This is a genomic window from Brucella sp. H1_1004, assembly GCF_047308065.1.
GTDB lineage: Bacteria > Pseudomonadota > Alphaproteobacteria > Rhizobiales > Rhizobiaceae > Brucella > Brucella pseudogrignonensis_B.
The window spans coordinates 1,038,912-1,154,254 of the sequence record NZ_JAYKZA010000001.1; the positions used below are offsets into that span (position 1 = coordinate 1,038,912).

Genomic DNA, 115,343 nt, shown 5'->3' on the forward strand with positions numbered 1-115,343 from the left:
CGTGCATCAAGATTGGATAGCGGTTCATCCAGCAGTAGAATATCTGGTTCAATCGCGAGCGCGCGGCCAAGGGCGACGCGTTGACGCTGACCGCCGGAAAGGGCGGCTGGTTTCCGATCAAGCAGTGCATCAAGTCCTAACAACCGCGCGACTTCTTGAGTTTTGCTGCGGATTGTATCTTTCGCTGTGCCGCGAATGCGCAGTCCATAGCCGATGTTTTGCGCAACCGTCATATGTGGCCAGAGCGCATAGGACTGGAACACCAAGGCCATTCCGCGTTTATCAGGTGGCAGGCGAGTAACATCTTTTCCGCTGACGCGAATTGCGCCTTCGCTCGGCGTATTGAAACCCGCGATGGCGCGCAGCAAAGTGGTCTTGCCACAGCCCGACGAGCCAAGCAGCGCTACGAATTCACCCTTCTTAACCGAAAGGTCAACACCTTTAAGAATCTCATTGTTGCCATAACGGACGCGTGCATCCGCTACCTCCAAAAACGCAGGCATTTGCGTATCCTCCCCAGGATCGACGGCCATTTTTATTTTTTCTGCACAGCCGTGCAATGGAGATTGAAGCATTTTTATTTTACCTCGACAAGCAACAATTTTAATGCGCTGAGAATTAGGGAGCAGTTTTTATGTGCTGCCTGTTGTTGTCGTTATCTATCGAGGATTTATAACAGCCATATGACTGAGGCTGCGCAGCTGTGCAAAAACGTGGACAGCTTTACAAAGCTGCCCACGTCGCACGCAAGCTGTTCCGACACGAAAGGACAGCTCACTGGTAAATTAATCAAGCACTTTCAGGCTCATGCTGAGCTTCTGTTTTTGCCGTGCGCCACGATGAAAACAGGAAAGCTGCTATGAATATCCCCGTCATGAGCAGAACAATCGTCGGTGCTGGTGCACTGTCTATGAAGAATGACAGATAAACACCCATGAACGATGAGAACACCGCAACGATAACAGCGACGATCATCATGCTACTGAACCGGCGCGTGAGCAGAAATGCAATTGCTCCCGGTGCGATCAGCATGGCGATTGCGAGGATGATCCCAACGGCTTTCAAGACACCGACAATGGTGAGTGAGATCAGACAGAGCAGCCCGTAATGCAAAAGGCGTACCGGCAATCCGACGGCACGCGCTTGGGCCGGATCAAAAGCATGAAGCAGAAAGTCGCGCCATTTTATAATCAGTATGCCAGCGGTCACAGCGGCGATAATTGCGGTCTCGATAAGATCGCTCGTGTTGATGCCCAGAATGTCTCCAAACAGGATGTGATCAAGGTGAACTTCGGCGCGCACGGAAACATAAAGCACAAGTCCTAGCCCAAACATGCCGGAGAAGACGATTCCCATGACGGTATCTTGTTTGATGCGGCTGTTTTCTTTGAGGAATCCGGTCGCAAGCGCGCAGACCATGCCGGCAACAAAGGCCCCAATTCCAAACGGTAGACCGATCATATAGGCAATCACAACGCCCGGCAGCACTGCATGGCTGATGGCATCACCCATCAGCGACCACCCCTTGAGCACCAGAAAACAGGAGAGCAGGGCAGTTGGAATGGCAATCAACACTGACGCAATCAGCGCATAGACCATGAAGTCAAACTGAAACGGCATCAAAAGCATCTCGGGAAAGCTCATAGCTCAACCTCCTGCAATGCTTTGGCTGCGCGTCTGCGTGCTGCAAGCATGCCATGCTTGGGTGCCAGAAAAAACACAGCGAGAAAAACCAGCGTTTGCAATACGACGATGATGCCACCTGTGGCGCCGTCCATGAAATAGCTGACATAAGCGCCGATGAAACTTGTTATCGCGCCAATAAGCACCGCAATCCACAAAAGTCGTGAAAAACGGTCTGTAAGTAAGTATGCAGTCGCGCCCGGCGTCACCACCATGCAGATGACGAGAAACGCACCCACGGTCTGCATTGCAGCAACCGTCGAGGCCGAAAGCATTGTAAAAAACATGATTTTTAGTGCTGTCGGTCTTAAGCCGATGGAACGCGCATGGCTTTCATCGAAAAACACCACCATCAGGTCTTTCCATTTCAGCAAAAGCAGAGCAAGCGATACGAAGCCGATGATCGCCAATTGCAGAATATCGCCGGGCGTGATCGCGAGAATGTTGCCCAGCACGATGGTCTGAATGCTGATTGAGGTTGGCCGCAGCGAAATCATGAAAAGGCCTAAACCGAAGAAAGCCGTGAAAATTAGCCCGATAATCGCGTCTTCTTTGAGTTTTGTGCGCTGATTGAGAAACAGCATCGCAGCTGCGGCAAGTCCACCCGAAAAGAATGCCCCGATAGAAAATGGCAGGCCCAGCATATAAGCACCTGCGACGCCTGGCACGATGGAGTGGGAGAGGGCGTCACCAATGAGCGACCAGCCCTTGAGCATCAGATAGGCTGAGAGAAATGCACAAACACCACCGACGAGGGCGGAAACCCACATGGCATTGAGCATATATCCATAAGAAAAGGGTTCGAGCAGCACGGACATTAATTGTGCCCTTCCTGTTTATGCTCATAAAGCACAAATGGGCGCTCATCGTCTGTTATCACACCAATGGCTGATCGATTCTTGCTGGTCTTCTCATCGAGAATAAGGTGGCGCAACACGCCTCCGAAAGCTTTTTCGAGGTTCGATTGCGTGAAAATGTCTTCTGTAAGCCCATAGGCAAGCACCGTATTTTTAACAAGAACGGTGCGGTCGCAGAACTCAGGAACGCTGCCGAGATTGTGCGTTGAAACCAGCATCACCCGACCTTCATCGCGAAGACCGCGCAGAAGGGTTACGATTGCTTCCTCTGTTTTAACATCTACCCCCGTAAAAGGCTCATCAAGGAGGATGACTTGCGCATCCTGTGCAAGCGCGCGAGCCAGAAATACGCGCTTTTTCTGGCCACCCGATAACTCGCCGATCTGCCGCTTGCGAAAATCGAGCATGTTGACGCGACTCAAAGCCTTTTCAACCGCTTCGTGATCGGCGCGACGTGCAATGCGCATCATGCCCATATGCCCATAACGCCCCATCATGACGACGTCTTCGACCAGAACAGGAAAATTCCAGTCAACTTCTTCGCTCTGTGGAACATAAGCGACGAGGTTTTGCTTCAATGCATGCTTAACCGGCTGACCCAGAATCGAAATGTCGCCCTTAGCGAGATGGACAAAGCCCATAATTGCCTTGAAAAGCGTCGATTTACCGGAGCCGTTCACTCCAACAAGCGCAGTGATCGTGCCGGTTGGTATTTCAAAACTGGCATTGCGTAGCGCTGTATGGCCGTTGCGATATGTGACAGTCGCATTTTTCACGCTTAAGCCATGAGCTGCGCTTTGATTTAGCACGGCTTGCTCCTGAGTATGATGATTTACTCGAGCATTCATTGTTTGAGACCTTTGGCGATCGTGTCCGAAGTGACTTTCAGAAGATCAATATAGGTCGGAACTGGGCCGTCCGCTTCAGAAAGTGAATCGACATAGAGAACACCACCATATTTCGCACCGGTTTCGCGTGCGACTTGTTCTGCTGGAGCTGCTGAAACGGTGCTTTCCGAGAAAACGGCTGTGATGTTATTGGCGCGAACAGCGTCAATCACTTTCCGCACCTGCTGCGGAGTTCCCTGCTGGTCGGCATTGATTGGCCAGAGGTAAAGCTCTTTCAAATCAAAATCGCGGGCGAGGTAAGAGAACGCACCTTCACTCGTTACAAGCCAGCGCTTTTCCGCAGGAATTGATGCAAATTCAGCCTTGATTGGATCGATAGCGGCAGTAATTTCGGCTTTGTATTTTTCGGCATTGGCTTTGTAAGTGTGAGCATTGTCCGGGTCATATTTCACGAATGCGTCGCGAATGTTATCGACGTAGATAAGGGCAGAGGTTGTCGACATCCAAGCATGGGGATTTGGTTTGCCGCTGTAAGGGCCTTCGGTGATTCCCATTGGAACAACGCCATCGCTCACCACCACACTTGGAATGTTCTTGAGGCGTGAGAAAAATTTTTCGAACCAAAGCTCGAGATTTAGCCCATTCCATAGAATGAGATCAGCGCCCTGTGCTTTGATGAGATCGCCGGGGGTTGGTTGATATTCGTGGATTTCAGCGCCTGGCTTGGTAATCGATTCAATCGTCGCAGCATCGCCAGCAACATTGCGAGCTATGTCAGCGATGACTGTAAAGGTTGTAACGGCTTTGAATTTATTTTCAGCTGATGCCGTACCAATTGCGCTGAGCAAAAAGGCACTGCTCAAGAAACAAGCAAGCAGATGGCGTATCTTCAAATGAATCATGGCTTAGTCCTCTTTGCTAATAACTTGAGTTAGGTAACGGACAACGCACATAATCGCAAGTGCTTTTGCAAATCATTTGCAAAACGTTTAATTTTTTTGTTGATGCTGGATTGTTATGAGAATATACACCTATAAATTGTATTAAAACTCGTTTTATATATGAGGTGCAGGCGAGGGTGAGCGCTTCAGTTGTAATTAATTTGATTGCGGAATGTTTTATTGGCTCGTGTGAGCAAAGCTTTATGTAACGAGCCAGAATTTACTTTTTATAACAAAAATCGGGGGCGTTTATGATGGTTGTATCGGAAAAAAACCAATATAAAACAGTTATTAAAGTAGATAAAGCAGAAGGAAGTGTGGTGGAATGTGATGAAAAGGAGATGTTCCATCTGCCAGGGCATTTGAGCTACAAACAATCTTCTGTCGGCGTTGACGTATATGTGCCAGAAGATGTGCGCGGCATTCTTATTTTGGAACCGGTTCGCAATTTAAAATTGAAATTGGTGAGCGGAGATGAGCTAACAATTAATTGCGTTGCAGGGACGGTTTGCGTGATACCTGCAGATCAGGCAGTAGTGATTACATGGCCTGAGCCTGTATTTTTTCTGAATATAAAATTGAATAATCTATTTAAAAGGAAAGATATAGATAGTAAAAATATCTCTATTCATGATAAAATATCTATTTTTTCGAGTAAGAGATGCCTGCAGATCGGGAAAATAATATCAGAGCAACTGGATAATAATGAAAATATTGACCTTGATTTTATCAAATCTCTTCACATTGTGATTAATAATATTATTGCGAAGAGCTATCTTTTATCACGAGAAGCTTCGGTAATTAATACAGGTCTTAGTTCGTACGCTTGCCGACAAATAGAAAGCTATCTTAAAGAGAATTTCCGCGGTTCTGTATTGGTGTCAGATATGGCGGACTATCTCGGAATGTCTTCCGGACATTTTGCGAGTTGTTTTCGCGAAAGTTTCGGCCAGACGCCTCATCAGTATTTGATGAACTTAAGACTCGATGATGCGGAGAAATGCCTTAAGGAGACTGACATACCTATTAGTGAGATCGCTGCAGGACTAAATTTCTCTAGTCAAAGCCATTTAACCACGGCGTTAAAAAAATATCGTCAGCTTACTCCGGGTGAGATTCGAAGAAGAAGTTCGTTCAATCGTAGGCGGTCTTGATATGGATTTTTATTCTAAGATGCAGCGGGACGGCTAGGTTTAGTTTGTGGCGTTTGTTTTTTACCTTTTTAGCCATTTGCGCCAAATATGGACCTCGCTTTTACGCCGCCAGCGACGAACTCGATGAGAGTCATGAGAAAGGACAATGAGACCAAGCGGTAACATCCAGAAACCGAGCACAGGTAAAAAACCTAATGCGCCTCCTATTACGAGCGAGCCTCCAAGCGTTCGTCTCATCATTATGGATTGAGGCATAGGAATGCGTTTTCCTAGAATCAAAATAGAGCGTTTATGCACGTTATGATTATATTTTTCGGTCACGCTTACCTTCTCACGGTTTATCTACGATATTATTCCGTCTTAAATGTACCAGAAGATATAGGTTTTCCGCGCCCAAATGCAAAAAATTTGAAAAAAGTCAAAATAGGGCTTGGCAAATCAGAAAAGCTCCTGCTATACGCCACCTCGCTGACACAACGAGCACCTCTTCCCCGGTAGCTCAGTGGTAGAGCAACCGGCTGTTAACCGGTTGGTCGCTGGTTCGAATCCGGCCCGGGGAGCCACTGTTTTCTCAGTGAGAACAGTAGGTTGTAACTATGCTAAGTGGCTCTAAATTTATATTTGTTTTGTGTGAGCTTTTGCATGTAATCGCTAGTTAAGATTATTTTTATTAACTATTCTGGCTTTCATTCGTATTATTTGCTGTACGCTTAGGTGGTTTAGGGTAGCAAGTATCGGTGATAGGTAATTGTTGTGGGCCCTTAAAAAGGTCACACGCATGGATATTGACTGGTTTCTTAAGCTTTCGATTGCTGGGAGCAAATCTCAAATTTGTTGCGTTGATATCCAGTTCGCGCGAAGTCTTTTGAACTGAACCGTCCGACGCGATACCCCCGTTTTAAGCTGAAGATTTGCAGGAATGTCTTGAAAGACGTCGATTGAAGGCATGAAGCAGACGACCTTTAAATATCAGAGGGTCATAGGAATGACCTCCGACACCCCTTCATGCTTTAAGTGCATTGGCCGAATTTCCTAATTTGTTCTTTGTTTAATAAGAGCTGTAGCTTTGTTTGAACCAAATTGCGTTTTGATCGTTTAACGATTTGTTAAACTTATTTGGAGGAAGCTATGCTTTTATACTCGAAGTTTGAGACTCTTATGACGGCAGCCTTTTTGATTGCCATATCAATAGCATTCTTTTTTACGTGAAAGGTGTGATCCACCCGAATGATGAATTTCAGATAAATGAAACTATGGAATTCGTTTCATAGTTTCATTTATGTTTTTTTGAAAATTTGACACAAAAATCTGTTAATAAATTGATTTTCCTGAATATTTTCTTCTTGTTTGTGGGTGTCTCATTTGCAAAGGCCTAAGTTTACTATAGAGCTGAAAAGCCCATTCATTACCGTGTAGAGGCCTTCCGGCCATGGCATGCTGCGGATTTAGGCCGGTATGATCAAAACGTGCATAAGAGTTAAGTGTTGGTCTTGTGGTGAGCGCTACAATGACTGGCGTCGATATGAAGAAGTCCATGATAATAAGCGCTATGGGTTGATATCGGGAATATTAACTGCAAAGTATTCAGATTAAAGGCTATGAGGCTAGCTCAGAAAATATTGCCCTGTTTTTATATTGGCTGGCCTTATTGGAAGCTATTGAAAACTTAGACGCGCATAACCGCAGATCGTCATGGCTGATTTTCCCAAACTTCGTTATATCATGTTTTCACTGGACATCGCGGAGATAACGAATGAGCGGCTTGTTGGCCCTTTTAGATGACGTTGCTGCTATTGCGAAAATTGCGGCAGCCTCTGTAGACGATATATCCGCAAATGCCGTGAAAGCAGGTAGCAAAACAATTGGTGTGCTGATTGACGATACCGCAGTGACGCCGAATTACGTTGTCGGAATAACTGCGGCGCGTGAATTGCCGATGATCGGAAAGATTGCGCTTGGAAGCCTTCGCAATAAGGCTCTTCTTATTCCAGCGCTCTTGCTGCTTGATTATTTTATGCCTGTCGCAATTACTGCACTACTGATGATTGGCGGCGCTTACCTTTGTTTTGAAGGTGCAGAAAAGGTCTGGCACAAGATATTCCCGGATCATGGCCATCAAGACGATGAATCCAGTGATGATAAAGACCCGACCGCGCTTGAGGAAAAGCGGGTTGCAGGTGCCATTAAAACCGATCTTATTCTTTCTGCGGAAATTATGACGTTGGCGCTTTCCATGATCGAGACGAATTCAATATGGATCGAGCTTGGAACACTTGTCCTAGTTGGCATCATGATCACTGTATTGGTTTACGGCGTGGTAGCAGTCATCGTGAAGCTTGATGATTTTGGCGTGTTTTTAGCCAGAAAGGGTCGTCTTTCGGTAACACGTACCGTAGGTCGTCTAACTGTCCGCGGAGTTCCAAAGTTACTGCTTCTATTGACCATCATTGGAACCGCAGCGATGCTGTGGGTTGGCGGCAATATTTTTATTCACGGCCTTCATGACCTTGGCATTCATCAACCGTTTGGTTGGATTTCGGCTTTTGCAGCTGTATTGGCTGGGCAGGTGACAGCAAGCCTCACAGCTGTGGTGAATTGGCTTGCCACTGCTTTCGCTGATGGCATTTTCGGTTTCGTCTTAGGCACAATAATCGTGATATTGATGATGAAAGTTGTCGAGCCATTTTGGAAAGTCGCGTTTGGAAAAGAATGAAATGTGGCACCGCAGGGTAAATCTTTACCCCATGTGCTTTTTGGTTCCGAGATCAGGAGAGATTTTCGTCGAGTAGCTCCATGCACAAGGCGCGGGCGTCGTCTGCAATGTCTGGGCTAAAAACCAGCCAATAGCCTTTTGTGCTTGTCAGGTTCACATTGCAGGCTTGGACGAGTTTGCCTCGCGCTATTAAATCATCGATAAGTCCTGCCCAGCCAAGCGCAATCCCCTGATCGGCCATAGCTGCTTCCAAAACGAGGTTATAGGTGTTGAAAATCAACCCGTAATTTCCCTCATCGATCTCTTCGTTGATAGCCTCAAGCCATGTCGGCCATGTGTACCAACGATCGCCTTGCAATGTATCAAGGTGCAAAAGTGCAGATGACTTTATACCCGCTCCATTCGGGAAAGGGCCGTGTTCCTCTAAAAATGCGGGAGAGCAGACAGGAACGACTTCTTCTCCAATGAATGCAATGGAGCCTTTGGGAAAGTCGTCCTTTGCTCCAAACAGGATTGCCACATCTGCTTCGCGATCATCCAGTGGCTTGATCATAGAAGACGCTGTTATACGAACGTCAGCATCAGGGTGTTTGGGTCGAAATTTCGCAACGCGGGGCATCAGCCAGAACGCAGCAAAACCGTAATCGGTGGCGATACGCAGTCCGGGTGTTCGCTGTCGGCGTTTTATTTGCTGAATGGCGTCTTCTATGCCTTCAAGGCCGAGACGCACAGCCTCGTAGAGTATGCGTCCTTCTGGAAGAATTTCGACGCCTCGCGCTCGCCGTTTGAACAGCGATACACCCAATCGATCTTCTATGCGTTTTATTTGATAGCTGACGGCAGGCTGTGTCATGCCTAACTCACGGGCTGCGAGAGTTAGATTTTCTAATCGTCCGACAGCTTCAAAAATGCCAAGACTGCCCAAATCCCAAGATTGAGAAACCATAAATATCCTTTATGACTGTAATAAAAAATCAGTGTCTTTTCCCTTATCTCTAAAGATGTTTTTCTTAAACACGGAATGCAAGACATAACGAATTTTGATCGAAATCATTTCGTTGAAGACAGATAGGGGACCAACATGCGCTACCTTACATTGATGGCAATCGCACTTGCGAGCGTTACGAGTTTGTCGAATGCTGCCTCTGCAGCCGACGCTGCTGCGTGTGAAACAATTCGTCTGTCAGATCCGGGTTGGACGGATATTACGTCAACGAATTCAATCGCGAGCGTGCTTCTTGACGGCCTTGGCTATAAGGCTGACGTTAAAACAATGTCGGTCCCTATCGGTTATGAAGCAATCAAAACCGGCAATCTGGATGTTTTTCTGGGTAACTGGATGCCTGCTCAGCAGAAGTTCCGAGATGATCTTGATAAAGCAAAGGCTGCTGAGGTTTTGGTGAAAAACCTGGAAGGCGCCAAATTTACATTGGCTGTTCCAGACTACGTGGCCAAAGAGGGCGTGAAGGATTTTTCTGATCTTGCAGCACATGCCGATAAGTTCAGTAAAGAGATCTATGGTATCGAGCCTGGTGCACCAGCCAACCAGAACATTCAGAAAATTATTGAAGACAAGAAGTTCAAGCTAGACGGCTGGAACCTGGTTGAATCAAGTGAGCAGGCCATGCTTGCTCAAGTAGATCGTAAGAACCGCGATAAACAGTGGGTTGTCTTCTTGGCATGGGCACCACACCCGATGAACACAAAGCTCAACATAGAATATTTGTCGGGGGGCGATGATTACTTTGGTGCGAATTACGGTGGCGCAGAAGTCTACACGCTTTCGCGCACAGGTTGGGCAAGCGAATGTGCAAACGCTGCCAAGTTCTTCAAGCAGTTGACATTTACGGTTGATATCGAAAATGAGCTGATGGACAAGATCCTTAACGAAGGAACTCAAGGTCCTGCAGCGGCAACTGCATGGCTTAAAGCCAATCCTGCTCAAATCGATAAATGGCTTGATGGTGTTACCACGCTCAAGGGCGAGCCGGGTGCTGCCGCAGTTAAGGCCAAGCTCGGATTATAAGCGATACGACAGTCTTGGTTTCGGCGGGCGTTCATTGCGCCCGTCGTTTGACGTTTGTATTTATCTCCATTGATGGTTCTTCCCATGAAAAAGCCGAACATACTCATAGTGATGGTCGATCAGCTGAATGGCACATTCTTTCCTGACGGACCGGCTGAGTTTCTTCACGCTCCGCATTTGCGAAAACTGGCCGAACGATCGGTGCGTTTTGTCAATTGTTATACGGCAAGCCCTTTATGCGCGCCTGCGCGTGCTTCGTTTATGTCGGGGCAATTGCCATCGCGCACCGGCGTTTATGACAATGCGGCTGAGTTCTCGTCTGAAATACCGACCTACGCGCATCATTTGCGAAATGCTGGATATCAAACAGCGTTGTCGGGTAAAATGCACTTTGTTGGCCCTGACCAACTCCATGGCTTTGAGCAACGCTTGACGACGGATATTTATCCTGCTGATTTTGGGTGGACACCAGACTATCGCAAGCCGGGCGAGCGGATTGATTGGTGGTATCATAATCTTGGTTCCGTCACTGGCGCTGGGACAGCTGAGATAACAAACCAACTTGAATATGACGACGAGGTCGCATATCAGGCTGAGACGAAGCTCTATGATCTGGCTCGCGGCCATGATGATCGTCCATGGTGTCTCACTGTGAGCTTCACGCACCCACATGATCCCTATGTGGCGAGAAAAAAGTTCTTTGATCTTTATGCCGATATTCCAGAGCTTGATCCAAAAATTGGACCATTGCCTGCAAGTGAAACTGATCCGCACAGCGAACGTTTGCTACGGGCTTGCAAGGCTAAAGATTATGATCTGACGCAAGATCAGATCAGGACCGCTCGTCAGGCTTATTTTGCTAATATTTCGTATGTCGATGATAAAATTGGCAGCATTCTTGACGTGCTTGAGCGATGCGGGATGGCTGAAAATACAATCATAGTGTTTACGTCAGATCACGGAGATATGCTCGGTGAGCGCGGACTGTGGTTCAAGATGAACTTCTTTGACGGTTCTGCGCGCGTGCCTTTAATGATCGCATCGCCACAGCTCAAACAAAGACGGATTGACGAAGCTGTATCAACACTCGATGTATTGCCGACGCTTGCTGATCTTGCAGGTTTGAGTCTTGACGATATCATGCCCTGGACAGATGGTGTGTCATTGGTTGATGTTGCATCAGGTGTCCAACCACGCGACATCGTACCAATGGAATATGCTGCGGAAGGCACGATTGCGCCCATGGTCTCGGTGAGAGAGGGTCAGTGGAAGCTTAATCTGTGCAAGGCTGATCCGCCACAATTTTTCAATCTTGCGGATGATCCGGATGAACTCAGAAACGTTGCTGATGTAGCAGAATATCAGGATGCTTTTATTCGTCTCACCAATTGGGCAGAAAAGCGTTGGAACTTAGAGCTCTATGATCAGCAGGTGCGTGCAAGTCAGGCTCGACGGCATGTAGTTTATACTGCGCTTCGAAATGGTGCATATTATCCGTGGGACTATCAGCCTCTACAAAAGGCTTCGGAGCGTTACATGCGCAACCACATGGATTTAAATATACTTGAGGAAGCGCAACGGTTTCCACGGTAATACTAATCAAAAGGCCGAGGGAAATTCGGCCTCTTTTTTCTCGGGCGTAGATAGTGTTAAAGGTTTTGGGTACAGTTGCTAAGAATGCGATTGGCCTATTCGATGCTGTGTACCGATAAAGCGTTATTCACGTTCAAATCAGAATCCGAGATCAAAGAGAGATCATGTCAGTCCAGCGCGCCAGCTTTTATATTCTCCTCGCTCTGGTCACAGTCGCCTTTGCCTGGTTGCTTATTCCCTATTATTCGGCAGTGTTGTGGGGTGTTATTCTCGCAATCATATTCTACCCGGTGCAGCAGTGGCTCGTGCGCGTGCTTAATGGCAGGCGCAATTTTGCAGCATTGCTTTCAGTCCTGATGTGTATCTGCTTGGTAATTATCCCCGTGCTGTTGATATTTGGTTCTTTGGTGCAGGAGGGCAACTCGCTTTATCAGCGTCTGAGTACACGGGAGTTTGATCTCAATAGCTATATCACAAGCATTCTTGATGCGTTGCCCGGCTCGCTAGAAGAGTGGATGATCCGATTGGAACTGGGGAGCTTCGCTGACTGGCGATCACGTATTTCTTCTGCGATATTACAAGGCAGTCAGCTTTTTGCAGGACGGTTGGTGAGTCTTGGTCAGAATACTTTACAGTTTTTTGTCAGCTTCGGCATAATGACTTATCTGCTGTTTTTTCTGTTTCGCGATGGACCTGAACTTGGCGCGAAAATCCGTCAGGCAATTCCATTAAGTGATGAATACACCAACCAAATCGTTGAAAAATTTACAGCCGTCATTCGCGCTACTGTAAAGGGCAATATCATTATAGCGCTTATCCAAGGCACGCTTGGTGGCGTCACATTCTGGTTTTTGGGTATAGAAGCCGCTCTGTTATGGGGCGTCATGATGACTATATTCTCGTTGCTTCCAGTTGTTGGCGCTTCCCTTATATGGGCTCCAGCGGCATTATGGTTTGCAGTCAATGGAATATGGTTTAAAGCAGCATTTCTCATCTTCGTGGGTGTTTTTGTAATCGGCTTGATCGACAATTTCTTGCGTCCACCGTTGGTTGGTAAAGGGACGCGTATGCCTGATTTCGTTATTCTTATATCGACAATCGGCGGTATCTCTCTCGTCGGTATCAATGGTTTTGTCGTTGGGCCAATGATTGCTGCAATGTTCATTGCTGCCTGGTCGCTGCTTGCAGAAGAACAAAAATTGCAGATTCCACCCAAGTGACCATCCGATGGAAGCGGTTCATAATCTAAATTTATCAGGGAGATAAAAGAACGCCCGCTACACTGGGAGGAGGAGTGTGTAGCGGGCTGATCTGAAAAGCGCGACTGGGAGGAGGAGTGCCGCGCTTCGAGTTCAGCCTCTGGGAGGAGGAGTGAGACTGAACATCCCGAAAATAGGTGCTGAATGGCGGAGTTACAAGAGCCGATACTGCAGGGCAGATATGCAATTTGGAATAGCTAAAATAAGAAACCGCCCCGCAGCGGTTAACGCGCTGGGGCGGCTCTCAACTCCTCCAAGTGGCGCCGACAATAACGCCGTACATTTAAAAAGCAACCCCTTTATAATTACATCTAATTTTCAGAAATTACTGAAATTATTATACGTTTATGGTGCATCTTCTAATAAACTCGAATTCATATGCTATCTATTATCATCGCGGTTGATGTAATAAGAAATTTATTTTTACCTTTGTAAAAAATTTCAAAAATTGTGATGCTTTTATATTGGGAATTGTTGTGTTCGAATTTCAATTTAATCGTTTGAAGTACCGCTTTCCTGCGTGTTCCAGTTTCTTCACGTAAAACCTGCTAACTGAGATTAATTAAAGTTGACTCTGAATATCAAGATTAATATAGCACCCAATTAATATGAGTCTTTTTATCATCTTAATGACTTGGCGGCTGTGAGCTGGCACGGGGGTTGTCGTGAAATTGAATTCGGTACGTATTGGCTATCTGTTGAATACAACAATTTTGACCGGTTTAGTGGGAGCAGGACTTCTCACGGCTACCCCCGGTTTTACACAAACTGCAGTGCAGTCGAACTCCGTGCAGAATCAGGTCTCGGAAGAAGATAAGACCGCGCCGAAGCGTAAAGAGCAGGTGCTTCAGCTCGATACGATTACCATTTCGCCGACGATTCAAAATGCAGCTGCAATCGACTCGATGGCTTCAACCAGCGTCATTACTCGGGCTGATATTGATCGCATTCAAGCAACAACTGCTGCTGATCTCTTCCGCACGACACCGGGCGTCCATGCTTCGCTCAATGGTGATGATCCAGCAACCTCGATCAATATTCGTGGTCTTCAGGAAAAGGGCCGCGTTGCCGTAACAATTGATGGCGCACGTCAGGATTATTGGCGCGTTGGCCATGGTTCAGGATCGTTTTATATCGAGCCTGAAATGCTCAAGCAGGTAACAGTCATTCGCGGTCCTGTGTCCAACGCCTATGGTAATGGCGGTATCGGCGGTCTGGTTGCGTTCGAGACCAAAGATGCGAGCGATTTCCTGCGTGATAGCGAAACCTGGGCGCTAAGTGAAAAACTTCGCTATGAATCGAACGGAAAAGGCTGGATGACCAGCACCGTCGGTGCCTATCGTTTTAATGAAAATGTCGATGTCATCGGTAACATGAATTACCGTGATAGCGGTGAATATAAGAATGGTGATGGTGATTTCGTTCGCTGGACCGGCGAGCGTGTCGTTAGCGGGCTTGGTAAGATTACAATCCGTCCAGCTGAAGGACATGAACTAAAATTCGGATATTCACGTCAGAAATATAATGATGCCATGACGGGCAGCAGTGGCTCTACGTCGAAGACGCTTTCAACATATGATGCCGACACCGTCGTTAACACCTACACCGGAAATTACACCTATAAGCCCGAGGACAATCCATTCTGGGATTTGTCTGTGAATGCCTATTATAGTGAGACGGATAACGATCAGTACCAAATCTGGCCAACGGCAAGCATTGGAAAAACGCGCTTTTATAATGTTTCGACGGCTGGTTTCCGCGCTTACAACAGCTCAAAGATTGAAACGGACGCCATAACGCACACCATCACCTATGGTGTTGATTATTATAAGATGCGTGGAGAATCCGATACCGACAACTTCGGTAATGGTGACCAGCAGGCTTATGGTGGTGTTCTGCAATGGCAGGGCGATTACCAGAAGTGGCTCGAACTCATCGCTGCTGTCCGTTACGATGGTTATCGACTTGAAGGCACAATCAAGTCCGATGGAACGAACCCGGCGCAGGACGTTAATGTTGATGGACATCGTTTCTCGCCGCGCCTCAGCGTTGGTGTGAGGCCATGGGATGGCGTGCAGTTCTATGGCCTCTATTCGCAGGGCTACCGTGTTCCGCATATGCAGGACATGTTCCGCCAGAATGGCGCGCATGGTGCAGGCTATGAGCCTAACCTGCTGTTGGAGCCAGAAGTTGCGACATCGTTTGAAGCCGGTGTGAATCTGCGACAGGATGGTATTTTTGATGCAGGCGATCAGGTCCGTGCAAAGATCAATTTCTTCCATACAGATGTGAAAAACTACATCGAGACGGTTTCCAAGGGCACATATACGACGTCCGAAAATGTCGGTACCGCACGTCTACGCGGTATCGAACTTGAAGGCACCTATGACAACTGGTGGGGTTACATCAATCTTGGCGCTTCATTCACAGATGCTGAGATGAAAGATGGAATCTACAAGGGGGATGCGCTCAGCAATACGCCTCTGGATAATGCAAGTGTGACTTTGGGCCTGAAGGCTTTCGATGAAAAGCTTGTCTATGGTGTCGAGTATGAAAGTGTTGGAAAAGTTAACCGCATAAGCAGCAACAAAGTCTATACATACCCGCGTCATGACCTCGTAAACGTGTTCGCGAACTGGCAAGTGAACGACAATGTAAAGCTTGATCTCGGCGTCGATAATCTGTTCAACAAGGCTTATACAGACCCACAAACAGGTTGGGCCACAACCTCCGACCAAAATCAGGGCAAGGGTCGAACCTTCAAGGTTGCGATTACAGGCCGTATTGGCGGTTGAAATTTGAAGTCACGGATGGAGCCGCAAGGCTTCATCCTCCCTATCTAAATCCTCCCGATCTAATGAATATACCGAGAAAGCCCGTGTCGCAGCCATCTCTTGATAATTCCCGAGCCTTGCTCAGTTATGCGAATATCGCTCTGCAAAACGGCAGTGCCTATCTGCCAAATATTGTTGACCGTCTGAATTCATATCACGCCCAATATGATGCAAGCGGTGACAATCACACGTTTGATTTTTCATTCGGGCGCATCGAGATTGAAAGCAAAACCAATGGCTATCGCGTTGCACTTCACGCGGATGACGATACTGGTTTGCACCGTCTCAAAGATCTCGCAGCGGTTGCGATTAAGCTCTATACCAAAGAAGAAGCACCGGAAATTATCTGGCAGGGTGATAGGGCGGGGCAACAGGTTTTGCCGCAGTTTCGCCTTATGCGGGTAATCTCAAACAGTTTGTTGACACCGCGCATGTTGCGAATGCGACTTGCAGGTGAAGATCTCAAGCGTTTTTCCCTTTTTGGCGCGATGCATATTCGTTTGCTGCTTCCAACAATAGAAGTCCCTCAGCCAGTCTGGCCGATTATGGGACCAAATGGCTTGCCGTTCTGGCCTGATGATGATCGCAAGCCAGCTTCACGTGCTTATACCATTCGTAGCCTCAACCTTGATGAAGGTTGGCTGGAAATTGATTTCTATCTTCATGTGGTTGAAGGGCTAGCTTGTACTTGGGCTAAAAATGCAAAACCAGGTGATCAGGTTGGCTTGATGGGTCCTGTTGGTCGACCTCTGCGCCAAGCCAGCCGTTACCTTATTGGTGCGGATGCAACCGGGCTTCCAGCAATCGGACGCATGCTTGCGGAGTTTTCGGATGACGTCACGGGACGTGTCGTAATAGCTGTCGATAGTGAGAAGGACGTACAGGATCTCGTTTATCCATCAGGTGTATCTGTAGAATGGATTATAGATTCCGATCAGAAGCGCGCGGCGGAAACTCTCACACAAGTGTTGTGTGAAGCGGAGTGGCCAGAGGGCCCAGATAGCTTTGGCTGGTTTGCGGGTGAAGCAGATCAGGCAAAAATCGTTCGGCAACATTGGCGCCAGAACCTTGGCAAAAGCCGTGAAGAAACACTTGTTGCTGGCTATTGGCACAAGGATGCTGTCGGTTTTATGGCTGTTTAAAACCTATGCTAATCACAATGCTGAGCGAATAGGTCATAATAACCTTTCGCTCGCAAAAATAATGCGCTAGGCACCCTACAAATTATAATTGAAGGAGCCGCGCCATGGCTGAATTGTTGAAACGCTTTGCTGGTTATTACAAGCCACATCGTGCCTTGTTTATGCTGGACTTTTCATGTGCTGTGGCAGCCGGTCTCCTGGAACTTGCTTTCCCTATAGCCGTGACGGTTTTTATTGATCGGCTTCTGCCAACAGGACAGCTTAGTATCATCGGTCTCGCTGCAGTTGGCTTGCTGGCAATTTATGTCCTTAATGCGTTTCTTCAGGTTGTGGTGACCTATTGGGGCCACATGCTCGGCATCCGTATTGAAACGGAGATGCGTCGCAAGGCATTTGACCATCTTCAAAAGCTGTCATTTGGCTTTTTTGACAATCAGAAAACGGGACATCTTGTTGGACGCCTGACCAAAGATCTGGAAGAGATCGGTGAAGTCGCCCACCATGGCCCTGAAGACCTGTTCATTGCTGTTATGACGCTAATTGGCGCTTTCGCATTGATGATATGGGTACATGTGCCGCTTGCTTTGATTACTGCGCTTATTGTGCCTCTATCTGCCTATGTGACGTTGCGTTATGGCGGGCGGATGACATCGAACTGGCACGCGCTTTATCGCCGGGTTGGCGATTTCAATGCCCGAATTGAAGAAAATGTTGGCGGAATACGCGTCGTTCAGGCCTTTACCAATGAAGACCATGAACGCAAGCTGTTTGCTGAAAGCAATGAAAACTATCAGAAGACCAAGCTTGCGGCGTATAAAATCATGGCAGCATCAATGTCGCTGTCCTATCTGTCGATGCGCTTTGTACAGGTAGTCGTCATGCTTGCGGGTGCTTGGTTCGTCGTGCGCGGAGAAATGACAGCAGGTGGCTTTGTTGGCTTTCTTCTGTTGGTGAATGTGTTTTTCCGCCCGATCGATAAGATTAACTCGGTTATTGAAAGCTATCCAAAAGGTATTGCCGGTTTTCAGCGTTACATTGACTTCATGGATACGCGCCCGGATATCGCCGACCGCCCAAACGCTCAATCCGTTTCACGATTGAAGGGTGATATTGAATATCGGGATGTAAGTTTCGGTTATAGTGACAATCGACCTATTCTGAGCAATCTCAATATTTCTATCGAGGCAGGTGAAACAATCGCTTTTGTCGGTGCATCAGGCGCGGGCAAAACAACGATCTGTTCCATGCTGCCACGGTTTTATGAAGTGACGGGCGGCGGAATTTACATAGACGGCATCGATATTCGTGACATGACGCTCAAGTCGTTACGTTCCAATATTGGTATTGTCAGTCAGGATGTGTTTTTGTTTGCAGGCTCCATCCGCGAAAACATCGCTTATGGCCGCCTGGACGCAACGGATGAAGAGATTGTTGAAGCTGCGCGTCGCGCGCGTCTTGATGACGTAATCGCCAACCTTCCCGATGGCTATGACACCGTCATCGGAGAACGTGGTGTGAAGCTTTCAGGTGGACAGAAACAGCGTTTGGCTATCGCCCGCATATTCCTCAAAAATCCACCAATCCTCATTTTAGATGAGGCAACATCTGCTCTGGATACCGAAACTGAGCGCGCTATTCAGCAGTCGTTAGCCGATCTTTCGGTGGGGCGTACAACGCTCGTCATCGCGCATCGCCTTGCAACTATCGTCAATTCGGACCGCATTCTGGTTGTCGAAGGCGGTGAAATTGTCGAGCAAGGAAGCCACAAAGAGTTGCTCAATGTGAAGAATGGCCGCTATCAGCGCTTGCACAGCGTACAGTCTACATCCATTGGTGGCGTGCTATCGGCCTGAACTTGTCGTGTCAGCTCAATGACCTATGTCCCTGCATATCTTCTGCGGGGACACTTTTATGCAAACTATCAGTATTAAGCGAATTTACGAAGCGCCAGCGCCGGAGGACGGATTCCGTGTTCTTGTTGATCGCGTATGGCCACGCGGCATGACGAAGGAAAAGGCTGCAATTGATCTTTGGGATAAAGGAATTGCGCCGTCTTCCGAATTACGCAAGTGGTTCAATCATGAACCTGCAAAATGGGATGCATTCCAAATGAAATATCGCGTCGAGCTGGCAACGAAGGAGGATGCTCTAAAACAGCTGCTCGAAGCCAGTGCTGGCAAGCCCATAACATTGCTTTATGGAGCAAAAGACGAGCAGCATAATCAGGCGATTGTATTGCGAGACTTTCTGAAGAAAGCGATATGAATTAAATTATTCAAAATTAAGTATAATTAATTGAGATATATAAACAATAAGCGCCGTGATATGTTGTGTCACGGCGCTTAATTTTAGCGCTTACCACTTGGTATGGAGGCGCAATAGCGCTTTTCTGCCTTCACCGTAACCGCATACGTAAATGCCCTGACAGCCGGCAACGTAGTTTTTATCGAACAGGTTCGTCACGTTGAGATCGACGCCCCAATTGTCTTTTTCATAGCCAAGCTTCAAGTCAGCCAACGTGACTGCTGGCACTTTCAGCGTGTTTTCCTCGTCTGCATAGGATGAGCCGAGATAGCGTACACCGCCGCCCAGCGTTACACCTTTGAGCACACCTTCCGGAACTGTGTATTGAACGAAAGCCGATGCTTGCTGCTCAGGAAGCAGATATGGGCGATTTCCGATGATGGACGGATTGGTGTCATTCTCTTTGATCTTAAGATCATATGCCGTAACCGAAGCGGTCACTTTCCAGTCATCATTGATGTGGGCCTGAACTTCCAATTCGATCCCGCGGGAATTGACCTTGCCCAGCTGTTCGCGCGCAAAGCTGCTGCCGGTGAGGGCGTTTTCTTTTGTGAGGTCGAACAGTGAAGCTGTAATGAGGCCATCGAAAAATTCCGGGCGATATTTCACACCGACTTCATATTGCGTGCCAGTTTCTGGTTGTGCATAACTGCCATCATAGAGCGTTTCGATAATTGGATTGAAGAACGTGGCTACACTTAAATAGGGTGTGATGCCGTTGTCGAATTCATAGCCTACACCTGCGCGTCCTGACAGACGACCAGTATTATATTCGTAAGCTGGAAGACCCGTCGCTTCTGTCCAGACATAATCATAGCGACCGTTCATCGTAACAATCCAGCCGTCGCCAAATTCTATGCGATCTTGGGCATAGACGCCGAGCTGATGGCGATTGAGCTTTTGATCGATATAATGATCGCGCATTGGCACCTGCGGCGCGCCATAAATGGGATCGTATGGGTTAATCGTCGTTCCTTCGCCAGACTGCTGCATCTGGTCGATACGGAAATAACGATACTCAGCACCAAACAGCAGATTATGGGTGAGAACGCCTGTTGTTACGACGCCTTCAAGCTGATTGTCTGCCTGAAACGTGTTGACCGTCGTATCGTGTTTAAAGTTGATACGCGAAACATAAGGGTTGCCTGGAGCAGGCTGCGGGAGGAATGCATCGTAGCCATAAGCATAGAGGCTATGCTCTTTTACATGCGCCATTCCGTAACGGACATTCTGACGAACAGTCCAATCATTGTCGAACTGGTGTTCAAACTCGTAGCCGATTTGAACCTGTTCGCGCTTATAATCGTCGATGCCCGGTTCAGTCAGATTTGTCTTACGCGAGATTTTTCCAAATTCGGTTGGCACGACGGTGCCATAATAGGGCAGGAAGCTACCGCCATCATGCGTGAGATCGAGATGCGTGTAATTGGCAAGGATGGTAAGACGTGTCGCGACATCTGGTTTATATTCGATGCTTGGAGAAATGACGCCACGAAACTCCTTCGAGTAATCTGTATAGTTATCGCCACCTTGTATCTTGCCGTTGATGCGGTAATTGACTGTTTCTTTCGCTTTGTCGCCAATATCAAAACCGACATAACCATTGCCATAGCTATTAATGCCAGATTCAAGATAGCGAATACGCTCACCATTCGGGCGTTTGCTGATGTAATTGACAATGCCGCCCGGATTGGAGCCGCCATAGAGTGCAGAGGCTGCACCACGCAGAACATCAATACGTTCGATGTCGAAACTATCAATCAGGAAGCCGCCAAATCCATAACTGAAGTTTTGCAATCCGTTGAGATACGTACCATATTGCGTGGCCTCAAAGCCGCGGATGTAAAGCCAGTCAGTGTCGTTATCGACGCCAAAGGGCTGACCAAGAACGCCGGGCGTGTAGCGCAGTGCTTCATCAAGTTTTTGCGCGCCAATGGCATAAATCTGATCGCGTCCAACAACCGAAACAGATTGCGGGATTTTTTCGATCGCCACGCTGTCTTTAGAGCCGGTTTTGGTTGCCTGCGGGACAAAACCGTCGACAGGTGCTGTTCCTGCTGATGGGTTCCCAGTTCCTGTTTGCACAGTAACCGTATCAAGTTTGATTGTTCCGTTTGTATCTTGCGCCAAAGCGAATGTGCTTCCGAACGGCAGTAAGGCGAGCGCTGTACCGCTGGCAAGAACTGCTCTCATCGTGTGCTTGATCGAAGTCGTCATATGGCCTCAGCCCCTCATAGTATTTGATGGGTGCCTGCATTGTTGACGTGAAGTGTTTCCCCAAAACGTCATTCAGGCACGATCATTGCACACTGCAACAGAGTGGCAAATTAATATGAGTGCTTACATCAAGATATGGACGCGGGATTGATCGATATTTCGCTGAATTGAACAATATTTCGATAATGTAATGGGGCTGAAAAATGCGAAATTAAGCTTGCATGCGTATCCATGCTGCGGGTGTCAAGCCAGTCAGTTTTTTAAACACGCGGGTGAAGTGCGCCTGATCAGAAAACCCTGCTATTGCCGCGATATGGGGCAAAGAAACGTTTGGCTGCAATAACAGACTTTGTGTATGTTCGATGCGTCTTTGCATTTGCCACGCGTGTGGTGAGGTACCTGTAGAAGATTTAAAAGCTGTGCAAAAATAGGCTTCGGAAAGATCGGCTAAAGCCGCAAGTTCGTGCAGTCGGACGACACGAAAGCAGTTGGCTTCAATGAAATCAGTTACTCGCCGCAGCTGCCAAGGTGAAAGTTTGCTGGCACGCGCATTTTGTTCCTGGTGCACTTCAAATAATTCACTGACAAGGGCGTTGATCAGTCCTTCGCCATAAAGATCATGTAATGGCGCATCTGACTGACATTCATCTGCAAGAAGGTTGCCAATTTGTTCAATCTTGCTGTTTGAGAATAAGAGACGAGGGCGGCCCATAGCATTATAGTCGAGCGTATTTCCAAAACGCTGTTGAAGCGCACGAGTATCCAAGTGCAAATCGAGGTGTTTAAGCTTGCCCGGCTTTGCAACCCGGCTCCAGATTGTCATGCCTGCTGGTATATAGCAAAGACGTGGTTGTTCCCTTGTCGCAACTGGATTACGCAAATTTCGCTCGGGTCGAATTGTCAATTCACCACGGCTCTCTAAAACGAGAAAAAGTCGGGGGGCTTGGGAAACATATTCGCCGCGTGCACCGGGGCCGCAATCAACCGTCCAGACATCGGCAATCGCTCCATGCCATACGCGATAATGAAGATCGTCCAGCAAGCTGACGTCTTCGATATGACTGGTCATGTTTGGATGGAAGCCCAATGTATCTTTCCATGGACAGAGTTTTCAGACGTTGATAACGACAAAAGCCGCGCATGAGAATTTTAACATGTATATATTGATCATGTTTTGCTATCAACCGGCAAACCAATCTCGAACGGACCAGATTTATGACTGCCGCATTGTTTGAACTTGAGAATGTCAGTTTCGCAGTTCCGGGGCGTACTCTTTTGCAGCCACTGACCATGTCGATACCTGCGGCAAGTCTGACGGCGCTTATTGGTCACAACGGGTCGGGCAAATCTACACTTCTTAAAATTCTCGCTCGGCAGCACCCTGCATCTGGCGGAACTGTGCGCTTTGCAGGAAAAGCCCTCAATGAATGGGGCGACAGGGCATTCGCGCGCAAACTAGCCTATCTGCCACAACAGACATCTGCAGCGAACGGTATGCTTGTGAAAGAACTCGTGGCATTGGGCCGTTATCCTTGGCACGGCGCTCTTGGTCGTTTTGGTGCTATTGATCGCCAGAAAGTCGAAGAAGCAATTGAGCTCACAGGAATAGCGCCTTTTGCAGATCGTATGGTCGACACGCTTTCAGGTGGCGAACGTCAGCGTGTCTGGCTCGCAATGCTCGTCGCTCAAGACGCAGAATGCCTGTTGCTTGATGAGCCGACATCTGCACTCGACATTGCACATCAGATTGAAGTTTTGTCACTCGTGCAAAAACTATCACATGAGAAAAATCTCAGCGTGTTCGTCGTTCTGCATGATGTGAACATGGCGGCACGCTTTTGCGATGCTGTATTTGCCCTGCACAGTGGCCGTTTGATTGCGCAATCATCTCCTGAAGGCATTATGGTGCCGGAACGTCTGAAAGAAATTTATGGAGTTCCAATGGACGTCATGAAGCATTCGATGACGGGTCATTTGATCGCCGCTCCCGTGTAGGAGGTGAGTTTAACATTACGGCTTATAATCTGCTCTGTTAATGCCGTGCCTCTGCATTTTGTCGTAAAATGTCTTGCGCGGAATGCCGAGCGCCTCCAGCGTATCCTGCACATTGCCGTTGTATGCTGTTAGCGTTTCGCGAATGAGTTCAGCTTCAAAACGCTCGAGACGTTTTGGCAGTGTTTCCTGTTCCTCGTGCAAACGAGATGATCGTTGAGAAGGGATTTTAACACCTAAAGCAAACCGCTCAGCGAAATGCACCAGCTCACGGACGTTTCCCGGCCAGCTATGTTCCATCAAATAGCGCTGTGTCGTGCTATCCAGTGTAGGCATGTCACGATTGAAGCGTCGTGCAGCACGTGCAAGAAAATGCGAAAAGAGTAGCGGAATGTCGTCACGACGCTCGCGCAATGGCGGGATCGTCAACGTCACGACATTCAACCGATAATAAAGGTCTTCACGAAAATCGCCGCGTTGCAGTGGGTCACCCAGATCGATCTTTGCGGCGGCGACAACGCGCAGATCAATGGGGCGAACGTCGTTGGTGCCAAGCGGTGTGATCTCGCGCATTTCGAGAACGCGCAGAAGCTTTACCTGTGTTGCAGGCGGCATGCTTTCTATTTCATCTAAAAATAGCGTTCCGCCGCTTGCGTGTTCGATACGTCCGACGCGTTTCTTTTGAGCGCCGGTAAACGCGCCCGCTTCATGACCGAAGAGTTCGCTTTCGATCACTGTTTCGGGCAAAGCTCCGCAATTGAGAGCAACGAAATTACCTTTGCGACGGCCACCCCAATCATGAAGCAATTGAGCAACGACTTCTTTGCCGCTTCCGGTTTCGCCCGCAATCAGAACATCAACATTGGTATCAGCGATATCACGGATGATACGGCGGAGGTTTTCAATTGCTGGTGTTTGGCCGATAAGCGGCATATCGTTTTGCGCATCGTCCGCTAATTTACGCAGTCTGCGATTTTCGAGAACCAGTTTTCGATGTTCTGCTGCCCTTAAAACACTGTGAATCAACCGATCAGCAGCAAAAGGTTTAGCAATAAAATCGTAAGCTCCATTCTGAATAGTCTGCACTGCCATGGGTATATCGCCATGGCCGGTGATCAGAATAACGGGCAGATCGATATCAATTGCTTGAATGCGCGCGAACAGCTCCAATCCGTCGACTTTCGGCATACGAACATCTGTTATTATGACGCCTTCGAATGCGGCTGTAATCGCCGGTAATGCTTCAGTCGAACTCCCAAAGTCATGCACGTCATAACCTGCAAGCTCCAAAGTCTGTCGTGTAGCCCGGCGCAGTTCCTTATCATCATCGACCAGTATAACGGGAATGTTCATCATGCTTTCTTAAACTCTACGCGGAAGGTCGTGCCGTTGAGGCTGCTTTTTGCCGATATTTTCCCGCCATAATCAGTGAGGATTTCCTTCACGATTACCAGACCAAGACCAAGGCCGTGGTCTTTCGACGTATTAAAAGGCGAAAAGAGATTTTCCTGAATGTTTTGTGGGATGCCGGCACCATTGTCAGAAATGGTCAGTACAACGCTTTTAGAAAGCGACTTTGATCTGACTTTAATCTTGCCGCTATTTCCTTTAATTTCAACGGCTTCAAGAGCATTTTGAAATAGGTTTATCAGCACTTGTTCCAGTCTCAATGAATGTCCGGTAATTTTCACGTCGTTGGATGGTAACTCAATGTCAAACTGATCCATGCTGCCCGAAAAGCGGCTGCGTAGCAGGACAAGTGCACCCGATATAATCTCTGCGAGTGGCACGGCTTCTGACGGCCGATGGCCTTTGCGTGCAAAAGTGCGCAAGTCACCGGTGATCGCCCCGATGCGTTCTGTCAGTGTCGCAATTTCTGTAAGATTTTCGGTCGCAGCATCCAGTTGTTTTCGCTCAAGAAAAATACGCGCATTGTCTGCATAAGCGCGAATGGTTGCGACAGGCTGGTTTATTTCATGCGCAACACCCGCTGCAACTTGCCCCATGATCGCCAGTCGGTTGGCGTGAACAAGATCTTGTTGGACGCCTTGAAGCATTGTCTCGGTTCTATGGTGATCGCTGATCTCTGACTGCAACCGGTCACGTGCTTTAACCAAGTCTCGTGTTCGTTCAATAACACGATCCTCAAGTTCAGCTTGTCGCCGTTGTGCATCCGCAATGCGTGCGATAATCCTCTGTCTTCGGCGCAACACGATGCCAATAAGCGTGGCGATGGCTGCGATGATAATGAATGCGACAAGGCGAGCCTCGCGAACCGCAGCCTCAACAGGCGCCCGCATGAGCGCAAGACTGTATATTTGCCACGGCGTTGTTTCGACAGGCGAAGCGATCGCCAGATAATCTGTATTCTTAGCCGTCCCGGGAAGAAGCGCTTCAACCAGAACTGTATCACTATCACCATCAATGGGTTTCATTGAGAGCGGTAGCGGCTTGAGTGGAGCATCGCCAAATTGAAGACTCTGGCGAATGGCTTCAACGCGTTTTGGAGGGAATTCGCCAATCGTCATAAAGCGCCAAGACGGAAGGCTGGTGATCAATACGATACCACGATCATCAGTCACAAAAGTCGGACGCCCGGTTTCGTGCCAGTCTTTTTCGAGTTGATCGAATGAAAGCTTCACAACCACAACACCAAGTGGTCCATTTTTGCCGTCAATACGCCGTGCGATATAAAGCCCCGGCAGATGGCTCACATTGCCCAATGCAAAATATTCTGTGCTGCCGTCTTTCAGTGAGCCTTTAAAATATGGTCTGAATTGATAATCATTCCCGACAAAACTGTCCGGTTCGCGCCAGTTACTGGCTGCGATCGCAGAACCGTTAAGGCCAATAAGATAAATAACAGCTGCCTGAGTACCTTCCGCAAGCGCTTCGAATTTGCGGTTCAAAAGATCAATCGTTGCAGAATTGTTTGTTTCTAGGGCGTCTGTAAGTTCTTTGTCTTTCGATAAAACGAGAGGCAGAGCGCGTTGTTTTTCCAGTACAGCCCGAAGAAACGCCGCATTGAGGTTGGAGTCGATACGCGTTTGCTCGCGCAGGCTCTGTAATGCGCGCTCGCGGGCATTATTCCCGACAAACCAGAAGGCCAAGGCAAAAACAACAATACAAACGATGCCAAACACCCACCAGGTGATGCGGTTGGAATGTGATGCCAGTGGCGATTTAGCGGCTATATTGGGCTGCGTTCTCATTTCTATATTGTGCATTAAATAGCACAAACAAGAAAGATTAATGTGTGGTACTTCGCACAAATTTAATCTCTTGTAACTTTCATTTTCTAAAAAAATCATAATTTTCAATTAGATAGAATATCTTCTTTCAACTGGCACGGACCTTGCAAATCATGACGCGACCGGCAGCGCTGCTGCCGAACGAAAGAACGAATGGCTCGGGAGGCTGGACGTGATCCGGATAGAGCCAAATGGAGGAAGTCATGATTGCTGTACCAAATGGTGCCGTGGACGAACCACGCCGCCCAATCCCTCTTTACAAGCAGCTCTATGTCCAGGTTCTGGTCGCAATTGCAGCGGGCATTCTGCTCGGGCATTTTTACCCGGAGTTTGGCACCCAGCTTAAGCCGTTGGGCGATGCATTCATCAAGCTTGTTAAGATGATCATTGCGCCGGTTATTTTCCTAACCGTTGCGACTGGCATTGCCGGTATGACCGATATGAAGAAAGTCGGACGTGTGGCTGGCAAAGCTATGATCTACTTTCTTACTTTTTCTACCCTCGCGCTCATCATCGGCCTGATTGTTGCCAATCTTGTGCAGCCGGGCGCGGGCATGCACATTGATCCCGCGTCACTCGATCCGCAAGCTGTCGCGAACTACACTGAAAAGGCGCACGAGCAGACCATTACTGGCTTTTTGTCAGGCATTATTCCAACAACGATTGTTGGTGCATTTGCATCTGGCGATATTCTGCAGGTGCTGTTCTTCTCGGTTCTGTTTGGTATTTCGCTCGCTATGGTTGGCGAGAAAGGCAAGCCGGTTACTGATTTCCTTCAGATGCTGACGACACCCGTTTTCAAGCTCGTGTCGATCCTGATGAAGGCAGCGCCAATCGGTGCCTTTGGCGCTATGGCGTTTACAATTGGCAAATATGGTATCGGCTCGATTGCCAATCTCGCCATGCTGATTGCGACCTTCTATATCACAGCTCTTCTGTTTGTAGTTTTCGTTCTCGGTGCTGTCGCTCGTTATAATGGCTTCTCGATAATCGCGCTTGTCCGTTATATCAAGGAAGAGCTGTTGCTTGTTCTTGGCACATCGTCGTCCGAAGCCGCATTGCCGAGCCTTATGGACAAGATGGAAAAGGCGGGTTGCAAACGCTCCGTTGTTGGCCTTGTCATCCCTACCGGTTATTCGTTCAATCTTGATGGCACGAATATCTACATGACGCTGGCGGCCCTTTTCATCGCACAAGCGACGGATATTCCGTTGTCGTTGACCGATCAAATATTGCTCCTGCTGGTCGCCATGCTCAGCTCCAAGGGTGCAGCTGGCATTACGGGCGCGGGCTTCATCACACTGGCGGCAACGCTCTCTGTTGTTCCGGCAGTGCCTGTAGCTGGCATGGCGTTGATCCTCGGCATAGATCGCTTCATGTCAGAATGCCGTGCTTTGACCAATCTCGTTGGCAATGCGGTTGCAACAATCGTGGTTGCACGTTGGGAAAATGAGCTGGATGTCGAGCGTCTCAATGCTGCGATGAATGGCAAGCCGATGGAAATTGAACCTGAACCGATTGACGAAGGCTTTTTGCAGCCAGCAGAATAATTTCTTATTTCGATCAATGAAAACGGCCCGCTCTAGGCGGGCCGTTTTGTTTATTTATTGTCTTCAGCTGCTTTGCCTTGCGTGATCAAGCGTGCACTGTGCTGGCCTGATATGAATGTCCAGAGCCAACTCCATGCAACGGCTGCACGACTGCGCGTACCGATCAGGAAGAAGATATGGGCGATGCCCCATACCCACCAAGCGAGCGATCCCTTGAGCTTGATGCGCCCCATGTCAACCACAGCTGCGCCGCGACCAATCGTTGCAAGATTGCCCTGATGGCGATAGCGGAATGGTGCTGGCGTTGCTGTTCCTGAAACACGACTCCGAATGACTTTCGCAACATAGGCGCCTTGTTGCTTGGCAGCGGGAGCAATGCCAGGAACAGGTTTACCGTCTGGCCCTTCAACCCAAGCAGTATCGCCAATCACGAAAACATTCTCATGGCCGGGTACGCTAAGGTCTGGCAAGACGCGTGCGCGTCCCGCACGATCACTCTCCGCGCCAAGCCAAGTTGCCGCAGGTGAGGCGGCCACACCTGCTGCCCAGATTGTCGTCTCGCATGGAATAAACTCATCACCGACGGTCACGCCATGCTCGGTAATTTCCTTGACTGGCACGCCGAGGCGTACTTCAACGCCGATCTTCTCCAGAGCTTTTTGCGCATAGGCAGAGAGATCATCAGGGAAGGCGGCCAAAATGCGCGGGCCAGCTTCCACCAGCAAAATACGCGCCTGACGCGTATCGATATTCCGAAACTCGGGCCACATTGTATCCTTGGCCAGCTCTGCAATGATTCCTGCGAGTTCAACGCCGGTCGGTCCCCCACCAACCACCGAGAATGTCAGCAATGCCTGCCGCTTTGCAGTATCGGCTTCACGTTCCGCCCGTTCAAATGCAAGAAGCAAGCGGCGGCGAATGGTTGTGGCGTCCTCCAGCGCCTTCAGACCGGGCGCCACTTTTTCCCAGCGATCATTGCCAAAATAAGCGTGGCGTGCGCCAGTTGCTAAAACCAGTGTGTCGTAGTCAATCTCGCTACCGTTTTCGAGTTTGACTTTTTTAGATGCCGTATCGACGTCGACAACGGTGCCAAGCAGTGTCGTCACTTCTTTACGGTCCTTGAATAAATGGCGAATTGGCCATGCAATCTCTGATGTTGCCAAAATCGTTGTGGCAACCTGATACAAGAGTGGCTGAAAAAGGTGATGATTACGCTGATCGACAAGCGTAATGCGAACATTTGCGCCTTTCAGATCATGAATTAATTGCAGGCCACCAAAGCCTGCACCGACGACGAGGATATGGGGGGTATCCGGTCCATTCATTGAAGCTATACACCTGAATTTGGCGTGATTACGAGTCACGCTGATAGAAGTTAGTTTCGCCTATAAAATAACGCTACCAGACTGATCGTAAAGAGTTTAACGGCAAAGTGAAGCTTATTCATGATAAAAATTATCATGTTTTGAAAAACGCTTACCTATCCTGATATTATCCAGCGAATATTGCTCTGATTTCGCGGACCTTGTATATGGTATAACTCTATGTAAATGCGTCCAGAAAACCATGCGGCCTGTATGCAGCGCACAAAATAGGGGTAACCCGCGACAGAAGCGGGCATCTAGGAAATTAGTCAATTAATCACGCTTCGACGTGGGATAGTCGAGCCAATGGTCCGAAACATCACCAAGTTTTAAGCTAAAAGTCGTCGCGATGATTCATATGACGCACATAGGCAAAAGCGGTACCTGCCAAGACTGGCAAAATAACCAGCGCCATCCAGAAGAAAATATTGCTCATGTTACCCTCCCATTCCTAGTCATGTTAACACAATTTAAAGATATGTGAATAACTCATTAATCCAGCAGTTGTTCCATAATAAAAATTGAGGTCACTCCGATCAATACTTGGAATGCGGTGTTTTATTTCGTCTTATTTACAAGGATAGGAATCCTGTCAGTTATCCGTTTGCGAAATGAGTTTCCAACATTGCGTTGCTCCGACACTCAATAGCTATTGCAAGAAAGTCATTGTTTGATTAGAACTGGCCTTACATCAAGAGTTGGGGCGACGCCCAACGCCAACCTGCCTTCCCGGGCAAGGTGGTACTTCCTGAAAAGGAAGGATGTGGCCCAACCGGCAAATATACGGATGAAGCCACACGCGTCTGCCCCGATAAAACGAAGGACTGACGCGCATGCCTATTAAAATTCCTGACGATCTGCCTGCTACCAGTGTTCTCGAAGCAGAGGGCGTTATGGTGATGCGTGAGGCAGATGCTGTTCGTCAGGATATCAGGCCGTTGAAAATCGGCCTTCTCAATCTGATGCCAAATAAAGTAACCACGGAAACGCAGATTGCGCGTTTGCTCGGTGCAACACCGCTGCAACTGGAATTGACGCTTGTGCGTATCACCAATCACGTAGCGCGCCACACGCCTGCCGATCATATGCTGTCATTTTATCAGCCATGGGAAGATGTCCGTAATGAGCGTTTTGATGGCTTTGTAATTACCGGCGCGCCTGTCGAGCGCATGCCGTTTGAAGACGTGACCTATTGGGATGAGATGCAACGGGTTTTCGACTGGACGCAAACCCATGTCCATCGCACACTCAACATCTGTTGGGCTGCTCAGGCGGCTGTGTATCATTTCCATGGCATGGGAAAATACGATTTGCCGGGCAAGGCGTCGGGTGTATTCAGCCAACAAAACCTTGAGCCATCTTCTCCGTATCTGCGCGGTTTCTCTGACGACTTTGCTATTCCGGTTTCACGCTGGACGGAAGTTCGCAAAGACGACATTCCATCAGGTAGCAATCTCAAAGTTCTTGTCGATAGCCCTGAAAGCGGTCTTTGTCTGTTGGAAGATCCAAAGCATCGTTCGCTGCACATGTTCAACCATGTTGAATATGATACGACCTCACTTGCAGATGAATATTTCCGGGATATTCAGCTGTCGCCGGATACGCCCGTTCCCGCAAATTATTTCCCGAATAATGATCCCAGCCGTAAACCGCAGAATTGCTGGCGTGGACATGCCCATTTGTTGTTCGGCAACTGGATCAATGAGATGTATCAGTCCACGCCATATGACCTGGAAAATATTGGCAAGTCTTGAAAATGATTAAGCTCATCCCAAATTTGGGATGAGCTTTTTTATCAGGATGAACTTGCAAAACGCTGCACAAACTTATGCCATTGATCTTCACTGCCGTAGAAAACGTTGAGATCAATTTTTTCGTTGACCCCTTGCGACAGTCCCGATCCAGAATATTGCCAGAACAACCAGCGGCGGCCCGGATAGACCTTAGAAGGGTGCTGAGCTACTGCGCGAAGCCAGAACGGGTAATCGGTAAACGCGCCCTTGAGATTGTCATCGTAAAAGTCGGGCGCGGTATAAATGACGGGGCGCTTGCCATAATGACGCTCCAGCGCATCCATGAATACCTGCATTTTTTCACGGACCTGCGCAGGCGACGGGCGGCGTTTACATGAGGAATCGCCGTTCCATTCTACATCAATCACCGGCGGCAAGGCATCAGGATCGTTTGGCACGTTACGGATAAACCAGTCAGCTTGCTGGCTCGCAACACGGCACCAATAGAAGAAATGGTATGCGCCGCGCTTAAGACCTGCAGCCTTTGCTTCACGCCAGTTTTTACGGAACATCGGATCAAGATGATCGCCGCCGTCGGTGGCTTTGATATAAGCGAAGTTTGCACCGTTCTTACGCAATGTTGCCCAGTCAATATTGCCTTGCCAGCGAGAAACATCAACACCGTGCACGGCGTGCTGACGGGGAGAGGCCTTGCCGAAATTGATTGGCTTGGCATCGCGGAAACGCTGTCCATACACACGAGAACGCTGCGCAGGTGCTAAGCGAACCGGTGGATAGGCCGCAATCTCTGGCTTCGGCATTGAAACAGGCGTGATGATGCGTTGCTCAGCGGGCTTCGCGACAGGCGCAGGAGGGGTGGCTTTGAATGGCCCTGCGTCGGGCACAGGCCCGGCCCATGCCAGCACTTCATGTTGTGGAACAGGCGGCAATGTTTGTGAGGTTCGTGCAACATCCATAACGGGTTCTGCAGGTCTTATGACAGAGCCGGTCAGATCAGCAGATGGTTGCGGCATCAGGCTGTCTATGCCTGAACTTGACGTGCATCCCGCAAGGGCTGTGCAGGCGAGGGCAATCGCAGACATAACTGAAAAACGCATGATACCCACACACAAAACTCAGGCCTTCAGAAGCCATTTATAGTGGCTGTACGAAGGCTATCGACCAACACACGCAATGCTCACCTCAAGCAGATTGCTGACCAAAGCGTATGATAGAATGTTGAATTCAAAGTTTATAAAAGGCTTAATAAACAGCATATTCAACATATGGTTAATTTGAATAATTTTATTTAAAATCAATATTTTATCATAAAAATATAATAAATTAATATAACTCGGTATATTAATATTTATGGATCAAGCGCGTTTAACAGATTGATCGAAATCTTGCTCAAAAATTTGCTCTGCAAAAGGCTTTGGCTTTACGCTTTCAATCTGCATCATCAAATCAGCGATTTTATCTGGGCTGGAAATACCGCATTCATAAATCTGGATAATCTCGCGGGCCATTTCATCTTTTTGTGGTGACGTTACCGGGCAGCGTCCCAGACGCTGACAAGACATAACAAAAGCCACCTGCAACTGCTCGAGAACAGCAGGGCTAAAACGCTTAAAATAGTAATCCCTCGAGAACGGCATATTGGTTCATTCATTGTTGGTCGTGATGGACCGAATCTCACAACTTGCATTTCGCTTGTAAAGGCAAGCCTGTAGTAAATCTTAAAGCTATACTACCATATAACAGGATAGTTTACATTGTGTAACAGATTTCAACTGCGCATTAATTCCACTCGCGCTGCGATTGCAGCAATCTTTTCTGGATCATATTCACCAGATTGATATGTTCTGATAATAACGCGGGCGAGCTCATTTTTCGCCTCATGCGTTGTCGGGCAGCGGTCTAACAACGCGCAGCTTCGATTATATGCAGCCTGCATCAGCTGCAAATCTTCGGGTGCGAACGTTCCGTGATACTCTTTGCCTCTGAATGGCATTTTGTTCTCCCCCATCAATTACATGATTGAAGCTCGTATTTCTAAATAAAGCAACAGCATTTTAAGATAGGTCTGATATGTATCATTCAGGCTTCTCTGAGACAGTTTCAAAACCATCACAATTGCAGTGCATATCGCTATAAATTGACTGAGTGTCTTAATAAAAAGGAAGAGATAGTGAAAATCGGCATCGTTACAGTCTCTGACCGCGCAAGTCGTGGTGAGTACGAAGATTTAAGCGGGCCAGCTATCGAAAATTGGCTTAACAGCGCGATTGTCACGCCTTATGAAACGATAAGGCGCGTTATACCGGACGGTATAATATCTGTACGAGACACGTTGATTGATCTCGCCGACAATGTTGAATGCGATCTCATTCTGACGACTGGCGGCACCGGACCAAGCCCACGCGATGAAACCCCGGAAGCGATGAAGATTGTTCTCCATAAAGAGTTACCGGGCTTTGGTGAGCAAATGCGTCGCGTAAGTCTTCAGCAAACGCCCACAGCGATCTTGTCGCGCCAGACAGCAGGCAGTCGCGGTAAAAGCTTTATTCTCAACCTTCCGGGGAAACCTGCTTCGATTGCAATGACCTTGCAGGCGATCTTTCCAGCTGTGCCTTATTGCCTCGACCTGATTGGTGCAGGACGTATTGAAACTGATCCGTCTGTCGTGAAAGCGCATCGACCAGGCTGATTTTCGCGAATTATCGCTATCAACCTCCGTTATGTCGCGACGAAATTGCGCAACCCTGCTTTGCTCTTTTGCATAATTAGTACACTTGCATTTCTCTAATTTGAAGCCGACTATGTGCTAAAAATAAGGGGAATTCAGTGAAGCCATTTGATGAGATGCTTAAACAGGGCAAGGGTGTCCGCCAACCATATGAATTTCTCAAACAATGGCTCGACGAGCAGGATCAGCATAAACTCCTGCAGAAAACTCAGGATGCCGAGAGTGTCTTTCGCAAAACCGGCATTACCTTTGCAGTTTATGGCGATGAAGATGCGGCTGAGCGGCTAATCCCGTTTGACATTATCCCGCGTATTATTTCGGGTCAGGAATGGCGCAAGCTTTCGCAAGGCATCGAGCAGCGTGTGATGGCGCTCAACGCATTTCTCGATGATATTTATCATCGTCAGGAGATTGTGCGGGCAGGGCGTATTCCGAAAGAGCTGATCACCAACAACGAGGCTTTTCTGCCTGAGATGATCGGCTTTCGTCCGCCGGGCAATGTCTATACGCATATTATCGGCGTCGATATTGTGCGCACAGCTGAAAACCAGTTCTATGTTCTTGAGGACAATGCGCGCACGCCGTCCGGCGTTTCTTACATGTTGGAGAACCGTGAAACGATGATGCAGCTTTTTCCAGAGCTGTTTCAGAATGTTAAAGTGCGCCCCGTAGAGAACTATCCGCAACTGCTACGCCAATCACTGGCAAGTGTTGCACCACCCGGAACGCAAGGTGTGCCAACGGTCGCTGTTCTGACACCGGGTATTTATAATTCTGCCTATTTTGAACATGCGTTTCTGGCCGATCAGATGGGTGTTGAACTGGTTGAGGGTAGCGATCTGCGTGTTGTCGATGGTCGTGTGGCGATGCGCACAACGAAAGGCTATCGCACGATTGATGTTCTGTATCGGCGTGTTGACGATGATTATCTCGACCCACTGACATTCAGGCCGGATTCTACGCTTGGCGTTCCGGGTATCATGGATGTTTATCGGGCCGGTAATATCACGATTGCGAATGCACCCGGGACAGGTATCGCCGATGATAAGGCGATTTATTCCTATATGCCGGAAATCGTCGAATTCTATACAGGTCGTAAGGCGATTTTGGAAAATGTGCCGACGTGGCGCTGCTCGGAACCGGATAGTCTTGCTTATGTGTTGGACAATCTGGCCGATCTTGTCGTTAAGGAAGTGCACGGTTCGGGCGGCTATGGCATGCTGGTTGGTCCTGCTGCTACAAAAGCCGAGCGTGATGCCTTTGCTGAAAAGTTGAAAGCGCGTCCGCGTAATTACATTGCGCAGCCGACACTGGCACTTTCAACCACACCGATCTTTACCGAAAGCGGTCTCGCGCCACGCCATGTTGATCTTAGACCATTTGTACTGGTCTCTGATCGTATCCGGATCACGCCGGGTGGGTTGACGCGTGTAGCGCTTAAAGAAGGCTCGCTCGTCGTCAATTCCAGTCAGGGCGGCGGCACCAAGGATACCTGGGTGCTCGACGATTAAAATTACATCACACGCAGCAACTGACAAAAAGATCAGGGCGTAAAAAGGGGAATATTTATGCTTCTTGGCCGTACGGCAAATGGTCTTTACTGGATGTTTCGCTATATTGAGCGGGCCGAAAACATGGCGCGTCTGGTGGATGCGGGATTGCGAATGGCGCTTACCAAAACATCGGATGCACCGGAAGAATGGTCCTCGGTGATCGTTTCGGCTGGCGCAAGCGAGACATTTTCAGCCAAATATCAGGCTTATAATGCAGCGAATGTAGCTGACTTTCTTCTGCGCGATATGGATAACCCATCCAGCGTGATGTCCTGCATGGAAACTGCACGCTCCAATGGGCGTATGGTGCGAACTGCACTCACGCGCGAGGCATGGGAAAGCATCAACGAAGCGTGGATGGTTCTTAAAAAATCATTGTGCAAGCCACTTAAAGAAGCTGACCTGCCGCCACTGCTTGATCAGATAAAGCGCGAAACGGCACTGATCCGTGGTGCATTCCACGGCACTATGCTGCGCAATGAAATCTTTGATTTTGCAGGGCTTGGCACATTCATAGAACGTGCAGACAATACAGCCCGCATTCTCGACGTAAAATATTATGTGCTTCTCCCTGCGGTTTCCTACGTCGGTACCACGCTCGATAATTATCAGTGGGAGTCGATTTTGCGCTCGGTCTCTGCCCATAGATCCTATCGCTGGGTTTATGACGGTGATTATCGCCCGGCGCATGTTGCGGATTATCTTATTTTGAATGGACGTATGCCGCGTTCGCTCAATCATTGCTATCAGAGCATCAATGGACATCTGAATTTTCTGGCCAAGGATTATGGCGATAGCGATGTCTGTCATCAGACAGCGGACAAGATTTACGCAACACTGCAAAATCAGGACATCAGCGCCATTTTCGATATTGGTCTGCATGAATTTCTGACAGAGTTCATCGCGCGTAACAACCGGCTCGGCAACGAGATCGCCGAAACCTATAATTTTTATTGAGGTGATTGCTTGTTGCTCAATATTCGGCACGTTTCCCATTATCGCTACGAAAATCCGGTTCCTTACGCAGTGCAGCGCCTGCGTCTGCGTCCGCCAACTCTTCCCGGCCAAATGGTTAAACATTGGGAATTGAAGATCGAAGGCGGAGAACCAGAGGTTTCTTATATTGATGGTTTTGGTAACAAAACCGATCTTGTTCAGCATGCACGGAATATCACTGAAATTATCATAACTGCCAGCGGTAGCGTCGATGTGGAAGACCGCGTTGGTGTTCTTGGACCTGTTTATGGATATGCTCCTTTGTGGCTGTTTGAGCGCGAAACGCTGTTGACACTGCCAGGGGAGCGAATTCGTGCGCTGGCGGGTGATTTAGGCGGAGCTCAGGAACGTCTTGCATTACTTCATGAACTAATGGGTAAAGTTCATTCGTCCGTGGAGTATATGCCCGGAACGACCAGTGTAGCGACCAATGCCGAAAGTGCATTGGAGGTAGGGAAGGGTGTTTGTCAGGATCACAGCCACATTTTTCTGTCTGCCGCGCGGTTGCTAAAAATCCCGGCACGCTACGTTTCTGGCTATCTGCTGATGGAAGGCACTGATGAACAGACGGCAAGCCATGCCTGGGCCGAGGCGCATGTCGATGGGCTGGGTTGGGTTGGCTTTGATGCCGCAAACAATGTCTGCCCAAATGATCGCTACGTGCGTCTTGCGACGGGCTTGGATTATCGCGATGCAGCTCCGATTTCCGGTGTAAGGCTCGGAGGAGCGGTTGAAAGTCTTGCAGTCCACATCAATGTAGGGCAGTGATTATTTCAACTTAAGATTTGCCTGCCGGAAATTATTGATGACCTATTGCGTTGGAATGAAAATTGATCGTGGCCTTGTGTTCATGTCGGACACGCGGACGAATGCGGGTCTCGATAATATTTCCAAGTTTTCAAAAATGCGGACTTGGTCAACGCCGGGCGAACGGGTGATTGTTCTTTTGTCTGCCGGTAATCTGGCAACAACGCAAGCGGTTGCAAGCCTGGTTGAAGAACGCATGAAAGCACCGGACGAGCGTCATCCTTCATTGTTTGATGCTCCATCAATGTTTCAGGTCGCGCGTCTGATTGGCGATACTGTAAAAGAAGTCATCAGTAATTCTGCAACTGGCGGACAAAATGCTGATGCTTTCGGCGCTTCTTTCATTCTTGGCGGACAGATCAGGGGTGGTCTGCCACGCCTTTTCTATATCTATCCTGAAGGAAATTTCATTGAGAGCTCGGAAGATACGCCATTTTTCCAAATTGGTGAAAACAAGTATGGCAAGCCAATTCTGGTGCGTGCTTATCAGCCGGATATGAGCTTTGAAGATGCTGTTAAACTGCTGCTGGTGTCGTTTGACTCGACGCTGAAGGCCAATCTTTCCGTTGGTCTGCCGCTGGATATGCAGGTGTATGAGGCAGATAGACTTGAACTGGGCGAACACAGACGTTTTGAAGCGAGTGATCCCTATTATCAAACGGTATCGGACAGTTGGTCTGAAGCTTTGAAGGCAGCATTAGAGCAACTCCCTTCATTCAGCTTTGAGAAATAGAAAAGGGCCGGGGAGTAAATCACCCGGCCATTTTATTTTAGTCTTTCGTCACCGTGGCGACATAGTTGGCGTCGGCCACCATATCGAAGTTGTGCACATTGGCACCGGTCACAGCCGTCTCAATCTGCTGGTAGATCACAGCGATCGGGCTTGTTTCCTGAAACTTCTTCTGAATGTCTTTATACATTGCCTCGCGCTTTGTTGTGTCGCGCTCTTCAGCAGCTGCCATGGTTTCAGCGGTCAGTTCAGGAATGTCCCACGACGCCTGCCAAGCCGTGGTGCGCAGATTGACTTCATCGCCATTGTTTGGATTGTTCGTGAAGGTGACGGCATTGGTATGCGGGTCCCAATAATCTGGTCCCCAGATGCCAAGCGCAAGCTGATGCTTACGGGCACGGACTTTCGTTGTGGTTAGCTTGCCATCGCCCTGCAAAATCTCGACATTCACACCAGCCTTCGCCATCGTTTGCTGAATGCTTTCAGCAATACCGACATAAGGTTGATTGTTACGCACGTCGAGCGTGACACTGATTCCGTCTTTTAGTCCTGCCTTTTCAAGCAGTTCCTTGGCTTTCTCAACATTGTAGTCGAATGGATTGTCATCCGTCGCGCCAAACATACCAACCGGCAGGAAGGACTGATGCTTGCGGCCAATTCCCTTGATCAGGGTGCCTTCGATCGTGTCGTAATCAATGAGATATTTCAGCGCCTGACGCACTTCTGGCTTTGCCAATTCAGGCACATTCTGGTTCATCGATAGATAATAAACGCGGCCCTTCGGAGCGTTGATGACGCTGAACTTGCTATTCTTTGCTAGCTGCTCAATGTCGCCCGGTTCCAGATTGCGTGCGATATCAATGTCGCCTGCCTCAAGCAAAAGTCGTTGCGACATGCCTTCTTTGACGTGGCGGTAGATAATCCGCTTCATCGCTGGCGTGGCGTCGGTGTAGTTATCATTACGTTCGAGCAGCAGCACTTCATTGGCGCGCCATTGCTTGAGTGCGAATGGACCTGAACCAGCATAATTGTTCTTCAGCCATTCGTAGCCGAAGTCTGTTTCAAACGGATAGGTGTCGGTCTTTTCCGTCTTCTGCTCGTGCTCTTTGACAAGTTTGCTATCAACGATTGATGCAACGCTGGACGTCAGGCAGTTCATCACAAAGCTTGGCGCAAAAGGCTTGCCGGTCGTGAAAACAAAAGTTTTATCGTCAACGGCTACCGCATTTTGCTCGACGTTTTCGGGTGTAATACCAAACTGACTGAGAATGAATGCCGGGCTCTTATCAAGCTTAATTGCGCGCTGTATGGAGTAGGCGGCATCCTGTGCTGTAATTGGATTGCCCGATGCAAACTTCAAGCCATCACGAATTTTGAAGGTGATCGACTTGCCATCGTCGGAAAAAGTCCAGCTTTCAGCAATCTGCGGGATGATTTTCGTTGGATCTTTGATATCGGTCGTGACCAAGCGTTCATAGGTGCTGGTCAGCATTTCCGATGTTGTGATTTCGAAAATTTCCGCCGGATCAAGCGAAATAATGTCATCGATACTCATCGCGATCACAAGCGTATCGGCGGGTGTTGCAGCTTCTACGGCTTTCGATGATGCCGAAAAACACAGCGCGAAAGCGAGTGCAGCTGGAATGGTTGAGCGCATCAGGCGCGTCGGTGCAGTAAACGTCATACTTTGTCCCTCTGGAGACCACAGGTTTTGCAAGCCTTTGGTCATCGATATCAATGCGTTTCGAGGGCTTCTCTCCGGAAGCCGATTCTCAAGCACGCAATGTTAGTAGATTCCGATTTTTGAGGGCGCACAATAGTTAGAAAGAATTGGGCGCAAATAAAAAAGCGGCTGGAAAATCCAGCCGCTTTTGATTTGAATTTAGAACGGATTATCCGAAGACTTTGAAACGCTCAGCATCATCCATAAAGCCCTTTTCACCAAAAGGCTGTTCATTGGAGCCGAATGGCATTTGTGCGCGAAGCTTCCAGGACGAAGGGATGCCCCAGGTCTTGGCAACTTCAGCGTCAACCAGCGGATTGTAATGCTGAAGGCTTGCACCGATATTCTCATTGGCGAGAGCCGACCAAACAGAGAGCTGCGCCATGCCGCCAGCCTGTTCAGACCAGACAGGGAAGTTGTCTGCATACAATGCAAACTGTTCCTGAAGGCCTTTTACAACGTCCTGATCTTCAAAGAACAGAACCGTACCAGCGCCAGCTGCAAAGCTGTTGAGCTTGGCTTCAGTCTGTTCGAATGCGTCGGCAGGAACGATTTTACGAAGTTCTTCTTTTGCAATGTTCCAAAGCTTGTCGCTTTCAGCTCCAAACAGGATAACAGCGCGGGAGCTCTGCGAGTTAAAGGAAGATGGGGAGTTTTTGACTGCTTCACGGATCAGTTCCGCCACAGCATCCTTGGAGATTGGCAGGTTCTTTCCAAGTGCGTACTGCGTGCGGCGCTTCTTGAGAGCGTCAATATAGCTATTGCTCATCGTGCATGTTCCTGTTGTTACGGCGATTCTGCACTGCATACCTAATGCAGCAAAGTGAAAACTCTGTTGCAAAATATTGTGATTTTAGAAGGAGAAGCCAGCCCATGTTTCTGAAACACACTGTCAACAGATACGGCCTATTTCGGTTTCAGTGTTTCATTTGTCGAAACGAATTAGGAGTCATGGCTTAGAAAAATCTGCGTCGGACTTTTATCTCACTATAAAATCTGACAAAATTTATAGGAAATAAATAAGAGCCTATAAAAGCCGGCGCGTAAATTCTGCGGCTCGCATAAGTCAAATGGGGATTATGATTTGAAGTCATTTATTATTGTGGGGGGTGGCGCGAGCGGCGTTCTGATGGCCGCTCAATTGCTGAAAAAGTCCTCCGAAACGTATATTCGTATTTTTGAACGCTCGGGAAACATCGGCGCCGGTATTGCTTATTCGACGCAGAATCCTAACCATTTGCTCAATGTCCGCGCCAGCAATATGAGTGCGTTTGTGGACGAACCAGGCCATTTTTTAAATTGGCTTCAAACGCATTCCGAAGATGCTACAGACGAAACATGGGATGCCCATTCTTTTGCACCCCGTTGCGTCTATCACCACTATCTCAACGATCTTCTCAAGCCGCATCTAGGAGAAGATACCCCGCGCATTTTGATAGAAAGTGCAGAAATATCTGATATTGCATTTGAGGGTGAGCAACCGCGCGTCGAAACAGTCGATGGGAAAAGTTTTTCGGCAGACGCGGTAATTATTGCCACGGGTAATGAGGCCTCAATAGCGGCGTCTGGGCGTTATGTGACTGAGTACTGGTCAAGTAATGGTTATTTCGACATTCCCCCAGAACATTCCGTTGCTATCTTTGGCTCTGGATTGTCGATGGTCGATAGCGTGATTTCACTGCTTGATCGAGGGCATACAGGTAAAATTCATGCAATTTCACGACGCGGATTGGTTCCAGCTGCACATGCCCCGTCTGACCCCATTTCAATTGAAGCAAGCTCTCTGCCGATCGCTGATGGTTTGCCAGCATTAATCCGCATAGTTCGCAAGATGATTTCGCACTGTGAGTCTGAGGGCAGAAGCTGGCGCAGCGTGATTGATGCGCTTCGGCCGCATACACGGAATATCTGGAATCGATTACCTATCCGGCAACGCCAGAGTTTTCTGCGTCATTTACGGCCGTGGTGGGATGTTCATCGTCACCGCATGGCTCCTGCAATTGCAAAACGCATTGAGGCTGCACAGCAATCAGGCCAACTGACAATTACAGCCGCACATCTTTTATCAGTCAAAGACGAGGGTGATCATATTGCAGTTCGCTATCGTGAGCGTCATGCCTCAAAAGAAGCAGAACTGGATGTTCAATCCATTATCGATTGCCGTGGCGGTAGCACGCGCTTTTCCATAACACGAAATGCCGCTTTAATGAGTCTTATGGAAAACGGTTTGGGAAGGCCTGATCCACTCGATCTGGGTCTCGATGTAACTTCAGATTTGCAGTTGCTGAATGCCCGCGGAGAACCGGCGGGACCATTCTTTGCAATTGGCCCGCTAACAAAGGGCTTGTTCTGGGAGGTGACAGCTGTTCCAGATATACGCTCACAGGCAGCACAATTGGCTGCGGCGCTTGTCGAAGGTTAGGAATCGCTAATCAAATGAATTTATGCCTTGTCATTTGAATGCAAAACTTTCGCGTCAATATGACCGATAAAGAGCGGCCACATGGGAAATACATGCCTCGAAACTAATCTTTGCGGTTCATTCTACAATAAAATGATTCAAAATAACGCGATAAGCCATTGAAAGCTATTGCCATAAAAGTGCCTAGCCGGTCATAATAAAGACATCGGAATTTATGATTCCTCTCGACACCTTACCGGAGCGTTTCTGTTACTGTTTTTCATGAGCGGTGCCTGCTTCGGATCAACCTTGATTGCGGATAGGAGGCCTTGGGCGCATGACGATGGACGGCAGGATGCTCTTTTTGCTGGTCCTTCTTCCCTTTCTTGGCAGCGCTATAACAGGCCTATTTCGCGGAGTTGATAGAAGTGGTTCTGCGTGGTTTACAGCAGCGATTGCCCTTGTCGCCTTTGTCATAACCGCAAGTCTTTACCCAATCGTAGCTAACGGCGGCGTTGTTCGCGGATCGATCGATTGGCTTCCCAATTATGGATTAAATATCACCTTCCGTATGGATGGTTTTGCGTGGCTATTTGCCATGCTGATTACCGGCATCGGTTTGTTGGTCGTGATCTATGCGCGCTATTATATGTCGCCTGAAGATCCGGTCCCTCGGTTCTTCTCGTTCCTTTTGTCCTTTATGGGATCGATGCTCGGCGTAGTTTTGTCGGGTAATATTGTGCTGCTTGCCGTTTTCTGGGAATTGACGAGTATCTTCTCGTTCCTGTTGATCGGCTATTGGTATCACAATGCAAGTGCGCGTGATGGCGCACGTATGGCTTTAACCGTTACAGGCATCGGCGGCTTCTGTTTGATGGCGGGCGTGCTCCTGCTCGGTCATATTGTCGGTAGCTACGATCTCGATAAGGTTTTGGAAGCTGGAAACGTCGTTCGGACGCATCCGCTCTATACTGTAACGCTCGTTCTCATTTTGATGGCGGCTTTCACAAAGTCAGCACAGTTCCCGTTCCATTTCTGGTTACCGAATGCGATGGCGGCGCCGACGCCGGTTTCAGCCTATCTGCACTCTGCGACGATGGTGAAAGCGGGTGTTTTCCTGCTGGCGCGTTTATGGCCGGTCTTTTCTGGCACGGAAGAATGGTTCTGGATACTTGGTCTCGCAGGTCTCACAACCTTGCTGATTGGCAGCTTCTTTGCGGTTTTCCAGCAAGACCTTAAAGGCTTGCTGGCTTATTCGACCATCAGCAATCTAGGCCTTGTCACAGCGCTTTTAAGCCTTGGTAGTCCGTTGGCTGCGGTCGCTGCAATTTTCCACATGGTCAATCACGCTATCTTTAAAGCGTCGTTGTTTATGGCGGCTGGCATTATCGACCACGAAACCGGCACACGCGATATGCGAAAATTGAGCGGGCTTGCGCGAGCGATGCCCTATACGGCCACGCTTGCGATGGTTGCGAGTGCGTCGATGGCCGGTGTGCCGCTGTTAAACGGCTTTTTGTCAAAGGAAATGTTTTTTGCAGAAGCTGTCGAGACCCATATGGCATCGGCATTGGATACGGTTACGCCTTATATTGCGACGCTTGCTGGCATTTTCACTGTCGCTTATTCTCTGCGGTTCATCTATTCAACTTTCTTTGGTCCCGCACCACACGATTTGCCGAAGACTCCGCATGAGCCACCTCACTGGATGCGTCGTCCAATAGAGTTGTTGGTGCTGCTTTGCCTGTTGATCGGCATCGTGCCGAATATCGCAATCGGACCGTTTCTACACTCGGCTGTTACGTCTGTACTGGGCGATGCGACGCCGCAATATAGTCTCTCCGTCTGGCATGGCTTCAATCTTCCACTCATGATGAGTATCGTGGCAATGATTGGTGGCGTCATTCTATTCATGGCGCTCAAGAATTATCTTGCGACCAGTGAAGACGGCCCGCCGCTTTTCCGTCATTTGCAAGGCCAGCGTATTTTTGAACGTGTGCTGGTAACGGTGTCTTGGAACTGGGCGCGTAAGGCTGAAAGTTTCCTGAGTACACGACGCCTTCAACCGCAGCTTCGCATCGTTGTTGCTTTTGCATTGATTGCTGCCGCTTGGCCTATTTTTGAAGATGGTATCCATGCCGGCATGTTGGGTGTGCAGCCGGTTGATCCAATCTTCGCAGGTCTTTGGATTCTTGGTGGTGCCTGCGCCATCGGCGCTGCCTATCAGGCAAAATATCATCGCTTGGCTGCATTGATTTTGCTGGGTGGGGCCGGACTCATTACCTGCATCACCTTCGTCTGGCTGTCGGCACCGGATCTCGCGGTTACGCAGTTGCTCGTTGAAATTGTAACAACCGTGCTGCTGCTTCTTGGTCTGCGCTGGCTGCCGAAGCGCTTTGAAGATCCGGATCCTATTCCTGTAAAGTTTGGTCCAAGAATTCGTCGTTATCGCGATTTTGTGCTGGCGATTGGCAGTGGCGTTGGTGTGTTTATTGTCTCCTATGCGATGATGACGCGTCCATCACCGGATAGTATTGGCGATTATTTCCTGCAAAATGCCTATTCCGGCGGTGGCGGCAAAAACGTCGTGAATGTTACGCTCGTTGATTTCCGTGCATTTGATACATTTGGCGAAATTGCTGTTCTCGGCATCGTTGGGCTCACGGTTTATGCGCTGCTGCGTCGTTTCCGTCCGGCTTCTGATAGCACGGGTTCGACCGCACAGCAGAGAATTCAGGATGCCTATGACGAGGCAATGGAAGATCGTGAAAAGGGTGAAACCCTGACCGATTATCTGGCAGTTCCATCTGTCATCATGAAATGGCTGTTCCCGGTCATTATCGTGCTTGCTGTGCATTTGATCTTGCGCGGCCATGACCTGCCGGGCGGTGGCTTTGCAGCTGGTATCACTCTAGCGATTGCATTCATTCTGCAATATCTGGCGGCCGGTACGCGTTGGGTTGAAGATCACCTGCGTATTCTGCCTGTTCGCTGGATTGGTTTCGGCTTGTTGATTGCCGCAGCCACGGGAGCGGGCGCATGGCTCTTCGGCTATCCGTTCCTGACAACCTTCTTCCAATATGCGGATATACCGCATGTCGGAAAGATGCCAGTCGCAAGTGCGCTTCTGTTTGATATCGGCGTTTTCGGGCTTGTTGTTGGTGCAACGGTTCTGATGTTGATCGCATTGGCGCATCAGTCAATTCGTAAACATCGCGTTGAAAAACTTGCTGCTGCGAAGGAGGACAACTGATGGAACTCGTTCTCGCTGTCGCAATCGGTGTTTTGATGTCGTCGGGTGTATGGCTGATCCTGCGCCCGCGCACGTTTCAGGTTGCAATTGGTCTCGCGCTTATTTCTTACGCAGTTAATCTTTTCATTTTTTCAATGGGACGTTTACGCACCAACGCGCCACCGGTGCTTGATTCAGGCATCAATGTTCAAGCGGCGCAATATACTGATCCAGTGCCACAAGCACTGGTTCTGACTGCTATTGTTATCGGATTTGCAATGACGGCTCTTTTCCTGGTCGTTCTCCTTGCATCGCGCGGTATGACGCGAACCGACCATGTCGACGGCAAGGAGAATTGATTTTGGATTGGAAGTCACATCTCATTGTCGCGCCAATACTGTTGCCTCTCGTGACAGCAGCATTTTTGCTGCTGTTCGATGAACGCAAACGCAAGCTTAAGATGGCAATCAACACGATTTCGATCATTGGATTGATTGTTATCGCTTTTATATTGATGGGCGTTGCCAGTGATATCGCGCCCGCAGCCGACGTTTATTTGATTGGCAACTGGCCAGCGCCTTTCGGTATTGTTTTGGTGCTGGATCGACTTGCTGCGTTGATGCTCGTCCTCACAAGCGTGCTTGCACTGGCCGCATTAAGTTTTGCATTGGCGCACTGGTATAAAGCCAGCCCGAATTTCCATACAATTTTTCAGCTTTTGCTGATGGGATTGAATGGCGCATTTCTAACCGGCGACCTGTTTAACCTGTTCGTTTTCTTTGAGGTGATGCTTGCTGCATCCTACGGTTTGGCGCTGCATGGTTCAGGTTCGGCGCGCGTTAAGGCTGGCATGCATTACATTGCGGTCAATCTTGTAGCATCGTCGCTGTTTCTGATCGGCGTCAGTCTCATCTACGGGGTAACTGGCACGCTTAATATGGCTGATCTCGCACACAAGATTTCGCAAGTTGCTGCTGAAGATCGCATGCTTCTCGAAGCCGGGGCTGCAATTCTCGCGGTTGCTTTTCTCGTGAAAGCGGGTATGTGGCCGCTAAATTTTTGGCTCGTTCCAACCTATACGGCAGCAGCCGCGCCGATTGCTGCGATCTTTGCGATAATGAGTAAGGTCGGAATTTACGTATTGCTGCGCCTGTCGCCGCTTATGTTCGGTATTGGGGCTGGTGAATCTTACGGTTTTGGTAACGATTGGCTCTATTATGGCGGTATGGTTACGCTGGCTTTTGGCTTGATTGGTGTGGTGGCATCGCAGGCCATGGGACGTGTCGCAAGTTACAGCATTCTCGTATCTTCGGGCACTCTGCTCGCCGCAATCGGTAGCGGCAATACGGCAATGACCGGCGCAGCCCTGTTTTACATGGTCAGTTCGACATTGACGATTGCGGCTTTCTTCCTGTTGATCGAATTGATCGAGCGCGGTCAGGATGCGGCGGCAAACGTTCTTGCTGTCACGATCGAAGCCTATGGCGATGACGAAGAGGAAGAAGAAGAGGAAGAAGTTGGTGTCGTCCTGCCGGCAACCCTGGCTATTCTTGGTACGTGTTTTGCGGTTGTCGCCATTCTGCTTATTGGCCTGCCGCCGTTCTCAGGTTTCATTGCAAAATTCCTGATCCTCGCCGCAGTGTTTAATGGTGACGGTGCCGCGCCGACATTGGCAATGCCTGTCAGCCCTGCAAGCTGGGCATTGATCGCGCTTATTCTGCTGTCTGGCCTATCAGCGCTCATTGCAATGACACGTACGGGCATACGCACATTCTGGGCATCACTTGAAGGCAACGTTCCACGCGTTCTTGTCCGCGAAGTTGTGCCGATTGCCGGACTTCTTGCCGTTTGTCTTGCTCTGACAATTGGTGCAGGTCCAGCCATGGGCTATATGGATGCAACGGCTCGCGCGCTTCATTCGCCGCAAGATTACATCAATAGCGTTCTGCAAGCGCCGCGTGTGAGCGGAGAAACGGTGCAGGTAAAATGAGGAAAATTCTACCTTTCCCGTTGCTCTTTGTGGCATTGATCATCTTCTGGCTTTTGCTGAATGGTTTCACACGAGCACAGTTGCTTCTATCGATCCCTATTTCGCTGCTTGCTTGCTATGCAATGACAGCGCTACAGCCTCAGAAAAATCATCTGCGCTCAGTCCCGACAATGATTTGGCTGTTTGGCGCTGTAAGCATCGATATTCTCACGTCCAATCTCGCAGTCGTTAAGCTCATCCTGTCACCGCGAAAGAAACGGCATCCGGGTTTCGTGGTTATTCCGCTGGAGCTTGAAAACCGAACTGCGTTGGCTGTCCTGGCCTGTATTGTGACAACAACGCCAGGAACAGCTTGGGTAGATTACAATGTCACCCGTAAGGCACTGACAATCCATGTTCTTGATCTGGAAGATGCGAAGGCTTGGCGGGCACTTATCAAGCAACGCTATGAGCAGCCACTCATCCGTATATTCGGGGCGAGGGACGTTGTTAAAGAGGAGCAATCAGCATGAGTGCAGTCATTCTTTTTTGGGCGCTTCTGGCTGCGCAACTCATGCTGGTCGCCGCGATGGGGTGTGTGGTCTATCGCTTGCTGATCGGTCCGCGTGCGCAAGACCGCGTGCTGGCAACTGATGCGCTGTATCTGAACGCACTTTTATTGCTGCTCACATTTGGTATGCGGACCGGCAGCGTCATTTATTTTGAAGCCGCACTCATTATTTCAATATTGGGCTTTGTTGCGACTGTAGCACTTGCGAAATTCCTGATGCGCGGGGAGGTGATCGAATGATCGGAGCTGGTGATCTGCCCGTCTGGGCTGCAATAATCATTGCATTTTTTCTCGTGTCCGGTGCGTTCTTAACGCTTGTCGGATGTATTGGTCTGGTTCGTTTTAAAAGTTTTTATGAACGCATTCATGCGCCGACAATCGGTTCTTCTTTCGGCGCAGGTGGAATCTTGATCGCTTCCATCATGTTTTTCTCCATCTTGCAATCTAAGCCGATTCTGCATGAAGTGTTGATTACCGTTTTTGTGGTCATCACAACTCCGGTAACGCTCATGTTGCTTAGCCGAGCCGTGATTCATCGGGATCAAACGCAGGATAGCAAAGAGCTTCCTTCTTCTTCCGACCAGAAATGATGGTTGGAAGCCTAGTCTAAGGCATTTGGAGGAGTGCTGAGGACTGCGGCCAATTGTCCATATGCACTGTGCATCCAGACAAGCGGATTGAAGGATCAGGCAATTTAAATTATCTGAATTTCAGTAATTTCTGAAACTTCAGAATTTACGGGAGAGAAGACTTGGAATTAACGCCAATTGTTCAGTCGTTTGTTCTCCACTTCGGAGAGATGGGCAGCCGCTGGGGGATCAACCGGACGGTAGGTCAAATCTATGCGTTGCTTTATCTATCGTCTGAACCTCTTTGTGCGGATGATATCGTTGATGCGCTTGGGGTTTCACGCTCCAATGTCTCGATGGGGATCCGTGAATTACAGGGCTGGAACCTGGTGCTTTTGAAGCACATACCGGGCGACCGTCGCGATTTTTTCACGACACCCGGCGATGTATGGATCATTTTGCGTACGCTCGCTGAAGAGCGCAAGAAGCGCGAGATAGACCCGACATTGACAGTTTTGCGTGAAGTGTTGATGGAACAGCCGCAAGATGACGGAGACAAGTTCGCACAGGAGCGCATGAAAGACATGTATGCGCTCATCGAACGGCTCACCAACTGGTATGATGATGTCAAGAAGCTCGATACAGATCGATTAACCAGCCTTCTGGCGCTTGGTGCCAAGGTTACGCGTTTTCTGGAAACGACCGACAGGATCGTTGCTTTGGGACGCGGCAGAACAGCGGCCAAAAAGGAGCCTAAGCGAGAGTGACAGTCGCGCGCGCCCAACCGGAAGAAGTGACACAACAGGGTAGCGAAAAACGTCGCTCGCGTCGCCATCCTATCCCAACTCTCCTTAAAAAAGGGGCGCGACTTCAGGCAGTGGCAGCACTCATTTGGCTGCCACAAGCCGCAATTCTTGCTTATGGTGTGGGCCTGCTCGCCAATACTGGCTTTGATGCAACAATCTATTATTTAGCCGCAGCACTCTTTCTTCTTGGTTGTATCCGCAGTCTGCTTGATGCACGTGGCGCGTCGATGGCTTTCGATGCCGCACGTTCAGAACTCACAAAGCTACGCGAAAAGGCAGTCAAAGCGCTTTCACAGCGCTCGCCGCTCGATACGTCTCGCTCATCGTCTGGTGAGGCGGCCAGCATTCTTGCTGAACAGGCCGAAATGGTTGTTCCATACCTATCACGCTTTGTGCCCGTCCGCATTCGCGTCATGCTCGTGCCGCTCGCCATTCTGGTGGCAGTTTTGTGGTTTTCGTGGATTGCTGCACTGACATTGCTGATTGCAGCTCCCCTGATCCCGATTTTTATGGCCTTGATCGGCTGGCGCGCCAAAGCAGCCAGTGAAAAACAACTCGTCGCTTTGGGTGACATGAATGGTTTTCTGCTCGACCGGCTTCGCGGTCTGGCGACCATCCGCAGCTTTCATGCCGTGAATATGACCGCAACCCGCTTGCGCGATAATGCTGAAACCTTGCGCAAAAAGACGATGATTGTTCTACGGATTGCTTTTCTTTCATCGGCGGTTCTTGAGCTTTTCGCCGCTATCGGCGTTGCCATGGTTGCGGTTTATATTGGATTCCATCTTCTCGGAACGCTCGATTTTGGTGCGTGGGGCCATAAGCTCACACTTGCCGAAGGGCTCTTTATCCTTCTGCTTGCACCTGCGTTTTTCGAGCCTCTGCGTGATCTCTCAAGCGTTTGGCATGATCGCGCATCAGGTGAAGCTGCGATTGATGCGCTTGAAAATCTCGCCGCTCATGAAATGCCCGTTCTGGGCGCAGCTCAGCAAGCAAGTAAATTCGAAACCGAACCTTCGCTGATCATGCGGGATGTTGGTTTCAACTATGACAATGGACCAGACATCTTCAAAGGGTTCAATCTCGATGTTGAGCCAGGTGAACATGTCGCGATCCTTGCTCCCAGTGGCTATGGCAAGTCGACATTGCTGGCTTTGATTGCAGGGCTTGCTGCGCCGCAGACGGGCGAAATCCGGATTGGTGGCATTGTTCTTGAGGATGAAACAGCGACAACTCTGCGTTCAAGGATGCGATGGGTGGGGCAAAAGCCACATATATTTGCTGGCAGTGCGCGATTTAATATCACTTTAGGCCGTGACGCTGATGCCAAGAAAACGCAAACTATCGTTGAGCAGATGGCGCTTGGCCATGTCGCGGGCGTTACTGGCGCAGGCGTTATTGGCGAAAATGGCGCCGGTCTCTCTGGCGGTGAAGCACTCAGGCTGGCTTTGGCACGCGTTGCGGTCGATCAGAATGCAGACATTATCCTCGCAGATGAGCCGACAGCTCACCTTGATCATCAGACAGCAGGCCGCATTGCTGACAGCCTTATCGATCTCGCCAAAGGCAAGACGCTGATTATTTCCACACATGACGAAAAGCTGGCAAGCCGCATGGATCGCATCATTCGACTGGATGATATGGGCGCCTCGACGGAAGTCTGGCAGAAGAGGGCTGCGGAATGAATGGTCTTCAGGCACTGCGACCTATCTTACGCCTTTTCTTCAGTAGCAAGGGCAAGCTTCTTTACGCTGGTATTGTTGCCGCAACCATGACTGTGCTGGCAGGAATTGCACTGCTCGGGCTTTCTGGTTGGTTCATTACAGCCACGGCGATTGCAGGTTTGAGCGTTTCAACTGCAATTGTCTTTGATGTGTTCATGCCGGCAGCGGGTATTCGCTTCTTTGCGATCCTGCGTACAGGCACGCGTTATTTGGAACGACTGGTAACACATGAAGCAACACTCGCCATTCTGGCCGCTCTTCGTGAAAAGCTGTTTCGTGCGTGGGCGCGCCCCGCTGCGGCTCATGCTTTGCTCAAGCGGCCCGCACGGCTTTTGTTCAGGCTGACGGCTGATATTGATGCGCTCGACTCTCTTTATCTGCGCGTACTCGTGCCAGCAGGTGCAGCGCTTGTGACGGCCATTATCGCGGGATTAACACTTGGGCTGATGCATCCAGCATTTGGGTTGGTGTTTGCATTGTTGCTTCTGGTTTTTGGATTGGGCTTCCCGCTTCGTGCCGCAAGACGTTCCGAAAAGCCGATGCGCCAGCGCGCAAAAGGCACAGAAGCGCTACGCGCACGCACAGTTGATCTGGTTGCCGGGCAGACAGAATTGATTATGGCTGGACGGCTGCTCAATCAGAATACCAGCATATTGCGTGCCGACAGTTATATTGAATCCAGTGACCGTATTTTAAATCGGATTGAAGTTTCAACGGGTGCCAAGCTTGGCATTCTTCATGCTGGCTTAATGGCTGGAGGGCTGATCAGTGTTGGCCTCCTTATGCAGGCTCAGCTTATCAATGCGCCCGTCGCTGCACTTGGGCTTCTTATCATTCTTGGTTCGATGGAACCATTTGCTGCACTAAGACGTGGGGCGATGGAACTTGGACGCACAATATTAGCTGCGCGTCGCGTTGGACCTGCGCTTTCCGCTTCGGATAATGTCAAGGATATGAGTCTTCCAAAAAACGGAAATGCAATTGAACTTCAAAGCGTTGTCGTACGTCATGAAGGTTCTACCGCAACTGCTTTAAAAGCAATTGACTTGACGATTAAGGAAGGTGAGCGTGTTGCTGTGATTGGCACAAGTGGCGCGGGCAAGTCCACGCTATTTAACGTGCTTGCAGGAGAAGTTAACGTTGAACGCGGCGAAGTTAAGGTGCTTCCAGCTCGACTTTTGACCCAACGCACAGAGCTTTTCAAAGACAGTCTTCGCAACAATCTTAAGCTCGCAAATCCAGATGCCAGCGATGCGGATTTAAATGCGGCATTGGAAGCCGCAGGGCTGAGCGAATTCATGAAATCGCAGCCCGAAGGTTTGAACACACCTTTGGGCGAGGGCGGGTTAGGGCTGTCTGGCGGTCAGGCCAGACGACTTGCATTGGCGCGACTGTTCCTGACGGACGCCTCTTTATGGCTTCTTGACGAGCCAACGGAGGGACTTGATCAGGCGACAGCTGATGACGTGCTTTCCCGCCTGAGAGAACAGGCAAAGGGTCGTACACTGCTGATCGCAACACATATTCAGCGCGAAGCACGGATTTGTGATCGGGCAATTGTTTTGGATCAAGGCGCTCTTGTTCAATCAATGTCCAAAGGAGAGGTGCCTTTTGGCGAAATCCTCAATTCCCTGAGGTGAAATATAAGTAGGGGGCTGTTTTCGGCAGATGCCGGCAGCAGCTCGTAACATCAGGAGGGCCGGTTCCCCGGCTAAAGAGATGGAATTCGATATTGTCTCCCTGTCGCGATTGCAATTTGCAATCACGGCACTTTATCACTTCCTTTTCGTACCTCTGACACTTGGTCTTTCCGTGCTGCTTGCCATCATGGAAACGGTATATGTCATGACCGGAAGGCTCATCTGGCGGCAGATGACCAAATTCTGGGGTACGCTGTTTGGTATCAACTTTGTTATGGGTGTCGCAACCGGCGTTGTGATGGAATTTCAGTTCGGTATGAACTGGAGCTATTACAGCCATTATGTCGGCGACATTTTCGGAGCGCCGCTGGCGATTGAAGGCCTGATGGCCTTTTTCCTTGAGGCGACCTTTGTCGGTTTATTTTTCTTTGGCTGGGATCGGCTGTCCAAGGTCGGGCATTTGATGGCGACTTATGCTGTCGCTGCCGGTTCCAACTTCTCGGCACTCTGGATTCTGATTGCTAATGGCTGGATGCAAAATCCTGTTGGTTCGGCTTTCAATCCCGAAACCATGCGAATGGAAATCACTGATTTCTTTGCAGTTTTGATGAACCCGGTTGCACAGGCGAAATTCGTGCATACGGTTTCAGCTGGTTATGTAACTGCTTCGATTTTCGTTCTCGGCGTTTCTGCCTGGTATTTGCTGAAAGGCCGTTCGACGGAACTTGCGAAGCGTTCGATGACTGTCGCTGCCTCTTTTGGTCTGGCGGCGTCACTTTCTGTTGTCGTTCTGGGTGACGAAAGCGGTTATCTCGCCAACGAACATCAGAAGATGAAAATTGCAGCCATCGAAGCCATGTGGGAAACTGAGCCAGCTCCGGCTTCGTTCACTGCATTTGGTTTTCCTGATCAGGAAACACGCGAAACGCATTATGCGGTTCATATTCCATGGGTCATGGGTCTTATTGGCACGCGTTCGCTGACAACGCCTATCGAAGGTATTGAACAGCTTGTTGAGAATGCGCAGGGGCATATCCGAAAGGGTTTGATTGCCTATGATGCATTGCAGCAAATTCGCGCTGCGCAGGATATAAATGCTGTTTCGCAGGATGTGAAAGACGCATTTGCTGACAATAGTCAGTGGATGGGTTATGCACTTCTTCTCAAGCGCTATGTCGATGATCCGCGTCAGGCAACAGATGCGCAGATTACACAGGCGGCCAATGACACAGTGCCGGGTGTATTGCCGTTGTTCTGGTCGTTCCGCTTTATGGTCGGCATCGGCTTCTTCCTAATTCTGCTGACAGGGACATTCTTTGTCTTGTCTGCACGTCGTAAGCTCGATCATTATCCGTTTCTGTTGAAGGTCGCCGTTTTTGCGATACCACTTCCGTGGATTGCAGCGGAAATGGGCTGGATCGTTGCCGAGTTCGGGCGTCAGCCATGGATTATTGAAGGTATTCTGCCGACCGCCGTTGCCGTCTCCAATCTTGGTGCTTCTACGGTTCTGATGACGATTGTAGGTTTTATCGCAATTTATACAGTCCTGTTCATTATCGAAATGGGCCTGATGTTGCGCGCAATCAAGGCTGGACCTGAACCCGACAGTAAACCGGAAGCAATTCTCGCACCTGCAAGCATTGCACCGGCGGAGTAAAGAATATGATACTCAGCGATTTGTTGGACTATCAAACACTGCGCGTCATCTGGTGGGTACTGCTCGGCGTATTGCTGATCGGCTTTGCCGCAATGGATGGTTTTGACCTTGGAGTTGGCACGCTTCTGCCGTTTGTCGGGAAAACCGACATCGAACGACGGATTGTCATCAATACAATCGGGCCTGTATGGGAGGGCAACCAGGTCTGGCTAATCCTTGGTGGCGGTGCCATCTTTGCAGCATGGCCACCCCTATATGCCGTGTCCTTCTCGGGCTTCTATCTGGCAATGTTTGCCATATTGTTCGCTCTTATCCTGCGTCCGGTCGGCTTCAAATACCGTTCCAAGCGTGACAGTGATGCATGGCGTACGGGCTGGGACTGGGCGCTGTTCATCGGTGGATTTGTGCCATCACTGATCTTTGGTGTGGCCGTTGGCAATGTGTTGCAGGGCGTTCCGTTCCGTTTCAATGGAGATCTTCAGATTTTCTATGACGGAACATTCTTCGGTCTGCTCAATCCTTTTGCGCTGCTGTGCGGCCTGCTGTCTGTCGCTATGCTGGTTATGCATGGGGCGTCGTGGCTCGTGCTTAAAACAACTGGTACGGTTCAGGCACGGGCTCGCGCTTATGGTAGTGTTGCAGCCATCACGACCACAGCCCTGTATGTCCTTGCTGGTGTTATCAGCTGGATATGGGTTTCGGGTTATAAGATCACCAGCACTGTGGTGCCGGACGGTCCGTCAAATCCGCTACGCAAGGTCGTTGAGCTGGACCATGCAGCCTGGTTCGATAACTATATGAACTATCCTGTGCTGCTCATCGCACCGGCACTGGGTATTCTGGGACCGTTGCTTGTGCTTATCGCGTTGCGGATGGGAAGGGAACTCGCGCCGATTCTATTTGGTGCCGTTTCAATCTTTGGGATTATTGCTTCGGTTGGCGTTTCAATGTTCCCGTTCATTCTGCCATCGTCCGTTGACTTGCGTTCAAGCCTCACTGTTTGGGATGCATCGTCGAGCCATATGACGCTGTTCATCATGCTCGTGGTGACGTTGATCTTCCTGCCGCTCATCGTTGCTTACACATCATGGGTCTACAAAGTTCTATGGGGTAAGGTGGAAAAACGCGACATCGAGGACGAAAGCAATCACGCTTATTAATGCATCAGTGGGCTGTCATCGCCCATGCAATGTAATCGAGAAAGGAAAGCAAGATGTGGTATTTTTCCTGGCTTCTTGGCCTGCCACTCGCAGCCGCTTTCGCTGTGCTGAACGCTATGTGGTATGAGCTAATGGATGATAGAGCACGCAAACGACTTAGCGGAGACCCAACCGCAGAACTTGCGCGTGAAGGCAACAAGCATCACTAAGTGCTTGTGGTAACGGCCCGGAAACGGGCCGTTTTATTTTGCGCAAAATAAATTATCTAAAAAATGGCGGCATTAAGTACCAAATGGTACTCGAATTTTGCGATGCATATCGTAATAATATTTCTTATATTTACTGTCCAAGATTTCGATAAATTCCTTTTATATAGCGCATTTAGAAGAATGTAGAAATTTTATTACCCTGATCATCCAATCTAAGAGAACCGTTCTGATGATAATTAATGCGCAATAAGAAAAATAATATTGCTTTATTCTTTATGCCGTTCCATCCTGACGAAAGCAGTGTTGAAGGAGGAAATCAGCAATGCTTCGCATGGGAGAAATGAGGTCATTGCGCCGTATTCTTAGCCAATGACAAATCGGCATCAATTTTGCTGGAACCAATAATCTGCTCTCTCGTTCGACATTAAATGCACGTTTGAGGAACACCTGCATGAGCGATGATGTTGTGCTTTCTTTGCATGTCCCTGAACCGGAATGGCGCCCCGGCGATACGCCGGATTTCTCCCACGTTAAAATTCCACGGGCAGGGAGTGTCAGACGACCGGAGATAGACGAAAAGCCGGAATCAATGCGCGATCTGGCTTTTAGCATCATCCGGGTTCTGAATCGCGAAGGCGAGGCAGTTGGCCCCTGGGCGGGTACGCTTACCGATGAAGAGCTGAAAGAAGGTCTCCGCCACATGATGATCCTGCGTGCTTACGATGCCCGCATGATGATGGCGCAACGACAGGGTAAAACCTCTTTCTATATGCAGCATCTGGGTGAAGAGGCGGTCAGTTGCGCGTTCCGCAAGGCGCTGCGTAAGGGCGACATGAATTTCCCGACTTATCGGCAGGCGGGGCTTCTCATCGCTGACGACTATCCGCTCGTCACTATGATGAACCAGATTTTCTCAAATGAAGAAGATCCGCTTAAAGGTCGCCAATTGCCCGTCATGTATTCCTCGAAAGAGCATGGCTTCTTCACCATTTCCGGCAATCTTGCCACGCAATACACGCAGGCTGTGGGCTGGGCGATGGCTTCAGCCATCAGCCATGACACCAAAATTGCAGCTGCATGGATTGGTGACGGCTCGACCGCTGAAAGTGACTTCCACGCGGCACTTGTTTTTGCATCCACCTATAAAGCCCCGGTGGTGATGAATATCGTCAACAACCAATGGGCAATCTCAACATTTCAGGGCATTGCACGCGGTGGTTCGGGCACTTTTGCGGCCCGCGGACATGGCTTTGGCATTCCGTCACTTCGCGTAGATGGCAACGACTATCTTGCGGTTCATGCGGTTGCGAAATGGGCAGTCGAACGCGCACGCCGTAATCTTGGCCCGACTATCATTGAATATGTCACCTATCGCGCTGGCGGGCATTCGACGTCTGATGATCCTTCCGCTTATCGCCCGAAGGCCGAAAGCGATGCATGGCCTCTGGGCGATCCAATACTGCGGCTCAAAAACCACTTGATCCTGCGTGGCGTATGGTCTGACGAACGGCACAAACAAGCTGAAGCAGAAATTCTGGATCTCGTCGTCAGTGCACAGCGCGAAGCAGAAGCTATCGGCACGCTTCATGATGGTCGCAAGCCGTCGATGCGCGACATGTTTGAAGATGTTTATGCCGAAACACCGCCGCACCTTATTCGCCAGCGTCAGGAGGCGGGGTTCTAATCATGACAAAACTAACGATGATTGAGGCTATCCAGAACGCCCACGACATTGCGATGGAGCGCGACCAGAAAGTCGTCGTATTCGGCGAAGACGTTGGTTACTTCGGCGGCGTTTTCCGCTGCACCGCCGGTTTGCAGAAGAAATACGGCAAGGAGCGCTGCTTCGATGCACCAATCAGCGAGCTCGGCATCGTCGGCACCGCGATTGGCATGGCGACCTATGGCCTGCGCCCGTGTATCGAGGTGCAGTTCGCTGACTATGTTTACCCTGCCTATGATCAGATTGTCTCGGAAGCAGCGCGTATGCGTTATCGCTCGGCGGGTGAGTTTACATGCCCTATGGTTATTCGTATGCCTTCGGGCGGCGGCATTTATGGCGGACAGACGCACAGCCAAAGTCCCGAGGCGCTTTTTACCCATGTTTCCGGTTTGAAGACCGTGATGCCTTCAACACCCGCCGATGCCAAGGGCTTGCTGCTGGCAGCGATTGAAGATCCTGATCCGGTCATCATGTTTGAGCCGAAGCGCCTTTATAACGGACCTTTTGACGGACATCACGACAAGCCTGTCACTTCCTGGAAAAAGCATGAGCTGGGCGAAGTGCCAGAGGGCTACTATACCGTGCCACTCGGCAAGGCTGCAATCCGTCGTGAAGGCAGCGATGTGACTGTTCTTGCCTATGGCACGATGGTTCATGTGGCATTAGCTGCTGCAGAGGAAACCGGCGTCGACGCGGAAGTCATTGATCTTCGCACGTTGCTCCCACTCGACACGGAAACAATTATGGCTTCCGTCAGGAAGACCGGGCGTTGCGTTATCGTGCATGAAGCGACATTGACCTGCGGTTACGGCGCCGAGCTTGCGGCACTCGTGCAGCGCGAATGTTTCTATCATCTCGAAGCACCGATCATCCGCGTGACCGGCTGGGATACGCCATACCCACACGCACAGGAATGGGCCTATTTTCCCGGACCCGACCGTGTCGGTCGTGCACTCGTTTCAATCATGGAGGCGTAAATGGCTCATTTTGCGATCAAGCTCCCTGATGTTGGCGAAGGCGTTGCAGAGGCTGAACTTGTTGAATGGCATGTTAAGGTTGGCGATATCGTCCGGGAGGACGATCTGCTTGCTGCCGTCATGACGGATAAGGCAACAGTTGAGATCCCTTCCTCGCGCAGCGGTAAAGTCATCGCTGTTAATGGCGAAATCGGTGAGAAAATTGCTGTTGGCTCCGAACTGGTTCGCCTCGAAATAGAAGGTGGAAGCAGCGAGCAAAAATCGGAAGCACCAGAACCTGTAGCTGCGGCACCCGCTGAAACACCTCAACCGCAACGAGCCAGCGTGGAAGCGCCTGTGCTGTTGCAGACGCCGGTTCCACCTAAAGCTGTTGCGCAGAAAAACGAAACCTCAAGCTGGGCTTTTACCGGTGCTGGGCCGGTGCGCGCAGAAGGTGAAAAACCGCTGGCAACACCATCGGTCAGGTTGCGTGCACGCGACGCAGGCATTGATTTAAGACGTGTCAAAGGCAGCGGTCCTGCCGGGCGCATTACGCATGACGATCTGGACGTCTTTTTCCAGACTGAGAGCGGAGCCGCGTCTCCATTGTCAGGTTACATTGCGGACACATCGATCAACGAGATCAAGGTCATCGGCCTAAGGCGCAAGATTGTAGAGCGTATGGCCGAAGCAAAGCGCCATATTCCGCACATTACTATCGTTGAAGAAGTGGATGTGACACAGCTTGAAGACCTCCGAACAGGGCTTAACAATGAGAAGAAGGAAGGGCGTCCGCGCCTGACCTTGCTGCCATTTGTTATCCGCTCAATCGTCAAGGCAGTCAAAGAACAGCCGGCTCTCAACGCACATTTCGATGATGAAGCAGACATTATTCGTCAGTTTGGCGGTGTGCATGTGGGCATTGCCACACAAACGTCAAACGGTCTTATCGTGCCGGTGGTTCGCCACGCGGAAAGCCTTTCTGTATTTACCGCAGCATCGGAACTTGTCCGAGTGACGGAAGCAGCACGCAACGGCACTGCCAAGCGCGAAGAACTCACCGGCTCAACCATAACCATCACATCATTGGGGCCACTAGGCGCGATCGCAACCACGCCGATTATCAACCGGCCCGAAGTGGCGATTGTCGGCATCAACAAAATGGCCGTGCGCCCGATGTGGGACGGCACACAATTTGTTCCGCGTAAAATGATGAACCTGTCGTGCAGTTTCGACCATCGGGTTATCGACGGATGGGATGCGGCAGTATTCGTGCAGAAGCTGAAGAGCCTGCTTGAAACGCCTGCGATGATTTTTGTAGAGGGCTGATCGGATGAGTGAGATTTCCTGCAAACTTCTGATCATTGGCGGCGGTCCCGGCGGTTATGTCTGCGGTATTCGCGCAGGCCAGCTTGGTATCGATACGGTTCTGGTCGAAAAGAAGCGGCTGGGCGGTACCTGTCTTAATGTCGGCTGCATACCGTCCAAAGCTGTTATCCATGCCGCTGACGAGTTTCATCGCCTCACGACATTTGCGTCTAAAGGCGCGCTTGGCATCACAGCTGAAAGTCCTAAGATCGATTTTGCCAAAACGCTCGAATGGAAAGACGGCATCGTCAATCGCCTGAACAGCGGTGTCGCCGGGCTTCTGAAACGCTCCCGCGTACGAATGTTCCAGGGGCAGGCGCGTTTTATGGATGGTAAAACCATCCTGGTCGATACCGATACCGGGCGCCAGACTATCCATACCGAGAACATCGTGATTGCAACAGGATCGGTACCGGTAGAAATTCAGTCTCTACCTTTTGGCGGTAATGTCATCTCCTCAACGGAAGCACTTTCACTCGATAAGATTCCTGAAAAGCTTGCCATTGTTGGCGGTGGTTATATCGGGCTCGAAATCGGTACGGCCTTTGCAAAGCTTGGTGCAAAAGTGACCGTCGTTGAAGCCACTGATCGCATTCTGCCGCAATATGATGCGGAGCTGACACGACCGATCATGGCACGGCTGAAATCACTCGGCGTTGAAGTGCTGACGAATACATCTGCCAAAGGCTTATCCACCGATGGAAAAGCGCTGGATGTGTTGCTGGCTGATGGCAAGACGCATTCAATTCCGGCTGACAAGATTCTGGTCACGGTTGGCCGCAAGCCGCAAACCGATGGCTGGGGTTTGAGCGAAATCCGCCTCGATATGGACGGGCGCTTTATCCGCATCGATGATAAGTGCCGTACATCCATGCGCGGCGTTTATGCCATCGGCGATGTAACAGGTGAGCCGATGCTCGCACATCGGGCGATGGCGCAAGGCGAAATGGTTGCTGAAATCATCGCAGGCGGCAAACAGGCTTGGGATAAGCGCTGCATCCCGGCCGTTTGCTTTACCGATCCTGAGATCGTAACGGTCGGCTTATCGCCTGATGAAGCGCGCAAGGCAGGTCATCAAATCCAGACAGGTATTTTCCCGTTTCAGGCCAATGGACGTGCGATGACAATCGAGCGGGAGGATGGCTTTATTCGTGTAGTTGCACGCGCAGATAACCATTTGATACTTGGCATCCAGGCCGTGGGTGTCGGTATTTCCGAGCTATCATCCGCCTTTGCGCTTGCTGTTGAAACAGGCACACGCCTTGAGGATATAGCCGGAACCATTCACGCCCATCCGACCCTTGGAGAAGGCTTCGCCGAGGCCTGCATGAAAGCACTCGGCCACGCCCTCCATATTTAAAGTATGTCTTTTGATTTGCGTTCGTGCCGCCAGACAAAGACGGCGGCACCAGCAATCATGGCAGCAAGCGCAAACCAAGTAATTGCATAAGACAGATGGTTGTTGCGGAAAGTAACAACCGTCAGACCGCCGATGGGCAAATTGCCGGGATTGGATTGCGCATCCGCATCAATGAAATAGGGCGCGACTGTTCCCAAGCCTTCTTTTTCGGCGAAGGCTTTGACATCGCGCGAGTTCCACTCATTGCGGGAAGGGTCATTGGGACGCAGAAAGAAGCCATCCGGCTCCGGCATACGCAGAAGGCCAGTTACGGTCGTCTCGCCCGCAATTTGCGTTTCCGTACGTAATGACGGATCGCGCTTAGCATCCGGAATGAAGCCACGATTGATGAAGGTCAGTGTACCATCATCCGAACGCAACGGCGTCAGCACCCAAAAGCCCGAGCCCCGTTCGGTCAATGCACGAACCAGCACTTCCTTGTCATTGAGGTAAGAGCCGGTCAGCGAGACATGCCGGTATTCGTCATCGGCCTGATTGACATTGGCCCAATCATCTTTGCCCGGAGCAGCGACTGGCTCCGCATGAACGCGCGCATCAACGCGGGCAATCAGATCGAGCTTCCATTGCAGGCGTTCCACTTGCCAGATGCCAAGGCTCAAAAACAATGCGAAAAACAAAGCGCCCAGAACAGTCAAGAAGCCGAGGAAGAAGCGCGATTTCTTCTTTTGCGGTTTCAAACTTGCTTCAGTGGGCTTTGTCATGAGTCATTCCTAGACAATGGGGGAGGATTGCCGCTTGAATTACTCCATGTATGTCTTGGGATAAAGAGTGACCAAGGCAAAAGAACGTGATGGATCAATAAGAAATAGCGCCGACATCTCTCTGACCGGATGCGGCGCTTTAAATTATTCAAATTTTTTATGCGCTTTTTTGAACTTTGCGTCTGCGATGCGAGTAGCCGCCTTTTGAGAGGCGAAGAACATTGCAAACTTGGGTCTTATCTTCAGAAGGCTTCTGCATTTGCGTTTGAGCATTCTGGAGCATCTGCGTTGTCACAGGCGTGTGCTTTGCACTGGGTCCGATAGTAATGCTTCTCATCGATCATTCTCCCTGTTTTTGGGTACGGCAGAAGCCTCAAAGGCTACTCCGTCCGGTAGTCAAGAATGTGCGAATGAAGAGATTATTAACCTTATTGGGGAACTTGACAAGCACCAAATACAGTCCCCTCTAAGCCATTGTCACACATATGCAAAAGCCGGATTGATTTTACAACCCGGCTTTTCTCAATTCATTATTTGATAAATCAGTCGCGATTGCCGGTTAGAATTTCACGCTTGCCAACATGATTAGCAGCTCCGACAAGGCCTTCCTGTTCCATACGCTCGACAAGCGAAGCTGCTCGGTTGTAGCCGATGCCGAGACGACGCTGAATGTAAGAAGTCGAGCACTTTTTGTCGCGCATGACGACTTTCACCGCCTGTTCATAGACATCGTCGCTGTCTTCCGAACCCATAGCCGAAGCGTCGAAGACCGCTGCATCCTGCGTTGTGTCTTCATCTTCCTCGTCTTCGGTAACCGTCGCCAGATAATCTGGGCGACCCTGTTCTTTGAGATGATTGACGACCTTTTCAACTTCTTCATCGGACACGAATGGCCCATGGACGCGAACGATACGGCCACCACCGGCCATATGCAGCATGTCGCCCTGACCGAGAAGCTGTTCGGCCCCCATTTCACCAAGAATTGTACGGCTGTCGATCTTTGACGTGACCTGGAACGAAATACGGGTCGGGAAGTTGGCCTTGATCGTACCGGTGATAACGTCAACCGAAGGACGCTGCGTTGCCATGATAAGGTGGATACCAGCAGCACGCGCCATCTGTGCAAGACGCTGCACAGCACCTTCGATGTCCTTACCGGCAACCATCATCAGGTCGGCCATTTCGTCGATAATCACGACGATATATGGCATTGGCGTCAGGTCGAGTTCTTCCTGAACATAGGTTGCTTCGCCGGTTTCCTTGTCAAAGCCGGACTGCACCGTGCACATAACGGTTTCACCTTTGCCCTTGGCAGACGCTGCACGCTGATTGAAACCTTCGATGTTGCGTACGCCCAGACGTGCCATCTTGCGATAGCGATCTTCCATTTCGCGCACGGCCCATTTCAAAGCCACAACTGCCTTCTTCGGATCGGTCACGACTGGCGTTAGCAGGTGCGGAATACCATCATAGATGGAGAGTTCCAGCATCTTTGGATCGACCATGATCAGGCGGCATTCTTCGGGTTTAAAGCGATAGAGCAGCGACAGGATCATCGTATTGATGGCGACAGACTTGCCCGAACCGGTTGTGCCAGCAACGAGCAGGTGAGGCATCTTTGCAAGTTCTGCGATGATCGGCTCGCCACCAATGCCTTTGCCCAGGCAAAGCGGCAGGCGGTAGTTCGAGGATTCGAAGGTGCGAGAGTCAATCATTTCGCGCAGATAGACGGTTTCGCGGTTGGCATTAGGCAGTTCGATACCGATGACGTTACGTCCGGGCACCACGGCAACACGCGCAGACAATGCTGACATCGAACGGGCAATATCATCAGCAAGGCCAATCACGCGGGACGACTTAACACCGGGCGCTGGCTCGAATTCATAAAGGGTGACGACAGGGCCGGGGCGGACATGGATGATTTCACCGCGCACACCGAAGTCTTCCAGCACGCTTTCGAGAAGGCCGGCGCTGCGCTCAAGCATTTCCTGCGTGATGACATTGCCATCAAGTGAAGGCGGCTCCTGTAGCAGATCGCGCGGCGGAAATTCATAGTCGCCATGCATGACGACAGCTTCTGTCCGGGGGAGGGGCTGCGGCTGATAAAGAGCGATTGAAGGGGCTGTCTTTGCGGGTGCTTCAACCTTTGGCGCTTCTGCAACAGGTGAAGGAGCCGTAACTTCCTCAACCACATGTTCTTCTGCCTCAGCGACAGTAAGCACGACTTCATCTTCAGTCGCTTCGGCAGCAACATCAGCGACGGCTTCGACAGGTGCCTTAGGCGCAGCCACTTCGACAGGCGCACGAGGTGCTTCAATTTTCACTTCTGCAACGGGAACGGCAACTGGCTGTGGAGCTGGAGTAACCTGAACAGGCTGAGCGACTTCAGCAACCGGAGCAGGCTGTTCTACGACAACAACAGATGCTTCCTGAGGCTTGGCTTTATTCCATTCTACCGTCCGAAACTGTGCGATAATCGATTCAACAGTCGGCATGGCACGCTTTGGCTTTTCAGCTTCTGCGACGACCGCTATTGGCTGCACTGGCGCTGAATCAAAGTCAAAGCTTTCCCAAAAGGCAAAGTCCGACAGATTTGCAAATGCTGAAATCGCAGCAGAAACATCTGATGCAGGCGTTACATCACTCTTTGAAGAAAGCTGCACTGGTACAGTTTCGACCGGCTGGATAACGGGCGCAGTGTGAAGAACTGGAGGCACAGGTGCCACGGGCGTGCGGACCATATTCTGTGAAACAGATTCCTGAAGTGCTGCCACAGCCATAGGCTGGACTTCGGCAACCTTTTCTAGTTCGACCGGCTTAGCCTCTACTGCAGCAGGCTTTGCACGCCCATTGATATCGGGCAAATCTTCACCGCGGCGGCGAACCAGGTCAATCTCTGGTGTACGTGTAAAACGAACATTCGCGCCAAGCGAAAAATATGATTTCCATGCACCGTCGGAGTCTGGTGAATGCGCTCCCAAAGCGTCGCGCTTTGGCTTCTGCTCAGGAGCAGACTCTGCACGATTGCTATCAGTATGGGGAAGATTTTCTCTCAAATTACGCATGATACCTGAACCATAGATATGTCGCCCGAATGAGCCTTAGTAATAAAAAATGAAGGTTAACAACCCCCTTCATAATTCACTCAAAACCGACAAATTTATTCAGTGAAATATATAGCGGTTAATACGATGATAGCGTCTATCGATCTTAAATTTAATTATAAATCATAATATTAAAGTATTTTTCTAATCTAAAATATAATGTTTGTTGGGTTGAACTGTTATGGTGAACAGGTAGGCCACTTATCCGGATAACGCTTATTTCGAGACTCAGTGAGACTCAGTTTGTCTCAACCAGTCAGACAAGGAAATGCGGCGGTTTCCTCCGCGACCAACAAAGTTTTCTGCAGCGCACATCGAATTCAGCACGGCCTCCTGTGTGGCTTCGGCCGCTGCGCGGAAAAGAATATCAATCCGATTCTCATTCAGAAACTGCATTGTCATAAGATCCTGCTGCGCATCGTGATCAAACGTAACCGCCGTTGAAAACCCAAGCGCGATATCACCGCTGCCATTGCCCCAGAAAGCCCCGAGCCTCGCCAGCCCGGCGCCACAGCGTCTTACAACTCGTTTGAGCTGGCGATGCTCAAGCGGAATATCTGTTGCCAGTATGACAATGACAGATCCTCTTTCCGGTTGAGCCATGGTTTTGGGCGACGGCCTGCGGCCATCCGGCAAAACAAGATCCCCCGCTCGTCCAAAATTGGTAAGCGTCAGAACTCCAAGATGATAATCCACACCATCCAGCTTAAAGCGACGAGACGAACTGCCGATACCACCTTTAAAGCCAAAGCACGTCATTCCGGTGCCAGCCCCGAAATTGCCCTGCGCAAAGCTGCTGCTGACATTTTTCAAAGCCAGCTGTGCATGCTCCTCAGAAATTGCCAACGCCTGAATATCATTAAAGGGTCCGTCATTGCATTCCAGTACGACAGGATTGACCGTAGCAGTGGTGCGGCCAATATCTGGATTGGTTTTGATCGCTTCACGAATAAGCGTATTGGCGCAGGTGCCGACGCCAAATGTATTGGTAAGCAGGATAGGGGTTTCAATATTTCCCAATTCTTCAACCTGCATCAGACCAATGCTTTTTCCAAAGCCGTTTATAACATCGACCGCACCAAGAACTTTTTGGCGATAAAGATTGCCTGAGTGAGGCAGAATAGCAGTGACGCCAGTATTTATATCGCCGTCGCGTAAAGTGCGGTGCCCAACGAGCACTCCCGGAACATCGCTGATCGTATTTTGCGTACCTGTCGGCATTACTCCACAAACAATACCAAAATCCCGCGCCGACAGACTCATATCGATCCCTCTTTGTTCAGTGCTAGCAGTGATAAGCGCTTTTCAATTGCAATGAAACCACTTCGAAGCGTGACGGAAAAACCACAACGATAACTACTTATGCTCAATTTAAGCAAAAGTATTGGCCGGTTTGGTTTTCCTGTGTTGACTCGTGCCTATTAGAGGCGCAGCAAATGCGGCGTTAAGAAATTTCGGCCGAACAAGGGGATCTACGCGGCATGAAAATTACTATCGAACAAACGCTCGATCAGGCCGGAACCGGCCCCTTCCAGCGTAATCTTCTCGGCGTATTCGGGCTTGTATGGGCCGCTGACGCTATGCAGGTTCTTGCCGTAGGCTTTACTGCAGCATCCATCGCGTTGACGTTTGGCCTCACGGTTCCGCAAGCTTTACAGACGGGGACACTCTTCTTTTTAGGCATGCTGATCGGTGCTGCAGCTTTTGGCAGACTCGCAGACAAATACGGCCGCCGTCGCGTATTGCTTATCACAGTGGCGTGCGATGCCATTTTCGGTTTGCTTTCTGCTTTTTCACCGAGTTTTGCAATTCTGCTTGGCCTCCGCTTTCTCACGGGTGTTGCTGTTGGCGGCACATTGCCCGTCGATTATGCGATGATGGCCGAATTTCTGCCTTCCAAAAATCGCGGTCGCTGGCTGGTGATGCTGGAAGGCTTCTGGGCAGTTGGGACGGTCATTATCGCTCTGGCTGCATGGGCCGCAAGCCTTGCCGGTGTTGCCGATGCATGGCGCTATATCTTCGTCGTAACGGCTGCTCCAGCTTTGATTGGTATCTGGCTGCGTTTCTGGGTACCTGAATCGCCGATGCACCTGCTTAAATCCGGACAGGAAAAAGAAGCCAAGGCGGTCATGAACCGCGTTCTGCGCAAGAATGGCAAACAGGAACTGCCTCCAAAAGCGACACTTGAAGCACCGCTTCTTGTTACCAACGAAAAGCTGCTATCGCCAAATCTGCGTCAGCGCACGCTGACAACGCTTGCGATTTGGTTCCTCGTCTCGGTGTCCTATTACGGCATCTTCACTTGGATACCGGCGAAGCTGGCAGGCGATGGCTTTGGCTTCGTGCGTGGCTATGGTTTCTTGGTTATCGTCGCTTTGGCACAGTTGCCGGGATATGCACTTGCGGCTTACGGCGTGGAAGCATGGGGGCGTCGTAAGACACTCATCACCTTCCTGTTCATCAGTGCGGCTTCCTGCGTGCTATTCACTGTTGCAGGAAATTCGGTTCTTGTTGGCGCATCAATCCTGATTATGAGCTTCGCTCTGCTTGGTACATGGGGCGCGCTCTATGCGTTGACACCTGAACTCTTCCCGACAGCATTGCGTGCAAGCGGTATGGGCGCTGCGGGTGCCATGGCACGCCTCGGTGGATTGTTAGCACCATCGGCTCTCGCTCTCGTCATCAGCCAAAGTTTCATTGTGGCTGTTGCACTGTTTGCGGGGCTGCTGGCATTAGCTGGTGTGATTGCGTTTTTCATCAATGTCGAAACGCGAGATAAGGCACTGACTTAACAAATAATAAGCCCGGATTTCAATATTGAGATCCGGGCTTTTTTGATAAATTAAATATTTAACTTATATACCCAATCCATTGTTTTTTATATTTTTTATATCCTCCTTGATGCACTGAATAGGTTTGTTTTTTCACCTTTGGCTTACTTGCCTCTGCTAGCAATCCTGCGCCTAAAGCAGTGCCTGTTGTGCCTGAGACAGCAATCACATCACGCCCGGAAAAGCCCGAAAGGGCCTCAAGAAATACGCTATTCAATGCGAACGGTCCCTCGACAATAATGGGTCCATCAGCATCTAAAAGTTCAAGACAGGCATTTGTCATCAATGCAGCATAAAGGCATGCGGCGACATATCTTTCGGGTTTATCTGAGTTTTCTGCATTCATCCATCGCAGTTCTCTGTCGGGATGAGGGCCACATCCCTGAACCGCAGATGGCAGTGCCATCAAAGCTTTATCAAGCACAGTGTTAAGCACGTTCTCGAGTTCGGCTGCACCGGGCGACGCGAGATCAGCTGTCATTATATCGAACTCGCGCCCACCCATGTAACGCGCAGAAGGGACAGCGCGTCCATAAGCATCGACATTGGCCAAAGTATCGCGCTTGGGATCAAGACGTGCGAGATCACCACCAACGGCAAAGCACACCACCCATGTGCCTGTCGAGACAACGGAAAACGGCGGGTTTCTGTCCAAAAGGTGCGCCAGTAGCGATGCGTTAGAGTCATGGATGCCGCAATAGACTGGCACGAGAGAAGATATGCCGATTTTATGCGCCAGATCCTCATGCATCTGCCCCAAAACATCGAATGCTGAACGCAAGGGTGGAAATTTTCCTTCAAGGCCAAGGCTTTCAACCAGCGGTGAATAGCTGCCTGTTTTCGGAAGCCAGAGATCCGTATGGCAGCCAAGTGATGTTGCCTCCACTGATGGCACACCTGTCAGCCGATACGCCCAATATTGCGGGTAGGTGAGGATGAGGTTTACATTCGAAAACTGTTCGGGAAACGATGATTTCAAATAATGGAGCTGTGCGCCAAGATTTAGTCCAGCGCCCAGTGATGGTGAAAAGGTTTCTTCAAAAGGCGGTTTGATGCCAGCGTAAGCAGACCGGATTTCCGGTGCATACTCATGCTCATAATCGAGCACAGGCATTGCGAGCTTACCCGTATCATCCAGTAAAGCAGCACAGGCGCCGTGGGTTGTGATGGATATGGCATCAAATCCCGAGTTTTGTGCAAAATCAGAGAGGCTTTTTAAAAAAAACTGCCAGAGTGCTTCGATGTCATAATGCGGATAAGGCCCATCCCGCAAAACCTTGTTTGGCGTGCGATGAACTGAGATTTCGCTCCCAGTGTTTGCATCGAGCAGCACAGCCTTGGCATTTGTTTTGCCTATATCTAGAATGGCAATGCGTTTCATGGCATATGAAAGACGGGTTTGAGGTCGATGGAAACCGGAGAATTATCGGCATTCGTTTCCATGATGTCAGCCATATGCACCCACCACTTCTTCATAATCGGATGATCTGGCAGCGCTGCCATGCCGTGCGTCTTGGTTCGGGTAAGCGCGCCGAAAAGGACATGTGTGTCTTCATCCAGCCAGATCGAATAATCAGACACACCAGCTTCGTGTAGCAAATCGATCAGCTCCGGCCATATTTCATCGTGGCGGCGTCGATATTCGGCTTCCTGGCCAGCGTGAAGTTTCATGCGAAAAGCATAGCGCTCGGCTGTCATGTTTTACGCCTTGCTTTGAACTTTCGGCCAAGGATAGGCAACGAAATGGTAATGATAAGCAATAGCCCGATGAAGATCGACATAACGATGCCCGGCACATTGAGAAGGCCAAGGCCGAAGGTCACAAGCCCCATCACAAAGGCCGAGATTACAACGCCGATGATGCTGCCTGCGCCGCCGAGGATCGACACACCGCCGAGCACGACCATCGTGATGATTTCAAGCTCCCAGCCCTGCGCGATGGATGGCCGAGTAGAGCCAAGGCGTGAGGTGAGACATACGGCAGCGATACCACTCATCAGACCCGTCAGCATGAACAATGTAAACTTCATGCGCTCAACAGGTATGCCCGAAAATCGGGAAGCAAATTCATTATTACCAATAGCGTAAATACGGCGACCAAAGCTTGTTGCATGCAGCAGGACGCCGAAAATCAATGCAAAAGCGATGAACAGCACAAATTCAAACGAGAAAACCCAGACGACATAGCCCTGTCCGAAATAAGCGAAGCTTTCCGGATAACCGCCATAGGCTTTGTCGCCGAGTACAATATAGGAAATGCCACGAAACAGGCTCATCGTACCGATGGTGACAACGATGGAGGGAAGCTTGAGTCCGGCTACAAGCCCGCCATTGATCGCCCCGCAAACAAGACCTGTAGCGATACCGATCAACACGAGACCTGGCGTGCCTACACCCATCTGAGCTGCGGCTCCCATGGCGGTCGATGCTAAAGCAATGATCGCAGCGACCGACAGGTCGATCTCACCGGAGATGATGAGCAACGTCATTGCAAAGGCAATGAGCGCTTTTTCAGTGAAATTGAACGTTGCGTCTGAAAGGTTCCAGGCATTGAGGAAATATGGCGAGGCAAATGAATTGGCGATGAAAATCGCAATCGCCACGCCAAACAACAACATTTCCCAACTGGCAAACAGCCGCGTGTAGGACGTTCCCAGCCGATCCGGGATATGACGGCGTTCCGTTATCTCGCTCACGCTGCTGGCTCCTCATAAGTCTTTGCGGCCTTGTCGCGCAGAATAATGCGTCCGCCGCGTTTCTCCTGTCGGGCATTGAAGATTACGGCTGCGATGATAACCGCGCCGGAAATCGCCATTTGCCAGAAGGGTGAGATGTTGATGACGGGCAGGGCGTTTTTAATGACGCCGAGAAACAGCGCACCCAGCACTGCGCCGAAGGCCGTGCCAATGCCGCCGATGATTGAAATCCCGCCGATCACGCAGGCAGCAACGCTGTCGAGTTCAAACCCGTTGGCTATATCGACATAAGCAACCGCATAACGTGAAACCCAGAGATAACCGCACAACCCTGCCAACGAGCCAGAAAGCACAAAGGCGAAGAAGCGCGTACGGCCCACATCGATACCGGCATAGACCGCAGCCGTTGGATTGCCACCTGATGCATAAAGGGCCCGGCCCAAAAAGCTACGAGTGAGCAGCACATAGATGAGGCCGATAATGAGCAGCGCCGTCCAGCCAAGGAGCGGAAGCCCCAGAAACACGGTGCGTGGCGTATTGAGAAATGGCCCTGTCATCTGATGCGCATTGACCCAGCCACCACCCGATAGAACAAAGGCCATGCCGCGATAAATGGTCAGTGTGCCAAGTGTGACCACAATAGCTGGAATATCCAGCTTCCAAACCAGAATGCCATTGATCGCACCCAGAACGGCACCAATACCTACGGCTGTAACAATCAGCACGACCAGCGGTATTTCAGGGTAGGCGGCATTGAGCATCGCCACCGCCATGCCAGTAAATGCCAGATTGGCCGCGACCGAAAGGTCGATGGACTTTGTCAGGATCACCGACATCTGCCCCAAAGCCAGAATGATCAGGATCGACGTGTCGTTGTAAATGTTGGCTAGATTGCGTGGCGAGCTAAAACCCGGCGCACGCATTGAGAACAGCCCGATCATGATTGCAATGATGACAAGAAGCAGGAGTTCGCGCTGTTTGAGAAGTTGTTTCATATCTTACTCCGCATTCTTACCGGCATTTCCAGTGGCCGCGCGCACCAGAACTTCGGCATCAAGATCGGCACGATCAAAAATGCCTTCCACCAGCCCTTCGCGCATCACCATGACACGATCCGACATACCTATAATTTCGGGTAGCTCGGACGAGATCATGATGATACTCAGTCCTTCTGCAGCCAACTCGCTAATAAATTCATGCACGGCTGCTTTCGAGCCAATGTCGATGCCTTTGGTCGGTTCATCGAGAATGATGACCTTTGGATGGGTCGCGAGCCATTTACCGATAACCACCTTCTGCTGATTGCCGCCGGAAAGCGTTCCCACCGGCACAGAAAGTGCGGCGGCGCGCAAATCAAACCGCTCGGCATATTTGCGTGCGAGCTTAAATTCCTGTGCAATGCGCAGGAAACCATCGCGTGATGTACGCTTAAGCGAGGGCAGGGAGATGTTCTGGAAAATCGGCATTTGCAAAATAGCGCCATGCCGCCCGCGTTCCTCCGGCACATAGACAATGCCCTGAGCAATTGCATCGCCCGAGCGGCGGATTTTGATTTCTTTGCCTTCCAGCACAACTTGACCGGATGAGGGCGTCGTCATGCCAAACAGCGATTGAGCGAACTCAGAACGACCAGCGCCCACCAGACCATAGACACCGAGAATTTCACCGCGCCGCAGTTCAAAGGATATATCGCGAAACTCGGTCGGATGAGAATAATTAACAACCTTCAGCACCGTGTTGCCAAGCGCAACATCCTGTTTGGGAAAAGCCTTTTCCACCGAACGTCCAACCATCAGCTGGACAATTTCGCGTTCATTCATTTCCGACAATAGTCCGTGCCCGACCGCACAACCGTCGCGGAACACCGCGTACCGATCCGCTATTTCATAAACTTCATCGAATTTGTGGCTGATGAACAGGATTGCTTTACCCTGCGATTTCAGTCGCTCGACGATGCGGAAAAGATCATCAACTTCCTTGCGTGACAGAGCTGCTGTCGGTTCATCCATAATGACGACGCGGGAATTCACCGAAAGCGCACGTGCAATCGCCACCAGATGCCGTTGCGCGATGGAAAGCTCTCGCAACTTGATACGCGCATCAACCGTGATTTCCAGCGAAGAGAGCAGGGCCTGTGCCCGTGCAAAGACTGCTGCCCAATTGACGAAGCCAAGCTTCGTGCGGGGGGCGTGGCCGAGATAGATATTCTCGCCAACGGATAATTCATCGAAAAGCACCGTCTCCTGATGAATGGCGGTTACACCAGCGTCGGTCGCATCCTGCGCAGTCGAAAAATGAACCGGCTGACCATCAATCAGAATTTCGCCTTCGTCCGGGTGATAAATTCCCGTCAGAATTTTGACGAGCGTCGACTTGCCCGCTCCGTTTTCACCAATCAGTGCTGTTACCTGGCCTGGATAAAGCGCGATATTGACGTTATCGAGCGCTCGCACTCCGGGAAATGTCTTGGCAATGCCGCGCATTTCCAGCAAAGGCGTGTCCGGATGGCTGGCAGGCAACACCGATTGCCCGCTTTTCTGCAAAGCTGCATTCATCAGAAATACCTGAATTCAATTCGGAAAATGATGGCGGTGCAAGATTATCCCTCGCACCGCCAGCCTCAATCTTAAAATTAAAAGACCTTGGAGAATTCGTCGATGTTCGATGCGTCATAGATAAATGGATCGCTCATCGCGGCTTCGCCGTTTTCGCCGATCTTGATTTTGCCCATGCGACCGGCTTCGATTTCCGAGCCCGGCTTGCCGTCTGCATCACCCTTTACAAGATGGTAGGCAATCTGCGTTGCAGAATAACCCAGATCGATCGGGTTCCAGATCGCGAATTCCTTGGTTGCACCCGACTTGATGGCGCCAGCCATTTCAGACGGCAGACCAAAGCCGGTTACATAAACATCACCGATTTTGCCTGCGTCTTTGACAGCCTGCGAGGCAGCAAGCACGCCAACCGTAGTTGGAGCGACAATCACCTTCACATCAGGATTGGAAGTGAGGAGGCCCTGTGCTTCACGGTAGCTTTTGTCGGCAAGGTCATCACCGTAAACGGTGGTGACGAGATTAAGACCCGGAAAATCCTGGAGCTGCTTCTTCATCTCGTCGATCCAGATATTCTGGTTGGTCGAGGTGGTCGTTGCCGAAAGGATCGCGAAATCACCCTTACCATCTGGCAAATGATGCGCTGCCAGCGTCAGGCACATTTTGCCGATCAGATCGTTCGATGATGGATTGAGATGGACGATGCGGCCTTCAGGCGCGACACCGGAATCCCACGAGATAACCTTAATACCGCGCTGCGCAGCCTTTTTGAGAGCTGGAACAACTGCATCCGGATCATTTGCCGAAATTGCAATCGCATCAACGCCTTGTGCAATCAGCGAATTAATGACTTCAATCTGACCTTCCGCAGTCGTTGTCGTTGGTCCGGTGTAGATGACTTCAACGCCACCCAATTCCTTGGCAGCTTCCTGTGCGCCCTTATTGGCCGCTTCAAAAAAGCCATTGCCCAACGATTTCGCAACGAGTGCGATTTTCATGTCAGCAGCCTGCGCCGCAGTTGCCATGAAAGCAACGGCCAGCGCTGTGCTTAATGCCAGTTTCTTAAAAAGTTTCATGTCCCATTCCTCCCGATTAAGAACAATCCGATTTATATTAGAGCTCAGGCAACTTCTGTGGTCTCCCCCCGATCGTTACCCTTGCCAGCATTTGCAGAGATTGGCGTTACGATGAGCCGGATACCTGCATTTTCGACCATCCGCCGTGCATCATCCGAAATGCCGTCATCGGTGATCAGCGTGCTGACCCGATCAAGAGGGCAGAGGATGAGGCTTGAACGGCGGGTGAATTTCGATGAATCGACCATCAGGACGATTTCATCCGCCTGGCCCATCAGCTTTTGTTCGCTTTGAATAACCAGAGCGTCTGCTTCCATCACGCCAAGCGGGCTGATGCCCTGGCATCCCAAAAACATGCGTCGTCCGTAAAAGTTACGGATCACGTCATTGTCGAAAGGCGACAGAATAAGGCTTTGATCGCGATAAATAGCGCCTCCTGGGACCAGCACAGTGCTTTTAGACTGCCGCAAAAGATGCTCAGCGATTGCAAAAGAGTTGGTCAGCACCTGCATACGGCGCGCAGCAAGGTAATGCACCATCTGAAAGGTGGTCGAGCCACCGTTTATGATAATACTGTCGCCTTCTTCACAGAGTAATACGGCTTCACGCGCAATTGCTCGTTTGCGATCCGTATTCTCTGTTTCTGAAACCTTGAACGGCCTGCTGGCAAGGCTTGCAAACTGCGGCGGATGAATTGCTTCCGCACCACCGCGCACACGTTTGATACGTCCTTGCATATGAAGCGATGCAATGTCGCGCCGAAGGGTCGCTTCCGACGCCTCCGTCAGTTCCACCAGATCCTGAATGGTAATCACCGGCTTTTCCTGAACAGCAGTCAGGATAATACGGTGGCGCTCTCTCTCGTGCATGGCTCCTCCTTCTCCATGTATCAAACACAAACGCAGACAGTGTCAATCATTAATAATCATAATCGCGCAAAAATAATTAAACAGCATGATCATTTATGATCGTTTGTGATTGACATCAATTTACTTAATGCGCCATATCTTCCCTCAACATGATCGTTTGTGCGCGAAAAGGAAAGTGCATAATCCGGTCTTCACCATAAAACGGGAGGAAAATATGGTGGCCCATAGCCAGCTCTTGGATAATCGCTGGGACGACGCCAAAGCAGCAACGCTGGATGAACCCGGAAAATTGCTTTACCGCTCAAACCTGCTCGGTTCCGATAAGCGCATTACCAATTATGGTGGCGGGAATACATCGGCCAAGGTTCAGGAAACCGACCCGCTTACCGGGAAGACAGTTCCGGTGCTCTGGGTCAAGGGTTCGGGCGGCGATGTCGGCACGATTAAGCTTGACGGTTTTGCTACACTTTATCAGGAAAAACTCGATGCATTGAAAGGCATTTATAAGGGTGTTGAAGATGAAGACCGCATGGTCGGCTTCCTTCCGCACTGCACATTCAATCTTAATCCTCGTGCCGCTTCCATCGATACGCCATTGCATGGCTTTGTTCCGTTCACTCACGTTGATCACATGCATCCTGATGCGATCATTGCCATTGCTGCATCAAAGAACTCGCGCGAGCTAACTGCCGAGATTTTTGGCGATGAAATCGGCTGGCTGCCATGGCGTCGTCCGGGCTTTCAACTTGGTCTTGATCTTGAAGCCTTTGTGAAAACAAATCCGAATGCCAAGGGCGTAGTTCTTGAGAGTCATGGTCTTTTTACCTGGGCCAATGACGCTAAGGACTGCTATGAGCTGACGCTTGCCATTATTAACAAGGCTATCGAATGGCTTTGTAAGAAGGGTGAAGGCAAGGCCGCTTTTGGCGGTTCAGTGACCCAAAGCCTTGATGCTTCGGAACGCCGTGCAATTGCTGCGCGTCTCATGCCAGAGATACGCGGGTTGATCGGAAACGAAGAGCGCAAGCTTGGCCATTTCGATGATCAGGATGCAGTTCTGCAATTCGTCAATTCAAAAGAATTAGAGCCACTCGCACGCCTTGGCACATCTTGCCCGGATCACTTCCTGCGCACGAAAATTCGCCCGCTTGTGGTCGATTTTGATCCCGCGAAGCCGGATATTGATGGTGTGGTTGCTGGTCTTGAAACTGCCCTCGAATCCTATCGTGCTGATTACACGCGCTATTATGAGAGCTGCAAGCACGACAATTCGCCGAAAATGCGCGATCCCAACCCGGTCATTTTCCTGATCCCCGGTGTCGGCATGTTGTCTTTCGCGCGCGACAAGGCGACGGCGCGTATTGCTGGCGAGTTCTACGTCAACGCGATCAATGTCATGCGCGGCGCATCATCCGTATCTGAATATCAGGGGCTGCCCGAACAGGAAGCCTTCGATATTGAATATTGGCTGCTTGAAGAGGCCAAACTCCAGCGTATGCCGAAGCCTAAAAGCCTGGCCGGGCGCATCGCGTTGATTACCGGCGGCGCGGGGGGAATCGGTTACGCGACGGCTGAGCGTCTGGCAGGTGAGGGTGCTTGCGTGGTTCTGGCAGATATTGACGCAGAATCGCTCAAAACCGCTCACGCAAATCTCGCCAATCGTTTTGGATCCGATCAGGTTCGCAGCGTCGAGCTGAACGTCACCAATGAAAGTGCGGTCATCAACGCTTTCACAGAGGCAAGCGTTGAACTTGGCGGTATTGATATACTGGTTTCAAATGCTGGTATTGCATCGTCTGCTTCGATCGAAAATACCGAGCTTTCGATGTGGAACCGCAATATCGACATACTTGCAACAGGATATTTTCTTGTTTCTCGCGAGGCATTCCGGCTTTTCCGGCGTCAAAAACTTGGCGGAAACGTGGTTTTCGTTGCTTCCAAGAATGGGCTTGCCGCTTCGCCGGGCGCATCCGCCTATTGCACGGCAAAGGCTGCGGAAATCCATCTGGCGCGTTGTCTTGCCCTCGAAGGTGCCGAAGCTGGTATTCGTGTGAATGTGGTCAACCCGGATGCTGTGCTGCGCGGTTCAAAAATCTGGGACGGCGAATGGCGCGAACAGCGTGCTGCATCGTCAAAGATTGATGTGACTGAACTGGAAGAACATTATCGGAAGCGCTCGCTGCTCAAGCTTAATGTACTGCCGGAAGATATTGCAGAAGCGATCTACTTCCTTGCAAGCGATGCATCGGCCAAGTCCACCGGCAACATCATCAATGTTGACGCCGGAAACCAGCAGAGCTTCCCGCGCTGATTACTCAGAAGGCAGGTAAGGCGATCTTGCCTTTCTGCCTTTTATTCAAGAAATTGAGGACATTCTGGGAGGAACCATGTCCGAACAACGTATTGCAGCCGATTTCATCGCTGAGCACAATTCCGGCTTTGAGAATGCACAAAAGCGCGACTATCAGGCTCTTGGCGAACAGCTTGCCCGCCGCGGCATCGAAATTGAAAAAATCACTGAGAAAGTTGCCAAATATTTTGTCGCTGTACCCTCTTGGGGGACAGGAACGGGCGGCACACGCTTTGGCCGTTTTCCCGGTCGCGGTGAGCCGCGCGGGATTTTCGACAAACTTGACGACTGCTCGGTCATCAACGAACTTTCACGCGCAACGCCGAATGTTTCGCTGCATATTCCGTGGGATAAGGCTGACCCGAAAAAACTGAAAGCCCATGCGGAAGCACTCGGCCTTGGTTTTGACGCGATGAACTCCAACACGTTCTCGGATTCGGCTGATCAGCAGCATTCCTATAAATATGGTTCGCTTACCCATGTCGATCCGGCCGTGCGTGCTCAGGCTGTTGAACATAATATTGAGTGTATCGAGATCGGAAATGCGATTGGTTCCAAAGCTTTGACCGTCTGGCTTGGCGATGGTTCAAACTTCCCGGGTCAGCAGAATTTCACCCGCGCATTCGAGCGTTATCTGCATTCGATGGGTGAAATCTATAAGGCTCTTCCCGATGACTGGCGGCTGTTCTCTGAACATAAAATGTATGAGCCAGCCTTCTATTCTACAGTCGTTCAGGATTGGGGCACAAATTACCTTATAGCCTCGACCCTTGGTCCAAAGGCGCAATGTCTGGTTGATCTTGGCCACCATGCACCAAACACCAATATTGAAATGATCGTGGCGCGGTTGATCCAGTTCGGAAAGCTCGGTGGCTTCCATTTCAACGACAGCAAATATGGCGACGACGATCTGGATGCGGGATCGATTGATCCATACCGTCTGTTCCTCGTTTTCAACGAGCTGGTCGATGCAGATTATCGCGGTGTAAAGGATTTCTATCCTGAACACATGATCGATCAGTCGCATAATGTGACCGACCCGATTGAAAGCTTGATTTCATCTGCCAATGAAATCCGCCGTGCTTATGCGCAAGCGTTGTTGGTGGATCGGGAAGCGCTGGAAACTTATCAGCAGGAAAACGATGCCCTGATGGCATCCGATACGCTGAAACGCGCTTATCGGACCGATGTCGAGCCAATTCTGGCCGAAGCGCGTCGTCGTACCGGCGGAGCAATCGAGCCGATTGCGGCTTATCGCGCCAGCGGCTATCGCGAGAAGGTTGCGAAAGAACGCCCTGAAAGCAAAAGCGACGGCGGTGCGTTCAACTAGAGCGCGTTTGATCAGAATATTCGTTTTAACGCGCATCGCAGAAAAGATGCGCGTTCCAAATGAATGCAGAAAGTTAAAGAAAAACTGCATTCATTTGAAGTTATTTAGCTTTTCTGAATGTAAGATTATAGCGATTTCGACCAAGTTGCGGATTTTTTCCATCCTTCAATGGCAGAATGCCATGATAGAAGAGTCGGGACGGTCCACCCCAAACGACCACATCGCCGTGGTGCAGCACGAATTTTCGCACCGGATCACTGCGCTGCAATCCGCCGAATTGAAATGTCGCGGGTAGTCCCAGTGACACAGAGACAATCGGATTTTTGAAATCCTTCTCGTCCTTATCCTGATGCAAAGACATTTTTGCGCCGGGTTCATACCGATTGATGAGACAGGCATCCGGTACGAAATCAGCATAACCGGCTTCGTCCGCAGCACTCTCTGCAAGATCACGAAATGCCCCCGGCATTGAAGGCCACGGCTTTTCCGTTTCAGGATCAACGGCGCTGTAACGATAGCCCTTCCGGTCCGTCACCCAGCCAAAAGACCCGCAATTGGTCATAGCGACTGACATGCGAAATCCGCCTGGCGTCGTCATGTTCCGAAAAGATGCATCATTCTCAACATCTTGCATGGCGTTGAGAATTTCGGCTTCGTTTGCGAGCGCAAATCCCCGCAAAAGAACGGCGCCGTCGGCAAGCTTTTCTCGAGTTTCAAGCTGGGAAAACAGATCAATCATAAGGATATTCTAACACAAAGCTGCACAAGAACGTCCCGAAAATTGCTTTCATATTATCGCCTCTCTTGACAGAGCCGAAGACTCGTAACATATAAAGTTACATGAAAAAAGATAGCAAACTTTCGGGCGTCCTCCACGTCCTCCTTCACATGGCTGAGTATAAAAAGCCCGTGACCTCCGAAGTTCTCGCCAAAGCGATGGGTACCAATCCCGTTGTCGTACGTCGCGTCATGAGTGGTCTGCGAGAGCAAGGCTATGTGCGCTCCGAAAAAGGTCATGGCGGCGGATGGGAGATCGCTTGCGATCTTAGCAAAGTCACGCTGCATGATATTTACAACGCCATCGGAAAACCGTCGCTGCTTGCAACGAGCAATCGCACAGAAATGCCGGGTTGCCTCGTCGAGCAAACCGTCAACGCATCACTCAACAAGGCGTTCAGCGATGCAGAAGAGCTTTTATTGAAACGTTTTGGCGAAGTGACACTCGCCATGTTGAGCGCGGATTTTCATCAGCGTGCGATTGAACGCGGCGCAACATTCGACTTGGAGGCAGCCCATGACGCATCATGATGTGATTATTATCGGTGGCAGCTTTGCCGGACTTTCGGCGGCAACCTATGTGGCACGCGGCAGGCGTTCGGTTCGCGTGATCGATACAGGCAAGCCACGCAACCGCTTTGCCGAACATTCACATGGTTTCTTCGCTCAGGATGGAAGCAGCCCGGCAGCGATGCTCGAAACGGCAAAAGAGCAGGTTAAAGCCTATCCGACTGTAAGAGTAACGGAGGGTAAAGCTGTAAGCGGAACCGGGCAGATTGATGCCTTCTCGATTGAACTCGATATAGGCGAAGTTGTCAGTGGGCGCAGACTGATCTTTGCCTTCGGCATTTCTGACGTTTTGCCAGATTTACCGGGGTTGGCTAAACGCTGGGGCAAATCGGTTATTCATTGCCCTTATTGCCATGGCTACGAGTTCAGCGGCAAAAAACTCGGCGTGTTGAACCTTTCGCCGATGTCGTCTCATCAAGCCATGCTTATCTCCGAATGGGGACCGACCACATTCTATCTGAATGGCGGTGAAGAGCCTGATGCTGCAACTTTGGCAGAACTCGAAAAGCGTGGCGTCACAATTGAAGCAAAACCAGTCGCAGGTATAAGAGGTGAGGGAACATCCATCTCCGAGATCGAACTTGCTGACGGTCGCCTGTTGCAAGCTGACGCATTATTCATTGGACCATCCAACCGCCTGAACAGCCCGCTTGCTGAGCAACTCGGCTGCACATTGGAAGACATGCCGCTTGGAAAAGCCATCAAAACTGATGAGATGAAAGCGACAAGCATTCAGGGTATCTATGCCGCCGGCGACATTTCAAGGGGCGCACATAGTGTTGCATGGTCCGTTGCAGATGGAGTTTCCGCTGGCGTTTCCGCCCATCGGTCTTTGGTATTTTAGATTTATATCACTTTATAAGAAAACGGGGCCAAAGCCCCGTTTTTATTTAATTTAGTCGTTTGTACCAAACCGCTCTTCGCTCAGCGCCGCGGCCATGAGCGCCTTCGTATAATCCTCATAGGGGTTATCGAAAACCTGTTCTGTATCACCTTGTTCGACAATCTTTCCGTTCTTCATAACAATCACATAGTCGGACACGGCACGTACCACCGCCATGTCGTGACTGATGAAAAGATAGGAAAGCCCGTGTTCCTTCTGCAGATCACGCAAGAGCGTAACGATCTGCTTCTGCACAGAACGATCCAGCGCACTGGTCGGCTCATCAAGCACAATTACCTTTGGTTTCAGGATCATCGTACGTGCGATGGCGATACGCTGGCGCTGGCCACCTGAGAACTCGTGCGGGTAGCGATTACGCATCGCCGGGTCCATGCCGACTTCACGAAGCGCTTCCTGTGCACGGCGATCCCGTTCCTTTGCCGAAAGGTTCGGCTCATGAATAAGCAGACCTTCGGTAATGATCCGGCCGACGGTCATACGCGGGCTAAGCGATCCGAATGGATCCTGAAAAACCAGCTGAAGCTCACGGCGCTTGGGTCGCATATCTTGAGGATTAGTGGGTAACTCCTTACCCAAATAAGCGATCCGACCTTCCGATGCGAGAAGTCGCAGAATGGCACGGCCAAGTGTCGATTTGCCTGAACCGGATTCACCAACAATCCCGATGGTCTGACCTTCCTTCAAGGTCAGAGAGACATCATTTACCGCCGTCATGTAGGTGGCAGCACCAAGCCAGGGCTTATTGATAAGGAAGTTCACCTTCACATTATCAGCACGGATAAGGACCGGCGCTTCTGCGGGTGGTGACAGCTTTTCGCCTTCCGGTTCAGCATCAAGCAGCATCTTCGTATAGGGATGCTCTGGCTCGGTAAAAAGCTTTTCGGTCTCGTTGGTTTCCACCACTTCACCTGAACGCATCACATAGACGCGGTCGGCAAAGCGACGCACAATACCAAGGTCATGGGTAATGAACACAACCGCCATCCCCAGCCGCTGCTGAAGATCAGCCAGCAGGTCGAGAATTTGCGCCTGAATGGTGACATCGAGCGCGGTTGTCGGCTCATCGGCAATGAGAATATCCGGCTCATTAGCAAGCGCCATGGCAATCATCACGCGCTGGCGCTGACCACCTGAAAGCTCGTAAGGGTAGCTATCGATACGGCGTTCCGGTTCAGGAATGCCGACCAGCTTCAGCAATTCCAGAATACGTGGCCGCGCCTGCTTCTTGCTCAATCCGCGGTGATAGCGCAGAGGTTCTGCCAGCTGATCGCCAATCCGATAAAGTGGATCAAGCGATGTCATCGGCTCCTGAAAGATCATGGTGATCTTAGCACCACGGATTTTGTTCAGCGCCTTATCGGACATGCCGATAAGATCCTGACCGCGATACAGCGCCTGTCCTGTTGCTTTACCGTTTTGTGCCAGCAATCCCATCATCGCCATGGTGGTCTGGCTTTTGCCAGAACCGGATTCACCGACGATTGCGATTGTTTCGCCCGCTTTGACATCAAGATTGATGCCACGCACGGCATCAACGGGACCGTCATGCGTGTCGAAAGTGACGCGAAGATCGCGAACGCTCAGAATATTTTCTTTTGTCATCTCAGCGATCCTTCGGGTCAAGACTGTCGCGCAGGCCGTCGCCAAGGAAGTTCAGCGCAAACAGGATGATGGTGAGGGTAGCGGCAGGCCAGATCAATTGCCAGCTTGCGCCGCGCATGTTCTGAGCGCCTTCCGAGATGAGAAGGCCGAGCGAGGTGAGGGGATCCTGCACGCCCAGACCGAGGAATGAAAGAAGGCTTTCAAGCAGAATGGCCTTTGGCACCAGAAGCGTCACAAAGACAATAACCGGCCCCAAAGCATTCGGGATAATATGGCGGGTGATGACGCCGCGACGGGTTGCGCCGAGCGCTTCTGCCGCCTGCACAAATTCCTGCCGTTTGAGGCTCAATGTTTGTCCACGCACGATGCGCGCCATATCCAGCCATTCGGTTGCACCAATGGCAATGAAGATGATGAAGATCGACCTCCCGAAGAAGACGAGCATCAATATGACGAAGAAGATGAAGGGCAGGGAATAGAGAATATCAACAAGCCGCATCATGATGTTGTCGGCACGGCCACCGAGATAACCCGAAATAGCACCATAGCCAACGCCAAGTACCAGAGCCATGGCTGAAGCCAGCAAGCCGATCGCCAATGACATGCGCACACCGATGAAGATGCGGGTCATGAGATCGCGGCCAAGATTATCTGTACCGAGCACAAAATAGTTGCGCGCGACATTCAATGTCAGCTTACCACTCAAACCATCAGCAGCAAGTTCGATCTTAGGATTACTGAAAAGGTCCGAGCGCTGGAAGTAGCGAAGAACGCGCTCATCGGTCGGGCGTTGCGCAGTGAAGTCGATGACCACATTGCTTCCGGTCAGTTCTGGCTCAGCTGATGTCGTGAGGCGAGCACGAGCCAATTCACGTTCCAGTCCCGGCATGATCGTGTCGGCACGCGGATAGGCTTCCAGACTTGGCGCCACGCGAACAAACTGCGGATAGATCTTGTCATAGGGATGCGGGCTAAGCATCGGCCCGAAGATACCGACAAGTGCAAGCACGATCAGCACGATAGCACTTGTTACAGCTGCCTTGTTCTTGCGCAGGCGCAGCCATGCGTCCTGCCAGAGTGAACGGCTTTGTACTGAACCAAGCTTTTCCGTTTCAACGGCTGCAGTAAAATCAGTCATAGCGAACCCTCGGATCAAGCCATGCATAAAGAAGGTCGACGATGAGATTGAACACCACGACAAAAACGGAAATGACGACAACGGTTCCCATCACCATCGTATAATCGCGGCTCAGCGCGCCTTGCACGAAGTAACGGCCGATGCCGGGGATGCCAAAGATCGTTTCAACGACAACCGAGCCAGTGAGGAGAGCAGCAGCTGTCGGCCCCAGATAGGAAACAGCTGGCAACATGGCAGCACGCAGAGCATGAACGCCAACGACCACGCGCGCGGGCAGGCCGTAAGCGCGAGCCGTCCGAACGTGATTGGCGCGCAAGGCTTCAATGGTTGCGCCGCGCACGAGGCGCGCAATAACGCCAACCTGCGGCAGCGCCAAAGTCAGCACCGGCAATATCCAGTAAAGGATATTGGCCGAAGACCAGCCACCCGCCGGCACCCATCCGAGGATGACGCCGAAAAGAAGGCTCAGAAGAGGGGCAACAACAAAATTCGGTGTTGTAATGCCAAAAGTGGCGAGCGCTACAACGAAATAATCAATCGGAGAATTCTGTTTCAGTGCCGCGATTGTACCGAGAAATGTTCCGATAATCGCAGCCAGACTAAGGGCCAGCGCACCAAGCATGATCGAAACCGGAAGGCCGGAAGCGAACAAGTCATTGACGGTGAAGTCGCGGCGCGTGAAGCTTGGACCAAGATCACCGCGCAACAGATTGCCCAGATAGATCAGATACTGCTGCCAAAGCGGCGCATCCATATTGTAGGCTTTTTTGAGGTTTTCGAGGATCAGCGGATCAATCGGGCGCTCAAGGTCGAAAGGACCACCCGGCGCAAGCCGGATAAGGAAGAAAGTCAGTGTGACGATGATAAAGATAGTTGGTATTGCACTACCCAATCGTCGGAGCGTGTAGCCCAGCATTTTTATTTCCCTTCTTTGCCGGAACGCTCAAAAAGCGACCCGGCAAATCCCACTAAGGGCGTTCCTGTTTTTGTTTAGCCTTTTATCGACAGCCAGTGTGTGGCGTGCGAATTCATCAGGTTGTCGTCGTAGCCTTTGACTTTGTCGGCAACCAATGCGGTAGATGAATAGTAGAGCAGAGGAATAGCAGCCCCATCTTGAAGCAAAATCTTCTCTGCATTGGTGAGGATTTTCGCCCGTTCAGCCAAATCTGCTGTGATGGCTGATTTCATCATCAGCGCGTCATAGTCCTTGTTCGACCATTGCGCGTAGTTGAAGTAGCTGTCGCTCGTGAAGAGTGACAGAAACGAGTTCGGATCATTGTAATCCCCAACCCAGCCATCGCGTGCGATATCGAACATGCCTTTTTGCTCAAGATAATTGAAATAGGTCGTGCCATCGACTTCGTCGAGCGTGGCATTGATACCAATATCCTTGAGCATGTCGGCAATCGCCGCCATCGTGTTCTTGTGATTTTCCGACGTGCTATACCTCAGCACGATCGACAGACTACCAGGTGTGACACCGGCATCTGCCAACAGCTTTTTTGCCTTGTCTTCGCGATCAAGAATGTCTTCTTTGGCGTAGCTTAGCTGCGGTCCGTCTTTCACGTAATTATTGATGCCAGGAGGCACCATCGAGCTGGCAGGAAGCATTGTACCGCGCCAGACTTCCTGTGCCAGAAAATCACGATCAATCGTCATTCCAATGGCTTGTCTGACACGAGGGTCGCGCAACTTGCTGGAAGGCTCACCTTTGATGTCGATGTAATAAATGCCCAGCAGCGGCGCCTGATGAAACCATTTACCGAGGTTCTGTTTCACATAGTCCATCTGCTCGGCGGCAACCTCAGAGCAGATATCAACTTCTTTCGCCTCAAACCGGCGCATACAGCTGGAGCGGTCCTGAAACGGTATCCAGTTTACCTGATCAATCTGAACATGCTCCGCATCCCAATAATAGGGATTTTTCTTCATAACGATCTTGTCGTTCGGATTGAAACTGACAAGCTCATACGCGCCATTGCTGACCATGTGCCCCGGCTGGCTAAACTTTGATCCGAATTCCCTTACGGCTTTCGGACTGACCGGAAATCCGGTGTTATGGGTCAATAATTCAATGAAATATGGAGTAGGGGCGTTGAGCGTGATCTGGAGCGTTTTGTCGTCCAGTGCCTTCACGCCAAGCTGATCAACGGACATATGGCCAGTCGCGATCTGCTCGGAGTTTTTGATTGAATAAAAGACACTGGCATAACCCGCAGCCGTCTTAGGGTCCATCAGGCGGCGAAATGAAAACTCGAAATCGCCTGCCGTTACTGGATCGCCATTCGACCATTTTGCATTGTCGCGCATGTGAAAAGTATAGGTGAGGCCATCAGGCGAAATTTCCCATGATGTCGCCGCACCGGGAACTGCTCTGCCGTGGCTATCCTGCGCGACCAGCCCCTCATAAAGATCTTTTAAAACGCGGTCTTCCTGAACTGTAGTGGTGAGCTGCTGATCCAGCGTTGAAGGATCCATATCATTGCCACGGTTAAGCACAATTGCAGCAGACGCGGCGCTGCCAAGCGAAATCAGGCAAACGCCTGCCAATAAAATTTCGCGAACCATCGTGAAACTCCCATAAGTCTTAAAAAATATCTGTCCCATTAAAAGAGGGACCCTCCGACCCTCCCAGGTCGAAAGAAAAAGGGGCCGCGCCCAAAGGCGCAGCCCGAACTGAAAATTTATTGTTTGAACGAGAGCCAGCGGGTTTTGTGGCTGTCCATAAGGTTGTCGTTCCAGCCATCGATCTTGTCAGAAACAAGAGCGCGCGAGGAATAATAAAGGATAGGAATATTGCTCATGTCATCGAGCTTGAGCTGCTCGGCTTCAGCCAGAACCTTAGCGCGAGCATCCAGATCAAGGATCTTTGCTGCTTCAGCCATCTTCGCATCATATTCCGGGTTTTTAACCTTGGAATAATTGAAGCTGACATCGCTCTGGGCAATGTAGAGGAAGTTCTGCGGATCGTTGTAATCGCCGATCCAGCCAGCGCGTGCGATATCGAACGGACCGTCTTCACGCAGGAAGTTGAAGTAGGTAGCGCCTTCAGTTTCGTTGAGCGTTGCTTTCACACCGATATTGCCAAGCTGATCAGCAATTGCTGCCATCGTGTTCTTGTTGTTTTCAGATGTGTTGTAGAGCAGCTCAATCGAAAGTGTGTTTGGCTCAACGCCTGCTTCCTTCAACAGCTCTTTGGCCTTGTCTTCACGATCCAGCATGTCGTCGGAATAGTCGAGTTTAGGCGCATCCTTGACGTAGTGGTTGATACCTGGAGGAACCAGCGAATAACCTGGGAGCATGGTGCCCTGCCAGACCTGATCGGCAATGAAATCACGGTCGATCGCCATAGACAGAGCCTGACGAACACGCGGATCTTTCAACTTGCTGTCAGCAGTCTTGCCTTTGACCGGCAGATAATAAACACCGAGATAAGGTGCCATACGGAATTCGTTGGCGAGGTTCTTCTTCACATAATCCATCTGTTCGGCTGGAACGTCAGAGCAAATCTGAACTTCCTTGGCCTCGAAACGGCGCATACAGCTGGCGCGGTCTTCGAATGGAATCCAGTTGATAGTATCGATCTTGACCTGATCGGCTTCATAGTAATTAGGATTCTTCTTCATGACGATCTTGTCGTTCGGCGTGAAACTGACCAGTTCGTAAGCGCCGTTCGTCACCATTTTCCCAGGTGTCGTGAACTTATCGCCATTTTCTTCAACGCTCTTCTTATGTAGCGGGAAGCCGGTCTGGTGAGTCAGAAGTTCAAGGAAATAAGGAGCAGGGGAGTTAAGCGTTACCTTAAGCGTGTGATCGTCTACAGCTTCAACACCCAGCTCATCGACGGGCTTTTTACCACCAGCAACGTCTTCCGCGTTCTTGATGACAAACAACATGCTCGCATAGCCGGCTGCCGTTTTCGGGTCCATCAGACGGTGAAAAGCAAAGCTGAAATCACCAGCAGTTACCGGATCGCCATTCGACCATTTCGCATCATCACGAAGATGGAACGTGTAGACCAAACCGTCTTCCGAAATATCCCATGACTTCGCCACACCTGGTACGGCTTCACCATTTGCGTTCTGGATGGTCAAGCCATCATACAAATCGCGAAGGACGTTGCCTTCAGACACGGTGGACGTGCGATGATGATCGAGCGTTGCCGGATCAGTGTCATTGCCGCGATTAAGAACAACCTCAGCTGATGCTGCTCCCATCAGTGCCAGAAAACACACGCTTGTCAGTAGAGTTTTGCGAAACACGATGAACCCCTCCTTGGTAATTTTTGAAATGGCGTGCATCTTATGGATAAGATTTTTTCTTGCAAGTGAAGTTCTCAACATACTGAATTAGTTATCATATTGACTACGATGAAGCTAATTTAGAAGGCAAAAAACTGGTACGCAGTGCCGATTTTAAAGCGCTTTTGAATGCTCTCTCAGAGGATGAAAAATCAAGAAAACTTCATATTTTGCGGCACTTTTATAATCTGCTGCCAGCATTTTTATGCAGGCTAAGACATCCGATTCACTTAAATTTTCACCAGAGTTTTCGAGTTGTGGAAAACACGCAAAGGAAAGCCATTTGAACTAGGTTTGAGTGACCATCACGGCATCATACTGGGGCGGCCGGAAATGTTTCACCGCAACAAGATGCTGGCTTTTCATTTTAGTTCCATAATACAGATTATGCGATCCGGCCCTATAACAAGGGTACATTCGATTTTAAACTGCAACATGACAATGAATTCATGTGGTTAGCCATGGAGGAAATTGGATGTCGAATTGCTATTCACAGATCACTTTGCATGATTTGATTATCTTTGATCTTGACCTTGGAGAAACCAATGTCACGACACTTGTTGAACGCAGAAGTCGTTATTAAAAACAGCAGTCGGCACTCATAGCCGATCATGAACAAAATCATTCAGACTTTTGCAGCGCTGCCTTATCACACACGCCGCAGTTTTACCTTTGATCGTGGTTTTGAGTTTACGGGGTTCCGGGCTTTGTAAGATGGAATGGGGTCTAAAAGCTGGCTTTCCGATGCCAACTCATCTTGGCAGAAAGACGCGATTGAGAACATCAACAAGCGCATACGACGGTATTTACCCAGCAACACGGATCTGACCCAGGTCAGCCAGACGCAGTTGACCGCCCTCGCCCACAATCTCAATGCAACGCGGCGCAAGTGTTTTGGATTTAAGACACCAGCCGAGGTCTTTGCTACACTTTTGCAGGAAGTAGCATAATCAGATGTCCCCACCACCGGCATGATGCAATTGGAGTAGCTTTTTGAGGGATCATTAAAATATGACTAGCTATCTCTTGTTTTGACTTAGACTCTTAGCTAAAAGCCATCCCATTAATTCAGGCTGAGCTATTTCATTAGGCTCAAACTCAGGACGTCTTCCGTGCTCTCCATCAAGTCAATCTTTGTCGCCTCAGGTTTTGCTGCTGCCCTTGCTTGTCAGATCAATCCAACTTTTGCGGCACCAACCAACTACCCGTTAACGCTTGAAAACTGTGGAGCTAAGGTGACATTTGCCAAAGCACCAGAACGCGCTATCGGGCTTGGTCAGAACAGCGCGGAAATTCTGTTACTGCTCGGACTTGAGAACAAAATGGCCGGAACAGCTTTTTGGCCAAGCAAGGTACTGCCAGAGCTCGAAACGGCAAATGCAAAAGTGAAACTCCTCACTGTTGAGTTTCCCACATTTGAATCAATTCTCGCTGAAAACCCCGACTTTGTCGCCGCAGCATTACCGACCCTCGTTGGACCAAGCAGTAAGGTCGCCAAGCGCGAAGATTTCGATAAAGTCGGTGTTCCTACCTATCTTTCCCCAAGCACTTGCCTCAGCACAGAGCAGGTTAAAGATGAGTATGGCAGCCGCGACAAACTTTGGAATATGGACCTACTCTATAAAGAGATCGATGAACTATCGCAGATTTTTGACGTCGCAGATCGTGGACAAGCACTCATTGCCGATTTTAAGGCGCGTGAATCAAAACTCCGTTCGAGCGTTACGACAAGCGATAAGAAACTTTCATATGTTTTTTGGTTCTCTAGCCAGTCACCATCGGCAGATGCTTATCTTGGCGGCGGAAACGGTGCTTCAAGTTTCATTGCTGACGTACTTGGCGGTGAAAATGCTATCAAGGCAGAGGCTGAATGGCCGACGCTTGGCTGGGAAAGCATTATTGCTGCAAATCCCGACGTTATCGTCGTTGCCAATCTTGATCGCAACCGTTGGGAGCTCGACAAGCCTGAAGCCAAGATTCAGTTCTTAAACAGCGATCCAGCTGCCAGCCAAATGCCTGCCGTCAAAAATAAAGCCATTGTGGTTATGGACGGACAGGCGATGAACCCGACTATCCGAACGATTTATGGTGCGGAACAAGTTGCTGAGCAGTTGAAAGCGCTCGGTATTTTCAAGTGAAAATGACTGGTCATGCGTTGAGGCATTTCGGCAGTCTCTGCTTTCTGCTGCTGGCATCAATTCTAGCGATAGGATTTGTTGTGTGCATCAGTGTTGGGATCGGTGATTTACCGATCCCGCTTTCAACGACTTATTGGGCGATTACAAATCGGCTTGGATGGACGGCAGTTGAATTAAACCGCATCCATGAAACGGTTATTTGGGACTATCGTTTGAGCCGTGCTTTAGTTGCCGCTTTTTGTGGCGCAGGATTGGCTCTTTGCGGTGCGATCATGCAATCCTTGTTACGCAACCCATTGGCTGAACCCTACGTTCTGGGCATATCGGCAGGCGCATCGACTGGCGCAGTCGCCGTTGTCATTATAGGCATTGGAGCAGGAGCAGTTTCACTTTCCGCCGGTGCATTTGTCGGGGCATTTTCAGCTTTTCTGTTTGTCGCCTTACTATCAAACGGAACCCGTGGCGGTGCAGATCGCACAATCCTGGCAGGTGTTGCAGCGTCACAATTATTTAATGCGGCAACAGCATATATCGTCACCACGTCGGGTAATGCTCAGCAAGCACGCGATGTCATGTTTTGGCTTCTAGGTAGCTTTGGTGGCGTCCGTTGGCCGGAGTTTACTCTGGTTTCAATTATCGTCGGGCTGGGTCTGATCGCCTGTTTGTTATACGCGCGCGTATTGGATGCATTTGCATTTGGTGATGAGGCTGCTTCGTCATTGGGTGTCAATGTCGGACGCGCGCGTATTGCGCTCTTTGCTTTAACGGCAGTTATGACCGCAACGATCGTCAGCATGGTCGGCTCTATAGGCTTTGTAGGGCTTGTCGTTCCACATGCAGCGCGATTTATTGTCGGCCCACTTCATATCAAACTACTACCTGCCTGTGCGATTATAGGTGCCATATTTATGGTTTTGGCGGATATTGCTTCCAGAGCGCTTATACCTCAGCAGGTATTGCCTATTGGCGTTGTTACTGCCCTGGTGGGTGTACCGTTTTTTTCGATCATTCTCTATCGGTTTCAGCGCGCATCATGACAATTAAGGTCGATAATCTTATTTGGAAGATAGGAAAGAAGACCATTTTAGATGGGGTTTCTTTTCAAGCGAAGCAGGGGAAAATGCTTGGGCTTTTAGGGCCAAACGGATCTGGCAAAACATCGCTGTTGCGCCTGATTGCTGGTTTAAAGCAACCCAATTCTGGCAAGATTTTCCTTGATAAGAAAGATATCAGCAAGATAGCGAGGCGTACAATCGCACAACGCGTTGCATTTGTAGAACAGCACGCCACGACAAATGCCAATCTCAAAGTAAATGATGTCGTGAAGCTGGGGCGCTTCCCCCATCGGTCGATGTTTTCTGGTTGGAACATCTCCGACGAAGCGGCTGTTGACGAGGCAATCGAACGTACAGGAATGACAGCGAAGCGTCATGAGCGTTGGCAAAGTCTTTCAGGTGGCGAGAAGCAGCGCGCACATATTGCTCGAGCGTTGGCCCAAGCACCAAAGGAACTCATTCTGGATGAGCCAACAAATCATCTTGATATTCAACACCAGATGGGACTTTTACGACTGATCTCTGGCTTATCCATAACAAGCATTATCGCGCTGCATGACCTCAATCACGCATCCATGTTTTGTGATGAGCTTATCATTATGCAAAGTGGCGCAATCGTTGCTTCAGGCACACCGCAGGCTGTCATCACGCAACAGCTTCTTAAAGACGTATTCTCCGTAGACGCTCGGATCGAACACTCGCCCTACAGCAATCGTCCCCATATTCATTATCTACGATAAACAATATTCGGGATGCCCGCAGAGTTGCGTATGCAGGCATCCCGAAATGTAGAATTAGTTCAGCTCAGTATGAGTCTTTTCGGCCAGACCTTTTGTTTTCGCAAGTGATATCACGATACCTGCTCCAAGGATCGCAAATGTAATACCGAGCGACCATGACGGTGGAAATTTTTCCCAACCCATCAAATCGGCAATAAACATTTTAGAACCAATGAAGATCAGCAAGATCGATAGCGCATATTTTAAATATGCGAAGCGATGCAAAATCGCCGACAGCGCGAAAAACAAAGCTCTGAGGCCAAGAATTGCAAAAATGTTCGATGTGTAGACGATGAACGGATCAGTTGTAATCGTAAATACTGCCGGAACCGAATCTACAGCAAAGATCAAGTCTGCAACTTCGATCATGATCAGTGCCAAAAACAGTGGCGTAGCAAACCGAACTGTCTTGCCCGTAGCACTATCTTTCAATCGCACGAAAAATGCATTGCCGTGCAACTCGTCCGTAATACGCATGCGCTTGCGTGCAAAACGGAGCAACGGATTGCGGCTCATATCTGGCTCAGAATCTTCGCCTGAAAAAAGCATCTTTATGCCCGTAACGATAAGGAAGACGGCAAAGATGTAGAGTACCCAATGGTAATTGGCGACAATGGTAGCGCCAAGGCCAATCATAATACCGCGCAATACAATGACACCAAGAATACCCCAGAAGAGAACACGGTGCTGATACTTGCGAGGGATGGCAAAGAAGCTGAAAATCAAAGCGATGACAAAAATATTGTCCAGAGCCAGCGTTTTTTCGACCACAAATGCCGTTAGATATTGTGCTGTCGCTTCGCCGCTCATCTGCCACCAGACAAAGCCGGAAAAGGCCAGTCCGAGTGTGATATAAAACGCCGACATTTTCAGGCTTTCGCCGATTTCGATCTCGTGATCTTCCTTATTAAAGACTCCCAGATCAAGCACCAGCAACGCCAGAACGATTCCAATGAACACCAGCCACATCCAGACAGGTGTTCCCATAAAAAGTGATGTAAAGAGTTCCATTTCGACCTCTGTTCAAATCTAACAAGGTCGGCTGGTGATTACCGGGCTGACCTCGAGCTTGCTCGACGTGTCCGACATCACGGTTTGAAAAACCGCCAGAGGGGCCCGGTACACTTTCCTTCAATTGGGAAATGCATTTTTCTTTTCAAGAGGCGATGAAAACTTTTCTAACTTGAATTCGTTATCGACAAAGGAGCGAGGCTTGAGCTTGCGATGGCATCTCTTAAAGAGCTATACAAAAGGAAATCATACGTCGGACCACGACGAAGATTTCGAATAAACACGTTCATTTCTCAGGTGCCAAGATGGATATTCGTCAAATCGATGACAATTACTCAGTGACCGGACAAATCTCGCCCGATGACGTGCGCGATATAGCGGCTGAAGGCTTTCAGACGATCATCTGTAATCGTCCAGATGGCGAGGAAGGACCGGACCAACCAACTTTTGAAGAAGTCGCAAAAGTAGCCGAAAAGGCTGGTATCAAGACCTATTATATACCGGTCATTGGCGGACAGTTAACTCAGCAAAACGTTGATGAAATGGCCTCGGCACTTGCCGAAGCCGAGGGCCCAATTCTGGGCTACTGTCGTTCAGGCACGCGCTCTACGAACATTTACGGAATCGTGCAGAACCAAAAGCGCGGATAAAAAACGAGCGCAAGCTATTCGGACGGTGTTGCCGCAAAGGCATTTGAGAAGTCTTTGCAAACATCGCGATTACCGTCCAGAAGTACGCGGGCCCGAAAAGCGCGCGTTCGAGAACTTGGTCCGGCGAACATTATGCGCCGAATACTGGCGATAATAGCTCATGCCAGTGCGGGCTGCTGTTGCGATCACGCCACCAGCGATCATCGTCCAGCCAATAATCTGCGGCCAGTTGAAGCTTTCAATACCTGTGCTCAGCGCTACGATAACAACACCAGCCCACAGAACAGCAGCCGTACGGCGCCAGAATACCGGGTTGAGTTCGTCAAAGACAGCCTTCCACAGCGAAAGCACGAGACAAGCAAAGAAAACGGCTGCGGCCAAACCAATGTTCAGCAACTCGACTGGGAGCCATTGTTGCGTGTTGAGCATAGATTCCATTATTCCATTCCTTCCGCGAACCTGATGGTGACCTTCGTGGCCGTTTGCATGTCAGCTTGCGCGGTCTTGTTTCAATTGTGACCATTGAGCTTTCGCATTGTGGTAGAAGCATGGAATTGGGCCTATAATACAGTCACATATTATTGCGTTCACGCGAAATATCGTGTTGAAATCATTCAGTAATCTGCGCTCAGCGACAGATCTTAGACTCCTCAAAGCCCTTGATAGATCAGCATTTTTTGGATTTTCCGCACATTCGGCAATCATGCCGCGCATCATGTTAAAGTCGCGAACCATAACGACATTGTAACAATTTGATATTGCAGAACTTATGCAATCACCTGCGAGAGTTATTTAAATGACGACCAACCCGCGAAAGGAGAATAACCGGCAAAATGCCAACTGCTACAATTGCCAATGCTGCGACGGACGCCTCTTCATAGGTTCCGCGCGCGGCCTCGCCATAAAGATGCGTAGCAAAGGTCTCAATATTGAGTGGGCGCAGTAGAAGAGTTGCTGGTAACTCTTTTACGCAATCAACGAAAACGAGCAGACCAGCTGCAACAATAGCCGTTTTGGATAGCGGCAGATGCACCTGACAGAAAGTTGCTGTCACCCCTCGCCCAAGTGTGCGTGACGCATGATCAAGCGATTGTGGAATACGCTCCAGTCCCGCATCAATGCCACCCGCTGATATAGCCAAAAAGCGGGCGACATAGGCATAAATGATCGCCGCTCCCGAACCAATCATCAGCAAGCCCGTGGATATACCGAAAAGAGTGTTAAAAAGCTCTCCGAAGAAACGATCAGCGGCGCCTGAAACAATCATAATACCAATAGCAATTACGGTTCCAGGCGCTGCGTACCCCATGGTCGAAAAACGATAGAACCAACGTGAAGCCGCACCCGGAAAAAGCCGCATCGCATAGGCAACCATCATGCCAAACAACAACACCAGAATGGTGGCGACGGAAGCCAGCATTACGGTGTTGAACGCTTCCCCGGCAAGTCGCGGAGATATGCCCGCAAAACGCATTCGCTTAACGGCCTCGATGACCAGATAAGTCGCAGGCAAGATAAAGCCGATCATGATTGGAGTAAGGCAGGCGATGAACAGCCATATGCCTTTTAAACCACCGACCTTCAGCGGTTCGAAACCGCGTGAATGACGAATATTGGACGAGAAGCGTTGTTTGCGCCTTGCCCATCGCTCAATTGAAACGAGTGCTACAACAAGCAATAAAAGTGCCAGAGCAAGCTGTGCGGCTCCCGGCAAGTCGAAACGCGTGACCCATGTCGTGTAAATCGAAACAGTCAGCGTTCGAACACCGAGAAATTCGGCAGCGCCGACATCGTTGAGTGTTTCCATCAGCGCGAGACTGACGCCAATAGCCACCGCAGGCCTTGCGAGTGGCAGTGCAACGCGCCAGAATATGCTGCGTCGGCTGACGCCCAATGTGCGCGCAGCTTCAATCAGGCTTGCTGACTGCGTGAGAAACATTGCACGCGTTGGAATATAGACATAGGGATAAAGCACAAAGCCGAGCAGAACGATGCAGCCCGTCATCGATCTTATATCAGGCAAGCGGAACTGGCGCGGTGTTTCATAACCCAGCATGAAACGGATTGCGCTTTGAAACGGCCCAATTGGATGCAAAATATCAAGATAGGCATAGGCGACTATATAGGTCGGCACTGCTAAAGGCAGCAAAAGCGCCCATTCCAGCACACCGCGCCCGCGAAAATCATAGGCTGTCACCAGCCATGCTGCAGACGTACCGACAAATGCAGTTATAAGCCCGACGCCGGTCAGAAGAATGATCGTATCAGTAAAAGCTGATGCGAAAATCGTTGAAAAAAGATGGCTCCACAGGCCAGATGAGCCGCGAAACGCTTCGATAACCAGTGCCAGAACTGGCAAGCAGACGAGCAGCGCGATTAATGCTGAAAGCCACAACCAGCCTCCCCCCGAACGGCTACGGTAAGGCAGGGATGATGATGCGACTTGCACAGGTTCCGGCACTCTGGTCGACCTTCATATTAAAACGCCGGCGCAATGGTTTTGCACCGGCATCATTTTTCCTCGAATATTCAGCTTTTAGTTATCAAAGCCGACTTTGTCGACCAGTTCGCTGGCCTGCTTGCGATGCTTGACGATTTCCGAAAGCGGCACCGTGTCAATCTTAAGTTCGCCGAAGGATTCGACGATAGGATCAACAGAAACGCCTGCCTTTACCGGGTATTCGTAGTTCGCCTGAGCGTATAGCTTCTGTGCGTCATCCGAAGCAAGATATTCAAGAAGCTTCACGGCTTCTTCCTTGTTCGGCGCGTTCTTGGCAACAGCAGCACCGCTGATATTTACCTGCGTGCCCCCATTCGCAAAGGTCGGCAGGATAACTTTGATTCCGTCGCCCCATGTCTTTTGTTCGTCACCACTTTTGCCAGAACGCATCAGACCAACGTAGTAGGAGTTGGCAACGGCAATATCGCAGATACCGCCGACAATATCCTTGGCGCCATCACGATCACCACCGGCAGCTTTACGGGCCAGATTGGCTTTCAGGCCAGTGAGCCATTCTTCGGTTTTTTCTGCACCATTATGCGCAATGTAATCCGCGATCAGTGCCGTGTTGTAAGGATGCTGACCAGCGCGAATGCAGATCTTGCCCTTCCACTTAGGATCAGCCAATTCTTCATAGGTGATCTTGTCGAGCTCCAAATCCTTATCGGCGTAAATTACGCGTGCGCGCATCGACAGGCCGAACCAGTTGCCATCGGCATCGCGGAGTTGCTCAGGAATTGCGTCCTTGAGAGCCTGCGAATCGACTTTTTGGGTCAATCCTTTGTCGACGAGATCAACCAGATTGCCAGCATCAACGGTCATCAGAATATCGGCAGGAGACTTATCGCCCTCAGACGCTACACGTTCAGCGAGACCATCCTTTAGGAAAACCGTGTTGACGGTCGTGCCCGTCTTTTCCTTATAGGCATCGAGCAAAGGCTGGATAAGGCCTGGCTCACGGGTTGTGTAGATATTCACCTCATTTGCATTTGCAGCACCTGAGAGAAAAGTCGCAGCCATGAGTGCAAGTCCAGCACGCGCGATCTTGGGCATTTTACCTCCGAAATATGGTTCATTTGGAACTATATGGTATGCAATCGGACTATATGAACTCGATTTTGCAGGGTCAATTGCACGGGCGAATAAATATGACTTATTTACTCACTTTTTCTAAAAATTAGTGCTTTACTCCAATCAACACCGAGGAAAACAGATGACGCTTCCACAGCTACATGCTGGTCTGTGCGAACGCGCAAAGACTCTTCGATACCATTTAAGCGGATCAAGATTTCTTCCGTTTCACCAAGGTAGATTCGCGTCTCGATTTGTCCACTCAAACCACTGGCTTGGTCGTCCGGCAAAATTTTAATATCGCGCGGTCGGATATAAACGAGAACTTCACCGACACTATTAAGATGGCCTGGCACATCAAAAGAACCCAATTGGGTTTCAATTGAATTATTACGAACAATTCCTTCCAGAGAATTGAAATCGCAAAAGAAATCGGCTGCATAGCGAGAGTTCGGGCGGTTATGGAGATCACGGGCGGAACCTTGCTGCACAATCTTGCCAGAGCGCATCAGAACAACGCGGTCGCCCGTTGAAAGCGCTTCTTCCGCTTCATGCGTAACGATAATAACCGGCGTGCCGAGTGCTCGCAACAGCGCCATCGTCTCGCCACGCACACGCGCGCGCAAGCCACGGTCCAAATTGGAGAATGGCTCATCCATCAACAGAAGATCAGGCTTTGGTGCCAGAGCCCGGATGAGCGCCACACGCTGCTGCTCGCCACCCGACAGCATATGCGGATAACGATCCGCCATAGAAGAGAGCCCGACCAGTTTCAGCAATTCTTCGACACGGGTGAGCGCTTGTTCCCTGCGCCCTTTGCGCAGACCAAACAGCACATTTTCACGCACGGTCAGATGTGGAAACAGCGCATAGTCCTGAAAAACCACACCGATGTTCCGCTTTTCCGGTTCAACGAAGATTGATGGGCCTACAAGCGTTCGTCCGCTCATCGTAAGCTCGCCTTCATCAGGTGCATCAATGCCAGCAATAATCCGCAACAGTGAAGTCTTGCCGCAACCTGAATGCCCGACCAGACAAATGATCTCACCGGACTGCACATCCAGCGATATGTTATCCAACGCGCGCACGGTTCCAAACTGCCGACCAATTCCCGAAAGGGTCAGTGCCAGAGCATTTTCATTATCAAGCTTCGTGTCCTGCAGAGTGCGTGCATCCATAGATGAGGCCGAGAGTCCTGTTATCAACAATCCGCATATAAATGCACTTGGACGACTTTGCCAATAAAACTCGACCAAATGCATCAAGCATTTGCCGAAACACGTTTTAAAACGCAATAGTTTGCTGCACTATCCAGTTGAAGCAGCTCGCAAATCGCGCAATGTTGCTCACATCAGAATTTGATATTCGCATTGCAGGAGTTTGATCATGGGGCCGATCACCGACAAAGTGGCAACCGCTGAGCGTTTGCCACAGGAAACGAAGGTCGCCATTATCGGCGGTGGTGTGATCGGGGTATCGACAGCACTTTTTCTGGCGGAGCGCGGTATTCCTGTTGCCCTTTTTGAAAAGGGTGAAATTGCAGGCGAGCAATCCAGTCGCAACTGGGGCTGGTGCCGCAGGACCGGGCGCGACAGCCGTGAAATGCCGTTGATTGTCGAAAGTATGCGTCTCTGGGACGGCATGAATGAACGTGTGGGGCGCGAAACCGGATTTCGTGTTACCGGCATTGCCTACACTGCCGAGAAGGAAGAGGAAGTCGAGCGCTACGCAGAGTGGATCAGGATTGCCAGCGAGCACGGTATCGAGACCCAACTGCTGAACGGACAACAGGCCGCAAGTCTCGCACCGGGACTGACGCGTCCACTCAAAGGTGGCATGATCACGCCGCTCGATGGTCGTGCAGAACCGCAAAAGGCGGTACCCGCTTTTGCCGCCAAGGCGCAGGAGCTAGGCGCCGTGATTCTGCAAAATTGCGCCGTGCGCGGGATCGAAACCACCAATGGACGTGTGTCAGCCGTCCTGACTGAAAAAGGCCGCGTGGCTTGCGAAGCGATTGTTGTTGCTGGCGGTGCCTGGTCACGACTGATTATATCGTCGTTTGATGCCCATCTGCCGCAACTCAAAGTGCGCTCGTCTGTCTTCCGCACCTCGCCCATCGAGAGTGGCGTTGAACCCGCAATCGCCTTTTCAGACTTCGCGCTGCGCAAGCGACTTGATGGTGGTTATACGGTTGCGAGCCTTGGCGGCTCTATTGCCGACATTGTGCCTGACAGTTTCCGCTTCTTCCGCGACTTCATTCCGTCGCTGTCAACCGAATGGAAATCTCTGCGTTTCCGTATCGGCGAACGCTTTTTTGAAGAAGCTTTCCAGTGGAAACTCCGTCCGGCAGATCAGATCTCAGTGTTTGAAAAAATTCGAACACTCGATCCAGAACCGCACCGGGCAGCGAATGCAGCAGTGCTGAACAAACTGAAAGCTGCCATCCCATCTTTTGCATCCGCAACCATTGCACAGGAATGGGCAGGTCTGATTGATACGATGCCGGACGTCATTCCGGTTATCTCACCCCTGCCCGGCATTGACGGGTTGATTGTTGCCACCGGCTTTTCAGGCCATGGCTTTGGCATCGGCCCCGGTGCGGGACGATTGGTCGCCGATATGGTCAGCGGCGAAACGCCGGTTGTCGATCCCTCGCCGTTCCATCTCTCGCGCTTCTCGGACGGATCGAAAATCCGCATCGAGAACTGGGGGTAACGAGCCTCTCATTTAAATCTCGAAGCTGATCGCGCATTACGTCACGGCAAATTGTATCTTCAATTTTTTCATTGATGATAAAGCAAAGCAGATGTGATGACTTGCAATCACAGATAAACGCATAGAATTTTACAAAAACTCAGACCAATATTTCTGTGTCAAAAACGTCTGCGCGATCCTTGTGATTCCGTGTTCTGTGTTTCAGTTTAGGGCAATTAAATTCTCCGCTCTTTTAGCTCAAGCGGTGCTATACGTTCATTTTGTTTCGAAAAGAGCACATTCGAAATTGGAAAATTACGCAAAAGCCCTTTTAAGCTTGCGGTTTCGTGTTTTGTGGCACTAAGAAGGCAGTATCTCGGGCTTTCCCCCACAATTTCAGCCCACAAATATGGATAAGAAACAATGACTGTAGCTCAAGCAGTTGTTCCGAAGAAAAATTCTGCGCGCCGCGTTCTGGCCGCGAGTATGATCGGCACAACAATCGAATTCTTCGACTTTTATATTTATGCTACCGCCGCGGTAATCGTTTTCCCGCACCTTTTCTTCCCGGCAAGTGACGGTAACTCGGCGCTGCTCCAGTCTTTAGCAACTTTCGCTATCGCATTCTTCGCACGCCCGATTGGTGGCGCGTTGTTTGGCCACTTCGGCGATAAGGTCGGCCGCAAGGCAACGCTCGTTGCAGCACTGATGACCATGGGTATTTCCACAGTCGCAATCGGTTTCCTGCCAACCTATGAATCCATTGGCGTATGGGCAGCTCTCCTGCTCGCACTCTGCCGTCTGGGTCAGGGTCTTGGCCTTGGTGGCGAATGGGGCGGTGCAGTTTTGCTCGCAACCGAAAACGCGCCGGAAGGCAAGCGTACCTGGTACGGCATGTTCCCGCAGCTCGGTGCGCCTGTTGGCTTCATCCTTGCAACGGGTATCTTCCTGGTCTTAGCTGAACTCCTGACCGAAGAACAGTTCATGTCGTTCGGCTGGCGTATTCCTTTCATCGCGAGTGCCCTGCTGGTTGGCGTCGGCCTCTTCATTCGCTTGAAGATTGCTGAAACACCAGAATTCCAGAAGGCTATCGACAAGGCTGAACGCGTTGAAGTTCCGGTTGCCACACTTTTCAAGAAGTACAAGACGAGCCTCTTTCTGGGCACTATCGGCGCTGTAGCAACCTTCGTTCTGTTCTATCTCATGACCGTATTTTCACTCGGATGGGGTACACGTGCGTTGGGTTATAGCCGCGAAGAGTTCCTTATCCTGCAGATGGTCGGCGTGATCTTCTTCGGCCTCACCATTCCGGTTGCAGCCCTGCTTTCCGACAAATACGGTATGCGCCCAGTGATGATCGTCGTCACAATTCTGATCGGTCTCTACGGCTTCATCATGGCTCCGCTCTTCCTCAGCGGGACAGCAGGCGTCCTTGCATTTCTCATCATTGGCTTCGGCCTGATGGGGCTGACCTATGGTCCGATTGGTGCGGCTCTTGCTGAACCTTTCCCGACTTCGGTTCGCTATACTGGCGCTTCGCTGACGTTCAATCTGGCAGGCATTCTCGGCGCATCGGTCGCACCTTACATCGCAACATGGCTCGCAACGCATTATAGCTTCGCCTATGTTGGCTATTACATGACGGCTGCGGCTATCGTTTCGCTGATCGGCTTTGCATTCATCTCGTTCAAGCGTGGCGAATAAGACAAACTAAATACCGAACAAAAAAGCCCGCGTGGATCAATCCACGCGGGCTTTTCTTTTAACACTAAAAACTTATTCGCTGTCAGCAGCTTCCAGAGCGATCGCTACTGACTGAATGATCGACGCGAAGCGCGCAGCGGTCTGAATCACTTCGGTTGATACGCCTGCCTTGCGCAGTACATCTTCGTGCGCGTCGATGCACATGCCGCAGCCGTTGATTGACGAAACGGCCAGCGACCACAACTCAAAATCAACCTTGTCGACGCCCGGATTGCCTATCACATTCATACGCAGTTTGGCTGGCATGGTGCGATAGTCCTTGTTCGTGGCTAGGTGCACGAAGCGATAATAAACATTGTTCATGCCCATAATGGAAGCAGCAGATTTTGCAGCTTGCACCACCGCAGCATCGACCTTACTGGCCGCTTCAGCAACCAGCGCTTTGCGTAGATCGGCATTGCGTGAAGCAATACCACAGGCAACAAACAGGCCGTATTTCTGCTGTGGCGTGAGCGTTTCATCGCTCGCCATCGACGAAAGATTAAGACGAACATCCTTCGCGAAATCCGGGATTTTAGACTTCAGATCATCAATGGACATGGAACCCTCTTTGACTGTCAGTTCTGGATAAACAAAAGGCGGGCCTCAACCCGCCTCATATCAGATAATTTAAGCTGATTAGGCAGCCTTAAGCGTTTCGCCACCGACTTCGCGGTTGCATGGGCAAAGCTCATCTGTCTGCAAAGCATCGAGAACGCGCAGCGTGTCCTTCGGTGCACGGCCAACATTAAGGTTGGTCGCGTAAACGTGCTGGATCGTGTTGTCCGGATCAACAACAAAGGTGTAGCGATAGGCCACGCCATCTGGTGAACGGACGCCTAGGCCATCGACAAGAGAGCCGTTCGTGTCAGCAAACGACCAGATTGGCAGCTTGTCGAGATCCTTGTGATCGCGGCGCCATGCGAGCTTGACGAATTCATTGTCAGTCGAGCCGCCAAGAACAACTGCATCGCGGTCTTCGAAATCCGAAGCCAGACGTGCGAATTCTGCGATTTCCGTGGGGCAAACGAACGTGAAGTCCTTAGGGTAGAAGAAGATAACCTTCCACTTGCCGTCGAAGCTTGCTTCAGTAATTTCCTCAAAAGCCGAAACGCCGTTTTCTTCATGGAAGTTGAAGCCGGGCTTAACGCCGGTTACTTTGAAAGAAGGGAGCTTGTCACCGATACCGAGCATCTCATACCTGCCTGTAAATTCGTTGTTATGCAGGAAATTCAGAAGTTTCAGAATTCTCTGCTTGCGATTTATATATAAGCGCTCTAATTCAATCGGTCAAAGCGATTAAAACGATCAATTCCATCGATTTTAACGATGGGGATAACTACGTTAAAGCCTATGCTCAATATCAGTGTTCGCCAACTCCACTATTTTATCGCGCTTGTTAAAGCGGGCTCTTTTTCGCGGGCGGCGGAGACGGTGGGTGTCACGCAATCAACTCTCAGTGCTGCTATTCAAGCACTGGAAGCTGAAATTGGCGTAACGCTGATCGACCGTACCGGGCGGCGCATGCAACTGCTGCCGGCGGGAGAGGATTTTCTCAATCGTGCACAGGAAATCGTTGCCTCAATCGAAGAGCTACCAGAGCATGCACGTCAGGCAGAGCGTCCTTTGACAACACGTTTGCGGCTCGGCGTCATTCCGTCCATCGCACCGTTTCTTCTACCCAAGGTTCTGCCCGCGACTGCTGAGGCTTTTCCAGAACTGCAATTGAGCGTTCGCGAGGGCTTAACACGCACGCTGCTCGACAGTTTGCGCTCTGGATCTCTTGATGTAGCGCTTGTGGCCCACCCCTATGACCTTGATGACTTTGAAGTTGCGGAAATTGGTAAGGATCCGTTTTTTCTCGCAGTACGTCGTGATCATGCATTGGCCAATCGCGACCATATTGATGCCAGCGATCTCCAGAGTCAGCCCTTTTTGTTGCTCGAAAGCGGCCATTGTCTGCGTGAACACGTTATGGCTGCCATCGGTTCAAAGCCCACCCAAACGGGTGGAGATGTACATGCAACAAGCATCATGACACTGGTGCAGCTTGTGGAATTCGGAATGGGCGTAACACTTCTACCAGAAGTCGCAATCAAAGCAGGCGTTACCCGTGGCAGCGAACTCAGTATCGTTCCTTATGAAGGGCAAAACAATTATCGTTCACTCGCTTTAGTTTGGCGCGCCAAAACAGCGAGGCGCAATGAATACCAGCTGTTTGCAACGCATCTGCGCAATCATTGCATGAACAAATGAGTTAAAGCACATCCCGAAAAGTGGGAACCGCTTTTCGGACCAGGATGTGCGTCAAACAAATGCATAGAGCGCCGATCTGATAAAATCAGATCGAAACGCGCTCTAAAGAACGCCCCAGGCGCGGAAACGACCACGCCCGGTGATCTCCCGAAGATTAAGTTCAGTGATCAACTTGAGTGCTCCCTGTGGAGTGACATCAAGCTCCTTTTCCACCATTGGGCTAGAGACAAGCGGGCTGCGCATAATCATATCCACGAGTTGCGGCAGACGAGAATTAGAACGACGCCCCTTTAGTTTGCGCTGCATCTGCTCTCGCGCTAACATCAAACGGTCATGCTCTTTCATCACTGTCTCAACACCATCCTCAATGGCCGCAAAGAAGGTTTTGAGACGTACCAGACGGTTTGGCGAGCGGCGTTCATCAGGCCTTTTGGTTCGCAATCCGATGCTCAGTGCCGGCAAATGCGAAGAAGCTATTCCAGACTGACGCAGATAAGCGGCAGCAAGCAAACGCCCTACCCATGAGGAGCGCTGCACCACCTCAATATCAAACCACGCATCATACATGATTGCAGCACGCATTAATGAAGGCAAATAAGCAGACTTTTCAAAAATGTCGCGCCATTGCTGCAAACGCTCCTCCTCATTCCAGTCCTCATCATTTAACAACGGATCAATTTCGATGGGCTGAGGCTTGGGTTTCTCCTGAACAATGCCTTTCAAAAGTGCATCCGTTCGCGCAAGCAGCGCATCAATATCATCCAGAAGTGCGTCGGGTTCCCCCTCCTCCGGTTGATCATATTGCTTCACAGGTTCGACTTGAATGTCGACATTGCGACCAAGCAATTGCTGGATGCCTGAGCTACTCAATGCCCAGCCTGCTGCGCGTCCAGCAATTTGCCGACGAAGACGCAAAACGGAATGCGCAATGGTTAGCGCTTGGCTCGGCATACGCGTATCCATCACAGCATCATGCAAAATCAGATCTTCCAGATGGACAAGTTCCCCCTCAAGCCACATCGAGGCAACAGCGTCATGCATATGCATACGCTCTAACATTCCGTCGCGGATAGGTGATCCGGTAAGCCGCTCGTCGAGCCTGGTTAATGCAGCCGTGGCATTTGCCACAGGCACAAAAAACTCATCGAGCGGCAAGGTGTCAAATTCATAAGCCATACTCCGCATATCGCAACTGATTGCAGAAAAAGGCAAACGAAAATGAGCGGTTAAATGAGAACTTCCGCAACTTTCACAGCACGGCCTTCCTTGATTGAGAGAAGTGCCGCTTCCGCAAGCGCCAAAGCCTGCAAACCATCTTCTGCCGACGGTGAAGGCGCTTTGCCGCCATCAATCGCATCAATGAACGCGGCAATCTCAGCCGCATAAGCATCCGTATAGCGTGTCATGAAGAAATCGTGCAGAGGCGGACGGGTATAACCGTCTTTCGATGCAACTTCGATAGAAACCGGTCGCTGATTTTCAGCAGACACTGCGCCGTCCGACCCATGCACTTCGATGCGCTGGTCGTAACCATAGGAAGCCCGACGCGAATTGGAAATCACACACTGGCGACCAGATGCTGTGGTCAGGATCACGCTGGCGCTGTCAAAGTCGCCAAGTTCACCAATCTTAGGGTCGACGAGAACCGACGCCGAGGCCGATACGGTTGCAATTTCTTCGCCCAACAAAAAACGCGCCATGTCAAAATCATGGATCGTCATGTCGCGAAAGATGCCGCCCGAAACCTTGATATATTCTGCGGGCGGTGCGCCTGGATCGCGACTGGTGATGGAGACCATCTCAACCTTGCCAATCCGACCATCATCAATCGCCTTGCGAACAGCCACAAAATGTGGGTCAAAGCGGCGATTGAAGCCGAGCATCACCTTGCCGCTGGTTTCCTTGATGACAGCGAGACATGCACGCACGCGCTCAATATTGAGATCAATCGGCTTTTCGCAGAACACGGCTTTTCCTGCGCGCGAAAAACGCTCAATCAGATCGGCATGGGTGTTGGTTGGTGTGCAAATTAGCACCGCATCAACATCAGACGACTGTTCAATCTCGTCGATGGTGCGCACCTCCGCGCCAGCAGCATCAACAATGGCGCGTGCCGCGTCGTGATTGGCATCCGCCACCGCGATCAGCTTCGCACGCTTGTCGGAAGCAATTGCGCTCGCATGAACCTTACCAATACGGCCAGCACCGAGTAGAGCAAGACGTGTAACCATTGCCTTCATCCTCCCAAAACGGTCATCCTCGGTTGACCGATAAAACAGTTCGCTATTCCGTATTGCGCGATTCCCGACTATTCGGGAGAAACAAAGCGCAATGGAATATTTATTCTATTTTGCTAGATTATGATATATAGGATGTCAAGAGACCGTTTCTGAAAGGATGGCCATGGACACCGAACAAGCTGTTTCCTCACAAGCCGAAGCTTCCGCCAATGTGCCAGCGCCAACAAGTGTCAAAGAATTTGAGGCGAGACTGCTCGACGTCGCAGACCGATTGCCAAAACGCCTCAGACAATGCGCCGATTTTGTTGCAGCCAATCAGGACCGTATCGCTGTTTCGACGGTCGCGGAAATGGCCGAGGGTGCAGGCGTTCAAAGCTCAGCTTTCATGCGCTTTTGTCAGATAATGGGTTTTTCCGGCTTTTCGGAAATGCAGAAGATTTTCCGCGACTCCTATGCGGGCGGATGGCCCGACTATTCCACACGGCTTGAACATTTGCGTGAAACGGCCGCAGGAAGCGCACCAGCCCTTTTGGCAGAGTTTGCCGAGGCTGGCCGCACGTCACTTGAAAGTCTGCTGAAGACCATTGAGCCGGAGGCACTTGAGAAAGCCGTCGAGCTACTGGCAACGGCGGAAACCATCCACATCATCGGCGTTCGGCGTGCATTTCCGGTTGCGAGTTATCTGGCTTACGCGCTTGAAAAGATGCAGGTTCCTGCGATGCTCCACAGCACTGTCGGCAAATTAGAGAACCAGCACGCTATCCGTAAAGGCGATGTGCTTCTTGCCATTTCCTTTTCGCCATACTCGCCTGAAACCATTGCAATGGTGGAAAATGCGAGCGGCCGCGGTATCGATGTTGTTGCCATTACCGATACAATTGTTAGTCCAATGAGCAAATTCGCTCAGCAATCTCTACTGGTTTCGGAAGTGGACTTCGGTGCATTCCGTTCGCTTTCCGCCACACTTTGCCTCGCGATCACCCTCGCCGTTACTGTCGGAACAAAACGTCAGTCATAAAATGATAAAGCATTCCATTTTTCAGTTGAAATAGAATAATAAATCCATTTTAATCAAAAATAGAATGGCTGCTGCTCATCGTGAATCACAGACAGCTTTCCCAAGCTAAAAAAGACAAATGCGCCAAGGAAAAAATGGGATGAAGCAGCTCGATTTGATTACGATTGGTCGGTCTTCGGTAGATCTTTACGGTGCCCAGGTCGGCGGCCTTCTCGAAGACATGGCATCCTTCAACAAATATGTTGGCGGCTCTCCAACAAATATAGCAACCGGCACCGCAAGGCTCGGTCTCAAATCAGCTCTGATAACACGTGTGGGCGACGAGCATATGGGACGTTTTCTGTTGCGTGAACTTGCGCGTGAAGGGGTGGATACGCGTGGCATCGTCACAGATCCTGAACGCCTCACAGCGCTCGTCATTCTCGGTATTCGTGACCAGCAACAGTTCCCGTTGATATTCTATCGCGAAAACTGCGCTGACATGGCGCTGTGCGAAGATGACATAGATCCAGACTTTATTGTGCAAGCCGGATGTGTACTCGCTACTGGCACACATCTCTCGCATCCGCGCACCGAAGCAGCGGTCATCAAGGCGCTCAGGCTTGCGCGGGAAAATGGCAGCCGCACAGTGCTTGATATTGATTATCGCCCCAACCTGTGGGGGCTTTCCGGCCATGGCGATGGCGAAAATCGTTTCATCGAATCTGTAGCCGTAACCAAGAAATTGCAATCCACACTGCATCTCTTCGATCTCATTGTCGGAACAGAAGAAGAGTTTCATATCGCTGGCGGTTCAATCGATACGCTTGCGGCACTCAAAGCCGTCCGCAAAGTCACCAACGCAGCGCTGGTCTGCAAACGCGGACCGATGGGCGCAGTGGTCTTTGAAGGCGACATTCCTGACAATCTCGATATGGGCCAATCAGGACAAGGTTTTCCGATTGAAGTTTTCAATGTGCTTGGCGCGGGCGATGGCTTCATGTCCGGGCTTTTGCGTGGCTGGCTGAAGGGTGAAGATTGGCCGACTAGTCTGAAATTCGCCAATGCTTGTGGAGCCTTCGCAGTGTCACGCCATGGCTGCACCCCCGCTTATCCGAGTTGGGAAGAGCTGCAATATTTCTTGCAAAGTGGCATTCGCGACAAAGCCTTACGCAAGGATCAGGCGCTCGAACAGATACATTGGTCGACCAACCGCAATGGCGACTGGCCGCATATACGCGTTTTCGCTTTTGATCATCGTATTCAGCTGGAAGAAATGGCGCGGGAAGCTGGCGCAAGTGATGAGAAAATCGGACAATTCAAAGAATTATGCTTGAATGCTGCATTAAAGGTTTCAGGCGGTGAAAACGGCTACGGCATTCTTTGCGATAGTCGGCTTGGTCGTGATGCGCTTTATCGCGCTGCTGGCAGTGGCCTGTGGATTGGACGTCCGACAGAATGGCCCGGGTCTCGCCCACTTGAGCTTGAACCCGAACTAGGCCCCGATTGCGGTGGCCTTGTGGAGTGGCCGCTTGAGCATGTCGTCAAAGTCCTTTCCTTCTATCATCCCGATGACAGCGAAGACGTGAAAGCACAACAGGAAGCCACTGTAAAACGGCTTTTCACTGCGGCACGGCGTAACCGTCTGGAGTTCTTGCTCGAAGTTATCCCATCCAAAGTCGCACCTGTCGATGATATGAGCACGGCAAAAGTCGTTGAAAGGTTCTATGAGATCGGCGTTTATCCAGACTGGTGGAAACTAGAGCCTTTGACGACAGAAAAAGCATGGCAAAATACGTGCGATACCATCATGCGTCATGATCCGCACACGCGTGGTATTGTCGTGCTGGGCCTGGATGCTCCTGCAGAAGAACTTGAAGCAAGCCTTAAAGTTGCGGCGCACTTTGATCTTGTCAAAGGCTTCGCCATTGGTCGTACCATTTTAGGCGAAGTCGCCCGCCAGTGGCTTGCGGGTAAAGTGAACGATAAAGAAGCAATTGCCGAAATGGCAAAACGCTATCGCGGTTTCTGCGATCTGTGGGACAGGCTGCGGCAGAAATAAACGCATCCCAAGAACAGGTGGAGGCCTGAGTCTCAAGTTGCGAGAAAGCGGATTCCCGCTGGGAGGAAATATGAAGACGGTTCGACTGACAGCGGCACAGGCTCTTGTGCGCTATATCGCCAACCAGATGACATCGGACGGTGAGCCCTTCATTGCAGGTGTCTGGGCTATTTTTGGCCACGGCAATGTGGCTGGGCTTGGCGAGGCACTGCATGGCATCCGTGACCAGCTTGTAACCTGGCGCGGTCACAATGAGCAAACGATGGCGCATGCAGCCATTGCCTATACCAAACAGCTCGGTCGCAAACGTGCTTGCGCTGTCACTTCCTCGATCGGACCCGGTGCAACCAACATGGTCACAGCAGCGGCACTCGCTCATGTGAACCGCCTGCCGGTGCTTTTCATTCCCGGCGATGTTTTTGCCAATCGCGGTCCCGACCCTGTATTGCAGCAAATCGAGGATTTCAATGACGGCACAATGACCGTCAATGACTGTTTTCGCCCCGTAAGCCGTTATTTTGATCGCATCACCCGCCCCGAGCAACTTCTGACTGCCCTGCCGCGCGCGTTCCGCACAATGACAGATCCTGCGGATTGCGGACCTGTAACGCTGTCTCTCTGTCAGGATGTGCAGGCCGAAGCCTATGACTGGCCGGAAGAGTTCTTCGCGCCAAAGGTTTGGCATTGGCGGCGACCGCCCGCCGATGAACACGAGCTGGCAACGGCAATCGCCGCGATTAAAGCTTCCAAGACACCGGTTATTGTTGCGGGCGGCGGCGTACATTATTCAGGCGCCCATGAAGCGCTGAAAAGCTTTGCTGAAAGCCACAACATTCCAGTTATCGAAACACAGGCAGGCAAGTCGGCTTTGCCGTGGGATCATGCGCTCAATTTTGGCCCGGTCGGCGTTACTGGTGCAGACAGTGCCAATGCTATTGCCGCAAGTGCCGATCTGGTTATTGGTGTTGGCACACGCTTTCAGGACTTCACCACCGGCTCGTGGGCACTGTTCAAACATTCGGGGCGAAAACTGCTCTCCCTCAACGTCCAACCCTATGACAGTCACAAACAAGGTTCCATCTCGCTCGTTGCGGATGCAAAGATTGGATTGGAGGCGCTTTCGCACGCTCTAAAAAGTTACAAACGCCCTTCCCTCGACAGCGGCCTCAAAGAGAAATGGTTTGAAGCGGCAGACCGTTTCACGGCTGCTCCCGGTGATGCCAACCAGCTTCCCACAGACATGCAGGTGATTGGCGCGGTTCAGCGCCAGTCGAAAGAAAATACCGTCGTCATGTGCGCGGCTGGAACCATGCCGGGTGAATTGCACCAGCTCTGGAAAGCCGGTCGCCCGATGTCCTATCACATGGAATATGGCTTCTCCTGCATGGGCTATGAGATCGCAGGCGGACTTGGCATCAAGATGGCGGAACCGGATCGCGACGTGATCGTGATGATCGGTGACGGCTCCTATATGATGGCCAATTCAGAGCTTGCGACCTCTGTGATGATGGGCATCAAGATCACAGTCGTGCTGACAGACAATCGCGGTTATGGCTGCATCAACCGTTTGCAAATGGCGACCGGCGGTGCCGAGTTCAACAATCTGCTCGACCACACAACCCATGTGAATGCATCGAATATCGACTTCGCAGCCCATGCAGGTGCGATGGGTGCCGATAGTAAGAAAGTCGGTTCTATCCGCGAACTGGAAGATGCGCTGGCAGAAGCGCGCAACAGCCCGCGCACCACAGTCATCGTCATCGATACCGATCCTTATCCGACGCCTGAAACCGGCGGCTGGTGGTGGGATGTGGCCGTGCCGGAAGTCTCGGACCGCGACCAAGTACGCGCCGCGCGTGAAAATTATGAAGCCCAGATCAAAGAAAGAAGCTAACCGATGATCCTCTATGGCACCAACCCGATTGCCTGGTCGAACGATGATGATCGCAGCCTTGGCGCGCATATAAGCCTTGATCAATGCCTTGATGAAGCTTCAAAAATCGGCTTCGATGGAATTGAAAAAGGTCATAAATTTCCGCAAGTTGCAGCGGAACTTAAAGCAGTACTCGAACCACGCAATCTGCGCTACGTTTCTGGCTGGCATTCGCTGAACCTCCTGACAAATTCCGTTGAGGATGAGAAGGCTGCAATGCAGCCGGCGCTTGATCTTCTGAACGCCATGGGATGCAAAGTCATCATCGTTTGCGAAACGTCGAACGCCATTCATGGCGACGATAGCAAGTCTCTATCCGAACGCCCGGTGCTGGAAGAAGAACGCTGGGCCGAGTTTGGCGCGGGCGTTGAAGCACTGGCCGAATATGCGAACGTACAGGGTATTGCGCTCGTCTATCATCATCACATGGGCACGATTGTTCAGAGCGAAGACGAGATCGACCTTCTGATGAAACATACCGGCCCACATGCCAAATTGCTGCTTGATACAGGTCATTGTCTGTTTGGCGGCGGTGATCCTGAACGCGTTGCAAAGAACCATATGGGGCGTGTTCGCCATATCCATGCCAAGAATGTACGCCCGGCTATAGCGGCACAGGTACGCGACCAGAGCCTTTCCTTTCTGGAAGGCGTGCGCCGCGGCGTATTCACTGTTCCCGGCGATCATGAAGGCGGTGTCGATTTTGTGCCAGTGCTTACGGTCGCAGCCCAGCATGGCTATCAGGGCTGGCTGGTGATTGAAGCTGAACAGGACCCTGATGTGCGCAATCCATTTGAATATCAGTCGCTGGGGCTGAAATCGCTCAAAGCATTTGCGCGCGAAGCAGGGTTAGACAAAGGAGACTGAGCTATGGCCAATCTGTTACGCAAACCGAGCGGCAAGCATGGCAAGGTGCATGACATCACGCCGGAAAGCGCCAATTGGGGCTATGTTGGCTTTGGCCTTTATCGTCTGAAAGCAGGTGAAACCGCAACCGAGAAAACCGGCGACCGGGAAGTCATTTTGGTGCTGGTCGAAGGCAAAGCAAAGCTCAAAGCCTCGGGAGAAGATTTCGGCGAAATGGGCGAGCGAATGAGCGTGTTTGAAAAACTCGCTCCGCATTGCCTCTATGTGCCTGCTGAGAGCGACTGGGATGCAGTGGCAACAACCGATTGCGTGCTTGCTGTCTGCACAGCACCGGGCAAACCGGGCCGTAAGGCGCAAAAACTCGGACCGGAAGGGCTGACGTTCGATACGCGTGGACAAGGTGCGAATACCCGCAACATTTTCAACATTGCCATGGAAGGCCGCGATGTCGCCGACAGCCTCTTGGTGACGGAAGTTTTCACGCCACAGGGCAACTGGTCATCCTACCCGCCGCACCGACATGATGAAGATAACTTTCCAGATATGACCTATCTGGAAGAAACCTATTATCATCGCCTAAACCCATCGCAGGGCTATGGTATTCAGCGGGTCTTTACCGAAGATGGCAGTCTCGATGAAACCATGGCCGTTTCTGACGGCGATGTCGTTCTGGTGCCAAAGGGACATCACCCATGCGGGGCGCCCTATGGTTATGAGATGTATTATCTCAACGTCATGGCCGGACCGATCCGCAAATGGCGATTTAAAAACCATCCCGATCACGACTGGATTTATAAGCGCGATAATCCATCAGCATAAAAAGAAAGCCCCGGATTTCCGGGGCTTTTTTCTTAGAGTTTTGCCACTTTTTTCAAATCGTCCACCGCACCGGGTGCAGCAACGAAAACCTTGCTGCCCTTGGTCAGTTGCGCGCCTTCCGTTGGAAATGGATGCGTATAGCCGCCTGCTTCGCGGACTAGACAAAAACCTGCCATGCAATCCCAAGCGTGCATATATGGCTCGTAATAGCCCACCAGACGCCCCGCTGCCACATAGGCAATCATTAGCGCGCCAGAGCCATTGCGAATGAATGTGCCGCCTGCTTCAAGCAAATCTTCAACGATCTTCGCAACCACCTGCGGCGTTACGTAATTATTGGCACCAATGCCCGTCACCGCGTTGCGAATTGTGCGCGTTTCATCAAGCGCAAGCTTTTTGCCATTCAGCGTTGCACCCTGCCCCTTGGCAGATGCATAAAGCTCATCAAAGCAAGGTGCCTGAATAACACCGATAACCGGCTCACCATCTTTCAGTACGGCAATGGAAACGCACCAGTTCGGCATTCCGTTCACAAAAGGGCTGGTGCCATCGATGGGATCAACCACCCATGTATAGCCTGAGGTGCCTGCATTCAGTCCATATTCTTCGCCCAGAAAGCCATCGTCGCTGAAAGCTGCCGATACGCGCTCATTGATCAGCTGTTCGACATTGCGGTCAGCAATGGACACCACATCCTGCGGATCGCGCTTGGTTTCAATCACCAGCGTCTCGCGGCGATTAAAATAATCAAGTGCCAGCGCACCAGCCTCGCGCGCAATGTCCTGCGCAAGCTTAAACCGTGTTTCAAGCTCTTTTGAAATGTCTGATGTCATGCTTGGTTTCCAGTCAGAGGGAATAAAGGCGCATGGTTCATGCGCTCAATTGTTGATGATGGCAAGGCCACGCGGCTTGAAATGGATAGCGACATCTGTTTGCGGCGGAAGTGCTTCTTCCACAGCAGGATCGACAATGAAAAGCTTGCCGTGTTCAGTCTCGATTTCATATTCGATATGATCACCGAGATAAGCGGAGTGGGCCACGCGTCCCGGAAAGTCTCCGCCACTCTGGGCTTGCAGACTCACCGCATTTGGGCGAACCGCCAGCTGTGCGGGTCCCGGCCTTGCATGTGATGATGCCAGTCGATGACTAAGCTTCCCGATACGAATGACAGCTTCTCCATTTTCTGCGCTGACGACTTCACAGGGCACTACATTGGCCTCCCCCATGAAGTCTGCAATGAAGGCGGATGCGGGAGACTCATATAGATCACGCGGACTGCCTTGCTGCGCTATATCGCCGTCTTTCATGACAATAATTGTATCAGACACAGCTAAAGCTTCGTCCTGATCATGGGTGACATAAACTGCAGTAAAACCAAGCCTTTGCTGAAGTTCTCTGATTTCCGTTCTCACACGGCGGCGCAGGCGCGCATCAAGATTGGAAAGCGGCTCATCAAGCAGCAGAACCTGTGGTTCAAGCACGAGTGCGCGGGCCACGGCCACACGCTGTTGCTGCCCACCTGAAAGCTCGGCCGGAAGGCGATGCCCCATACCGGCAAGGCCAACAAGCTTAAGCCCTTCTTCCGCCCGCTCACGCGCTTCCTTCTTCTTTAATCCGGAAGATTCAAGCCCATAAGCGACGTTGTCGAGCGAACTCATATGCGGAAACAGCGCGTAGGACTGAAACACCATGGACACATCGCGCTCATTGGCGGGCAGCATGGTCACATCCTTGCCGCCGATCAGAATCCGGCCAGATGTCGGATGTTCCAGCCCAGCAAGAAGGCGCAGGGTCGTGGTTTTGCCGCAACCCGAAGGACCAAGCAGCGTGACAAGCGTGCCGGGTTCCACTGTCAGGGACAAATCAGGCAGAGCGGTGAAATTACCGAACTTCTTGGTGACGTTTTGAAAGGTAACGGAGCCGGGACGGATCGTGGTCATGCGGCTTTCTCCTGTTGAACGGTTTTGATCGGCGAGAGCGTGGCAACGCGGTTTTCACGTCGCAACCGGCGCTCGCCGACAAGAAGCTGGAAGGTGACAATCACAACCACCATCACCAGAATGAGTGCCGACGAATAGGCAATCGCCACACCGAATTCGCCATTTTCGACGAGGCCGACGATATAGGAGGTCGCCATGTTATATTCCGCCGATACAAGGAAGATCACGGCACTGATCGACGTGATCGCGCGAACGAAGGAATAGACCAGAGACGCAGTAATCGCTGGTCGCAGCAGTGGCAGGATCACCTTACGGATCGTGCGGAAACTGCCAGCACGCAGCGTGAGCGATGCTTCATCAAGG

98 protein-coding genes, 1 tRNA gene and 1 riboswitch (2 of these 100 cut by a window edge) are annotated in these 115,343 nt (G+C 50.5%); of the genes, 53 read left to right on the forward strand and 46 right to left on the reverse strand.

From position 1 onward, the window contains the following. From U2P60_RS05080 to U2P60_RS05100, 5 genes are all read right to left on the reverse strand, one after another. Positions 1 to 503, reverse strand: partial view of an ABC transporter ATP-binding protein gene (locus U2P60_RS05080; protein ID WP_413571616.1) — the 5' portion only. The gene continues 571 nt to the left of window position 1, outside the view; only the first 503 of its 1,074 coding nucleotides appear in the window; the start codon lies at positions 501 to 503; its stop codon lies beyond the left edge, outside the window. Between the two features lie 286 nt (positions 504 to 789). Then, on the reverse strand, positions 790 to 1,644 hold the full coding sequence (locus U2P60_RS05085; protein WP_413571618.1) for a metal ABC transporter permease: 855 nt from the start codon (positions 1,642 to 1,644) through the stop codon (positions 790 to 792). Next, positions 1,641 to 2,501, reverse strand: coding sequence for a metal ABC transporter permease (locus tag U2P60_RS05090; RefSeq protein WP_413571619.1), 861 nt, complete (start codon positions 2,499 to 2,501; stop codon positions 1,641 to 1,643). Before U2P60_RS05090 ends, U2P60_RS05085 begins: the two co-directional genes overlap by 4 nt. Beyond that, positions 2,501 to 3,388 (reverse strand): manganese/iron ABC transporter ATP-binding protein, encoded by an 888-nt coding sequence (locus tag U2P60_RS05095; protein WP_413571621.1) that lies wholly within the window; start codon positions 3,386 to 3,388, stop codon positions 2,501 to 2,503. Before U2P60_RS05095 ends, U2P60_RS05090 begins: the two co-directional genes overlap by 1 nt. Continuing rightward, positions 3,385 to 4,290 carry a metal ABC transporter substrate-binding protein gene (locus U2P60_RS05100; protein WP_413571622.1) on the reverse strand — a complete coding sequence of 302 codons (906 nt, stop codon included), beginning with the start codon at positions 4,288 to 4,290 and terminating at the stop codon, positions 3,385 to 3,387. Before U2P60_RS05100 ends, U2P60_RS05095 begins: the two co-directional genes overlap by 4 nt. A 290-nt stretch (positions 4,291 to 4,580) precedes the next feature. Between U2P60_RS05100 and U2P60_RS05105 the strand changes: the two genes are divergently transcribed. Next, entirely contained in the window at positions 4,581 to 5,483 is a 903-nt protein-coding gene (locus U2P60_RS05105) for a helix-turn-helix domain-containing protein (protein WP_413571623.1), read from the forward strand. A 60-nt stretch (positions 5,484 to 5,543) separates the two neighbouring features. On the opposite strand, the gene U2P60_RS05110 is transcribed toward U2P60_RS05105, so the two are convergent. After that, positions 5,544 to 5,738, reverse strand: coding sequence for a hypothetical protein (locus U2P60_RS05110; RefSeq protein WP_413572000.1), 195 nt, complete (start codon positions 5,736 to 5,738; stop codon positions 5,544 to 5,546). A 233-nt stretch (positions 5,739 to 5,971) separates the two neighbouring features. Between U2P60_RS05110 and U2P60_RS05115 the strand changes: the two genes are divergently transcribed. Both U2P60_RS05115 and U2P60_RS05120 read left to right on the forward strand, forming a co-directional pair. Continuing rightward, positions 5,972 to 6,046: transfer RNA gene (locus U2P60_RS05115), tRNA-Asn, on the forward strand. 1,190 nt (positions 6,047 to 7,236) lie between these two features. After that, a complete protein-coding gene (locus tag U2P60_RS05120) occupies positions 7,237 to 8,196 on the forward strand; it encodes a DUF808 domain-containing protein (protein ID WP_413571624.1) in 960 nt (319 codons plus the stop codon). A gap of 52 nt (positions 8,197 to 8,248) precedes the next feature. Here the strand turns inward: U2P60_RS05120 and U2P60_RS05125 are convergent, their stop codons facing one another. After that, positions 8,249 to 9,142 (reverse strand): LysR substrate-binding domain-containing protein, encoded by an 894-nt coding sequence (locus U2P60_RS05125; RefSeq protein ID WP_413571625.1) that lies wholly within the window; start codon positions 9,140 to 9,142, stop codon positions 8,249 to 8,251. A 135-nt stretch (positions 9,143 to 9,277) separates the two neighbouring features. Here U2P60_RS05125 and choX point away from each other — a divergent pair, with 135 nt between their 5' ends. The 7 genes from choX to U2P60_RS05160 all read left to right on the forward strand — a co-directional run bounded on the left by choX (position 9,278) and on the right by U2P60_RS05160 (position 19,315). Beyond that, positions 9,278 to 10,222 carry a choline ABC transporter substrate-binding protein gene (choX, locus tag U2P60_RS05130; RefSeq protein WP_409558684.1) on the forward strand — a complete coding sequence of 315 codons (945 nt, stop codon included), beginning with the start codon at positions 9,278 to 9,280 and terminating at the stop codon, positions 10,220 to 10,222. 84 nt (positions 10,223 to 10,306) lie between these two features. Further along, on the forward strand, positions 10,307 to 11,815 hold the full coding sequence (gene betC, locus U2P60_RS05135; RefSeq protein WP_413571627.1) for a choline-sulfatase: 1,509 nt from the start codon (positions 10,307 to 10,309) through the stop codon (positions 11,813 to 11,815). 164 nt (positions 11,816 to 11,979) lie between these two features. Continuing rightward, a complete protein-coding gene (locus tag U2P60_RS05140; RefSeq protein ID WP_413571628.1) occupies positions 11,980 to 13,035 on the forward strand; it encodes an AI-2E family transporter in 1,056 nt (351 codons plus the stop codon). Positions 13,036 to 13,739: 704 nt separating this feature from the next. Further along, on the forward strand, positions 13,740 to 15,869 hold the full coding sequence (locus tag U2P60_RS05145; protein ID WP_413571629.1) for a TonB-dependent hemoglobin/transferrin/lactoferrin family receptor: 2,130 nt from the start codon (positions 13,740 to 13,742) through the stop codon (positions 15,867 to 15,869). An 83-nt stretch (positions 15,870 to 15,952) separates the two neighbouring features. Further along, on the forward strand, positions 15,953 to 17,050 hold the full coding sequence (locus tag U2P60_RS05150; protein WP_413571630.1) for a siderophore-interacting protein: 1,098 nt from the start codon (positions 15,953 to 15,955) through the stop codon (positions 17,048 to 17,050). A gap of 104 nt (positions 17,051 to 17,154) precedes the next feature. Next, positions 17,155 to 18,903: an ABC transporter ATP-binding protein gene (locus tag U2P60_RS05155; RefSeq protein ID WP_413571631.1), complete on the forward strand. Its 1,749-nt coding sequence runs from the start codon at positions 17,155 to 17,157 to the stop codon at positions 18,901 to 18,903. Between the two features lie 58 nt (positions 18,904 to 18,961). Continuing rightward, complete coding sequence (locus tag U2P60_RS05160) at positions 18,962 to 19,315, forward strand: DUF488 domain-containing protein (RefSeq protein ID WP_413571633.1); 354 nt, start codon at positions 18,962 to 18,964, stop codon at positions 19,313 to 19,315. A 90-nt stretch (positions 19,316 to 19,405) separates the two neighbouring features. On the opposite strand, the gene U2P60_RS05165 is transcribed toward U2P60_RS05160, so the two are convergent. Together U2P60_RS05165 and U2P60_RS05170 are read right to left on the reverse strand one after the other, a co-directional pair. Beyond that, on the reverse strand, positions 19,406 to 21,571 hold the full coding sequence (locus tag U2P60_RS05165) for a TonB-dependent siderophore receptor (protein WP_413571634.1): 2,166 nt from the start codon (positions 21,569 to 21,571) through the stop codon (positions 19,406 to 19,408). Positions 21,572 to 21,782: 211 nt separating this feature from the next. Next, the gene (locus U2P60_RS05170) at positions 21,783 to 22,640 is read right to left on the reverse strand and encodes a helix-turn-helix transcriptional regulator (protein ID WP_413571636.1); all 858 of its coding nucleotides are present in this window, start codon (positions 22,638 to 22,640) and stop codon (positions 21,783 to 21,785) included. Between the two features lie 146 nt (positions 22,641 to 22,786). Between U2P60_RS05170 and U2P60_RS05175 the strand changes: the two genes are divergently transcribed. Beyond that, positions 22,787 to 23,566 carry an ATP-binding cassette domain-containing protein gene (locus U2P60_RS05175; RefSeq protein WP_413571639.1) on the forward strand — a complete coding sequence of 260 codons (780 nt, stop codon included), beginning with the start codon at positions 22,787 to 22,789 and terminating at the stop codon, positions 23,564 to 23,566. 15 nt (positions 23,567 to 23,581) lie between these two features. Here the strand turns inward: U2P60_RS05175 and U2P60_RS05180 are convergent, their stop codons facing one another. Further along, positions 23,582 to 24,919 carry a sigma-54-dependent transcriptional regulator gene (locus U2P60_RS05180; RefSeq protein ID WP_413571640.1) on the reverse strand — a complete coding sequence of 446 codons (1,338 nt, stop codon included), beginning with the start codon at positions 24,917 to 24,919 and terminating at the stop codon, positions 23,582 to 23,584. Then, positions 24,916 to 26,790, reverse strand: a complete 1,875-nt coding sequence (locus tag U2P60_RS05185; protein WP_413571641.1) for a sensor histidine kinase — start codon at positions 26,788 to 26,790, stop codon at positions 24,916 to 24,918. Before U2P60_RS05185 ends, U2P60_RS05180 begins: the two co-directional genes overlap by 4 nt. Positions 26,791 to 27,017: 227 nt before the next feature. On the opposite strand from U2P60_RS05185, the gene U2P60_RS05190 reads away from it, so the two are divergent. Further along, positions 27,018 to 28,364: a dicarboxylate/amino acid:cation symporter gene (locus tag U2P60_RS05190; RefSeq protein WP_313829537.1), complete on the forward strand. Its 1,347-nt coding sequence runs from the start codon at positions 27,018 to 27,020 to the stop codon at positions 28,362 to 28,364. Between the two features lie 50 nt (positions 28,365 to 28,414). Here the strand turns inward: U2P60_RS05190 and U2P60_RS05195 are convergent, their stop codons facing one another. Then, entirely contained in the window at positions 28,415 to 29,689 is a 1,275-nt protein-coding gene (locus tag U2P60_RS05195; protein WP_413571643.1) for an NAD(P)/FAD-dependent oxidoreductase, read from the reverse strand. 722 nt (positions 29,690 to 30,411) lie between these two features. Beyond that, a riboswitch (SAM-I-IV-variant riboswitch) is annotated at positions 30,412 to 30,521 on the forward strand. 40 nt (positions 30,522 to 30,561) lie between these two features. On the opposite strand from U2P60_RS05195, the gene U2P60_RS05200 reads away from it, so the two are divergent. After that, positions 30,562 to 31,482, forward strand: a complete 921-nt coding sequence (locus U2P60_RS05200; RefSeq protein WP_413571644.1) for a homoserine O-succinyltransferase — start codon at positions 30,562 to 30,564, stop codon at positions 31,480 to 31,482. Between the two features lie 41 nt (positions 31,483 to 31,523). On the opposite strand, the gene U2P60_RS05205 is transcribed toward U2P60_RS05200, so the two are convergent. The 3 genes from U2P60_RS05205 to U2P60_RS05215 all read right to left on the reverse strand — a co-directional run bounded on the left by U2P60_RS05205 (position 31,524) and on the right by U2P60_RS05215 (position 33,475). After that, positions 31,524 to 32,579: a GH25 family lysozyme gene (locus U2P60_RS05205; RefSeq protein ID WP_413571645.1), complete on the reverse strand. Its 1,056-nt coding sequence runs from the start codon at positions 32,577 to 32,579 to the stop codon at positions 31,524 to 31,526. Positions 32,580 to 32,837: 258 nt separating this feature from the next. Then, positions 32,838 to 33,119 carry a hypothetical protein gene (locus U2P60_RS05210; protein WP_413571647.1) on the reverse strand — a complete coding sequence of 94 codons (282 nt, stop codon included), beginning with the start codon at positions 33,117 to 33,119 and terminating at the stop codon, positions 32,838 to 32,840. A gap of 131 nt (positions 33,120 to 33,250) precedes the next feature. After that, complete coding sequence (locus U2P60_RS05215) at positions 33,251 to 33,475, reverse strand: hypothetical protein (protein WP_250041983.1); 225 nt, start codon at positions 33,473 to 33,475, stop codon at positions 33,251 to 33,253. Between the two features lie 177 nt (positions 33,476 to 33,652). Here U2P60_RS05215 and mog point away from each other — a divergent pair, with 177 nt between their 5' ends. The 5 genes from mog (at position 33,653) to U2P60_RS05240 (ending at position 38,299) form a co-directional block, all read left to right on the forward strand. Then, on the forward strand, positions 33,653 to 34,171 hold the full coding sequence (gene mog / locus U2P60_RS05220) for a molybdopterin adenylyltransferase (protein ID WP_313829542.1): 519 nt from the start codon (positions 33,653 to 33,655) through the stop codon (positions 34,169 to 34,171). A 137-nt stretch (positions 34,172 to 34,308) separates the two neighbouring features. Then, positions 34,309 to 35,721 (forward strand): circularly permuted type 2 ATP-grasp protein, encoded by a 1,413-nt coding sequence (locus U2P60_RS05225; RefSeq protein WP_413571648.1) that lies wholly within the window; start codon positions 34,309 to 34,311, stop codon positions 35,719 to 35,721. Between the two features lie 57 nt (positions 35,722 to 35,778). Next, positions 35,779 to 36,720, forward strand: a complete 942-nt coding sequence (locus tag U2P60_RS05230) for an alpha-E domain-containing protein (RefSeq protein WP_413571649.1) — start codon at positions 35,779 to 35,781, stop codon at positions 36,718 to 36,720. 9 nt (positions 36,721 to 36,729) lie between these two features. Continuing rightward, positions 36,730 to 37,527 (forward strand): transglutaminase family protein, encoded by a 798-nt coding sequence (locus U2P60_RS05235; RefSeq protein ID WP_413571650.1) that lies wholly within the window; start codon positions 36,730 to 36,732, stop codon positions 37,525 to 37,527. A 37-nt stretch (positions 37,528 to 37,564) separates the two neighbouring features. After that, positions 37,565 to 38,299: a peptidase gene (locus U2P60_RS05240; protein WP_413571651.1), complete on the forward strand. Its 735-nt coding sequence runs from the start codon at positions 37,565 to 37,567 to the stop codon at positions 38,297 to 38,299. A gap of 37 nt (positions 38,300 to 38,336) precedes the next feature. On the opposite strand, the gene U2P60_RS05245 is transcribed toward U2P60_RS05240, so the two are convergent. Together U2P60_RS05245 and U2P60_RS05250 are read right to left on the reverse strand one after the other, a co-directional pair. Then, complete coding sequence (locus tag U2P60_RS05245; protein ID WP_413571652.1) at positions 38,337 to 39,980, reverse strand: ABC transporter substrate-binding protein; 1,644 nt, start codon at positions 39,978 to 39,980, stop codon at positions 38,337 to 38,339. Between the two features lie 208 nt (positions 39,981 to 40,188). Beyond that, the gene (locus U2P60_RS05250) at positions 40,189 to 40,788 is read right to left on the reverse strand and encodes a nitroreductase family protein (protein WP_313829550.1); all 600 of its coding nucleotides are present in this window, start codon (positions 40,786 to 40,788) and stop codon (positions 40,189 to 40,191) included. Between the two features lie 315 nt (positions 40,789 to 41,103). Between U2P60_RS05250 and U2P60_RS05255 the strand changes: the two genes are divergently transcribed. From U2P60_RS05255 to lpdA, 17 genes are all read left to right on the forward strand, one after another. After that, positions 41,104 to 42,441, forward strand: a complete 1,338-nt coding sequence (locus U2P60_RS05255; protein ID WP_413571653.1) for an FAD/NAD(P)-binding protein — start codon at positions 41,104 to 41,106, stop codon at positions 42,439 to 42,441. Positions 42,442 to 42,757: 316 nt separating this feature from the next. Beyond that, entirely contained in the window at positions 42,758 to 45,673 is a 2,916-nt protein-coding gene (locus tag U2P60_RS05260) for a monovalent cation/H+ antiporter subunit A (protein ID WP_413571655.1), read from the forward strand. Further along, positions 45,673 to 46,011, forward strand: a complete 339-nt coding sequence (locus U2P60_RS05265; RefSeq protein WP_313829554.1) for a Na+/H+ antiporter subunit C — start codon at positions 45,673 to 45,675, stop codon at positions 46,009 to 46,011. Before U2P60_RS05260 ends, U2P60_RS05265 begins: the two co-directional genes overlap by 1 nt. 2 nt (positions 46,012 to 46,013) lie before the next feature. Continuing rightward, positions 46,014 to 47,642 carry a monovalent cation/H+ antiporter subunit D gene (locus U2P60_RS05270; RefSeq protein ID WP_413571656.1) on the forward strand — a complete coding sequence of 543 codons (1,629 nt, stop codon included), beginning with the start codon at positions 46,014 to 46,016 and terminating at the stop codon, positions 47,640 to 47,642. Then, positions 47,639 to 48,154 carry a Na+/H+ antiporter subunit E gene (locus tag U2P60_RS05275; protein ID WP_413571658.1) on the forward strand — a complete coding sequence of 172 codons (516 nt, stop codon included), beginning with the start codon at positions 47,639 to 47,641 and terminating at the stop codon, positions 48,152 to 48,154. Before U2P60_RS05270 ends, U2P60_RS05275 begins: the two co-directional genes overlap by 4 nt. After that, positions 48,151 to 48,432 (forward strand): K+/H+ antiporter subunit F, encoded by a 282-nt coding sequence (locus U2P60_RS05280; RefSeq protein ID WP_313829558.1) that lies wholly within the window; start codon positions 48,151 to 48,153, stop codon positions 48,430 to 48,432. The genes U2P60_RS05275 and U2P60_RS05280 overlap by 4 nt, the downstream gene beginning before the upstream one ends. Further along, positions 48,429 to 48,782: a monovalent cation/H(+) antiporter subunit G gene (gene mnhG, locus U2P60_RS05285; protein ID WP_313829559.1), complete on the forward strand. Its 354-nt coding sequence runs from the start codon at positions 48,429 to 48,431 to the stop codon at positions 48,780 to 48,782. Before U2P60_RS05280 ends, mnhG begins: the two co-directional genes overlap by 4 nt. A 161-nt stretch (positions 48,783 to 48,943) precedes the next feature. Further along, the gene (locus U2P60_RS05290) at positions 48,944 to 49,528 is read left to right on the forward strand and encodes a GbsR/MarR family transcriptional regulator (protein WP_313829560.1); all 585 of its coding nucleotides are present in this window, start codon (positions 48,944 to 48,946) and stop codon (positions 49,526 to 49,528) included. A 71-nt stretch (positions 49,529 to 49,599) separates the two neighbouring features. Beyond that, positions 49,600 to 51,252, forward strand: a complete 1,653-nt coding sequence (cydD, locus tag U2P60_RS05295; RefSeq protein ID WP_413572001.1) for a thiol reductant ABC exporter subunit CydD — start codon at positions 49,600 to 49,602, stop codon at positions 51,250 to 51,252. Beyond that, on the forward strand, positions 51,249 to 52,931 hold the full coding sequence (gene cydC / locus U2P60_RS05300; protein WP_413571660.1) for a thiol reductant ABC exporter subunit CydC: 1,683 nt from the start codon (positions 51,249 to 51,251) through the stop codon (positions 52,929 to 52,931). The genes cydD and cydC overlap by 4 nt, the downstream gene beginning before the upstream one ends. A gap of 28 nt (positions 52,932 to 52,959) precedes the next feature. Then, the gene (locus U2P60_RS05305) at positions 52,960 to 54,588 is read left to right on the forward strand and encodes a cytochrome ubiquinol oxidase subunit I (protein ID WP_413571661.1); all 1,629 of its coding nucleotides are present in this window, start codon (positions 52,960 to 52,962) and stop codon (positions 54,586 to 54,588) included. 5 nt (positions 54,589 to 54,593) lie between these two features. After that, a complete protein-coding gene (cydB, locus tag U2P60_RS05310; RefSeq protein ID WP_413571662.1) occupies positions 54,594 to 55,748 on the forward strand; it encodes a cytochrome d ubiquinol oxidase subunit II in 1,155 nt (384 codons plus the stop codon). A gap of 53 nt (positions 55,749 to 55,801) precedes the next feature. Next, positions 55,802 to 55,957: a cytochrome bd-I oxidase subunit CydX gene (gene cydX / locus U2P60_RS05315; protein WP_313829567.1), complete on the forward strand. Its 156-nt coding sequence runs from the start codon at positions 55,802 to 55,804 to the stop codon at positions 55,955 to 55,957. Positions 55,958 to 56,408: 451 nt separating this feature from the next. After that, positions 56,409 to 57,641, forward strand: a complete 1,233-nt coding sequence (locus tag U2P60_RS05320) for a 3-methyl-2-oxobutanoate dehydrogenase (2-methylpropanoyl-transferring) subunit alpha (protein WP_413571663.1) — start codon at positions 56,409 to 56,411, stop codon at positions 57,639 to 57,641. A 2-nt stretch (positions 57,642 to 57,643) separates the two neighbouring features. Beyond that, on the forward strand, positions 57,644 to 58,657 hold the full coding sequence (locus U2P60_RS05325; protein ID WP_313829569.1) for an alpha-ketoacid dehydrogenase subunit beta: 1,014 nt from the start codon (positions 57,644 to 57,646) through the stop codon (positions 58,655 to 58,657). Further along, positions 58,658 to 59,965, forward strand: a complete 1,308-nt coding sequence (locus tag U2P60_RS05330) for a dihydrolipoamide acetyltransferase family protein (protein WP_413571664.1) — start codon at positions 58,658 to 58,660, stop codon at positions 59,963 to 59,965. A 4-nt stretch (positions 59,966 to 59,969) separates the two neighbouring features. Continuing rightward, positions 59,970 to 61,364 (forward strand): dihydrolipoyl dehydrogenase, encoded by a 1,395-nt coding sequence (gene lpdA, locus U2P60_RS05335; RefSeq protein WP_413571665.1) that lies wholly within the window; start codon positions 59,970 to 59,972, stop codon positions 61,362 to 61,364. Here lpdA and U2P60_RS05340 read toward each other — a convergent pair. From U2P60_RS05340 to U2P60_RS05355, 4 genes are all read right to left on the reverse strand, one after another. Next, positions 61,361 to 62,125, reverse strand: coding sequence for an SURF1 family protein (locus U2P60_RS05340; protein ID WP_413571666.1), 765 nt, complete (start codon positions 62,123 to 62,125; stop codon positions 61,361 to 61,363). The two genes, lpdA and U2P60_RS05340, sit on opposite strands and share 4 nt — an antisense overlap. A gap of 157 nt (positions 62,126 to 62,282) precedes the next feature. Further along, positions 62,283 to 62,462, reverse strand: a complete 180-nt coding sequence (locus tag U2P60_RS05345) for a hypothetical protein (RefSeq protein ID WP_413571667.1) — start codon at positions 62,460 to 62,462, stop codon at positions 62,283 to 62,285. A 205-nt stretch (positions 62,463 to 62,667) separates the two neighbouring features. Then, on the reverse strand, positions 62,668 to 65,190 hold the full coding sequence (locus tag U2P60_RS05350; RefSeq protein ID WP_413571669.1) for a DNA translocase FtsK: 2,523 nt from the start codon (positions 65,188 to 65,190) through the stop codon (positions 62,668 to 62,670). Between the two features lie 267 nt (positions 65,191 to 65,457). After that, positions 65,458 to 66,492 carry a P1 family peptidase gene (locus U2P60_RS05355; RefSeq protein WP_413571670.1) on the reverse strand — a complete coding sequence of 345 codons (1,035 nt, stop codon included), beginning with the start codon at positions 66,490 to 66,492 and terminating at the stop codon, positions 65,458 to 65,460. A 218-nt stretch (positions 66,493 to 66,710) separates the two neighbouring features. Here U2P60_RS05355 and U2P60_RS05360 point away from each other — a divergent pair, with 218 nt between their 5' ends. After that, a complete protein-coding gene (locus tag U2P60_RS05360) occupies positions 66,711 to 68,021 on the forward strand; it encodes an MFS transporter (RefSeq protein ID WP_413571671.1) in 1,311 nt (436 codons plus the stop codon). A gap of 58 nt (positions 68,022 to 68,079) precedes the next feature. Here the strand turns inward: U2P60_RS05360 and U2P60_RS05365 are convergent, their stop codons facing one another. The 7 genes from U2P60_RS05365 to U2P60_RS05395 all read right to left on the reverse strand — a co-directional run bounded on the left by U2P60_RS05365 (position 68,080) and on the right by U2P60_RS05395 (position 75,253). Further along, positions 68,080 to 69,441 (reverse strand): FGGY-family carbohydrate kinase, encoded by a 1,362-nt coding sequence (locus tag U2P60_RS05365; protein WP_413571672.1) that lies wholly within the window; start codon positions 69,439 to 69,441, stop codon positions 68,080 to 68,082. Beyond that, positions 69,438 to 69,758, reverse strand: a complete 321-nt coding sequence (rhaM, locus tag U2P60_RS05370; protein WP_413571673.1) for an L-rhamnose mutarotase — start codon at positions 69,756 to 69,758, stop codon at positions 69,438 to 69,440. Before rhaM ends, U2P60_RS05365 begins: the two co-directional genes overlap by 4 nt. Then, positions 69,755 to 70,756, reverse strand: coding sequence for an ABC transporter permease (locus U2P60_RS05375; RefSeq protein ID WP_413571675.1), 1,002 nt, complete (start codon positions 70,754 to 70,756; stop codon positions 69,755 to 69,757). Before U2P60_RS05375 ends, rhaM begins: the two co-directional genes overlap by 4 nt. After that, entirely contained in the window at positions 70,753 to 71,751 is a 999-nt protein-coding gene (locus tag U2P60_RS05380; RefSeq protein WP_413571676.1) for an ABC transporter permease, read from the reverse strand. The genes U2P60_RS05375 and U2P60_RS05380 overlap by 4 nt, the downstream gene beginning before the upstream one ends. A 3-nt stretch (positions 71,752 to 71,754) precedes the next feature. After that, positions 71,755 to 73,311, reverse strand: coding sequence for a sugar ABC transporter ATP-binding protein (locus tag U2P60_RS05385; protein ID WP_413571677.1), 1,557 nt, complete (start codon positions 73,309 to 73,311; stop codon positions 71,755 to 71,757). A 77-nt stretch (positions 73,312 to 73,388) separates the two neighbouring features. Beyond that, positions 73,389 to 74,384: a rhamnose ABC transporter substrate-binding protein gene (gene rhaS / locus U2P60_RS05390; RefSeq protein WP_413571678.1), complete on the reverse strand. Its 996-nt coding sequence runs from the start codon at positions 74,382 to 74,384 to the stop codon at positions 73,389 to 73,391. Between the two features lie 44 nt (positions 74,385 to 74,428). Further along, a complete protein-coding gene (locus tag U2P60_RS05395) occupies positions 74,429 to 75,253 on the reverse strand; it encodes a DeoR/GlpR family DNA-binding transcription regulator (protein ID WP_413571679.1) in 825 nt (274 codons plus the stop codon). A gap of 214 nt (positions 75,254 to 75,467) precedes the next feature. On the opposite strand from U2P60_RS05395, the gene U2P60_RS05400 reads away from it, so the two are divergent. After that, positions 75,468 to 77,564 carry a bifunctional rhamnulose-1-phosphate aldolase/short-chain dehydrogenase gene (locus U2P60_RS05400; protein ID WP_413571680.1) on the forward strand — a complete coding sequence of 699 codons (2,097 nt, stop codon included), beginning with the start codon at positions 75,468 to 75,470 and terminating at the stop codon, positions 77,562 to 77,564. Positions 77,565 to 77,640: 76 nt separating this feature from the next. Beyond that, positions 77,641 to 78,933 (forward strand): L-rhamnose catabolism isomerase, encoded by a 1,293-nt coding sequence (gene rhaI, locus U2P60_RS05405; RefSeq protein ID WP_413571681.1) that lies wholly within the window; start codon positions 77,641 to 77,643, stop codon positions 78,931 to 78,933. A 100-nt stretch (positions 78,934 to 79,033) separates the two neighbouring features. Here the strand turns inward: rhaI and alkB are convergent, their stop codons facing one another. Then, positions 79,034 to 79,672, reverse strand: coding sequence for a DNA oxidative demethylase AlkB (alkB, locus tag U2P60_RS05410; protein ID WP_413571682.1), 639 nt, complete (start codon positions 79,670 to 79,672; stop codon positions 79,034 to 79,036). Positions 79,673 to 79,773: 101 nt separating this feature from the next. Here alkB and U2P60_RS05415 point away from each other — a divergent pair, with 101 nt between their 5' ends. Next, positions 79,774 to 80,241 carry an Rrf2 family transcriptional regulator gene (locus U2P60_RS05415; protein ID WP_413571683.1) on the forward strand — a complete coding sequence of 156 codons (468 nt, stop codon included), beginning with the start codon at positions 79,774 to 79,776 and terminating at the stop codon, positions 80,239 to 80,241. After that, entirely contained in the window at positions 80,228 to 81,124 is an 897-nt protein-coding gene (locus tag U2P60_RS05420) for an NAD(P)/FAD-dependent oxidoreductase (RefSeq protein WP_413571684.1), read from the forward strand. Before U2P60_RS05415 ends, U2P60_RS05420 begins: the two co-directional genes overlap by 14 nt. 51 nt (positions 81,125 to 81,175) lie before the next feature. Here U2P60_RS05420 and U2P60_RS05425 read toward each other — a convergent pair whose 3' ends face one another. From U2P60_RS05425 to U2P60_RS05445, 5 genes are all read right to left on the reverse strand, one after another. Continuing rightward, positions 81,176 to 82,786, reverse strand: coding sequence for an ABC transporter ATP-binding protein (locus U2P60_RS05425; RefSeq protein ID WP_413571685.1), 1,611 nt, complete (start codon positions 82,784 to 82,786; stop codon positions 81,176 to 81,178). Between the two features lies 1 nt (position 82,787). Beyond that, the gene (locus U2P60_RS05430) at positions 82,788 to 83,924 is read right to left on the reverse strand and encodes an ABC transporter permease (protein ID WP_113160115.1); all 1,137 of its coding nucleotides are present in this window, start codon (positions 83,922 to 83,924) and stop codon (positions 82,788 to 82,790) included. Further along, on the reverse strand, positions 83,917 to 84,840 hold the full coding sequence (locus U2P60_RS05435) for an ABC transporter permease (RefSeq protein WP_007879123.1): 924 nt from the start codon (positions 84,838 to 84,840) through the stop codon (positions 83,917 to 83,919). Before U2P60_RS05435 ends, U2P60_RS05430 begins: the two co-directional genes overlap by 8 nt. 74 nt (positions 84,841 to 84,914) lie before the next feature. After that, positions 84,915 to 86,492, reverse strand: coding sequence for a peptide ABC transporter substrate-binding protein (locus U2P60_RS05440; RefSeq protein WP_413571686.1), 1,578 nt, complete (start codon positions 86,490 to 86,492; stop codon positions 84,915 to 84,917). A gap of 116 nt (positions 86,493 to 86,608) precedes the next feature. After that, positions 86,609 to 88,186 carry a peptide ABC transporter substrate-binding protein gene (locus U2P60_RS05445; protein WP_413571687.1) on the reverse strand — a complete coding sequence of 526 codons (1,578 nt, stop codon included), beginning with the start codon at positions 88,184 to 88,186 and terminating at the stop codon, positions 86,609 to 86,611. A 758-nt stretch (positions 88,187 to 88,944) separates the two neighbouring features. Between U2P60_RS05445 and U2P60_RS05450 the strand changes: the two genes are divergently transcribed. The 4 genes from U2P60_RS05450 (at position 88,945) to U2P60_RS05465 (ending at position 92,158) form a co-directional block, all read left to right on the forward strand. Then, the gene (locus U2P60_RS05450) at positions 88,945 to 89,175 is read left to right on the forward strand and encodes a transposase (protein WP_413571688.1); all 231 of its coding nucleotides are present in this window, start codon (positions 88,945 to 88,947) and stop codon (positions 89,173 to 89,175) included. A 162-nt stretch (positions 89,176 to 89,337) separates the two neighbouring features. After that, positions 89,338 to 90,363 carry an ABC transporter substrate-binding protein gene (locus tag U2P60_RS05455; RefSeq protein WP_413571689.1) on the forward strand — a complete coding sequence of 342 codons (1,026 nt, stop codon included), beginning with the start codon at positions 89,338 to 89,340 and terminating at the stop codon, positions 90,361 to 90,363. Positions 90,364 to 90,365: 2 nt separating this feature from the next. Next, positions 90,366 to 91,400: a FecCD family ABC transporter permease gene (locus U2P60_RS05460; RefSeq protein WP_313830073.1), complete on the forward strand. Its 1,035-nt coding sequence runs from the start codon at positions 90,366 to 90,368 to the stop codon at positions 91,398 to 91,400. Then, positions 91,397 to 92,158 carry an ABC transporter ATP-binding protein gene (locus U2P60_RS05465; RefSeq protein ID WP_413571690.1) on the forward strand — a complete coding sequence of 254 codons (762 nt, stop codon included), beginning with the start codon at positions 91,397 to 91,399 and terminating at the stop codon, positions 92,156 to 92,158. Before U2P60_RS05460 ends, U2P60_RS05465 begins: the two co-directional genes overlap by 4 nt. Positions 92,159 to 92,212: 54 nt before the next feature. Here U2P60_RS05465 and U2P60_RS05470 read toward each other — a convergent pair whose 3' ends face one another. Beyond that, positions 92,213 to 93,208, reverse strand: a complete 996-nt coding sequence (locus U2P60_RS05470) for a TerC family protein (protein ID WP_313829615.1) — start codon at positions 93,206 to 93,208, stop codon at positions 92,213 to 92,215. Between the two features lie 305 nt (positions 93,209 to 93,513). Here U2P60_RS05470 and U2P60_RS05475 point away from each other — a divergent pair, with 305 nt between their 5' ends. After that, positions 93,514 to 93,858, forward strand: a complete 345-nt coding sequence (locus U2P60_RS05475) for a TIGR01244 family sulfur transferase (RefSeq protein WP_313829617.1) — start codon at positions 93,514 to 93,516, stop codon at positions 93,856 to 93,858. Between the two features lie 69 nt (positions 93,859 to 93,927). On the opposite strand, the gene U2P60_RS05480 is transcribed toward U2P60_RS05475, so the two are convergent. The 4 genes from U2P60_RS05480 to U2P60_RS05495 form a co-directional block, all read right to left on the reverse strand. After that, entirely contained in the window at positions 93,928 to 94,296 is a 369-nt protein-coding gene (locus U2P60_RS05480) for a hypothetical protein (RefSeq protein WP_413571692.1), read from the reverse strand. Positions 94,297 to 94,633: 337 nt separating this feature from the next. Further along, complete coding sequence (locus tag U2P60_RS05485; RefSeq protein WP_413571693.1) at positions 94,634 to 96,319, reverse strand: ABC transporter permease; 1,686 nt, start codon at positions 96,317 to 96,319, stop codon at positions 94,634 to 94,636. Between the two features lie 75 nt (positions 96,320 to 96,394). After that, complete coding sequence (locus U2P60_RS05490; protein ID WP_313829622.1) at positions 96,395 to 97,411, reverse strand: Fe(3+) ABC transporter substrate-binding protein; 1,017 nt, start codon at positions 97,409 to 97,411, stop codon at positions 96,395 to 96,397. Positions 97,412 to 97,515: 104 nt separating this feature from the next. After that, on the reverse strand, positions 97,516 to 98,607 hold the full coding sequence (locus U2P60_RS05495; RefSeq protein WP_413571694.1) for an ABC transporter ATP-binding protein: 1,092 nt from the start codon (positions 98,605 to 98,607) through the stop codon (positions 97,516 to 97,518). Positions 98,608 to 98,815: 208 nt separating this feature from the next. On the opposite strand from U2P60_RS05495, the gene U2P60_RS05500 reads away from it, so the two are divergent. Further along, on the forward strand, positions 98,816 to 100,144 hold the full coding sequence (locus U2P60_RS05500) for an NAD(P)/FAD-dependent oxidoreductase (RefSeq protein ID WP_413571695.1): 1,329 nt from the start codon (positions 98,816 to 98,818) through the stop codon (positions 100,142 to 100,144). Positions 100,145 to 100,546: 402 nt separating this feature from the next. Further along, positions 100,547 to 101,827, forward strand: coding sequence for an MFS transporter (locus tag U2P60_RS05505; RefSeq protein WP_413571697.1), 1,281 nt, complete (start codon positions 100,547 to 100,549; stop codon positions 101,825 to 101,827). A 72-nt stretch (positions 101,828 to 101,899) separates the two neighbouring features. Here U2P60_RS05505 and U2P60_RS05510 read toward each other — a convergent pair whose 3' ends face one another. Both U2P60_RS05510 and U2P60_RS05515 read right to left on the reverse strand, forming a co-directional pair. Further along, positions 101,900 to 102,427 (reverse strand): carboxymuconolactone decarboxylase family protein, encoded by a 528-nt coding sequence (locus U2P60_RS05510; protein WP_413571698.1) that lies wholly within the window; start codon positions 102,425 to 102,427, stop codon positions 101,900 to 101,902. Positions 102,428 to 102,505: 78 nt separating this feature from the next. After that, positions 102,506 to 103,060: a peroxiredoxin gene (locus U2P60_RS05515; protein WP_313830074.1), complete on the reverse strand. Its 555-nt coding sequence runs from the start codon at positions 103,058 to 103,060 to the stop codon at positions 102,506 to 102,508. Positions 103,061 to 103,219: 159 nt separating this feature from the next. Here U2P60_RS05515 and U2P60_RS05520 point away from each other — a divergent pair, with 159 nt between their 5' ends. After that, positions 103,220 to 104,122 (forward strand): hydrogen peroxide-inducible genes activator, encoded by a 903-nt coding sequence (locus U2P60_RS05520; RefSeq protein ID WP_413571699.1) that lies wholly within the window; start codon positions 103,220 to 103,222, stop codon positions 104,120 to 104,122. 102 nt (positions 104,123 to 104,224) lie between these two features. Here the strand turns inward: U2P60_RS05520 and U2P60_RS05525 are convergent, their stop codons facing one another. Then, positions 104,225 to 105,298, reverse strand: coding sequence for an RHE_PE00001 family protein (locus U2P60_RS05525; protein WP_413571700.1), 1,074 nt, complete (start codon positions 105,296 to 105,298; stop codon positions 104,225 to 104,227). 50 nt (positions 105,299 to 105,348) lie between these two features. Continuing rightward, positions 105,349 to 106,353, reverse strand: coding sequence for an inositol 2-dehydrogenase (gene iolG / locus U2P60_RS05530; protein WP_413571703.1), 1,005 nt, complete (start codon positions 106,351 to 106,353; stop codon positions 105,349 to 105,351). A 172-nt stretch (positions 106,354 to 106,525) separates the two neighbouring features. Between iolG and U2P60_RS05535 the strand changes: the two genes are divergently transcribed. The 5 genes from U2P60_RS05535 to iolB all read left to right on the forward strand — a co-directional run bounded on the left by U2P60_RS05535 (position 106,526) and on the right by iolB (position 113,040). Further along, complete coding sequence (locus tag U2P60_RS05535; RefSeq protein ID WP_413571704.1) at positions 106,526 to 107,380, forward strand: MurR/RpiR family transcriptional regulator; 855 nt, start codon at positions 106,526 to 106,528, stop codon at positions 107,378 to 107,380. Positions 107,381 to 107,519: 139 nt separating this feature from the next. Continuing rightward, a complete protein-coding gene (locus tag U2P60_RS05540; RefSeq protein WP_413571705.1) occupies positions 107,520 to 109,421 on the forward strand; it encodes a bifunctional 5-dehydro-2-deoxygluconokinase/5-dehydro-2-deoxyphosphogluconate aldolase in 1,902 nt (633 codons plus the stop codon). Positions 109,422 to 109,491: 70 nt separating this feature from the next. Then, entirely contained in the window at positions 109,492 to 111,315 is a 1,824-nt protein-coding gene (iolD, locus tag U2P60_RS05545) for a 3D-(3,5/4)-trihydroxycyclohexane-1,2-dione acylhydrolase (decyclizing) (protein ID WP_413571706.1), read from the forward strand. A gap of 3 nt (positions 111,316 to 111,318) precedes the next feature. Beyond that, the gene (gene iolE / locus U2P60_RS05550; RefSeq protein WP_413571709.1) at positions 111,319 to 112,221 is read left to right on the forward strand and encodes a myo-inosose-2 dehydratase; all 903 of its coding nucleotides are present in this window, start codon (positions 111,319 to 111,321) and stop codon (positions 112,219 to 112,221) included. 3 nt (positions 112,222 to 112,224) lie between these two features. Next, positions 112,225 to 113,040 carry a 5-deoxy-glucuronate isomerase gene (iolB, locus tag U2P60_RS05555; protein WP_007879514.1) on the forward strand — a complete coding sequence of 272 codons (816 nt, stop codon included), beginning with the start codon at positions 112,225 to 112,227 and terminating at the stop codon, positions 113,038 to 113,040. 32 nt (positions 113,041 to 113,072) lie between these two features. Here iolB and U2P60_RS05560 read toward each other — a convergent pair whose 3' ends face one another. The 3 genes in view from U2P60_RS05560 to U2P60_RS05570 are tightly spaced (at most 45 nt apart) and all read right to left on the reverse strand, a layout consistent with a single transcriptional unit that may run on beyond the window. Continuing rightward, positions 113,073 to 113,873 (reverse strand): inositol monophosphatase family protein, encoded by an 801-nt coding sequence (locus U2P60_RS05560; protein ID WP_413571710.1) that lies wholly within the window; start codon positions 113,871 to 113,873, stop codon positions 113,073 to 113,075. A gap of 45 nt (positions 113,874 to 113,918) precedes the next feature. Further along, the gene (locus tag U2P60_RS05565) at positions 113,919 to 114,980 is read right to left on the reverse strand and encodes an ABC transporter ATP-binding protein (protein WP_064321822.1); all 1,062 of its coding nucleotides are present in this window, start codon (positions 114,978 to 114,980) and stop codon (positions 113,919 to 113,921) included. Next, positions 114,977 to 115,343, reverse strand: the 3' end of a protein-coding gene (locus tag U2P60_RS05570; protein ID WP_413571711.1) for an ABC transporter permease. It continues 1,859 nt past the right edge of the window; only the last 367 of its 2,226 coding nucleotides appear in the window; its start codon lies off the right edge, out of view; it ends in the stop codon at positions 114,977 to 114,979. The genes U2P60_RS05565 and U2P60_RS05570 overlap by 4 nt, the downstream gene beginning before the upstream one ends.

Coding starts and splice junctions, on each gene's coding strand:
- U2P60_RS05085 (WP_413571618.1), bottom strand. CDS start 1,644: ATGAGCTTTCCCGAGATGCTTTTGATGCCGTTTCAGTTTGACTTCATG.
- U2P60_RS05090 (WP_413571619.1), bottom strand. CDS start 2,501: ATGTCCGTGCTGCTCGAACCCTTTTCTTATGGATATATGCTCAATGCC.
- U2P60_RS05095 (WP_413571621.1), bottom strand. CDS start 3,388: ATGAATGCTCGAGTAAATCATCATACTCAGGAGCAAGCCGTGCTAAAT.
- U2P60_RS05100 (WP_413571622.1), bottom strand. CDS start 4,290: ATGATTCATTTGAAGATACGCCATCTGCTTGCTTGTTTCTTGAGCAGT.
- U2P60_RS05105 (WP_413571623.1), top strand. CDS start 4,581: ATGATGGTTGTATCGGAAAAAAACCAATATAAAACAGTTATTAAAGTA.
- U2P60_RS05110 (WP_413572000.1), bottom strand. CDS start 5,738: ATGCCTCAATCCATAATGATGAGACGAACGCTTGGAGGCTCGCTCGTA.
- U2P60_RS05120 (WP_413571624.1), top strand. CDS start 7,237: ATGAGCGGCTTGTTGGCCCTTTTAGATGACGTTGCTGCTATTGCGAAA.
- U2P60_RS05125 (WP_413571625.1), bottom strand. CDS start 9,142: ATGGTTTCTCAATCTTGGGATTTGGGCAGTCTTGGCATTTTTGAAGCT.
- choX (WP_409558684.1), top strand. CDS start 9,278: ATGCGCTACCTTACATTGATGGCAATCGCACTTGCGAGCGTTACGAGT.
- betC (WP_413571627.1), top strand. CDS start 10,307: ATGAAAAAGCCGAACATACTCATAGTGATGGTCGATCAGCTGAATGGC.
- U2P60_RS05140 (WP_413571628.1), top strand. CDS start 11,980: ATGTCAGTCCAGCGCGCCAGCTTTTATATTCTCCTCGCTCTGGTCACA.
- U2P60_RS05155 (WP_413571631.1), top strand. CDS start 17,155: ATGGCTGAATTGTTGAAACGCTTTGCTGGTTATTACAAGCCACATCGT.
- U2P60_RS05160 (WP_413571633.1), top strand. CDS start 18,962: ATGCAAACTATCAGTATTAAGCGAATTTACGAAGCGCCAGCGCCGGAG.
- U2P60_RS05165 (WP_413571634.1), bottom strand. CDS start 21,571: ATGACGACTTCGATCAAGCACACGATGAGAGCAGTTCTTGCCAGCGGT.
- U2P60_RS05170 (WP_413571636.1), bottom strand. CDS start 22,640: ATGACCAGTCATATCGAAGACGTCAGCTTGCTGGACGATCTTCATTAT.
- U2P60_RS05175 (WP_413571639.1), top strand. CDS start 22,787: ATGACTGCCGCATTGTTTGAACTTGAGAATGTCAGTTTCGCAGTTCCG.
- U2P60_RS05180 (WP_413571640.1), bottom strand. CDS start 24,919: ATGATGAACATTCCCGTTATACTGGTCGATGATGATAAGGAACTGCGC.
- U2P60_RS05185 (WP_413571641.1), bottom strand. CDS start 26,790: ATGCACAATATAGAAATGAGAACGCAGCCCAATATAGCCGCTAAATCG.
- U2P60_RS05190 (WP_313829537.1), top strand. CDS start 27,018: ATGATTGCTGTACCAAATGGTGCCGTGGACGAACCACGCCGCCCAATC.
- U2P60_RS05195 (WP_413571643.1), bottom strand. CDS start 29,689: ATGAATGGACCGGATACCCCCCATATCCTCGTCGTCGGTGCAGGCTTT.
- U2P60_RS05200 (WP_413571644.1), top strand. CDS start 30,562: ATGCCTATTAAAATTCCTGACGATCTGCCTGCTACCAGTGTTCTCGAA.
- U2P60_RS05205 (WP_413571645.1), bottom strand. CDS start 32,579: ATGCGTTTTTCAGTTATGTCTGCGATTGCCCTCGCCTGCACAGCCCTT.
- U2P60_RS05210 (WP_413571647.1), bottom strand. CDS start 33,119: ATGCCGTTCTCGAGGGATTACTATTTTAAGCGTTTTAGCCCTGCTGTT.
- U2P60_RS05215 (WP_250041983.1), bottom strand. CDS start 33,475: ATGCCATTCAGAGGCAAAGAGTATCACGGAACGTTCGCACCCGAAGAT.
- U2P60_RS05230 (WP_413571649.1), top strand. CDS start 35,779: ATGCTTCTTGGCCGTACGGCAAATGGTCTTTACTGGATGTTTCGCTAT.
- U2P60_RS05240 (WP_413571651.1), top strand. CDS start 37,565: ATGACCTATTGCGTTGGAATGAAAATTGATCGTGGCCTTGTGTTCATG.
- U2P60_RS05245 (WP_413571652.1), bottom strand. CDS start 39,980: ATGACGTTTACTGCACCGACGCGCCTGATGCGCTCAACCATTCCAGCT.
- U2P60_RS05250 (WP_313829550.1), bottom strand. CDS start 40,788: ATGAGCAATAGCTATATTGACGCTCTCAAGAAGCGCCGCACGCAGTAC.
- U2P60_RS05260 (WP_413571655.1), top strand. CDS start 42,758: ATGACGATGGACGGCAGGATGCTCTTTTTGCTGGTCCTTCTTCCCTTT.
- U2P60_RS05265 (WP_313829554.1), top strand. CDS start 45,673: ATGGAACTCGTTCTCGCTGTCGCAATCGGTGTTTTGATGTCGTCGGGT.
- U2P60_RS05275 (WP_413571658.1), top strand. CDS start 47,639: ATGAGGAAAATTCTACCTTTCCCGTTGCTCTTTGTGGCATTGATCATC.
- U2P60_RS05280 (WP_313829558.1), top strand. CDS start 48,151: ATGAGTGCAGTCATTCTTTTTTGGGCGCTTCTGGCTGCGCAACTCATG.
- mnhG (WP_313829559.1), top strand. CDS start 48,429: ATGATCGGAGCTGGTGATCTGCCCGTCTGGGCTGCAATAATCATTGCA.
- cydC (WP_413571660.1), top strand. CDS start 51,249: ATGAATGGTCTTCAGGCACTGCGACCTATCTTACGCCTTTTCTTCAGT.
- U2P60_RS05305 (WP_413571661.1), top strand. CDS start 52,960: ATGCCGGCAGCAGCTCGTAACATCAGGAGGGCCGGTTCCCCGGCTAAA.
- cydB (WP_413571662.1), top strand. CDS start 54,594: ATGATACTCAGCGATTTGTTGGACTATCAAACACTGCGCGTCATCTGG.
- cydX (WP_313829567.1), top strand. CDS start 55,802: ATGTGGTATTTTTCCTGGCTTCTTGGCCTGCCACTCGCAGCCGCTTTC.
- U2P60_RS05320 (WP_413571663.1), top strand. CDS start 56,409: ATGAGCGATGATGTTGTGCTTTCTTTGCATGTCCCTGAACCGGAATGG.
- U2P60_RS05325 (WP_313829569.1), top strand. CDS start 57,644: ATGACAAAACTAACGATGATTGAGGCTATCCAGAACGCCCACGACATT.
- U2P60_RS05330 (WP_413571664.1), top strand. CDS start 58,658: ATGGCTCATTTTGCGATCAAGCTCCCTGATGTTGGCGAAGGCGTTGCA.
- lpdA (WP_413571665.1), top strand. CDS start 59,970: ATGAGTGAGATTTCCTGCAAACTTCTGATCATTGGCGGCGGTCCCGGC.
- U2P60_RS05340 (WP_413571666.1), bottom strand. CDS start 62,125: ATGACAAAGCCCACTGAAGCAAGTTTGAAACCGCAAAAGAAGAAATCG.
- U2P60_RS05345 (WP_413571667.1), bottom strand. CDS start 62,462: ATGAGAAGCATTACTATCGGACCCAGTGCAAAGCACACGCCTGTGACA.
- U2P60_RS05350 (WP_413571669.1), bottom strand. CDS start 65,190: ATGCGTAATTTGAGAGAAAATCTTCCCCATACTGATAGCAATCGTGCA.
- U2P60_RS05355 (WP_413571670.1), bottom strand. CDS start 66,492: ATGAGTCTGTCGGCGCGGGATTTTGGTATTGTTTGTGGAGTAATGCCG.
- U2P60_RS05360 (WP_413571671.1), top strand. CDS start 66,711: ATGAAAATTACTATCGAACAAACGCTCGATCAGGCCGGAACCGGCCCC.
- U2P60_RS05365 (WP_413571672.1), bottom strand. CDS start 69,441: ATGAAACGCATTGCCATTCTAGATATAGGCAAAACAAATGCCAAGGCT.
- rhaM (WP_413571673.1), bottom strand. CDS start 69,758: ATGACAGCCGAGCGCTATGCTTTTCGCATGAAACTTCACGCTGGCCAG.
- U2P60_RS05380 (WP_413571676.1), bottom strand. CDS start 71,751: ATGAAACAACTTCTCAAACAGCGCGAACTCCTGCTTCTTGTCATCATT.
- U2P60_RS05385 (WP_413571677.1), bottom strand. CDS start 73,311: ATGAATGCAGCTTTGCAGAAAAGCGGGCAATCGGTGTTGCCTGCCAGC.
- rhaS (WP_413571678.1), bottom strand. CDS start 74,384: ATGAAACTTTTTAAGAAACTGGCATTAAGCACAGCGCTGGCCGTTGCT.
- U2P60_RS05395 (WP_413571679.1), bottom strand. CDS start 75,253: ATGCACGAGAGAGAGCGCCACCGTATTATCCTGACTGCTGTTCAGGAA.
- U2P60_RS05400 (WP_413571680.1), top strand. CDS start 75,468: ATGGTGGCCCATAGCCAGCTCTTGGATAATCGCTGGGACGACGCCAAA.
- rhaI (WP_413571681.1), top strand. CDS start 77,641: ATGTCCGAACAACGTATTGCAGCCGATTTCATCGCTGAGCACAATTCC.
- alkB (WP_413571682.1), bottom strand. CDS start 79,672: ATGATTGATCTGTTTTCCCAGCTTGAAACTCGAGAAAAGCTTGCCGAC.
- U2P60_RS05415 (WP_413571683.1), top strand. CDS start 79,774: ATGAAAAAAGATAGCAAACTTTCGGGCGTCCTCCACGTCCTCCTTCAC.
- U2P60_RS05420 (WP_413571684.1), top strand. CDS start 80,228: ATGACGCATCATGATGTGATTATTATCGGTGGCAGCTTTGCCGGACTT.
- U2P60_RS05425 (WP_413571685.1), bottom strand. CDS start 82,786: ATGACAAAAGAAAATATTCTGAGCGTTCGCGATCTTCGCGTCACTTTC.
- U2P60_RS05430 (WP_113160115.1), bottom strand. CDS start 83,924: ATGACTGATTTTACTGCAGCCGTTGAAACGGAAAAGCTTGGTTCAGTA.
- U2P60_RS05435 (WP_007879123.1), bottom strand. CDS start 84,840: ATGCTGGGCTACACGCTCCGACGATTGGGTAGTGCAATACCAACTATC.
- U2P60_RS05440 (WP_413571686.1), bottom strand. CDS start 86,492: ATGGTTCGCGAAATTTTATTGGCAGGCGTTTGCCTGATTTCGCTTGGC.
- U2P60_RS05450 (WP_413571688.1), top strand. CDS start 88,945: ATGGGGTCTAAAAGCTGGCTTTCCGATGCCAACTCATCTTGGCAGAAA.
- U2P60_RS05460 (WP_313830073.1), top strand. CDS start 90,366: ATGACTGGTCATGCGTTGAGGCATTTCGGCAGTCTCTGCTTTCTGCTG.
- U2P60_RS05465 (WP_413571690.1), top strand. CDS start 91,397: ATGACAATTAAGGTCGATAATCTTATTTGGAAGATAGGAAAGAAGACC.
- U2P60_RS05470 (WP_313829615.1), bottom strand. CDS start 93,208: ATGGAACTCTTTACATCACTTTTTATGGGAACACCTGTCTGGATGTGG.
- U2P60_RS05475 (WP_313829617.1), top strand. CDS start 93,514: ATGGATATTCGTCAAATCGATGACAATTACTCAGTGACCGGACAAATC.
- U2P60_RS05480 (WP_413571692.1), bottom strand. CDS start 94,296: ATGGAATCTATGCTCAACACGCAACAATGGCTCCCAGTCGAGTTGCTG.
- U2P60_RS05490 (WP_313829622.1), bottom strand. CDS start 97,411: ATGCCCAAGATCGCGCGTGCTGGACTTGCACTCATGGCTGCGACTTTT.
- U2P60_RS05495 (WP_413571694.1), bottom strand. CDS start 98,607: ATGGATGCACGCACTCTGCAGGACACGAAGCTTGATAATGAAAATGCT.
- U2P60_RS05500 (WP_413571695.1), top strand. CDS start 98,816: ATGGGGCCGATCACCGACAAAGTGGCAACCGCTGAGCGTTTGCCACAG.
- U2P60_RS05505 (WP_413571697.1), top strand. CDS start 100,547: ATGACTGTAGCTCAAGCAGTTGTTCCGAAGAAAAATTCTGCGCGCCGC.
- U2P60_RS05510 (WP_413571698.1), bottom strand. CDS start 102,427: ATGTCCATTGATGATCTGAAGTCTAAAATCCCGGATTTCGCGAAGGAT.
- U2P60_RS05515 (WP_313830074.1), bottom strand. CDS start 103,060: ATGCTCGGTATCGGTGACAAGCTCCCTTCTTTCAAAGTAACCGGCGTT.
- U2P60_RS05520 (WP_413571699.1), top strand. CDS start 103,220: ATGCTCAATATCAGTGTTCGCCAACTCCACTATTTTATCGCGCTTGTT.
- U2P60_RS05525 (WP_413571700.1), bottom strand. CDS start 105,298: ATGGCTTATGAATTTGACACCTTGCCGCTCGATGAGTTTTTTGTGCCT.
- iolG (WP_413571703.1), bottom strand. CDS start 106,353: ATGGTTACACGTCTTGCTCTACTCGGTGCTGGCCGTATTGGTAAGGTT.
- U2P60_RS05535 (WP_413571704.1), top strand. CDS start 106,526: ATGGACACCGAACAAGCTGTTTCCTCACAAGCCGAAGCTTCCGCCAAT.
- U2P60_RS05540 (WP_413571705.1), top strand. CDS start 107,520: ATGAAGCAGCTCGATTTGATTACGATTGGTCGGTCTTCGGTAGATCTT.
- iolD (WP_413571706.1), top strand. CDS start 109,492: ATGAAGACGGTTCGACTGACAGCGGCACAGGCTCTTGTGCGCTATATC.
- iolE (WP_413571709.1), top strand. CDS start 111,319: ATGATCCTCTATGGCACCAACCCGATTGCCTGGTCGAACGATGATGAT.
- iolB (WP_007879514.1), top strand. CDS start 112,225: ATGGCCAATCTGTTACGCAAACCGAGCGGCAAGCATGGCAAGGTGCAT.
- U2P60_RS05560 (WP_413571710.1), bottom strand. CDS start 113,873: ATGACATCAGACATTTCAAAAGAGCTTGAAACACGGTTTAAGCTTGCG.
- U2P60_RS05565 (WP_064321822.1), bottom strand. CDS start 114,980: ATGACCACGATCCGTCCCGGCTCCGTTACCTTTCAAAACGTCACCAAG.